We start from the raw sequence: 115,343 nt of genomic DNA, 5'->3' as shown, positions 1-115,343 counted from the left end.
GCTGGCCGTCGGCGAACGGGTCGGCAATGAACCGCTCGGCGCTGAGGCTCGGCTGACGCTGATAACCGCGCGCCAGCCCCGGCCCACCGATGTACAACTCGCCCACCGCGCCTTGCGGCAGCAGGTTCAGATCATCGTCGAGCACGTACAAGCGCCGCGCCGCCAGCCCCTTGCCGATCGGCATGCCGCGCCACGACACGTTCTGCGCGGTCAGCGCGGTGCAGTCATGAATTGTCGAGACCACCGTCGCCTCGGTCGGGCCGTAGGTGTTGAGCAGGCGCACATGACCGAGCCCGGCCTGTTGCCACAAGCGCAAGCCGTCCACGGCCATGGCTTCACCGCCAACGTGAATCTGCCGCAGCGCGCCGAAACTGGCCGGCGGTTTCGCCGCGTATTCCTGCACCAGCCAATACCAGTAGGCCGCCGGCAGGTCGGCCAAAGTGATGCCCTGATCGACGATGACCTGCTGTAGTGTCGCGCTGTCCCACAACGGCGCATCGCGCATGACCACGCTGGCGCCATGGCACAGCGGCGGGAAAAACTGCTCGACGAAACCGTCGAAACTGCTGGTGGCGAATTGCAGAACCCGATCGCCTTCGCGCAGATCGCTGTAATCGATAGCGCGGGCGATGAACTCGCTCAGTGCGCCATGACTGACCGCCACACCTTTCGGCCGCCCGGTGGAACCGGAGGTGTAAATCACATAAGCGAGGTTGTCGGCTTCGACCGTGACCGGCAGATTGTCGCTCTGCGCGCTGTCGGGCAATTGCTCCAGACACAGGCATTCGATGCCGTCGAGCGGCGGCAGGCTGGCGAGGCTTTGCCGGTCGCTGAGCAACAGTTTCAGACCGCTGTCATCGAGCACATGGCGCAAGCGTTCGGCCGGGGTCTGCGGATCGAGCGGCACATAGGCACCGCCGGCCTTGAGTACCGCCAGCAACGCCACCGCCAGCTCCAGCGAACGCCCCAGCGCGACGCCGACCAGCACGTCCGGGCCGACACCCTGTGCGCGCAACTGATGGGCCAAGCGATTGCTGCGGCTGTTGAGTTCGCCGTAGCTCAATGCCGGCGCAGGTGCAGTGGCCAACAGCACCGCCGGGGCTTGCGCAGTCCGCACGACTTGCGCTTCGAACAGGCTTTGCACGCTGGTGAAACGAGGCGCTGGCGCGGTGGCGTGGATCAACGCGTGGCGATCGTTTTCGGCGAGCATCGCCACCTCGCCGATAAACTGCTGCGGGTCGCGGCACACCGACTGCAGAATGTTGCGCCAATGCCCGGCCAGCGCGGCGATGGTCGCGGCGTCGAAAATATCGGTGGCGTAGGTGAACGCGGCGAACAGTTGCTCGCCCTCCTCGCGGGTGTCGAGCATCAAATCACTGGTGGCCGCGTGTTGCCGATCGCTGCCGGCCAGCTGTTCTTCGCTCAGATAGCCCACGCGCAAGCCTGAAGCGAGTTGCGCCTGGTGCAAATCGGTGACCAGCGGCTGGTGGTTGAACATCACCTGAAACAGCGGGTTGTGGCTCTGGCTGCGCGCCGGTTGCAGGGCTTCGATCAGGGCGTCAAAGGGCAGTTCCTGATGGGCCTGGGCGCCGAGGGCGGCCCGGCGCAGGTTCTGCAACAGCTCGGCGAATGGCGTTTGCGCAGTGACCGCGCTGCGCAGGATTTGCGTGTTGACGAAGAAGCCTATCAGGCCTTCGGTTTCACTGCGGGTGCGATTGGCGATCAGTCCGCCGACACGAATATCGGTCTGGCCGCTGTAGCGGTGCAACAGGGTCTTGAACGCCGCCAACAGCACCACGAACAAGGTCACGCCCTGGCGCTGGGCAAGGTTTTTCAGCTCTTCACGCAGGGCTGCATCGATCACCGTTTCCAGGCGTGCTCCCTGATGGCTGGAGTGCGCCGGGTAGGCGCGATCAGTGGGCAATTCCAGCACCGGATGGTCGTCACCCAGTTGCGCGCGCCAGTAGTCCAGTTGCCGCTCGCGCTCACCGGCTTCCAGCCAACTGCGCTGCCACAGCGCGTAGTCGCGATAGTGCACGGTCAGCGGCGCCAATGTCGGTTCGCGCCCGGCGACCAGTGCGTCGTAGGTGCGCATGAACTCGTCGATCAGAATGTTCATCGACCAGCCGTCGGCGATGATGTGATGCAAGGTCAGCAGCAGCACATGTTCCTGCGCGGCCAGGCGCAACAGCCGCAGGCTCAGCAGCGGGCCGTTCTGCAAATCGAAAGCCTGGGTCGCCTCGGCCATCATGTGCTGCTGCGCGAGCGGCCAGCGCTGGGCTTCGGGCAACTCGCTCAAATCAGTTACGGGCAGTTTCAGGGACTGAGGTTCGGCCACGCGCTGGAAGGCACGCTCGCCGTCCTGGCCGAAGGTGGTGCGCAAACATTCGTGGCGCGCCGCCAAACGGCTGAAGGCCTGCTCCAGTGCCGCGACGTGCAGATCGCCCTCCAGACGCACGGCCATCGGCAGGTTGTAGGCTGGGCTGGTCGGCTCCAATTGCCAGAGAAACCACATGCGCTGCTGTGCGTAAGACAGGCCGTCACGCTCGGCGATGCCGGCGCAGGCGGTCATGGGCAACTGCGCAAAATCGATGCCTTCGCGGGCCATGCCGGCGAGGAACAAACGGCGTTTGTCCTGGGGCAATTCGATAAAGCGGCGGGCTAGTTTCTGTGCGTCTGCGGCATTCATGCGTGGAGTCCTTGCTGATCGGCGGCGTGACCTGGAGACCCGGTCGTATCAACAAGAACGAATGGCCCGCGCGACGATTTAGCGCGCCAGCGGCAATCGCGGCCCGACGGTACAAAGGCCAGACAGACAAATGCCGAAGCCGGGTACACGTCCGGCTTCGGCATTTGAGTTGAACAGTTGCGAAGCGCTCAGCGCACGTCCTGCGAATGCCCCTCGGCCATCGCCACGATGACTTTGCGCGGCCCTTCGAACGGCGAGCGCGCGTGGGCCGAGAGCATGTTGTCGAGCATCAGCACATCGCCCTCCTGCCAGGGGAAACTGATCGCACAATCGTCGAGCACCGCGCGAATCTGCGCCAGCACTTCATCTTCGATCGGCGAGCCGTCGCCGTAGTAGACGTTACGCGGCAGGTCTTCTTCATCGACGATGTCAAGCAGGCTTTCGCGGACGTCCGCTGGCAGGTTGGAGATGTGAAACAGGTGCGCCTGATTGAACCAGACGTGATCGCCCGTGACCGGGTGCACTGCCACTGCCTGACAGGTCTGGCGCGTGCGCAGCTCACCGTCGTCCTTCCACTCGCAGACAATGCCGTGAGCGTTGCAGTAGGCCTCGACGACCTCGCGGTCCTCGGTGTTGAACACGTCTTCCCAGGCCACATCCAGACCATTGCCGAAGTTGCGCACATACATCAGGCCTTTACTGACAAAACGCTCGCGAATCGCCACGGGAATGCGTCGGTAGACTTCGCGGCTGTCGGCAATCGGCGTTTCGCCTCCCGACCTGGCGGCTATCATGCTGTAGAACCAGATCTTCATCGGCCAGTCGCGGGAATAGGCCTGCTCGTTGTGCAGTGGAATGCTCTGGTGCGCCGGGTATTCGGTGGAGGTGTACACCCCTTGGGTGACGTTGGTACGCGGCGTCGAGCCGAACTCGTAGTTCAGCAATGGATGGCCGAAACTCGCGGCAAACTGGCGAAACTGCTCGGCGCCATCGAGGCGAAAACCGCGAAACAGCACACCGCCGTCACGCAGCAGATGCTCGTCGACCAACTCCTGCAATTCGTCCAATACCGCCAACAGATCGGTGTCGGCATCGCTCGCCTCGACCAACAGCGGCAAGCGCCCGCGCTCCGGCAGCAGCGGCCGTACGGAAAATCCCAGAGCAACAGCCATGACTGGCCTCCTGAATATGCGTGATAGATAAGTCGCGTTTCAGAACGCCGGTTGCGCGGCCTGCGCATGGCGCCGGTGATGCACTTCCAGATGCGTCTTGATCGTGCGAATGACCCGCGCTTCATGCTCATGAATGAAGAAGTGCCCGCCGGTCATCATGTCCACCGAGAAACTGCCCAGGGTCTCTTTGCTCCAGCCGATCAGTTGTTCGGTGGTGGCGCGGTCTTCCTTGCCACCGAGCACGTGCACCGGGCAATTGAGCAGAGGCCGTTCGGCAGGCGTGAAACGTCCGCACATCATGAAGTCGGCGCGCAGCACCGGCAGCGTCAGGCTCATCAGCTCTTTATTGGCGAGGACTTCTTCGCGGGTGCCCTGAAAGGTGCGCAGCTGTTCGATGAGTTCTTCATCACTGCGCGGTTCGGCAAAGCCGCGGTCGTAGTCGCTGCGCATGGACGGTGCGGCGGTGCCGGAGGCGAACAGCGCCAGCGGCTCGGGCACGCCGAGCTCGCGCAAGGCATGGGCCATTTCGCAGGCGAGCAACGCGCCGAGGCTATGCCCGAACAGCGCATAAGGACCTTGCAGCCCCGGTTTGTGCTCGCGCGCCAGTTGTCGCGCCAGTGCACGCATGTCGGTTTGCAGGGGTTCATCGAACCGCGCGCCACGCCCGGGCAGTTCCACCGGTTGCAATTGCAGCCAGGTCGGCAGTTGGCGCCGCCAGCGGCTGTAAACCATGGCGCTGGCGCCCGAATAGGGCAGGCACAGCAATGTCAGCTTGGTCACCGCGCTTTCCTTGAAAAATGTGTCTGCAAGAAAGACGGATCACTGGCCGGACAAATTAGTCGCCCGGCCGCTAAATTCCCCCGGCCGCGGCTCGTTGCCTGTTCAGGAAAAAAACAACAATCGCGAGGGCATCACCGTGGACCTGCAGAGCATTCTGGGCAAGTTGTTCGTCAACGCCGGCGCGGTCGGCATCGAGGGCGTTTTCCAGTTCATTTTCAGCGCGCAGCAGGCGTACTGGTATGACGTCCAGACCAGCCAGCACACGGAAGCCGGGCGCCACCCAAGCCCGGACGTGACCATCGAAGTCGCAGAAAAAGACTTTCTCGGGATCATGGCCGGCGTGGTCAATGTCGAGGAACTGTTCGCCAGCGGCCGCCTGAAGATCGGCGGCAACATGGGCCTGGCGACGATGCTGCCGCAGATTATCGACCACGCCCGCCAGGGTGGCGGCACGGTGGAAAAGGTCGATATGAACAAACGCTATCCGACGCCGCCGCGCTTCAGCGAAAAGCTCACTGCCGCGCTGCCTCGCCAGACCAGCATCGAACGCCGGGCGCGCGCCGAGTTGAGCCGGCACGAATTCGAAACCCGCTATCTGCCCAACGGCATTCCACTGGTGATCCGCAATGCCCTGCATGACTGGCCGTTGTTCAGCCTGAGCCGCGAGGAGTCGCTGGTGCATTTCGCCGAACTGCAGGGCATCACCCGCCATGGCGATTACGTGAAGAAGACGTTTTCGACCGAACGTGATTTCCGCTCGACCTCAATGGCCGATTTCATCGCTTCGCTGGACAGCCCGGCGATCAAAGCGGCGGACGGCGAGCCGCCGGCGTACATGGGCAACAACATTCTGCCGGCGCAGTTGCTGCAACAGATTCAGTACCCGCCCTACTTCGACACCTCGCTGTTCATCCCGCCGCGCATCTGGATCGGCCCCAAAGGCACGCTGACGCCATTGCACCGCGATGACACCGACAACCTCTTCGCCCAGGTCTGGGGGCAGAAAAAATTCACGCTCGCCGCGCCGCATCATCGCGAAGCACTGGGCACCTGGTCGACTGCGCCCAAGGGCGGCCTGGATGGCTGCGACTTCAACCCGGACGCGCCGGACTATGAACGTTTCCCGGCTGCGCGGGAGGTGACTTTTTTGCAGGTGACGCTGGAGGCTGGGGATCTGCTGTTCTTGCCGGAGGGCTGGTTTCATCAAGTGGAGTCTGTGTCGACCTCGTTATCAGTCAATTTCTGGGTCAACTCTGGCCGAGGCTGGTAACCCAATCCCGCGTAGGAGCTGACGAGTGCAACGAGGCTGCGATCTTTTGATCTCGATCTTGATCTTCAAAATCCAAAGTCAAAGTCAAAGTCAAAAGATCGCAGCCTCGTTGCACTCGTCAGCTCCTACAACAGGATTGTTATTTCAAGTGACGGAAACTTTGAAACGCTGAAACCAGCACCACCGCCCCCGCCGCGATTGCCAGCCAGAACCCGCTACGTGCGCCAAAGGCATCGACCAACGCGCCGGAGCCGGCGGCGCCGATCGCCACACCGATGCTCAGCCCGGTCACCAGCCAGGTCAGGCCTTCGGTCAGTTTGGCTGGTGGCACGATGCGTTCGATCAACGCCATCGCGACGATCAGCGTCGGAGAGAAGAACAGCCCGGCGATGAATACCGCCACCGACAAGCCGAGAATATTGCTAGCCAAAAGCAGCGGCAGCGTGGTCACCGCCGTCGCCACACCGCCGTAGAGAAACAGGCGCGGCAGCGGCAGTTTCGAACGCATCGCACCGAAGGCGATGCCGGCCAGGCATGAGCCGATCGCGTACACCGACAAGACAATACTCGCCGCCGCAGGCTGGCCCTGCTGCTGGGCAAAGGCGACGCTGACCACGTCGATCACCCCTACGATCACGCCCATCGCCAGCATCAGCGCCAGCAGCCATTGCACGTCGGTGGAGCGAATGATCGAGCCCTTATGCTGCGACTCCTGCGCGTGCACGGGCGGCTCGGTGCTGCGCTGGGCGACAAACGCCGTCACACCGATGGCCAGTGCCAACAACGCCGCCAACGGCCCGGCCTCGGGAAACACCGCGACCGACAAGCCCACCGACAGCGGCGGCCCGACGATAAAACACACCTCGTCGAGCACCGACTCCAGTGCATATGCGGTCTGCAATTGCGGCTGGCCACGGTAGATTTCGGTCCAGCGCGCACGCACCATCGCCGACATGCTCGGCATGCACCCGGCCAGCGCGGCGAACACGAACAGCGTCCAGTGCGGCGCCTGCAAGCGCGTGCACAACAAGAGCATCAACAACCCGCCGCCACCAGTCAGCGCTGCGACTGGCAGCACCCGCCCCTGCCCATAACGGTCCACCAACCGCGACACCTGCGGCGCGCAAAACGCCGTGGCCAGAGCGAACGTCGCCGCCACCGCACCCGCCAGGGCATAACCGCCGTTCAACTGCGCGAGCATGGTGATCAGGCCGATGCCGGTCATCGAAATCGGCATGCGCGCCAGCATCCCGGCCAGCACAAAAGCACGGGCGCCGGGGGCGGTGAACAATTCGCGGTAGGGGTTTGCCATCGATTGCAGCCTCATCAGGGGCGGCCAAGTTGCCACAGGCTTGAATGCCGTGGAAGCGCACAATTGTTAGCCGTCTGTGAAGGCCCCTTCGCTCGCACAGGCGAAATGCAGTCCCCTGTGGGAGCGAGCTTGCTCGCGAAGGGGCCGGCATCACCGCCGCTTTCTGCACCGAATGAACTCTCATGGCCCGCAACCAGTCAGCTGTCTATGCCCACCATTCGAGGCCCAGACATTCATGCAGATCTCCCTCGCCCGACAAGTAGCCCTCGTCACCGGCGCCAGCTCCGGCATCGGCCATGCCGCCGCCAAAGCATTGGCCGCCGCCGGCGCTGCGGTCGTGATCAACTACAACAGCAGCGCCAGACCCGCTGAAGCGCTGGCCGCGCAAATCAACGCCGAGGGCGGCAAGGCCCTCGCCATTGGTGCCGATGTTTCGAAAGAAGACGAGGTCGAGCGGCTGTTCGCCAAGACCGTCGACGCCTTCGGTTCGCTGGACATTCTGGTGGCCAATTCGGGGCTGCAAAAAGACGCCGCCGCCGTGGACATGACGCTCGATGACTGGAACAAGGTGATCGGCGTCAACCTCACCGGGCAGTTTCTCTGCGCGCGGGCAGCGTTGCGGATCTTCCAGCGTCAGGGCGTGCGCGCAGGCGTATCGCGCGCGGCAGGCAAGATCATTCACATGAGCTCGGTGCACCAGCGCATCCCATGGGCCGGGCATGTCAATTACGCCGCCTCCAAGGGTGGCGTCGATCAGTTGATGCAGAGCCTCGCCCAGGAAGTCAGCCACCAGCGCATCCGCATCAACAGCATCGCGCCCGGTGCGATCAGCACCGCGATCAACGCTGAAGCCACCGCAGGCGCGGCCGGCGAAAAACTCCTCGAACTGATTCCCTACGGCCGTATTGGCGATGTCGAGGACGTTGCCAATGCGGTGGTGTTCCTCGCTTCCGACCTGTCCGACTACATCGTCGGCACCACCCTGTTCATCGATGGCGGGATGAGCCTCTATCCGGAGTTTCGCGGCAATGGCTGAGCCTGAAATCGAACAACAAAGCGCCATTGATGCACATGGCATCATCGGCGACATGCGCAGCGCCGCGCTGGTCAATGACAAGGGCAGCGTGGATTTTTTCTGCTGGCCGGAGTTCGACAGCCCGACGATTTTCTGCTCGCTGCTGGACACCCCTGACGCAGGCATTTTCCAACTCGCGCCGGACCTGCCGGATGCGCGCCGCGAACAGATTTATCTGCCCGACACCAATGTCTTGCAAACCCGCTGGCTGAGCGAACACGCGGTGGTGGAAATCACCGATCTGTTGCCCATCGGTGACGACGTCGACGCCTTGCCCCTGCTGATGCGCCGGGTGCGGGTCGTCAGCGGTTCGGCGACATTCAATCTGCGCTGCGCGGTGCGCCACGATTATGGCCGCGCGCAAACCCGGGCAGAGATGGACGAGCGAGACGTAACGTTCAGTGCTGCCGGCCAGCCGTCGATTCGCCTTTCCTCTGATCAGGCACTGCAAATCGACGCACAAGCGGCCGTCGCGCAGTTCACCCTCAAGCACAATGAAACCGCCGCGTTCATGCTCGGCGGCAGCGACGACCCGCGTTTTGCCGAAGGCGCCGCCGAGCTGTGCATGCAGCGCACTTTGAAATTCTGGCGCGGCTGGCTCGGCCAATCCAACTATCGCGGGCGCTGGCGGGAAATGGTCAATCGCTCAGCCCTCGCCCTGAAACTGCTGACCTCGCGCCGCCAGGGCGCGATTCTCGCCGCCGCTACTTTCGGCCTGCCGGAGACCCCCGGCGGCGAGCGCAATTGGGATTATCGCTACACATGGATCCGCGACGCGTCGTTCACCGTGTATGCGTTCATGCGTCTGGGCTTCGTCGACGAGGCCAACCACTACATGCAGTGGCTGCGCGGGCGGGTCAGCGATTGCTGTGGCAAACCGATGAAACTCAACATCCTCTATGCCATCGATGGCCAACAGGAGTTGCCGGAAACCGAGCTGACGCATCTGGCCGGCCACGGCGGCGCGCAGCCGGTGCGCATCGGCAACGGCGCTTATGAGCAAGTCCAGCTCGACATCTTCGGCGAGCTGATGGACGCGGTGTATCTGGTCAACAAATACGGTGACGCGATTTCCCATGAAGGCTGGCGGCACGTCGGCGAAGTGGTCGATCAGGTCTGTGAGGCCTGGCAGAGCGAAGATGTCGGCATCTGGGAAATGCGCGGCGAGACTCATCACTTCCTGCACTCACGGCTGATGTGCTGGGTTGCCCTGGACCGCGCAATCCGTCTGGCCTCCAAGCGTTCGCTGCCGGCACCGTTTGCCCGTTGGGATCAGACCCGCCAAGCCATCTACACCGACATCTGGGACAACTTCTGGGACGAAGAACGCGGCCATTTCGTCCAGTACAAAGGCGGCACCGCGCTGGACGGCTCGATGCTGCTGATGCCACTGGTGCGCTTCGTCAGCGCCAAGGATCCGCGCTGGCTGTCGACCCTCGAAGCCATCGAAAAAACCCTTGTGCGCGACGGCATGGTCTATCGCTACCGCAACGACGACGCCAACATCGATGGCCTCACAGGCACGGAAGGCGCGTTTGCCGCCTGCTCGTTCTGGTACGTCGAATGCCTGGCCCGGGCCGGGCAGGTGGAAAAAGCCCATCTGGAGTTTGAACAATTGCTGCGATATGCCAACCCGCTGGGGCTGTACGCCGAAGAGTTCGACAGCCATGGCCGCCACCTGGGCAACACGCCGCAAGCCCTGACGCATCTGGCGTTGATCAGTGCGGCGAGCTTTCTTGATCGCAAGTTGAGTGGCGAGAAGAGTTCCTGGCAGCCATAGCGCTGACTGCTTTTTCGCCAGCGCTTGTCAGACCGATCCCTGATCCAGAGGTATTTTTCAACAACGGGCCTTACGCCAGACAACTGGCTCAGGCCCGTGCCCGCCGTCAAACCTGCGCAGCGGTTACGTCTGACGACAGTCTGTGTAAAAACCGCGCCTGCAAAAACCACTCACGTCACGTTGAAACGCTTCCCGCAACGTGCGCTTACACCCCGAAATACCTTGTTGCCAGCCGTTACATCCACACCTACCATCCAACGCAACGGGCACAGCGGAGCTGTCCAACCACCCCGAATTCAAGGAAACGGAATGCCTCACCACGTCCAGCGCAGCATCGCCTCCCCCCTTCGCACCGGGCTGACCCGCACCCAGCTCTGGGAAGGCGCCGACAAGGGCCTGATCAAATGCTGGGAAATCGGCCGCCAGCGCGCCGAACGCTTTCCCGAACTGGCCCAGCGCTGCCTGGCCGGTGAATTGCCAGTGCTGGGCTGGAAGGGTGGCGTCAGTCGCAGCCTGAAGAAAAACGAGAAGTACGGCTCGCTGAAATACCTGGCGCAGTGGCAAGGCTTGCGCGGTGAGGATCTGGACATTGAGCTGGCGCAGGAGCGTTCTTTGACGTGCTCGCGGACGAAGATGAAGGTGACGTTTACGCCGGACCGGACCAAGTATTTCAATCAGGTGGCGGAAGTTGAGGCTTAAGGAGAGGCAGAAATGGTCGATTTACATCAGGAGTTTCAAAGCAGCGGTTTCTATCACGAAGCGCGGATTGATCGTCGCTCTGCGGATGCCTTGGTTGGTGTCGCAGCGGGACTTGCCCCTGAAGGTGTTGAATCTGCTGCAACGCTGACCGAAAACCGCTCCCGATAAGCCTGCGGCGTCACGCCAATGGCTCGCAGAAAACTGCGCCGCAGCGTCTCTTCACTGCCGAAACCGCAATTGGCGGCGATGCGTTTGACCGGCAGGCCGGTGTCGCTGAGCAGTCGCCGGGCGGTTTCCACGCGGATCAATTCGATCGCCCGCGCCGGGGTCTGGCCGGTGTCGGCGCGGTAGTGGCGGATGAAGCTGCGTTCGCTCATGCCGGCCTGTTCGGCGAGGGTGGGGATGCCGAGGTCGCAGGTCAGGTTTTCGGCGATCCAGGCGTGGAGTTCATCGAAGCGGTTGCCTTGTTGTTGCAGCGACAGCGTCACGCTGAATTGCGACTGCCCGCCCGGGCGTTTCAGGAAGACGACCAAGTGCCGGGCGACGTCGAGGGCGATGTCGCGACCGAGGTCTTCTTCGACCATGGCCAACGCCAGATCGATGCCTGCCGTGACGCCGGCCGAGGTCCACACCGGGCCGTCGTTGATGAAAATCGGATTGGCTTCCACGTGCAGATTGGGATGTTGCGCAGCCAGTTGCTCGCAGCGCGTCCAGTGGGTGACCACGCGGCGGCCATCGAGCCAGCCGCTGGCGGCGAGCAAAAAGGCCCCGGTGCACACCGAAGCCACGCGACGGCAATGAATGCCGTGCTGGCGCACCCAGTCGACCAATTGCTGGTCTTCGGCGGCGGGATAAATGCCCCAGCCGCCAGCGATGATCAACGTGTCGCTGGGCGTTTGTGGCAACGGTTCGGCCAGCACCGCCAACCCCGCCGATGACATCACCGCCCCGCCGCCGCTGGCGATCACGCTCGGCGCATAGGGCGTCGGCATGCCGCGCTGGCGCGCAAGATCGTTGGCCGAGGCGAACACCTGCAACGGCCCGGTGACATCGAGAATCTGCATGTTGGCAAACGCGAGGACGTGAATGGCTTTGGGCATTTGGCGTAATTCGTGGGGTGATTGGCGTATGCGCCAGAACCTACGCGCCTACAGTGCAGTCGTCCACTTCTTTCAACGGAGCCAGAACGATGACGCTGCAGATCGGTTTTCTATTATTCCCGCAGGTTCAGCAACTCGACCTGACCGGCCCTTACGACGTGCTCGCCTCGTTGCCCGGCGTGCAGGTGCATCTGGTCTGGAAGGACCTGATGCCGGTGACGTCCAGCACGGGTTTGCTGCTCAAACCGACCACAACCTTCGACGATTGCCCGAATCTGGACGTGATTTGCGTGCCCGGCGGTGGCGGCGTCGGGCCGCTGATGGAAGACCAGCAGACGCTGGACTTCATCAAACGCCAGGCCGCCCAGGCACGTTACGTGACCTCGGTGTGTACCGGCTCGCTGGTGCTCGGCGCGGCGGGTCTGCTGAAGGGCAAACACGCGACTACGCATTGGGCTTATCACGAGTTGCTGCCGACGCTGGGGGCAATTGCGGTGAAGGATCGGGTGGTGCGTGATGGCAATCTTTTTACCGGTGGCGGGATCACCGCCGGAATCGATTTCGCCTTGGTGCTGGCGGCGGAACTGGTCGATGCCGACACGGCGCAACTGGTGCAGTTGCAACTGGAATATGCGCCGGCCCCGCCGTTCAATGCCGGCAGCCCGGACGTGGCACCGAGTGCAGTGGTCGATGAAGCACGGCTGCGCGCGGCGCCTTCGCTGACGTTGCGCACGGAGATTACCGAGCGCGCGGCGGCCAAGCTGGGCCTGCGCTGATACCGAACGCCCAGCGATTTCTGCGTGAAATGATCCAATGTGGGAGCGGGCTTGCTCGCGAATGCGCTGTGTCAGTCACCTATTCTGTATCGGTGACACCCCGTTCGCGAGCAAGCCCGCTTCCACATTGGGTTCTGTATATGACTATCGAGCGTTGCGTTGTCCCGGTTTTTTCGCCACACCTTCACTTGTCCCACCTCCCTCGCCCGTGTAGAAAGCCCCTTCCAGAAATCTCGCACAAGGACTTTGGATGAAGGCGCTGCCCTGGCTTTATCTCGCGCTGCTCAGCCTCGGCTACGGATTGGCCCTGAGCTACGGCCAACTTGGTTGGCTGGCATTGATCTCCGTGGGGCTGTTGCTGTTCGCCGCGTTCGCCGTGCGCCAGCAACAGGTGCCGGTCGCGCGCTGGCTCGGCCATGGCCTGTTCATTGTTTTGGCCGTGGCGCTGGCGCTGCATTGGCTGCCGGGTTTTGCCAATGGCCGCGTAATCAACCCGCAACGTCTTACTGACGACGCCGTGCCGTTCGCGATGCACCTCAACCTCGACAAGCCGCTGGTGGGCTTCTGGCTGCTGCTGGTCTGCCCGTGGATTGTTGCGCGGCGTTCGTTGCGCCTGACTGTTTATGCCACCGCCCTCGCGCTGACGTTATGCGCGGCACTCGCCCTCGGCGGCGCGCTGTTGCTCGGTGTGATCACCTGGGCGCCGAAGTGGCCGGATCAGGCCTGGCTGTGGGTGCTGAACAATCTGCTGCTGGTGACGCTGGTCGAGGAAGCGCTCTTTCGCGGCTATATACAGGGCGGACTCAGCCATCGCTTCAAGCACCTGCCATATGGCGACAACCTCGCGCTGCTGTTGGCTTCGCTGCTGTTTGGCATGGCGCATGCCGGCGCCGGCTGGACCTGGGTGTTACTGGCGGGACTGGCCGGGGTCGGCTATGGTCTGGCCTACCGTTTCGGCGGCCTGGGCGCAGCGATCGCCACGCATTTGGGCTTGAACCTGCTGCACTTCGGCCTGTTCACCTATCCGATGCTGGCCAATTGACGCAAGCGCCGTTTTGCGACGGCGTACTTAAATCTGAAAAAAAACTTCAATAAAAACCTGTCAGCGCCGACAACCTTTCAAAGCCTTGCGGATTGAAAAACCATGCGTAACAACCAGCCCATCACACAACGCGAGCGGACCTTTCCAGCTCAGCAACGGTTGATTTCCACCACCGATGCCAAGGGCGTGATCACCTACTGCAACGACGATTTCGTCGAAATCAGCGGGTTTTCGCGGGATGAACTGATCCGTGCGCCGCACAATCTGGTTCGCCATCCAGACGTGCCGTCGGCGGTGTTCGCGCACATGTGGGGCACGCTGAAACAAGGCTTGCCATGGATGGGCATCGTCAAGAATCGCTGCAAGTCCGGTGACCATTATTGGGTGAACGCCTATGTCACACCGGTGTTTGATGGCAGCCAGGTGATCGGTTACGAGTCGGTGCGCGTCAAGCCCACCGCCGAACAGATCCGCCGCGCCGAAGCGCTCTACCAACGCATCAATCAGGGCAAGTCGGCGATTCCATCCACCGATAAATGGCTGCCGATCCTGCAGGACTGGCTGCCGTTCATTCTGGTCAGCCAATTGAGCTTCATGATTGGCGCGACGCTGACCTCGCAATGGGGCTTTGCCCTCGCCGCCGCGCTGTCGGTGCCGCTAGGCCTGATGGGCCTGCAATGGCAGCAACGCGGGCTCAAGCGCCTGCTGCGCCTGGCCGAGCAGACCACCTCCGACCCGCTGATCGCGCAGATGTACACCGACAGTCGGGGCGCGCAGGCACGTCTGGAGATGTCGATCCTCAGCCAGGAAGCCCGCTTGAAAACCTGCCTGACCCGCCTGCAGGATACCGCCGAACACTTGACCGATCAGGCCAAGCAGTCCGATGCCCTCGCGCACAACAGCTCGACCGGTCTGGAACGCCAGCGCGTGGAAACCGAACAGGTCGCCACCGCCGTCAACCAGATGGCCGCCACCACCCAGGAAGTCGCCAGCCACGTGCAACGCACCGCTGACGCCACCCAGGAGGCCAACCGCCTCACCGGTCGCGGCCGCGACATCGCAGGTGAAACCCGCGAAGCCATTCAGCGCCTGTCGGTCGTCGTCGGCGAAACCGGCCTGACCGTGACGCAACTGGCCAAGGACAGCGACGAAATCGGCGGCGTGGTCGACGTGATCAAAGGCATCGCCGACCAGACCAACCTGCTCGCCCTCAACGCCGCCATCGAAGCGGCCCGTGCCGGTGAAATGGGCCGTGGTTTTGCCGTAGTGGCCGACGAAGTCCGTCAATTGGCACAACGCACCAGCGAATCGACCGGGCAGATTCACGCCCTGATCGCCAAGCTGCAACAGACCGCCTCCAGCGCCGTGCAAACCATGGAAGCCGGGCATCGCCAGGCTGAAGAAGGCGTGGCTCGGGTACTAGAGGCGGATCAGGCTCTGGTCGGCATCAGCGAAGCAGTGGCCAACATCACCGACATGACCACCCAGATCGCCGCCGCGACCGAAGAGCAAAGTGCGGTGGCTGAAGAGATCAGCCGCAACATCAGCAACATTTCGGAGTTGGCTGATCAGACGTCCGAGCAGGCGCAAAACTCGGCGTTGTTGAGTGAAGAGCTGACGAAGACGGCCAACACGCAGTATTCGTTGGTGGCGCGGTTTAACCGCTAACAGCAAAAGATCGCAGCCTGGGGCAGCTCCTACAGATAATCGTAGGAGCTGCCCCAGGCTGCGATCTTTTGACCTTGGAAGCCCGGACCGCGAAAGCTGTCCGGGCTTTTGTTCTTGATAGGGAATTTTTGGTGTCTGGCAAGCCGCCATCGCGAGCCTGCTCGCGAAGGGGCCATAACAACCAACGCGATTATTGAGGCAACTTCAGCTTATCCAGCAGTCGATTGACCAACAGTTCGTTGAGCATGATCACCTGTTGCAGCGCCAGCAGTGGTTTGCGTTCCGGGCCGCCTATTGAGTTGGCGATATTACCGGCCATGGCATGCGCGTATGAAAGCGACTCGCAAGCCTCGACCAACAGGGTTTCGTCATCCAGCGTGGGATCGACAACATAGACCGGGCGATATTTTGGCGAACTTGGCGGGGCTGCCAGGTCTTCAGGTTTGAGGTAGTAATCGAGGGCGCGGTCGGTGGCTTCCTGGACTTTTTGCGGATCGAACGCGGGGTCGTGGGGGATTGGCGGGTTGGGGGTTACTTTGAACAAAACGAGGGTGGCGGCCATACGCGGGTTGGTAGACCGGCTGTAATAGGAACCCGGCGCCCGCGAACGAGCCCCACGCATGACCACCATATAAACCGAGCCCCCAAAAAAGGACGGTATTAAGGCGTAGACATACGGCCATTACAGACGGGCTACCAAACCCGATCACTACTTTCTGTCAGTGACCGAGAAACGATATAGCCAACCTCATGGCCGCGTAAGCCGGCGGATTCTGGCGTACGCGTAGGCAACGGCGCGAGGAGTTGTAGCCGGGATGGCGTAACGAATCGTGTAGTTTAAACGGGGTTATTTGATGGTGTTTAAGTGCAGGCATTGCCTCTGACGGGCTGGTGGTTTGAGGTCGTCTGGAAGAGAGCTTTCGCGAGCAGGCTCGCTTCCACAGAAAAGCAAAATCAAAAGATCGCAGCCTTCGGCAGCTCCTACAACGATGAGTGTTAGCTCGAGTGCTTTTGATCTTGATCCACCGGCGACGCCGGAAGGCTGAGTGGAGGGATTGATCCGGGCGTGGGAGCGCAGCGACCGTTCGACGCAGTCGTACACAGCGCAAGGAGGTGCAGCGCAGCGCACCGGAGCCGCTGCGCCCGGATCGATCCCGCAGCGAAGGGACCCGAGCCTGCGAGGGCCGAACGTAGGAGCTAGCGTTTCTTGCTTACTTTTTTTCTGGGCCGGCATTCCGGGCGCTTGTAAAAAACTAAGTCGCCGTCAAGCGAAACCGCCAGCCGCAGCTCCCGAAGCAACGGATATGCCCCCACCCCTCACCGCAAAAACAAAGCCACCTCCCGCGCAGCACTATCCAAATGATCCGCATGCGTAAACCCGGAAGCCTTGAGCGGCTTCAAATCATGATCGCCAGCCGCCAGCCACATCACCTCAATACTCGGTGACAAGCTGTAAGCCGCAACCGCCTCGCGATTCCCCAGAGCATCCCGCTCCCCCTGCACAATCAACGCCCGCGTGCGCAGCGAAGCCAAATGTTCAACCCGCGGTTTCTCCGGCTTGCCCACCGCATAAAACGGGTACCCCAGACACACCAACGCATCCACCCCCAGCTCATCCGCCACCAGACTCGCCATCCGCCCGCCCATCGACTTCCCGCCAATCGCCAAAACCCCAGCGACATGACGCCGCACAAGCGCAAACACCTCCCGCCAGCAATCCAGCAGTTTCGGCGCAGGATTCGGCGGACGTTTAACACCGTCCACCCGCCGCTGCGCCATATACGGAAACTCAAAGCGCAACACGTTGACCCCAAGCCCGGCAAGGCGCCCAGCCATGTCATTCATCCAGTCACTGTCCATTGGCGCCCCAGCACCGTGGGCGAGGATCAACGTCGCCGAAGCCTCGCCCGACGCCGCATTCCAAAGCCACCCATGATCGAGCACACACTGCGCCCATTGATCCCCGTCAATACTGGCCTTGTGCTGTTTGTCCATGCTTGCCTCGCTTTTAGTCTGCCTATAACTCCAGGCGAAGGATTCGCGCGGTTTGCGCGCGCTCACTTCGGCTGAACCGTGGATGGGGAACCATGAACACTTCTATCAGTACCGCCTACAACTACAAGGTGGTCCGCCAATTCGCCATTATGACGGTGGTGTGGGGCATCGTCGGCATGGGCCTCGGGGTTTTTCTCGCGGCGCAATTGGTCTGGCCGCAGCTCAACTTCGATTTGCCCTGGACCAGTTTCGGCCGTCTGCGCCCGCTGCACACCAACGCGGTGATCTTCGCCTTTGGTGGCTGTGCGCTGTTCGCCAGTTCGTTCTACTCGGTGCAACGCACCTGCCAGACGCAGTTGTTTGCACCAAAAATCGCCGCGTTCTGCTTCTGGGGCTGGCAACTGGTGATCCTGCTGGCGGCGATCAGCCTGCCGCTGGGTTACACCAGTTCCAAGGAATACGCCGAGCTGGAGTGGCCGATCGACATTCTGATCACCATCGTCTGGGTCGCCTACGCGATCGTGTTCTTCGGCACGATCATGCAGCGCAAGACCAAACACATTTATGTCGGTAACTGGTTTTTCGGCGCGTTCATCATCACCGTGGCGATTCTGCACATCGTCAACAACCTTGAATTGCCGGTGAGTTTCACCAAGTCCTACTCGCTGTACGCCGGCGCGACCGACGCGATGGTGCAGTGGTGGTACGGCCACAACGCCGTGGGCTTTTTCCTCACCGCCGGCTTCCTCGGCATGATGTATTACTTCGTGCCGAAGCAGGCCGAGCGTCCGGTGTATTCGTATCGCTTGTCGATCGTGCACTTCTGGGCGTTGATCACCCTGTACATCTGGGCCGGCCCGCACCACCTGCACTACACCGCCCTGCCGGACTGGGCGCAGTCGCTGGGCATGGTGATGTCGCTGATTCTGCTGGCGCCGAGCTGGGGCGGCATGATCAACGGCATGATGACCCTCTCGGGTGCCTGGCATAAGTTGCGCAGCGACCCGATCCTGCGTTTCCTTGTGGTGTCGCTGGCGTTCTACGGCATGTCGACCTTCGAAGGCCCGATGATGGCCATCAAGACGGTAAACGCCCTCTCCCACTACACCGACTGGACCATCGGCCATGTTCACGCCGGCGCGCTCGGCTGGGTGGCGATGATTTCCATCGGCGCGCTGTACCACATGATCCCGAAAATCTTCGGCAAAGCGCAGATGCACAGCATCGGGTTGATCAACGCGCATTTCTGGCTCGCGACCATCGGCACCGTGCTCTACATCGCGTCGATGTGGGTCAACGGCATCGCCCAGGGCCTGATGTGGCGCGCGGTCAACGAGGACGGCACGCTGACTTACTCCTTCGTTGAAACCCTGGTGGCCAGCCACCCGGGCTTTGTCGTGCGACTGATCGGCGGGGCGATTTTCCTGAGCGGCATGTTGCTGATGGCTTACAACACCTGGCGCACCGTGCGGGCCTCGCAGCCTGCCGAAGTCGTCGCTGCCGCGCAGATGGCCTGAGGAGTTCGCCATGAAACACGAAACGATTGAAAAGAACGTCGGCCTGTTGATGCTGTTGATGGTGTTCGCCGTGAGCATCGGCGGCCTGACCCAGATCGTCCCGCTGTTCTTCCAGGACGTCACCAACAAACCGGTGGAAGGCATGAAGCCCTACACCGCGCTGCAACTGGAAGGCCGCGACATCTATATCCGCGAAGGCTGCGTCGGTTGCCACTCGCAGATGATCCGCCCCTTCCGCGCCGAAACCGAACGCTATGGGCACTACTCGGTAGCCGGCGAAAGCGTCTGGGATCATCCATTCCTGTGGGGCTCGAAACGTACTGGGCCAGACCTCGCCCGGGTCGGCGCGCGCTACTCGGATGATTGGCATCGCGCGCACTTGTACAACCCGCGCAACGTCGTGCCGGAATCGAAGATGCCGGCCTATCCGTGGCTGGTCACGCAAGCGGTCGACAGCAGCCATACCGAAACCAAGCTGAAAACCATGCGCACCCTCGGCGTGCCGTACACCGACGACGACATCAGCGGCGCGGTCGCCAGCCTCAAGGGCAAGACCGAAATGGACGCCCTCGTCGCCTACCTGCAAGTGCTTGGCACTGCGATCAAGAGCAAGAGGTGAGCCATGGTCATTGAAATGAGTGCAGGCCTGATCCGCGGCCTCGGCACGGTCGTGGTGTTCGTCGCGTTCGTCGGCCTGACCTTGTGGGTGTTCAACCGCAAGCGCACCCCGGAGTTCGCCGAAGCACGTCTGCTGCCGTTCGCCGACGAACCACTACCCGACACAAACCCCGCCTCTGAAACAAGGAGTACCCGGCCATGACCACCTTCTGGAGTACGTGGATCTGCGTACTGACCATTGGCAGCCTGATCGGCCTGACCTGGCTGCTGATCGGCACCCGCCGGGGCGAGACCAAGGGCAGCGTCGACCAGACCATGGGCCACAGCTTCGATGGCATCGAGGAATACGACAACCCGCTGCCGCAGTGGTGGTTCATGCTGTTCGCCGGCACGCTGGTGTTCTCGGTGGGCTATCTGATTCTGTATCCGGGCCTGGGCAACTGGAAAGGGATCCTGCCCGGCTACGAAGATGGCTGGACCGGCGTGCACGAGTGGGAAAAGGAAATGAACAAGGCTGACGCCCGTTTCGGCCCGATCTTCGCCAAGTTTGCCGCCATGCCGCTGGAAGAAGTGGCCAAGGATCCACAGGCTTTGAAAATGGGCGGCCGTCTGTTCGCGTCCAATTGCTCGGTGTGCCACGGCTCGGATGCCAAGGGCGCATTCGGCTTCCCTAATCTCACCGACAGCGACTGGCGCTGGGGCGGTGAGGCCGAGACGATCAAGACCACCATCATGGGCGGGCGGATGGCGGCGATGCCGGCGTGGGGCGAAGTACTCGGTGAGGCCGGGGTGAAAAACGTTGCAGCCTACGTGCGTCACGAGCTGGCCGGCCTGCCCCTGCCTGCCGACAGCAAAGCGGATCTGCAAGCCGGGCAGCAAGCGTTCAGCACCACGTGTGTGGCTTGCCACGGTGCCACGGGCCAAGGCACCCCGGCCATGGGCGCGCCAAACCTCACCCACCCGGCCGGCTTCATTTATGGCACCAGTCTGACCCAACTGGAGCAGACAATACGCCATGGACGCCAAGGACATATGCCAGCGCAGAACGAGCTGCTGGGCAATGACAAAGTGCAGCTGCTTGCCGCTTATGTCTACAGCCTCAGCCATGTATTGAATACAGAAAAACTCGTAACTGAAGACATAACGAAGTAGATAATGAACACACAACTGCCGTGACTTTTTTGTCGCGGCAGTTTCCCGCCCCCTTGCGACGCATTGTCGCACCCCTTGCAACCTCTCCTTTCGGAACCCCGGATTCGGGTCTACGCTTCATCGAAGCGGACCGGCTGAAGTCGGTTTTCAGATCAATCCCGAACGATGCGCGCCATGAACCGGTTAATGGATTCGCCGCAAAGGCAGGCAGTTAACGGCTGTTGCGCCGATTGCCCTTAACCCCCCGATCACGACCTGTGTACAGGCACCGGTGACGGCGATCCGGACCCCGCGCTTTTTTCGTTCACTGCGACATTTTTTCACAGGCCATTTTTGACCCTACGCGGCACATGGAAAGGCCGCAGAATCAGCGTTGGAAAGCATTGACCCAGGTCATGGCGCGTTGCAATGACCCCCTGCTTTATACATACTTGCGGCCGATTTTATCCCTATAAAAATACCCAAACCGTGGAACCTTAGAATGAGCACAGCAATCAGTCCGACTGCTTATAACTATAAGGTAGTCCGCCAGTTCGCCATCATGACGGTGGTCTGGGGGATCCTTGGCATGGGGCTCGGTGTCTTCATCGCCTCGCAACTGGTCTGGCCGGAACTGAACTTCGGTCTGCCGTGGACGAGCTTTGGACGCTTGCGCCCGTTGCACACAAACCTGGTGATTTTTGCCTTCGGTGGTTGTGCACTGTTCGCCACTTCCTACTATGTCGTGCAGCGAACCTGCCAGACGCGACTGATTTCCGACAGCCTCGCGGCCTTCACCTTCTGGGGCTGGCAAGCGGTGATCGTCGGCGCCATCATCACCTTGCCGCTGGGTTACACCACCACCAAGGAATACGCCGAGCTGGAATGGCCGATCGCGATTTTGCTGGCGATTGTCTGGGTCACCTACGGTCTGGTGTTCTTCGGCACCATCACCAAGCGCAAAACCAAGCACATCTATGTCGGCAACTGGTTCTACGGCGCGTTCATTGTCGTGACCGCGATGCTGCACATCGTCAACCACATGTCGCTGCCGGTCAGCCTGTTCAAGTCGTATTCGGCGTACTCCGGCGCCACTGACGCGATGATCCAGTGGTGGTACGGCCACAACGCGGTGGGTTTCTTCCTGACCACCGGTTTCCTCGGGATGATGTACTACTTCGTGCCGAAGCAGGCCGAACGCCCGATCTATTCCTATCGTCTGTCGATCGTGCACTTCTGGGCGCTGATCACCCTGTACATCTGGGCCGGCCCGCACCACCTGCACTACACCGCCCTGCCGGACTGGGCGCAGTCGCTGGGCATGGCGATGTCGATCATCCTCCTGGCGCCAAGCTGGGGCGGCATGATCAACGGCATGATGACCCTCTCGGGCGCCTGGCATAAGTTGCGCACCGACCCGATCCTGCGTTTCCTCGTGGTATCGCTGGCGTTCTACGGCATGTCGACCTTCGAAGGTCCGATGATGGCGATCAAGACCGTCAACTCGCTCTCGCACTACACTGACTGGACCATCGGCCACGTACACGCCGGCGCTCTCGGCTGGGTAGCCATGATCTCGATCGGCGCGATCTACCACATGATTCCTAAACTGTTCGGCCGTGCGCAGATGCACAGCACCGGTCTGATCAACGCGCACTTCTGGCTCGCCACCATTGGCACCGTGCTGTACATCGCTTCGATGTGGGTCAACGGCATCACCCAGGGCCTGATGTGGCGTGCAATTAACGATGACGGCACCCTCACCTACTCGTTCGTCGAAGCGCTGCAGGCCAGCCACCCGGGCTTCATTGTCCGTGCGCTGGGCGGGGCGTTCTTTGCCAGCGGCATGCTGCTGATGGCTTACAACGTGTACCGCACCGTACGCGCGTCGGATCCGGTTGAAGCCGAAGCCGCCGCCAAGATTGCCGTCGTTGGAGCTCACTGATGAAGCATGAAGCTGTCGAGAAGAATATTGGCCTGCTGGCCTTCTTCATGGTCATCGCCGTCAGCGTCGGTGGCCTGGCCCAGATCGTTCCGCTGTTCTTCCAGGACGTCACCAACAAGCCGGTCGAGGGCATGAAGCCGCGCTCGGCGCTGGAACTGGAAGGCCGCGACGTCTACATCGCCAACGGTTGTGTCGGCTGCCACTCGCAGATGATCCGTCCGTTCCGCGCTGAAACCGAACGCTATGGCCACTACTCGGTTGCCGGTGAAAGCGTCTGGGACCACCCGTTCCTGTGGGGTTCCAAACGTACCGGGCCGGACCTGGCCCGAGTGGGCGGTCGTTACTCCGATGACTGGCAACGTGCGCACTTGTACAACCCGCGCAACGTGGTGCCCGAGTCGAAAATGCCGGCTTATCCGTTCCTCGTGGAAAACAAGCTCGACGGCAAGGAAACCGCGAAAAAAATGGAAGTGTTGCGCACTCTCGGCGTCCCCTACACCGACGAAGACATCGCCGGTGCACAGGATGCCGTGAAGGGCAAAACCGAAATGGACGCGCTGGTGGCCTATCTGCAAGGCCTGGGCACCATCATCAAAAGCAAACGGTGAATCTGATGGATATCGGGATGATTCGAGGCCTGGGCACCGTTGTCGTGATGGTGGCCTTCATCGGTCTGGCCTTGTGGGTATTCAGCCCCAAGCGCAAGTCGGAGTTTGAAGACGCGACCCTGTTGCCTTTTGCGGATGATCCCGAAGCCATCAAGCACGTCGAGCAAGCTTCTAGGAGTAACAAAGAATGACTACATTCTGGAGTCTGTACGTCACAGTCCTCAGTCTCGGTACGATCTTCGCGCTGACCTGGCTGTTGCTGTCGACCCGCAAGGGCCAGCGCAGCGAACAGACGGACGAGACGGTCGGCCACTCCTTCGACGGGATCGAGGAGTACGACAACCCGCTGCCGAAATGGTGGTTCATGCTGTTCGTTGGCACGATCATTTTCGCCTTGGGTTATCTGGTGCTGTATCCGGGCCTGGGCAACTGGAAAGGTCTGTTGCCGGGTTACAACTATCTGGATAACGAAAAGCAGACCGCATTCGCCAACGGCCAGACCGGCTGGACCGGCGTGCACGAATGGGAAAAGGAAATGGCACGTTCGGACGCCCGCTTCGGACCGATTTTCGCCAAGTTCGCCGCCATGCCGATTGAAGAAGTCGCCAAGGATCCGCAAGCACTGAAAATGGGCGGTCGCCTGTTCGCCTCCAACTGCTCGGTGTGCCACGGCTCCGACGCCAAGGGCGCCTACGGCTTCCCCAACCTGACCGATGCTGACTGGCGCTGGGGCGGCGAGCCGGAAACCATCAAGACCACCATCATGGGCGGCCGCCACGCGGTGATGCCGGCCTGGGCGGAAGTGATCGGCGAGCAAGGCGTGGCCGACGTGGCGGCCTTCGTGGTGACCAACCTCGACGGACGCAAACTGCCGGAAGGCACCAAAGCCGATCCGGCCAACGGGCAGAAACTGTTCGCGGCCAACTGCGTGGCCTGCCACGGCCCTGCCGGCAAAGGCACCCCGGCCATGGGCGCGCCTGACCTGACCCATCCGGGCGCATTCATCTACGGCTCAAGCTTCGCGCAACTGCAGCAGACCATCCGTTACGGCCGCCAGGGCCAGATGCCGGCGCAGGAACAACTGCAGGGCAACGACAAGGTGCATCTGCTGGCGGCGTATGTTTACAGCTTGTCCCATGGCGAAAAAGCACCCGAAGCGAACGCTGAATAAGGCCAACGCTCGATACCAGAAAGGCCTCGCCAATTTCGATTGGCGGGGCCTTTTTCGTTACTCCTTTCTAACATCGACAGTCGCGATCAATTTACGGCTTGGCCAATTGTTGGCGTTAACCTGATGCACGTTCATCGTCTTGCGATCTGCGGCGAATTCGGTGATCAAGTAGGTCTGATTCGACGCGCCGCCGCTGAGATACACCGGGACACTGCCGAAACTGTCCGAATTGCGGTAGTAGCCGCCGGGGCTGTTGTGCAAGTGCCCTGCGAACACTGCGGTCACGGCGTACTTCTCGATCATCGCCCGGAATCGATCCACTTGCTCGCTGGTGCCGGCCCAGCGATCAGGCTTGTGCATGTTCAGAATGATGATCTGACCTTTCTCACGAGCCACTTTCAAATCTTTCTCCAGCCAGTCAAGGGCATCGGAAATTTCGTAATCGACTTTGAACAATGGAAATCCGGAAGAGAACCGCACTGAATAAGTCGGTTCGTTATTCAATTGCACCAGATGCACATCGCCATAATTTTTCGAATAGGCAAGACTGCCATAAAAGGTTTTTCTGCCTTTTTCATCTCTCAGTGCCAGATCAAAGGTGTCGACCTTGCCCCAATAGCGTTCTTTCAAGTCCGTGATGCTGCCGGCGGCACAGTTGTTTTCGGGAAAACTGCAATCATTGATGTTGTTCTGGTAGTCATGATTACCGAGACCGTAGTCGTAGACTCCGCCAAGTTGCCGATCGAGAATTTCCTTTACCGTGGAACGTTCCGAGCCATGCCCAAATGCAGTCATGTCACCGTTGATCGTCACCGGGATCCGCTCGATATACTGATGGAAGTTTCGTCGAAAATTCGCCACGTCAGAATACTGGCTTTCAATCAGCCAGCGCGAGAGTTTGTCCCGTTCCGAAGATGACTCATCCCAGCCATAATCAGAACTTTCGGTCCATGGAAATTGTGGATCGGAAGTGAAGATCATATGGTTGGGTGAGTATTCGTCTCGGCCGTAGGCAGTCGTCGCCAACAGAACAATCAATAGCGAGCACGCGCCTACAAACTTTTTACATAACATAAGAGATCCCTCTCATTAAAAATAAAACCGACCAACATTGACCGGCGATTCAAACTACAACAATCAACCCACCAGACAAACCGAACATTAATAACTTATATTTCACACCAGACGCGCTATTGACTTAAGCGAACTACCGTATTGCATATTTTGATACAGGCTTATATGAACCATCGGTGTTTGCACACAGCAGCTAGCTGTCCTGATGACTGTTTGAAAGGGTTTTCCTGCAGCGAATGCACAGACGATGCGAGCAGCAGCCGTCGTCTATAGTCAATTGACCTGTGTCATGCTTTGCTGCATTCGCTACACCATTCAGGTTTTTTCCCCAACGCGACCAAAGGTCGCACCCTTGAGCCGGAGCGACAGGCGTATCATCGGGCCACTGCAACAGCCTTTTTTGACCTTGGTTGGCACGTATCGACCGAGGCATTTTTCCACTGCCGTGGGATGCAATGATGAGCAATCAGATTCCGGTACATGACGTCACGCCGCCAAGCAAGAACGCGAACAACAGCGTCGATCTTTATGCCTCACGAGAAAAAATCTACACCCGTGCCTTCACCGGTCTGTTCCGCAATCTGCGGATGCTCGGCGGCTCGGCGTTGTTTCTGTTGTATTTCGGCACGGTGTGGCTGAACTGGGGCGGTCATCAGGCCGTTTGGTGGAACCTGCCGGAGCGCAAGTTCTTCATCTTCGGCGCGACCTTCTGGCCACAGGATTTCATCCTGCTCTCGGGACTGTTGATCATTGCCGCGTTCGGCCTGTTCTTCATCACTGTCTACGCCGGGCGTGTCTGGTGCGGCTATACCTGCCCGCAAAGCGTGTGGACGTGGATTTTCATGTGGTGCGAGAAGGTCACCGAAGGCGACCGCAATCAGCGCATCAAGCTCGACAAGGCGCCGATGAGCGCCAACAAATTCCTGCGCAAACTGGCCAAGCATTCGCTGTGGCTGCTGATCGGTTTTGTCACCGGCATGACCTTCGTCGGCTACTTCTCACCTATCCGCGAACTGGTCATCGAATTCTTCACGGGCCAGGCCGATGGCTGGTCGTATTTCTGGGTCGGTTTTTTCACCCTCGCCACGTACGGCAATGCCGGTTGGTTGCGTGAGCAGGTGTGCATCTACATGTGTCCGTATGCGCGCTTTCAGAGCGTGATGTTCGACAAGGACACGCTGATCGTTTCCTACGACCCGCGCCGTGGCGAAAGCCGTGGGCCGCGCAAGAAAGGCATCGACTACAAGGCGCTCGGCCTTGGCGACTGCATCGACTGCACGATGTGCGTTCAGGTCTGCCCGACTGGCATCGACATCCGCGATGGCCTGCAGATCGAGTGCATTGGCTGCGCCGCCTGCATCGACGCCTGCGACAGCATCATGGACAAGATGGATTATCCGCGCGGGCTGATCAGCTACACCACCGAGCACAACCTGTCGGGGCAGAAAACCCATAAACTGCGGCCGCGCCTGATTGGTTACGCCGTGGTGTTATTGGCGATGATCAGCCTGTTGGTCGCCGCGTTCTTCATGCGTTCGCTGGTCGGTTTCGACGTCAGCAAGGATCGCGTGCTGTACCGCGAAAACGCCGAAGGCCGGATCGAAAACGTCTACAGCCTGAAGATCATGAACAAGGATCAGCGCGACCACACCTACGTGCTGCAAGCCGAGGGCCTGCCCGACCTGCGCCTGCAAGGCAAACGCGAGATCAAGGTTGCCGCCGGCGACATCGTCAGCATGCCGGTCGAGTTGTCCAGCGCACCGGAACAACTGCCATCGAGCACCAACGAGGTGAAATTCATCCTCAAGGACGCCGATGACGACAGCGTCCACGTTGAAGCCAAGAGCCGATTCATCGGCCCACAAATCCGTTGAGAGAATTTTGAACATGCCCGCTGCAAACGCCGCAAGTCCCTGGTACAAGCACCTCTGGCCGTGGATCATCATCGCGATTCTGGCCTGCTCGGTGGCCTTGACCCTGTCCATGGTGACCATCGCGGTGAACAACCCGGACAACCTGGTCAACGACAACTATTACGAAGCGGGCAAAGGCATCAACCGTTCACTGGACCGTGAATTGCTCGCACAGAACCTGAAACTGCGCGCGGCGGTGCATCTGGACGATATGACTGGCGAAGTCGACCTGCGTTTGAGCGGTGACAGCCTGCCGCAAACCCTGGAACTGAACCTGATCTCGCCGACCCAGCCGGAGAAGGATCGCAAGATTGTTCTGACCCGCAGTGAAAGCGAGACCGGGCGCTACATTGGCCAATTGAGCGACAAGGTCGAAGGCCGGCGGTTTGTCGAGTTGCTTGGCAGCCAGGACGAGCACGTGTGGCGCATGTTTGAAGAAGAACTGGTCAGCCATGACAAGGATCTGCTGCTGGGTGATGAGCCATTGCAGGGTGCGGAAGACCTGAAAAAATAAGCCTTACTCTGATCGTTCCCACGCTCTGCGTGGGAACGCAGCCAGGGACGCTTTGCGTCCCAGCCGAAGCGGACGCGGAGCGTCCGGGAAGGCATTCCCACGCGGAGCGTGGGAACGATCATCGGAACGCGCACCATGACCACTCCGCTCCCCTGCTACCACTGCGCCCTGCCCGTCCCGTCGGGCAGCCGCTTCACCGCTGTCGTCCTCGGGCAGGCACGCGAGTTCTGCTGCCCGGGCTGTCAGGCGGTGGCCGAAGCCATCGTCGCCGGTGGCCTGGAAAGCTATTACCAGCATCGCAGCGAAGCTTCGGCCAACCCCGAAGCGCTGCCGGTGCAACTGAGCGATGAACTGGCGCTGTACGATCGCGCCGACGTGCAGCAACCTTTCGTCCGCCACGAGGGCGACCTGGCCGAAACCACCTTATTGATGGAAGGCATCAGTTGCGCCGCTTGCGGCTGGCTGATCGAAAAGCATCTGCGCACTCTGCCCGCCGTCTCCGAAGCGCGACTGAACCTGTCCAACCATCGCTTGTATGTGCGATGGGCCGATGCGCAATTACCGCTGAGCCAGGTCCTCGCCGAACTGCGCCACATCGGTTACGCCGCCCACCCCTATCAAGCCGACCGCGCCAGCGAACAACTGGCCAGCGAGAATCGCCTGGCCCTGCGCCAACTCGGCGTCGCCGGTTTGCTGTGGTTTCAGGCGATGATGGCGACGATGGCGACGTGGCCGGAATTCAACATCGACCTCAGCCCCGAGCTGCACACGATCCTGCGCTGGGTCGCGCTGTTTCTGACCACACCCATCGTGTTCTACAGCTGCGCGCCGTTCTTCAAAGGGGCGATGCGCGATTTGCGTACCCGCCACCTGACCATGGACGTTTCTGTTTCACTGGCGATCGGCAGCGCTTACATCGCCGGAATATGGACATCGATCACCGGGGTCGGCGAGCTGTACTTCGATGCGGTCGGCATGTTCGCCCTGTTTCTTTTGGCCGGGCGCTATCTGGAACGCCGCGCCCGCGAACGCACCGCTGCCGCCACTGCGCAACTGGTCAACCTGTTGCCGGCCTCGTGCCTGCGCCTGGATAGCGACGGTCAGAGCGAACGCATCCTGCTCAGCGAGTTGCGTGTGGGCGAGCGGATTCTGGTGCAGCCGGGCTCGATTCTGCCGGCTGACGGCAAGATCATCGACGGCCAGTCGAGCATCGATGAATCGCTGCTGACCGGTGAATACCTGCCGCAACCGCGCACACTGGGCGATGCAGTCACCGCCGGCACCCTCAATGTCGAAGGCGCATTGACCGTGCAAGTGCAGGCGCTGGGGCAGGACACGCGTCTCTCCGCGATCGTGCGCCTGCTTGATCGCGCTCAGGCGGAGAAACCGCGTCTGGCGGAAATCGCTGACCGCGCCGCGCAATGGTTTTTGCTGCTGTCGCTGATCGCGGCCGCAGTGATCGGCCTGCTGTGGTGGCAGCTGGATCCCTCACGGGCGTTCTGGATCGTCCTCGCCATGCTGGTGGCGACCTGCCCGTGCGCGCTGTCATTGGCGACGCCGACCGCCCTCACCGCCGCCACCGGCACGCTGCACAAACTCGGGCTGCTGCTGACACGTGGGCACGTGCTGGAAGGCTTGAACCAGATCGACACGGTGATCTTCGACAAGACTGGCACGCTCACAGAAGGTCGCTTGGTGCTGCGCTCGATCCGCCCGCTCGGCGCGCTCGACAGCGAGCAATGCCTGAGCCTTGCCGCCGCGCTGGAAAACCGTTCGGAGCACCCGATCGCCCGCGCGTTCGGTCGTGCGCCGCTGGCCGCCGAGGACGTGCACAGCACCCCGGGCCTGGGCCTTGAAGGGGTCGTCGGCGAGCGCCGTTTGCGCATCGGTCAGGCGTCGTTTGCCTGCGCGTTGAGCGGCGCGGCGTTGCCGTCAATGCCTGAAGAAGCCGGACAATGGCTGTTGCTCGCCGACACCCACGGGCCGCTGGCGTGGCTGGTGCTTGACGATCGCCTGCGTGACGACGCTCCGGCCCTGCTCGCGGCCTGCAAAGCACGGGGCTGGCGTACCTTGCTGTTGTCCGGCGACAGTTCACCCATGGTCGCCAGTGTCGCCGCCGAACTGGGCATCGACGAGGCCCGGGGCGGTCTGCGCCCCGATGACAAACTGCAAGTGTTGCAACAACTGCACAAGCAAGGGCGCAAGGTGCTGATGCTCGGTGACGGCGTCAACGACGTGCCAGTGCTGGCTGCGGCGGACATCAGCGTGGCCATGGGCTCGGCCACCGATCTGGCGAAAACCAGCGCCGATGCGGTGTTGTTGTCCAACCGTCTCGACGCCCTCGTACAAGCCTTCACGCTGGCGCGACGCACGCGCCGGGTAATCATCGAAAACCTGCTGTGGGCGGCGCTGTACAATGGCCTCATGTTGCCGTTCGCTGCCCTCGGCTGGATTACTCCGGTGTGGGCGGCGGTCGGCATGTCGATCAGTTCGCTGACGGTGGTGCTCAATGCCCTGCGCCTGACTCGCCTGCCGAGCGCGCCGGCTACCGGCAGCCCGACCCAAACCCGCCCGCTGCCGGCCTGAGCCGCGCGGGCCTGGAGTGACAGATGCCAGCTCTCTACGTGATGATTCCCGCTGCCTTGCTGATCGTCGCCATCGCCGTGTACATCTTTTTCTGGGCGGTGGACAGCGGTCAGTACGATGACCTCGACAGCCCGGCGCACAGCATCCTCTTTGACGATCAGGACCCCAATCACACCGCCGCAGTAGACGAAGCCAACGCCTTCAAACCGGACGACAAGGCGCCACCTCATGCTTGAACTGGCGCCACTGATGGTCTCGGCGCTGATCCTCGGCCTGCTCGGCGGCGGCCATTGTCTGGGCATGTGCGGCGGCCTGATGGGCGCGCTGACCCTGGCGATCCCCAAGGAACAGCGCAGCCGGCGCTTTCGCCTGTTGCTGGCGTACAACCTGGGGCGGATTCTCAGTTACGCCACGGCGGGATTACTCATCGGCCTGGCCGGCTGGGCGGTTGCCAACAGCCCGGCAGCGCTGTTCATGCGCGTGCTGGCCGGGTTGCTGTTGATCGCGATGGGTTTGTATCTGGCCGGCTGGTGGAGTGGGCTGACCCGGATCGAAGCGCTCGGTCGTGGTTTGTGGCGCTTCATTCAACCCGTCGCGAATCGCCTGCTGCCGGTTTCCAGTCTGCCGCGTGCCCTGCTGCTCGGTGCGTTGTGGGGATGGCTGCCGTGCGGGCTGGTTTACAGCACGTTGCTGTGGAGCGCGAGTCAGGGCAATGCGCTGGATAGCGCATTGCTGATGCTTGCGTTTGGCCTCGGCACCTGGCCTGTGCTGCTCGCCACGGGGCTGGCGGCTGAACGAGTGACCGCGATCCTGCGCAAACGCAGCGTGCGCATGGCCGGTGGCTTGCTGGTGATTGTGTTTGGCCTGTGGACCCTTCCCGGCCCGCATCAGCATTGGCTTATGGGTCATTAGAAGCAAAAGATCGCAGCCTTCGGCAGCTCCTACAGGAGGTCGAATTCCAAGGTAGGAGCTGCCGAAGGCTGCGATCTTTTGATCTTGTGCCGTTGATGCAAATCAACAGCCCCATCGCCGCACCCCGATAGACTCGCCACACTGCCAGCCTATCCGGGGGAATGCCCGCATGCTCGACGCCATTCGTTGGGACACCGATTTGATCCGCCGTTACGATCTGGCGGGGCCGCGCTACACCTCGTACCCGACTGCCGTGCAATTTCACGGTCAGGTCGGCACCTTTGACCTGTTCCATGCCCTGCGCGACAGCCGCAAGGCGCAGCGGCCGCTGTCGTTGTACGTGCATGTGCCGTTCTGCGCGAACATTTGCTATTACTGCGCCTGCAACAAAGTCATCACCAAGGATCGCGGTCGCGCACAGCCGTATCTGCAGCGGCTCGAGCAGGAAATCCAGATGATTGCCTGCCACCTCGACCCGGCGCAAAAAGTCGAGCAACTGCATTTCGGTGGCGGTACACCGACCTTTCTCAGCCACGACGAACTGCGCCAGCTGATGGCGCACCTGCGCGAGCATTTCAACTTACTCAATGATGACTCGGGCGATTACGGCATCGAAATCGACCCGCGCGAAGCCGACTGGTCGACCATGGGCCTCTTGCGAGAACTGGGTTTCAATCGGGTCAGCATCGGTCTGCAAGACCTTGACCCGGCGGTGCAGCGCGCAGTCAATCGCCTGCAAAGCCTGGAAGAAACCCGCGCGGTGATCGATGCGGCACGCACTCTGCAATTTCGCTCGATCAACATCGATCTGATTTATGGCCTGCCGAAGCAGACACCGGACAATTTCGCCCGCACCGTCGAGGAAGTGATCAGCCTGCAACCGGATCGTCTTTCGGTATTCAACTACGCGCACTTGCCGGAACGCTTCATGCCGCAACGACGGATCAACAGCAGCGATTTGCCGAGCCCGGCGCACAAGCTGGAAATGCTTCAGCGCACCATCGAGCAATTGATCGCGGCCGGTTACCGCTACATCGGCATGGACCACTTCGCTCTGCCCGACGACGAGCTGGCGATCGCTCAGGAAGACCACACCCTGCAACGCAACTTTCAGGGTTACACCACCCACGGCCACTGCGACCTCATTGGGTTAGGCGTGTCGGCGATCAGTCAGATTGGCGATTTGTACTGCCAGAACAGCAGCGACCTCAATGCCTATCAGAACAGCCTTGTCAGCGCGCAACTGGCGACCAGTCGGGGCCTCGTGTGCAACGCCGACGATCGCTTGCGCCGCGCGGTGATTCAGCAGCTGATCTGCAATTTCACTCTGGTATTTGCCGAGATCGAACAGCAGTTCAACGTCGATTTCCAAGGCTATTTCGGCGGGCTATGGCCGCAATTGCAGGGTATGGCCGATGATGGCCTGATCAAACTTGATCGCGAGCGGATCGAGGTATTGCCGGCGGGCCGATTGCTGGTGCGCTCGGTGTGCATGGTCTTCGATGCGTACCTTGAGCAGCAGAACCGCCAGCGTTTCTCGCGAGTGATTTAAGGTTTGGTCAGCAACGAGCCGACCTTGAGGTTCTGATCCGGGGTCAGCGCCGACTGGTTCATGACTTTCGACAAGGCCAGGTTGGCGGTGATCAGGCCGCTGTTGAGGGCGGCAATAGCGCCACGCAGGGCGGCGAGCTTGTTGATCTTTTCTTCAATGGAAAGGGTTTTGTCTGACATGACTGCCGCCATGCGGGCTTTCTTCTCGACGATTTCTTTTTGGATTTTTCGAATCATTTTCAGCAAATGCCGGATGTTCTCTGGCAAGCCGCTGTTGTCGATGTCACTGTTTTTGCCGCCGACAGCAGCGGATTTGGCGATGGCCGCACCGGACAGCGACACTTTGACGCCCTCGACCAAGGTCGGGGTTGCGGTGTTGGACATCTCGTCATCGCGGCCCGTTGCAGTGTCGCTTTTGGTGACCCCTGGCGAAGCAGTAACGCCACTACTACCGGGGCTTAGCGTGCCAATGGCGGTCATCGGGGCCTTCCTTGGATGAATGCTGATAACAGGTTATCGGCCGTAAGTGCTGCGGCTTTATCTCGGTAAGACAACGCCGCCGTGTGCTGGCCTGAATGTCCTTGTGTGGGTTACCCTTACGGCTTATGTGTGTTTTCCCACAAGGATTGAAGAAATGTCCGAGCCAGTCAAACTGCGCGCTCACAACCAGGCCCATTGCAAGGATTGCAGCCTGGCCCCGCTCTGCCTGCCACTTTCTCTGAATCTGGAAGACATGGATGCGCTGGACGAAATCGTTAAACGCGGCCGCCCGTTGAAAAAAGGCGAATTCCTGTTCCGCCAGGGTGACACCTTCGATTCCGTTTATGCAGTGCGCTCCGGCGCCCTCAAGACGTTCAGCCTGAGCGATGCCGGTGAAGAACAACTGACCGGCTTCCACTTGCCGAGCGAACTGGTCGGCCTGTCGGGCATGGACACGGAGAAACACCCGGTGTCGGCCCAGGCGCTGGAAACTACTTCAGTCTGTGAAATCCCTTTCGAGCGCCTCGACGAACTGGCCCTGCAACTGCCGCAACTGCGCCGCCAGTTGATGCGCGTGATGAGCCGCGAAATCCGTGACGATCAGCAGATGATGCTGCTGTTGTCGAAAAAAACCGCCGACGAGCGCATCGCGACCTTTCTGGTCAACCTGTCGGCACGTTTCCGCGCTCGCGGGTTCTCGGCCAACCAGTTCCGCCTGAGCATGTCGCGCAATGAAATCGGCAATTACCTGGGCCTGGCGGTGGAAACCGTGTCGCGGGTGTTCACGCGCTTTCAGCAGAACGAGTTGATTGCCGCCGAGGGCAAAGAGATCCACATTCTCGACCCGATTCAGCTGTGCGCGTTGGCCGGCGGTTCGATCGAAGGCTGATCACGACCCGCGGTTGAGCGAATCGTTTCAGCCGCGGGTATACTGCGCCGTTTGCAGCCCTGCCAGGACACCCCGATGGTCTTCGACTCCTTCGACATCAAATCCCTGATCCGCCCCGTGATCGACTTCCCCAAGCCGGGCGTGATCTTTCGCGACATCACCCCGTTGTTCCAGTCGCCGACAGCCCTGCGCCTGGTCATAGACAGCTTCGCCCACCGCTACGTCGAAGCCGACTTCACCCACATCGGCGCGATGGATGCCCGTGGTTTTCTGATCGGTTCGGTATTGGCCTATCAGTTGAACAAGCCGCTGGTGCTGTTCCGCAAGCAGGGCAAACTGCCGGCGGACGTGCTCGCTGAAGGCTACGCGACCGAGTACGGCGAGGCCTTTCTGGAAGTGCACGCCGACAGCCTGTGCGAAGGCGATTCGGTGGTGATGTTCGATGACCTGATCGCCACTGGCGGCACGCTGATCGCGGCGGCCAACCTGATTCGCCGCATGGGCGCGCGGGTGCATGAAGCGGCGGCGATCATCGACTTGCCAGAGCTGCAAGGTTCGCAGCGTCTTGAGGACATGGGTATTCCGACGTTTTGCCTGACGCAGTTTGCGTTGACCGACAAATAATCAAGATCAAAAGATCGCAGCCTTCGGCAGCTCCTACACAGGGATCCGCATTTCCCTGTAGGAGCTGCCGAAGGCTGCGATCTTTTGCTTTTAGAGCCCCATCTGCTTGCTGATGATTTCGTTCATCACCTCCCGCGTCCCGCCGCCAATCGACAGAATGCGGTTATCCCGATACAGCCGCTCCACCAGACTTTCACGCATGTAACCAAGCCCCCCCAGAATTTGCACGGCCTCTGTGGTGATGCGGTCGGACGTGTCTGTGGCAAAGTTCTTCGCCATGGAAATTTCCTTGATCACGCTCTGTCCTGCCGCGATCTTCGCCGCTTGCCGGTAAGTGAATTCCCGCGACACTTCCAGCGCCGTGGCCATTTCGGCGAGGCGATGCTTGATCACCTGAAACTTGCCGATCGATTTGCCAAAGGCCTCACGCTCGCGCGCCCATTTAAGGCTCTGTTCCAATGCGAGTTGCGAAGTCATGTTGGCCATCAGCGCCAACGCCAGCCTTTCGTTCTGGAAGTTACCCATGATGCAGGCAAAGCCCATGTTCTCGGCGCCAATCAGATTGCCCACCGGCACGCGGCAGTCGTCAAAAAACAACTCGGCGGTGTCCGAGGCCCACCAGCCCATTTTCTTCAACTGGCGGCCGACACTGAAACCTGGCGTGCCCTTCTCGATCAGCAACAGGCTGATACCGCCAAACCCCGGCGCACCGGTACGCACCGCAACGGTGTAGAAATCCGCGCGCACGCCGCTGGTGATAAAGGTTTTGCTGCCGCTGACCCGATAGAAATCGCCGTCACGCACAGCGCGGGTCTGCAGGTTGGCGACGTCAGAGCCGCCGCCAGGCTCGGTCACCGCCAGGGCGCTGATTTTCTCGCCGCTGAGCACCTGTGGCACGATCCGCTCACGCACATCGGGTAACGCCCACTTGACGATCGGCGGCAGGCCGATATCGAGCGAACCCAGCCCCGCTACCAGCCCGCCAGAGCCGCAGCGCATCAGCTCCTCACTGGCAGCGACCTTGGCGAACAGATCACCTTCATGGCTGCCACCGAGCGCCTCGGGATAGCCGATGCCGAGAATCCCCGCCGCACCGGCCTTCAAGTACAGCTCACGGGGGAAGCTTTCGGCTTCTTCCCACTGATCGATGTCCGGCAGTATCTCGCGTTCGACGAAACGTCCGACGCTGTCGCGGACCAATTGGTGGCTGGGGTCGAAGTATTCCTGAAAGGCAGGCATGGGCGAGCTCCACGGAAGGGTTCGCCGAAGTTAACCGAGCGCTTGCTTGGTTAACAAGATAGAGAAGATCAAAAGATCGCAGCCTTCGCCAGCTCCTGCACTGGAAAGCGTTCCCTGCAGGAGCTGGCGAAGGCTGCGATCTTTTGATTTTTAAAGGGAAATCGGTTTACGCCCGGCAAACGAATGCGCCAGCGTGCCGCCGTCGACCAGCTCCAGCTCACCGCCCAGCGGTACACCGTGGGCAATCCGCGAAGCGATCAGGCCTTTGTTCTGCAACAACTGGGCGATGTAGTGCGCGGTCGCCTCGCCCTCCACCGTCGGGTTGGTCGCGAGGATGACTTCAGTAAACGTCCCGGCCTCTTCAATCCGCGCCATCAGTTGTGGAATGCCGATCGCTTCCGGCCCCAAGCCATCCAGCGGCGACAAATGCCCCTTGAGCACGAAATAGCGGCCACGGAAACCGGTCTGTTCGACTGCATAGACGTCCATCGGTCCTTCGACCACGCAGAGCAGCGTGTCGTCGCGGCGCGGGTCGGCACATTGCGGGCACAAATCGTCCTCGGTCAGCGTGCGGCACTGGCGGCAATGACCGACACCTTCCATGGCCTGGCTCAAGGCCTGGGCCAGACGTGTACCACCGCTGCGATCACGTTCGAGCAACTGCAACGCCATGCGCTGAGCGGTTTTCTGACCCACGCCTGGCAAGGTGCGCAGCGCGTCGATCAGTTGGCGAATCAAAGGGCTGAAGCTCATGGGTAAACAGTCCGACTAAACAACGAGACGCGGTTTATACCCGCGCCTCTGGCCAGCGTCAAATCCTCAATCCTGGGCAACCCGGACCACCAGTTTGCCGAAGGTGCGCCCTTCCAGCAGACCGATAAAAGCCTCGGGAGCCTGCTCCAGGCCCTCGACCACGTCCTCGCGGAACTTGACCTTGCCGTCGCGCACCCACGGGACCATGTGGCTGATGAATTCCGGCTGGCGATCACCGTAGTCGTCAAACACGATGAAGCCCTGAATACGCACGCGCTTGGTCAGCAGCGTGCGTTGCAGCATCGGCAGGCGATCCGGGCCAGTCGGCGCCTCGGCAGCGTTGTAGCCGGCGATCAGGCCGCACAACGGGATGCGCGCCTTGGGGTTGAGCAACGGCACGACCGCGTCGAAAACATGGCCGCCGACATTTTCGTAATAGATGTCGATGCCGTTGGGGCAGGCCTTGGCCAGTTGCTCGGCGAAGTCGTCGGCCTTGTGGTCGATGCAGGCATCAAAACCCAACTCCTCGACCACGTATTTGCATTTCTCGGCACCACCGGCCACGCCGACGGCGCGCAACCCTTTGATCTTCGCCACTTGGCCGACCACCGAGCCGACGGCACCAGACGCCGCAGCCACCACCAGGGTTTCGCCTTCTTTCGGCTGACCGATGTCCATCAGGCCCATGTAGGCGGTCATGCCCGGCATGCCCAGAACGCCGAGGGCCATCGATGGGCTCGGCAGCCCGGCGGGAATCGGCATGATGTTACGGCCGTCGCTGAGGCTGTGGCTTTGCCAGCCAGTCGCACCCACCACCAGATCGCCGGCGTGGAATTTCGGATGACGGGACTGCTCGACCCGGCTGACCGCGCCGCCCGTCATGACTTCGCCGATTTGCACTGGCGCGGCGTAGGACGGTGCGTCGCTCATGCGCCCGCGCATGTACGGGTCCAGCGACAGGTAGAGGGTTTTCAGCAGCACCTGCCCTTCCTGCAGATCCGGCAACGCCTCGCGCTCGAGACGGAAGTTCTCCGGGGTCGGCGCGCCGGTCGGGCGCGAGGCAAGAACGAAGCGTTGATTGAGGGTGAGAGGGTCGGACATGTCAGCGTCTCCTGTGAATGGGGAATTCGGTGATATAGGGAGCAGACCTTGGCAGCGGTGGTGTGTTCGATGTTTCTTCATGTGGATCGAGTCGGCCCCTTCGCGAGCAAGCCCGCTCCCACATCCGAGCGCATTTCTTGAGATGGAACGCAATGATCTGTGGGAGCGGGCTTGCTCGCGAAGGCGTCAGTCCTGCAGGCCCATGACCATCAGGCAGAAACAAAAATGCCAGGCGCAATGCCTGGCATTTTGTGTAGCTCATCTGCCGCCCAATGGCGAATCAGAAAGGCAATTTCATACCCGCTGGCAGGTTCATGCCGGCGGTCATGCTGCCCATTTTTTCCTGGCTGTTGGCCTCGATCTTGCGCACGGCGTCGTTGACGGCGGCGGCGACCACGGCTTCGAGCATCTCTTTGTCGTCTTCGCTCAGGCCTTCGACCAGGCTTGGGTCGATGCTCACGCTTTTAACGTCGTGACGACCGGTCATCACCACGGTGACCATGTCGCCACCGGCCTTGCCGGTGACTTCGGCGTTGGCCAGTTCTTCCTGCATCTTGGCCATTTTTTCCTGCATCTGCTGCGCCTGCTTCATCAGGCCGGCCATGCCACCTTTCATCATGGGAATCACCTCAAACGTACTTGGATAAAACAGCGCCCGGCCATCTTGGCCGAGCACCTTCAGTTATTAGCCTTGGGTGACCAAGGCGTCGACAGGTTCAATAGTATCGCTTCGCACCACCGCGCCGAACTGCTGAACCATCTGCTGGATGAACGGATCACCGTGGATCGACTCCTCCGCCTCGCGCTGACGGTTGGCGCGGCGCCGCGAGGCAGCCTGGGCCGGGGTTTCCTGCTCGGGCTTGATCAGCTCGATGGTCAGGGTCAGGGTGCGCCCGTGAAACTGGTTCAACGCGTCGTTGAGACGACGCTGTTGCGTGGCGTTGAACAGGGCGCTGTGAGCCGGATCGAGGTGCATCAGCCAGTGATCGCCGTCTACCGCGATCAACGTGCAGTTGGCGGCGATGCTGCCGGTCATGCCGGAAATCGGCAGTTTCGGGAACAGCTCCAGCCATTGCAGGGCCAGGCCAGTGGCCGGCGCGGCGGCAGGTTCCGGCTCGGGCTCAGGCTCGGGATCGGCGGCGTGTTCGCTGGCCAGTTCGTCGAGGTAGCTGTAGGCCGAATCCATGTCCGGCTCGATGTAATCCTCATCCAGCGGCGGCTCGTCATCCATGTCCATGCCCGGCGTAGCGGCATCGACCTCGGCGACGGACGGCTCGGGAATCGGCGCCGCGGCCCACTCCGGCGCATCCGGGACGACGCTGTCCGGGGTTGGCAGCGGCATTGGCGGCAGCTCGGGCTGCTCGCCAGCGGTTTCCAGCACCGGTTCTACGGCAGGTTGCTGTACAGGCGCCGGCTCGGGCTCAGGCTCGGCTTCTACCGGATCGTTCCATGGCAGATCGACCACAGCTTCGACGGCGACCGGCTCAGGCTCCGGTTGCGCTTCGACAACCGGCGCAACAGGTTCTGGCTCGGGCATTGACGCCGCTACGGCTGCCGGCTCAGCCACCGCTGCTGGCGCAACCGCCGCAGCGACCACCGGCGCAGGCTTGGGCGCGGCAGCCACTGAGTTTGCGGAATCAACTGTGGCCTGGCTGATCCCCACTGGCTTTAGCGGTTGCCTCGGCGCGTCCGCCGTGTCCGCCGGTCGGAACGCCAGCATCCGCAGCAAGACCATTTCGAAGCCGCCGCGCGGATCCGGCGCCAGCGGCAAGTCGCGGCGACCGATCAGGCCCATCTGGTAATAGAACTGCACGTCTTCGGCCGGCAACGCCTGGGCCAGGGCCAATACGCGATCACGGTCGCCATGACCATTGTCGACGCCTTCCGGCAGCGCCTGGGCGATGGCCACGCGGTGCAGCACGTTGAGAATTTCCGAGAGCACGCCGTTCCAGTCCGGGCCTTGCTCGGCCAGATGCCGCACGGCTTCGAGCAGTGCCTTGGCATCGCCTTCGATCAGTGCATGCAGCACGTCATAGACCTGACCGTGATCCAGCGTGCCGAGCATCGCCCGCACGTCGGTAGCGAGCACCTTGCCTTCACCGAAAGCGATGGCCTGATCGGTCAGGCTCATGGCGTCACGCATCGAGCCGTCAGCAGCACGGCCGAGCAGCCACAGTGCATCGTCTTCGAACGGTACGTTTTCCGCCGTAAGCACGTGGGTCAAATGTTCGACCACACGCTCCGGCGTCATGTTTTTCAGGGAGAACTGCAGGCAGCGCGAAAGAATGGTTGCCGGAAGTTTCTGCGGATCAGTGGTCGCCAGGATGAACTTGACGTAGGGCGGCGGCTCTTCGAGGGTTTTCAGCAGCGCATTGAAGGAATGGCTGGACAGCATGTGCACTTCGTCGATCAGGTAGACCTTGAAGCGCCCACGGCTTGGCGCGTACTGCACGTTATCGAGCAACTCGCGAGTGTCTTCGACCTTGGTGCGGCTGGCGGCGTCGATCTCGATCAGGTCGACGAAACGGCCCTCATCGATCTCGCGGCACACCGAACATTCGCCACAGGGGCTGGAGGTGATGCCTGTCTCGCAGTTCAGGCACTTGGCAATGATCCGCGCGATGGTGGTCTTGCCGACCCCGCGCGTCCCGGTGAACAGGTAGGCGTGGTGCAGCCGCTGGCTGTCCAAGGCATTGATCAGAGCCTTGAGCACATGGGTCTGGCCGACCATTTCGCGGAACGAGCGCGGACGCCATTTACGTGCAAGAACCTGATAACTCATCGAAAACCGTCGCAGCGAAGGAAGCAGAAGCGGCTAATGCTAGCGGAGCAAGGGCAAAATTGCATCCGGTGTCCTCGTCTAATATGGCTAAGCTGCATCAGCAGAGGCTTTTATCGGCTCGGGACGGCGAATGACCGGAGCGTTTATGCGGTGGGCCCTGTGGGCATTGCTGGGAATCAGCCTCAACGCGATGGCCGCTCAAGCGCCGTTGCGCTTCGCCGTGCCGGATAGCTGGGCGATGCCGATGGTGCAACTGCAAGACGGCAGACCGACCCAAGGCATCCTGCACGACATTCTGCTCAGCCTGGCGACCCAGGTCGGCGCGCCAGCGCAATTCATCGTGCTGCCGCGCGCGCGCATACAGAGCGCCATGGAGCACGGCGACATCGATGTACGCTGCTATGCCGCCCAGTCTTGGCTGCCGAATCAGTCCGGCGATTACATCTGGAGCGTGCCGCTGTGGTTTCAGCGCGACCTACTGGTCAGCCGCCAAGACCAATCCGCACTGATCGATCCCGCCCACCTGCCGCGCCAGGCCATCGGCACCGTCAACGGTTACAGCTACCCCACCCTGCAACCGCTGTTCAACGCCGATCAGTTACAACGCGAAGACGCGCGCAATCAGGAACAGGTGCTGGAGAAGCTCCTTGCCGGACGCTATCGCTACGCCGTGAGCAACCAGTGGACGCTGGACTGGATCAATCAGCGCCTGCTGCCGGAGCAGCAGTTGCGCGGGGTCGCGGTGCTGCAGGAACAGGATATCGGCTGCTATGTGAGAAACGACCCGAAGGTGCCGGTACAGCGGATTCTGCGGACGTTGCTGCGAATGAAAATGTCCGGCGAGATCGACGACATTATCCGGCTCTACACGGGCAGCTCCGGGAACACTCGATAACCCTGCCGGGGTGAGCCTGCTCGCTCTTGCAAAGGCGTCGATCAATAACCGTGCGATTCGCGGAATTTCGGCTCGCGGCTGTGGTGATAATCGATCCACTCCACCACATCGTAAGGCAGATAAAGCTGCTGCCGGGCGCGGGACACGGCGATGTACACGGCGCAGATGCGCTGGTCGAATTCGTAGGCGTCCCTGAATTTCTCGTTACTGAGCAATGCCCGCGTCAACAGCACCCGCCTGAACTCCATGCCGCCGGCCTGCTCGGCCATCATCAACAGACAGGCCTTGCCCGGTTCGATGATCTTTTGGCTCAGTCGAGTCAGGTCGGCAATCCTGAAGCCTTCTTGCAGTTGTGCTTCGATCCACAGAAACGCCTCGTCGAAACGGTTGGCCTCGCGCACTTGCCGCCAATCGGCCATGTCACTGAAATAGGGGTGTGGCCCTTTCTCACTGGTCCCGGCGTTATAGAAATCGCGGCGGAACAATTCGATGGCGGTGGTCATGAAATGCTTGATGTCGTCCTGCGCTTCCCTGTCAGGGAAACTGAAGGCACAGTTGGAATCGTGCAGGTGAATGGCCCACATCATCGTGTCCCATGGCGACGCGGTCAGCACCACACAACCCTCCGGCGGCACGAAGGCTTCGGGGTAGTACTCAATATCGACGTCAGCGTGACGAGCGCCTTCAAACGGCACTTTGCTCTTGTGCGTGTGGCGCGAGATCAGCGGATTGACCAAGCGCTCGACATTGCGCCCCGAGCGCACCGAATAGCAGATATCGCTCTGGCGGACTTCACGCTTGCGCTTGAGAGCCTCACCCGTGGCCTGTTGATATTCATCGCCGAGGGTGATCAGCACCTGCTTCCCGCGCTCGATGATTTGCAGCAGCGACGCCGGCACATCCTGGCTCTCATCGATGATCACATGGGTGTAGCGCGGCGGGACGCGGCAACCGGAGAGACTGGCGCGCTTGATCATGAGCAACGTCTGAAAACCCGTCTGGCTGGACCAGGCCGGGTTGGCCTCGAGATAAACCCACAGGCGACTGGAATATTCCAGCAGCGCCTGCGAGTCAGCGCCGGTCAAGGGCTGCTGAAAATGCGGCAGGTGCCTGGCGCACAACGTGTGATCTCGTGAGGCGCAGTACAACTCCAGCACGCGCAGGCAGACCTCAAGGGTGCCCTGCCCATCGTGGTGGCGAAAGCCGAACATGTTCAGTTCCTGCGCCAGCGCCTGCTTGCTCGGGATCCGCGCTGGCGTCCTGGCCAAATGCACCCGGGGACCCAGTAGCTGGGCCTGGGCGAAATCGAAAAACGTCTGGCCAATTTCGGTGTCGTGGACCTGCACGATGTGCTTGCGCAACGTCGCCAGTTTGGCCGGGGTGCGCGCCAGCACCAGGGTGCGTTTCGAGCGCAGGCATTCGATCAGCGCACTGAGCATGTAGCTCTTGCCGATGCCTGCATAACCTTGCACGTGCAGGTCTTCGTCGAGATTGGCGCGAAAGGTTCGCAGCAGCTTGTCCTGCGCCGCGCTTAACCAGTGCTCACGCTCGCGTGGCGTGATCATTTGCTGGCGGAACGGGTTGTTCTGTTTCTGATGGCGAATCTTGTAGTCGACATCCCATTGCCCATCGGGCAACAGGTATTCCTGCGCAGTGACTTCATCGGCCATGAGAAACCGCAGGTTCAGACTCTTGAGCGCATTGAGGCCGAAGTACAATTTGCGCGAATCGAACAGCCGCCGCGCCTCTGAAATCAGTCCCGCCGATCCCGACCGCCGAGAGGTGACAGACCAGTCAATGAGTTTGGCGAGAATTTTTTCTGCGGCGCTGGCGCTCAAATCCTTTTCCGTGGCCTGGGCGAGATTCTGGATGACCAGCAATGCCGCCAGCTCCGGGTCGCTCAGGCTGGCCAGTGTCGCGTCACCGTGGGGCTGCAACAACGCCATACACGCATCGTGAGCGATGGGCAGAAATACCGGGGTGGCCAAATCAAAATGTTCCGGGTGCATACAACCTCGCCGTCTGGGCTTTGACACATCACCAGATCAGTCCTGGTCATTCTCGTCGTGCAATGAATGGGTGTGCGCTAGTTGCCCCTCGCTGCCGGTCTCGGGATTGACCCGCAGCTCGAAGGCGTAGTCGCCCAGCGTCCCGGACATGCCGCGTCGATCTCCACCGGCCGACACCGCCCCCGCATCAATCTGCGCCTGCACTTCGTAGAGCGCCATTTCCAGCAGTTTGCGCAGGTGTTCAGGGCTTTGCGCGGTGGCGTGCAGTTGCAGGTCGTATTGGCCGACCACCGACTCAGCGATGGCCGGCTGAGCCTGCACCGCGACCGGCTGAGTCGTTTCTTCAGCCGCATTGAATACAGTCGAAGCCGCCAGGATGGCGGCGTGCTCTTCGTCCATCAGGTCGAGCACTCGTGACAGCTCCAGCGTGCGCTCGGGCTGCTCCTGCATTTGCGCTTTGACTTCCAGACGACGCAACTGCCATTCGCGCAGTTTTTCCCGGGTCAGATCGTCAATTTCACCCACTTGCCTTACCTCTCGATACCAGGCGAGGGAGTATGCCACTGTTCCGCTTCGACAGCCTCAAGGGCGCCGGGAGGCTGCGTTGCTGATCGCAGCATGGCTGACGTCAGATCAACCCAAAAGGCCAAATCGCAGGCATAAAAAAACCGCAGTGGGCGAAACCCATGCAGTTCTGTTTGCAGCCTTTGGTTCGTTAAGGTGGTGCCCCCACCAGCCACACCCCGGCACACAATGTTCCCGCTGTGGCTGCTTCCTTCCGGATCTGACCAGGTTCACGGGTAATCGTTGCGGGGGGACCGATGGGGTCACCATAACGACGCTTGCCTGTCGGCGAGCCGCGCCATTGTACCTGTCTGAGATGAAGTTTCAACCGTTGGTTGCAGATAAAAAATACCAACAGGTTCAAGGACATGCGAAGACGGCAAAAGATCGCAGCCTCCGGCAGCTCCTACAGGGCCAGGACTTCGTCTGCACGACCGCCCGCCTGCTGGATCACCAGATGAATGAAGTGCAGCTTGGCGATTGCCGCTGCCGGCAGCACGAAGGGGTAGAAATCCGGCTGGCCCATGCTGCGCGACAGTTCGTTGAGCATGCCGGCCAGTTCGATCCACGCATTGACGAACGAGAGGAACGCCGTGCCGCCCGGATGCTCGGGGTCATACAGGGTGCTGGCCGGAAACGGCTGATAGTCGAAATCCATTTCCCGCGCGCTCATGCCAAAGCCCAGCGCGGTGTCCACCGCGTCCATCATGTGCAGGTAATGCGCCCAGGTTTCCGCCCAGTCTTCCCATGGATGCATGGTCGCGTAGGCACTGACGTAGTGCTGCGGCCAGTCCAGCGGTGCGCCTTGCTGATAATGCCGGTCCAGCGCCTCGGCGTAGCTGGCGCGCTCGTCGCCGAAGAGATTGCGGAACGCGTCCAGCCAAGGGCCGTTGGCGATGAGGCGATCCCAGTAGTAGTGGCCGACCTCATGGCGAAAATGCCCGAGCAGCGTGCGATAAGGCTCGTGCATCGCCGCTCTGACTTGCTCACGGTGAGCGTCGTCGGCCTCTTTGATGTCGAGGGTGATCAGGCCATTGGCGTGGCCGGTCATCGGCGCGTTGCCTTCCAGGTCGACACCAATGAAGTCGAACGCCAGCCCGGCTTCCTCATCCTTGGTTTTCGGGATGACCGGCAGGCCGAGAGTGATCAGTTGCGCGACGAGGCGGCGTTTGGCGATCTCGACCTTGCGCCAGCGCTCGGGGTTTTGCGCGACGGACAAATCGGGAATGGTGCGATTGAGGCTACAGGCGATGCACAAGGTGTCGTGATCGTTGGCCGGCAGCAGCCAGTTGCAGGCTGCGGGCATGTCGAGGTTGGCGCAGCGGCGAAACAGGCCGGCCCCAGGATCGACGTCAAGCGTCCAGGTGCCCTCTTCCGGCCCCGGTTGCAGCGAGGTCAGGCGACTTTGTTCGGGTTGGTAACCGAGCAAGGCGTTACAGGCCAGGCACTGACTGTTGCGAAAGAACAGCGACTGGCCGCAACGGCACGGCCAGACTTTGCTGTTGCGCGAGGATCCGGCCACGAACGGCGCGATGATGCGGGAACTGAGCTGCTCGAAAAAGCGGTGCATGGCGATCTCTCCCTGGGACTGGCCAAGACTAGATCATCCTGGCGCGAAGATCGTTCCCGCACCTTCTCGACTGATCGTTCTCACACTTCGCGTGGTAACGCATCCCGTGACGCTCCGCGTCACAGCGGACGCTGAGCGTCCGGGGCGGCATTCCCACGCGGAGCGTGGGAATGATCAGGTGTGGGGGCGTAGAAAACGGTCATACGGAAATGCCGTGGGTTTTCAGGAAGGCGATAAACGCCTCTTCGTCCATGACCTTCACACCCAGCTCATTGGCTTTGGTCAGTTTCGAGCCGGCACCCGGCCCCGCGACCACGCAATGGGTTTTCGCCGACACGGAACCGGCAACCTTGGCACCGAGGCTTTCCAGGTGATCCTTGGCCACGTCCCGGCTCATCAACTCGACCTTGCCGGTCAGCACCCAGGTTTCGCCTGACAGTGGCAGACCTTCGACGACTTTCTTCTCGCTCTGCCAATGCATGCCGAAGTCGCGCAGCTGCTGCTCGGCCTGCTCGGCCAGTTGTCGATGTTCAGGCAAGGCGAAGAACTCGCGCACCGAATTGGCCTGTTTCTCCGGCAACGCCTGACGCATGTCCAGCCAGTCAGCGTTCATCACCGCATCCAGCGAACCAAAGCGGTCAGCGAGTTTCTGCGCACCGCCGGGGCCAACGAAAGGAATGTGCAGTTTGTCGATCAAGCCGCCCAGGGTCGTACTGGCGGCGAACTCGGCGCCCAATTCGCCCTGATCCTGAATCTGCAAACCATGGCCAAGCAATTCGCTGATCACCTGCTGATTGTGCGCATCCTCAAAGAAACTGTGAATCTCGTGCGCGACTTCCAGGCCGACGTCCGGCAAGTAGGTCAGCACGTGAGGCAAGGCCTGTTGCACGCGCTCCAGCGAACCCAGCGAACGCGCCAACACCTTGGCCGTCTCTTCGCCAACATCGGGAATGCCGAGGGCGTAAATGAAACGTGCCAGGCTCGGCTGCTTGCTGTCTTCGATGGCTTTGAGCAGCTTGTTGCTCGATACCTCGGCGAAACCTTCCAGATCGACGATGTCGTCGAACTTCAGTGCGTAAAGATCGGCTGGTGAACTGACCAGACCTTCATCAACCAACTGCTCGACACTCTTGTCGCCCAGACCTTCGATGTCCATCGCCCGGCGCGAAACGAAGTGAATGATCGCCTGCTTCAGCTGCGCACCACAGGCCAGTCGCCCGACGCAGCGATAAACGGCGCCTTCGCTGAAGGTTTCCTTGCCCTTGCTGCGTTTGACCAGTTGCGTACGCTCGACATGCGAGCCGCATACCGGGCAGCTTTCAGGAATGGCGACCGGGCGCGCGTCATCGGGGCGACGCTCGGTGACTACCTGCACCACTTGCGGAATCACATCGCCTGCGCGGCGGATGATCACCGTGTCGCCGATCATCAAGCCCAGCCGCGCCACTTCGTCCATGTTGTGCAGCGTGGCGTTGGCCACGGTGACGCCGGCGACTTTCACCGGTTTCAGGCGCGCCACCGGCGTCACCGCACCGGTGCGGCCGACCTGGAACTCAACATCGAGCAATTCGGTGAGTTCTTCCATCGCCGGGAATTTGTGCGCGATTGCCCAGCGCGGCTCGCGGGCGCGGAAACCCAACTCGCGCTGGTCGGCGATGCTGTTGACCTTGAACACCACACCATCGATTTCATAGGCCAGCGAATCACGGCGCGCACCGATGTCGCGGTAGTATTCCAGGCATTCGTCAATACCTTTGGCCAGTTTCAGTTCGTGGCTGATCGGCATGCCCCACTTCTGCAACTGCTTGAGGTTGCCGATGTGAGTGTCGGAAATATCGTGGGACACTTGGCCGATGCCATAGCAGCAGAATTCCAGTGGACGATTGGCGGTGATCTTCGAATCGAGCTGGCGCAGGCTGCCCGCCGCCGCGTTGCGCGGGTTGGCGAAGGTTTTGCCGCCGATTTCCAGTTGCGAAGCATTGAGGCGCTCGAAACCGGCCTTGGACATGAACACTTCACCGCGCACTTCCAGCGTCGCCGGCCAGCCTTCGCCGTGCAGTTTCAGAGGAATGTTGCGCACGGTGCGCACGTTGACGCTGATGTCTTCGCCGGTGGTGCCATCGCCACGGGTAGCGCCGCGCACCAGCAGACCGTCCTGATACAGCAGGCTGACCGCCAGGCCATCGAGCTTCGGCTCGCAGCTGTATTCCACCGCCGCGCCGCCACCAAACAGATCACCCGCTGGCACATCGAGACCTTCGTTGACGCGGCGATCGAACTCGCGCATGTCGGCTTCTTCGAAGGCGTTGCCGAGGCTGAGCATGGGGATTTCGTGACGCACCTGAGTGAACGCGGTCAGCGCCATACTGCCGACGCGCTGGGTCGGCGAGTCGCTGGTGATCAGTTCCGGATTGGCCGCTTCCAGTGCCTTGAGCTCGTGGAACAAGCGGTCGTATTCGGCATCCGGAATGCTCGGTTCGTCGAGAACGTGGTAGCGATAGTTGTGCTGATCCAGCTCAGCGCGCAGCTCTAGAATGCGGTTTTTGGCGGCGGTCATGGGTGTTCTCTCATAAAGCAAAAGAGCAGCCGAGGCTGCTCCAGTGTTATTCCATCATCGGCGGCGGGCCAGAAGATCGCAGCCTCGTTGCACTCGTCAGCTCCTACAAGCCGAAGGTTGCGATCTGTTGATTCAAGCCTTAGCGCTTCTGGGTCAGGGCGCGGCGTTCGAATTCGACGATGCGCTGACGGTAGTGCTCGATCGTCTGCGCGGTCAGCACGCTGCGCTGATCGTCTTTCAATTCGCCGTTCAATTCCTGGGACAGCTTGCGTGCTGCCGCCACCATCACGTCGAAAGCCTGCTTCGGATGACGCGGGCCTGGCAGGCCGAGGAAGAAGCTCACTGCCGGGGTGCTGAAATGGTCGATGTCGTCCAGATCGAAAATACCCGGCTTGACCGCATTGGCCATGGAGAACAGCACTTCACCGTTGCCGGCCATGCTTTCGTGACGGTGGAAAATATCCATCTCACCGAAACGCAGGCCGCTTTCGAGAATGTTCTGCAGCAGCGCCGGGCCCTTGAAGCCGGCCGGGTCACGGCAGATCACGCTGATCACCAGGACTTCTTCGGCTTGCGGCTGATCTTTTTCTGCCACGGCAGATGCAGGCTTGCTGTCTTCGGCAAAATCGTCGTCACGGCTGCTGAAGCTCGGACCGCCGTCCAGATCCAGGTCGAGGTTCAAGTCGCCCTGCGCCGGGCCGTTGCTGCCGCGCTTGCCGCGTTTCGAGCCGGATTCACGCGGCTCGCGGGCTTCGCGATTGGGCATGCTCACCGACGGCAGATCGTGCTCATCCAGTTGCGGCTCTTTGTGCGTATCCAGGACGCGGGCCGGGCCCAACAGCTCGGCGCTGGTATCCTCGTCCGGCAGATTGGACAGGCTCCGGTCGAGACGGAATTTCAGCTTTCCCTTGCCGCCGCGCATACGGCGCCAGCCATCGAAAAGAATACCGGCAATCACAATGATGCCGATGACGATCAGCCACTCGCGCAGACCGATTTCCATGTAATCCCGTGCCTCTATAAAAAATGCTGAAAAATAAGGGGTTTACACTGCGTAAACCGCTTTAAAACGTGGCGCCAACTCTATGTTCTGACAGGCGTTTTGCCCACGTATACGAAAAATTGACATTAAACTAGCACGACCAAAGACAACTTTACACCGTCTGTCTCATTTGGCTTGCGCGAATATGTCGATTGGCCATCCAGCCGATGTCGGTAAAAAGTCCTACAGACCTCCAAAACTATTCCCACACCAAACCGACTCAGGCATCCACCATCGCCATTGCCTCTTCGACATCCACTGCCACCAGTCGCGAACAACCCGGTTCATGCATGGTCACGCCCATCAACTGCTCGGCCATTTCCATGGCGATCTTGTTGTGGGTGATATAGATGAACTGCACGGTTTGCGACATCTCTTTGACCAAGCGTGCGTAGCGTCCAACGTTAGCGTCATCCAGTGGCGCGTCAACCTCATCGAGCATGCAGAACGGCGCCGGGTTCAACTTGAAGATGGCAAACACCAGTGCCAGTGCCGTCAGGGCTTTTTCGCCGCCGGAGAGCAAATGGATGGTGCTGTTCTTCTTTCCGGGCGGCTGCGCCATGATCGTCACCCCTGTATCGAGTAGATCTTCGCCCGTCAGTTCCAAATACGCGCGCCCGCCACCGAAAACTTTCGGGAAAAGTGCCTGTAATCCGCCGTTGATCTGATCAAAGGTATCTTTGAAACGGTTGCGGGTTTCCTTGTCGATCTTGCGAATGACATTTTCCAGAGTCTCCAGCGCCTCGACCAGATCGGCGTCCTGCGCATCCAGATAACGTTTACGCTCCGATTGTTGCGTGTACTCGTCGATGGCTGCGAGGTTGATCGCACCCAGGCGCTGAATGCGCGCGTTGATGCGTTCGAGTTCATCTTCGGCTTCGCGTTCACTGGCCTGCGCCGTCAATGTGGCGAGCACGCCGTTGAGGTCGTAGCCATCTTCGAGCAATTGATCCTGCAAAGCCTTGCGGCGCACGGTCAGGGCTTGCCATTCCATGCGTTGCTGTTCGAGCTGGCCGCGAATCAGCTGCGATTGCTGCTCGGCTTGGGTCCGACGCTTTTCCGCGTCACGCAGTTCGCGGTCGGCGTCCTCCAGAGCGATTTGCGCCGTTTTGAGCTCTTCGTCGACGGTCATGCGCTTGTCGAGCAGTTCTTCGAGTTTCAGACGCAGCTCTTCCAGCGGCGCCTCGCCCTCCTCCAGGTTCAGGCTCAGCTGTTCGCGTTTTTCGGTCAGACGCTCGGCCTGCATTTCCAGGCGCTCCAGCGCCTGTCGCGTGGAATCGTGCTGAGCGCGCAGCGAGCCGAGACGCACGGCCAGTTGATGGGCATGATCCTTGTGCTGCCGGGCTTCCTGGCGCACGCGATCAAGGCGTTCGCGCAGGCTGTCGCGCTGGGCCAACAGCAATTCGCGCTGTTCGGTGTCCAGCGCCATGGCATCCAGCGCTTCCTGCAATTGCATGCGCGCTTCGCCGACCTGCTCGTGCTCGAGCTCACGCTGTTCGGCGAGTTCAACCAATTCTTCATCGAGGCGGGTGCGGCGCAACGTCAATTGTTCGGCCTTGGCTTTACCGGCCGACAGCTGCGCCTTCAGTTCGCCTTGCTGGCGCGCTTCGTCCTGCAGCAAGCGGCGCAGATGTTCGCGGCCGTTTTCCTGCTGGCGCTGTTGCGCGCGCAGTGTTTGCAGGCGGGTTTCCATGGCCTCGACCGTGGCTTCGCGCTCTTCGCGCTCCAGTTGCAGGTCTTCGATTTCCTGGCCACGAGCGAGCATGCCGCTTTCCGCTTCGCTGGCGCGACGTACGCGCAAAAAGTGCCGACCGACCCAATAGCCATCGCGGCTGATCAGGCTTTCGCCAGCGCCGAGCTGCCCGCGCAAGGCCAGCGCCTGCTCAAGGCTGTCGACCGGTTTGACCTGACCCAGCCACGGCGACAGATCGATCTGCGCCTCGACTTTGTCCAGCAGGCTGCCCGCCACCCGCACGCCATCGCTGGCCGGACTGAGCAAGCGCAGATCGCCCTGAGTGAAACCGGACAAATCAAAACCGCTGAAGTCGTCGACCAGCACCGCTTGCAGATCAGCACCGAGCACGGTTTCCACCGCCAGCTCCCAACCCGCCTCGACCTTCAAGCCTTCGGCCAGACGCGGACGCTCGGCGAGGTTGTGTTCCTTCAACCATTCGGCGGTGCCGGTGCCCGGATCCAGCGCTGCCTGCTGCAAGGCTTCAAGGGATGCGAGGCGCCCGTTGAGCCGCTGCAGATCGCCCTGCGCCTGTTGCTGCGCGGTCAACGCATGCTGTAATTCCTGACGCAGTTGTTCGAGCTTTTCGACTTGCGCTTCTTCGCTGGTCTGCAAATCTTCCAGGGTCGCTTCGGATTCGGCGAGCTGCTCGTTGAGCGCCATGATCGCCGCGTCTTCCGGGTCGGCGGAGAGCAACGCGCGCTCTTCAGCGAGGCGTTTCTGCCGGTCGGCGAGGCGCTCCATGCTGCTTTCCAGCTGCTGGATCCGCGATTGCTGGACTTCAGCCTGACGGCGCGGTTCGGCAGCGGTGAGGTTGAAAGCGTCCCACTGCTCCTGCCAGCCGTGCATGGTGGTTTCGGCTTCTTCGAGGGCCGCGGCGGCTTCCTCGGCAGCAGCGCTGGTGACTTCCTGCTTGGGGGTGAGCATGTCGAGCTCTTCGCCCAGGGTCAGCAGCAACGTGCGGTCGTGGCCCAGGTGCGATTCGGTTTCCAGACGCGCACGTTCGGCTTCTTTCAGGTCATCCTGCAATTGGCGCAGGCGTTGCTGGCCATGCTGGATGCTCTGCTCGACCCGGGCGATGTCGCCGCCGACCGAATAGAAACGCCCCTGCACCAGATTGAAGCGCTCGGACAAATCATGGTGGCCGTCGCGCAGGCGTTCGATGGCGGCGTCAGCGTTACGCTGCTCGGCGACCAGTGCTTCAAAGCTGACTTCCTGGTTGCCGATGATCGACTCACGCTGGCCGACCTGCTCGTTGAGATCCTGCCAGCGCAATGCCGACAGTTGCGCTTTGAGCTGACGCTCTTCGGCCTTGAATTCCTGATACTTCTTCGCCGCCTCGGCCTGCCGGTGCAGACGTTCGAGCTGGCGCTCCAGCTCTTCGCGCAGGTCGGTCAGGCGGGCGAGGTTCTCGTGGGTACGGCGGATGCGGTTTTCAGTCTCGCGGCGGCGCTCCTTGTATTTGGAGATGCCCGCTGCTTCTTCGATGAAATTGCGCAGGTCTTCAGGCTTGGATTCGATCAGCTTGGAGATCATCCCCTGTTCGATGATCGAATAGCTGCGCGGGCCGAGGCCGGTGCCGAGGAAGATATCGGTAATGTCGCGGCGCCGGCATTTGGTGCCGTTCAGATAATAAGTGGTCTGGCTGTCGCGGGTGACTTTGCGACGAATGGAGATTTCCGCGTACGCCGCGTATTCGCCGAGCAGCGTGCCGTCGGAGTTGTCGAACACCAATTCGATACTCGCCTGACTTACCGGTTTGCGGCTGGTCGAACCGTTGAAGATGACGTCGGTCATCGACTCGCCACGCAGGTTCTTCGCCGAACTTTCGCCCATCACCCAGCGCACAGCGTCGATGATGTTCGATTTGCCGCAACCGTTCGGCCCGACGACCGCCGCCATGTTACTGGGGAAGTTCACAGTGGTCGGATCGACGAAGGATTTGAACCCCGCCAGTTTGATGCACTTTAGCCGCACGCTCAGGCAACCGTCAGCGCAGACACCACCAGATCGCAGCTGCGCTGGGCATATGCCGTGAGCACGATGCGGATCTGCGGCAAATCACGGGCGAGTACGGCGGCGAGCAAGCGTTCGAACAGTTCGAGGAATTCGCTCATTTCCGCCTTGCGCTGTTCGAGGGCGAGGAAATATGCGCGGCTCATCGCCGGCTGGAGGTTCTCGACGGTTTCCTGCAGGTATGGGTTGTTGGCAAATGGATAGGCGGCGCGCATCACCGCGAAGCTGTCATCGACAAAACTGCGGATATCGCCGCGCTCGTAACTGGCGGTCAGGCGCTGCTGGATCTGCACGAACGGCGCCATGTCCGACTGCACTTGCCAGCCGTTGGCCACGGAATTGCCGAGCAGGATGTACAGCTCGCTCATCAGCGTGCACAGGCTCTGCACCTTGTGCGGCGTCAGCTCGGTAACGTGGGCGCCACGACGCGGCAGGATCGCGATCAAGTGACGGCGTTCGAGGATCAGCAAGGCTTCGCGGACCGAACCGCGGCTGACGTTGAGCGCCAGCGTGACCTTCTGTTCCTGGATGCGCTCTCCTGGCTTCATTTCGCCACGAATGATGCGTTCGGCGAGGTGGTGAGCGATTTGCTCGGCGAGGCTGTCCGGCGCCTTGAACGTCATGGTTGTCCTTCAAACTCTATCGATCTGCACAAGCGGCGCAGTGTAGCGCAAATGCACGGTCATGGCGGAGTGCCCACTCAGCGGTTTTTGGCACGAATCCCGCAAAAAAGCGCAGTGACCGATGAAGGTCAATACTGAATAGACACGCTGTTGATCGACGAAACAGATTTTCCTGACCTTTAAGTCAGAAAACCATTGACCGAAAAGTCAGACCTGCTAAATTCGGTTCACGTCGGTTAACAACAATAATGAGTCTGCGAGGCCTTCCGTGATCCAGTTTTTACTTAACCAGGAGCTCCGTAGCGAGCACGCCCTGGACCCGAATCTGACTGTGCTCAATTACCTGCGTGAACACGTAGGCAAACCCGGCACCAAAGAAGGTTGTGCCAGTGGCGACTGCGGCGCCTGCACCGTGGTGGTTGGCGAGTTGCAGACCGACGACACGGGGCGTGAACATATTCGCTATCGCAGCCTCAACTCGTGCCTGACTTTCGTCTCGTCCTTGCACGGCAAACAACTGATCAGCGTTGAAGACCTCAAGCACAAGGGCGAACTGCACAGCGTGCAGAAAGCCATGGTCGAGTGCCACGGTTCGCAGTGCGGCTTCTGCACCCCCGGTTTCGTCATGTCGTTGTTCGCCCTGCAAAAGAACAGCGACGCGCCGGATCAGGCCAAGGCTCACGAAGCGCTGGCCGGCAACCTCTGCCGCTGCACTGGCTACCGGCCGATTCTCGCCGCTGCCGAACAATCCTGCTGCGGCAAACAGGCGGATCAGTTCGATGCCCGGGAAGCGGAAACCATCGCCCGTCTCAAAGCCATAGCGCCGACCGATATCGGTGAACTCAACAGCGGCGACAAACGCTGCCTGGTACCACTGACCGTGGCCGATCTGGCCGACCTCTACGACGCTTATCCACAAGCCCGACTGCTCGCTGGCGGTACCGATCTGGCGCTGGAAGTCACCCAGTTCCACCGCACACTGCCGGTAATGATCTACGTCGGCAACGTCGCCGAAATGAAACGCATCGAAACCTTTGACGACCGCATCGAAATCGGCGCCGCCACCGCCCTCTCCGACTGCTACGAAGCGTTGAACGCCGAGTACCCGGACTTCGGCGAACTGCTGCACCGCTTCGCCTCGTTGCAAATCCGCAATCAGGGCACCCTCGGCGGCAACATCGGCAACGCCTCGCCGATCGGTGACTCGCCGCCGCTGCTGATCGCCCTCGGCGCGCAGATCGTGCTGTGCAAAGGCGAGACCCGCCGTACATTGAATCTGGAAGATTACTTCATCGACTACCGCGTCACCGCGCGGCAGGAAAGCGAGTTCATCGAAAAAATCATCGTCCCGCGTGCCAGCGCCGAGCAGCTGTTCCGTGCCTATAAAGTGTCCAAGCGTCTGGACGACGACATTTCCGCCGTCTGCGCTGCGTTCAATCTGCGCGTGGAAAACGACGTGATCGCCGACGCCCGCGTGGCCTTCGGCGGCATGGCGGCGATCCCCAAACGCGCCGCGCATTGCGAAGCCGTGCTGCAAGGCGCGCCGTTCAATAACGCTGTGATCGAACGCGCCTGCGCCGCGCTGGCCGAGGACTTCACGCCGCTGAGCGACTTCCGCGCCAGCAAGGAATATCGCCTGCTCAGCGCGCAAAACCTGCTGCGCAAATACTTCATCGAGCTGCAAACACCGCACATCGAGACTCGGGTGACCGCTTATGTCTAACCATCACGCCGTAGAGAAGACTCAAGCTGAACTGGCCGAACTGTTCGCCCGGGACCTGACCACTGGAGTCGGCCGCAGCGTCAAACACGACAGCGCCGCCAAGCATGTGTCCGGTGAAGCGCAGTACATCGATGATCGCCTGGAATTTCCCAACCAACTGCACCTCTATGCACGCCTGTCGGACCGCGCACACGCGAAAATCCTCAGCATCGACACGCAGCCGTGCTACGCCTTCGAAGGCGTGCGCATCGTCATCACCCACGAAGACGTGCCAGGCCTGAAAGACATCGGCCCGCTGATGCCGGGCGACCCGCTGCTGGCCATCGATGACGTGCAGTTTGTCGGCCAGCCGGTACTCGCAGTGGCTGCGAAAGATCTGGAAACCGCACGCAAAGCGGCGATGGCCGCGATCATCGAATACGAAGACCTCGAACCGGTGCTCGACGTCGTCGAAGCCCTGCGCAAACGCCACTTCGTGCTCGACAGCCACACCCATCAGCGCGGCGATTCGGTGTCCGCGCTGGCCAGCGCCGAACATCGCATTCAAGGCACGCTGCACATCGGCGGCCAGGAACACTTTTACCTGGAGACGCAGATCTCCTCGGTGATGCCGACCGAAGACGGCGGCATGATCGTCTACTGCTCGACGCAGAACCCGACCGAAGTGCAGAAACTGGTCGCCGAAGTGCTCGACGTGTCGATGAACAAGATCGTCGTCGACATGCGCCGCATGGGCGGTGGTTTCGGTGGCAAGGAAACCCAGGCTGCGAGCCCGGCGTGCCTGTGCGCGGTGGTCGCGCACCTCACCGGCCAGCCGACCAAGATGCGCCTGCCGCGCGTCGAAGACATGCTCATGACCGGCAAGCGCCACCCGTTCTATGTCGAGTACGACGTCGGTTTCGACAGCAGCGGCCGCCTGCACGGGATCAACATGGAGCTGGCCGGTAACTGCGGCTGCTCGCCGGATCTGTCGGCGTCGATCGTCGACCGCGCGATGTTCCACTCGGATAATTCGTACTATCTCGGCGATGCCACCATCAACGGTCACCGCTGCAAGACCAACACCGCGTCGAACACCGCCTATCGCGGTTTCGGCGGCCCGCAAGGCATGGTCGCCATCGAAGAGGTAATGGACGCGATTGCCCGCCACCTCAACCTCGATCCGCTGGCCGTGCGCAAGGCCAACTACTACGGCAAGACCGAGCGCAACGTCACCCATTATTACCAGACCGTCGAGCACAACATGCTCGAAGAGATGACCGCCGAACTGGAAGCCAGCAGCCAGTACGCCGAGCGCCGCGAAGCGATCCGTCGCTACAATGCCAACAGCCCGATCCTGAAAAAGGGTCTGGCACTGACCCCTGTGAAATTCGGTATTTCCTTCACCGCCAGCTTCCTCAATCAGGCCGGCGCGCTGATCCACATCTACACCGACGGCAGCATTCATCTGAACCACGGCGGTACGGAAATGGGTCAGGGTCTGAACACCAAAGTCGCGCAGGTTGTGGCTGAAGTGTTCCAGGTCGACATCGACCGCGTGCAGATCACCGCGACCAACACCGACAAGGTGCCGAACACCTCGCCGACCGCCGCCTCCAGTGGTGCAGACCTGAACGGCAAAGCCGCGCAAAATGCTGCGCAGACCATCAAGCAACGCTTGGTCGAATTCGCCGCGCGGCACTACAAGGTCAGCGAAGAAGACGTCGAATTCCGCAATGGTCACGTGCGTGTCCGTGAGCAGATTCTGACCTTCGAAGCGCTGATCCAGCAGGCATATTTCAATCAGGTGTCGCTGTCGAGCACCGGCTTCTACAAGACCCCGAAAATCTACTACGACCGCAGTCAGGCCCGTGGTCGTCCGTTCTACTACTTCGCCTTTGGCGCGGCGTGCTGCGAAGTGATCGTCGACACCCTGACCGGCGAGTACAAGATGCTGCGCACCGACATCCTGCATGACGTCGGCGCCTCGCTGAACCCGTCGATCGACATCGGTCAGGTCGAGGGCGGTTTCGTCCAGGGCATGGGCTGGCTGACCATGGAAGAGCTGGTCTGGAACAACAAGGGCAAGTTGATGACCAACGGCCCGGCCAGCTACAAGATCCCGGCCGTGGCGGACATGCCGCTGGATCTGCGGGTGAAACTGGTGGAAAACCGCAAGAACCCGGAAGACACGGTGTTCCATTCCAAAGCCGTCGGTGAACCGCCGTTCATGCTCGGGATCGCCGCATGGTGCGCGATCAAGGATGCGGTGGCGAGCCTCGGTGACTACAAGCATCAGCCGAAAATCGACGCGCCGGCGACCCCGGAGCGGGTGTTGTGGGGGTGTGAGCAGATGCGCCAGCTCAAAGCGGTGAAAACAACCGCGACCGAAGTCGAGGTTGTTTGATGATCGTTCCCACGCTCCGCGTGGGAATGCAGCCCGCGACGCTCTGCGTCGCTCCCTGAACAGCGGACGCGGAGCGTCCAGTGATGCATTCCCACGCAGAGCGTGGGAACGATCTGAGAGGTGTTTATGTACAACTGGATCGACGCCCTCGCCGACCTGCAGAACCAGGGCGAGCCCTGTGTGCTGGTGACGATCATCGAAGAACTCGGCTCGACGCCACGCAACGCCGGCTCGAAAATGGTCGTCAGCGCCAACCGGATGTTCGACACCATCGGTGGTGGACACCTGGAATTCAAAGCCATGCAGATCGCCCGCGACATGCTCGCCAGCGGCAAACAGGACACCCATCTGGAGCGTTTCAGCCTCGGTGCCAGCCTCGGCCAGTGCTGCGGTGGCGCGACGGTGTTGCTGTTCGAACCGATGGGCCAGGTGCAGGCGCAGATCGCTGTATTCGGCGCCGGCCATGTCGGTCGCGCGCTGGTGCCGCTGCTCGCCAGCCTGCCCTGTCGGGTGCGCTGGATCGATTCGCGCGAGGCCGAATTCCCTGAACACATCCCCCACGGCGTGCGTAAAATCGTCAGCGAAGAGCCTGTGGATGAAATCGATGATCTGCCCGCTGGCAGCTATTGCATCGTCATGACCCACAACCATCAGCTCGATCTGGAACTCACCGCCGCCATCCTCAAACGCAACGACTTCGCCTGGTTCGGCCTGATCGGCTCGAAGACCAAACGGGTCAAGTTCGAACATCGCCTGCGTGATCGCGGTTTCGACCCCAGCGTGGTGCAACGCATGCGCTGCCCGATGGGCATCGGCGAAGTCAAAGGCAAACTGCCGGTGGAAATTGCCATCTCGATTGCCGGGGAAATCATCGCCACCTACAACGCCAACTTCGGCCAGCAAAGCGCCAGCGCCGAACCGATTGCCCGATTGCTGCCGGCCTCGCGCCGCAGCCAGTCCGCCAAACTCAAAGCCTCAAACTGATTAGAGAACCCTCATGCCTCTGACTCGCAAAGCCTACCGCGCCGCCATCCTGCACAGCATTGCCGACCCCGCCGAAGTCGGCATCGAAGCCTCCTACGAATATTTCGAGGACGGCCTGCTGGTGGTCGATGGCGGCAAGATCAGCGCCCTCGGCCACGCCAGCGAGCTGTTGCCGACCCTGCCGGCGGACATCGAGATCAATCATTATCAGAATGCGCTGATCACCCCCGGCTTCATCGATACGCACATTCACTTGCCGCAAACCGGCATGGTCGGCTCCTACGGCGAGCAGTTGCTCGACTGGCTGAACACCTACACTTTCCCCTGCGAAAGCCAGTTTGGCGACAAGGCTCACGCCGACGAAGTGGCGGACATTTTCATCAAGGAACTGCTGCGCAACGGCACCACCACGGCGCTGGTGTTCGGCAGCGTACATCCGCAGTCAGTCAATTCGTTTTTTGAAGCAGCCGAGAAGCTCGACCTGCGCATGATTGCCGGCAAGGTGATGATGGACCGCAATGCACCGGACTATCTGGTCGATACCGCCGAATCCAGCTACGTCGACAGCAAGGCGCTGATCGAGCGCTGGCACGGCAAGGGCCGTTTGCACTATGCGGTGACGCCGCGTTTCGCACCCACCAGCACCCCGGAACAACTGACCCTTGCCGGGCAATTGCTGACGGAATATCCGGATCTGTACATGCAGACCCACATCAGCGAAAACCTGAAGGAAATCGAGTGGGTAAAAGAGCTGTTCCCGGAGCGCAAGGGCTACCTCGACGTCTACGATCACTACCAACTGCTCGGCGAACGCTCGGTGTTCGCCCACGGCGTGCACCTGTGTGACGACGAGTGCGCGCGACTGGCGGAGACCGGCTCGGCGATCTCGTTCTGCCCGACGTCCAACCTGTTCCTCGGCAGCGGCCTGTTCAACCTGCCAATGGCCGAGAAACACAAACTCAATGTCGGCCTTGGCACCGATGTCGGCGGCGGCACCAGTTTCTCGCTGCTGCAGACTCTCAACGAAGCCTACAAGGTCATGCAACTGCAAGGCGCGCGGCTGAGCCCGTTCAAGTCGCTGTACCTGGCGACGCTGGGCGGTGCGCGGGCACTGCGTCTGGAGGACAAGATTGGCAACCTGCAACCGGGCTCCGATGCCGACTTCCTGGTGCTCGACTACAACGCCACGCCGCTGCTGAACTACCGCTTGGAGCAGTCGAACAACATTGCCGAGACGTTGTTCGTGCTGATGACGCTGGGCGATGACCGCACGGTGCAGCAGACCTATGCTGCGGGGGCGCTGGTGCATCAGCGCTAAGCCTCTTCGCACTGATCGTTCCCCCGCTCTGCGTGGGAACGATCAGTCAGGCAAAAAAAATCCCCCGCAACTTTCCAGCTGCGGGGGATTTTTTTGCATCAATCAGCTCAGAGCTTGGCGCTCGAGCGCCCCGGCTTTTTGGTCTGCAACAAATGCGAGAACACCGCGTGCAGATCATCCGACGCACCTTCCTCGTCGAGGTTGAGCTTGCTGTCGATGTGATCCATGTGGTGCATCATCAGGTTCACAGCCAGCTCGCCGTCGCGTTTCTCGATAGCGTCGATCAACTGCGTGTGTTCGTCGTACGAACAATGCGAACGGTTGCCGCTTTCGTACTGAGCGATGATCAGCGAGGTCTGCGAGACCAGGCTGCGCTGGAAGCTGATCAACGGTGCGTTCATCGCCGCTTCCGCCAGTTTCAGATGGAACTCGCCCGACAGACGAATACCGGCGCCGCGATCCCCGCGAGAGAAACTGTCGCGCTCATCATTGACCATCTGCCGCAGTTCAGCGATCTGCTCGGCAGTGGCATGTTGCACCGCCAGTTCGGTGATCGCGCGCTCGACCAGACGGCGAGCGAGAAATACCTGACGCGCCTCTTCAACGCTCGGGCTGGCGACGACGGCGCCACGGTTCGGCCGCAACAGCACCACGCCCTCATGGGCCAGACGCGACAGCGCGCGGCGAATGATGGTGCGGCTGACCCCGAAGATTTCCCCCAGCGCTTCTTCGCTCAACTTGGTGCCGGGCGCCAGGCGCTGTTCGAGGATGGCCTCGAAGATATGTGCGTAGACAATATCGTCCTGGGTTCCGCTGCGGCCGGCTTTGCCTGCTCGCGGTTGTTTCTTGAGGGGTTGCAACTGTTCGTTCATGGGCACTCGAGTCGGGAAAACTGCGGCGAATAGACCGTGACTGTAATACGGCACAGTAGGTCGCTGGCAAGTATCGCGTAAAAAACAGCGCGATTGTACACAATGAATGGTGGCAACACGACTGTACGGCTGTTTGCGACTTCGGCTGTATTGCAACGGTGAGTTACGTTTGAGTTTAGGCTTGATCGCAGAATTCGCTGCTTGAAAACAATTCCCACTGTGGGAGCGGGCTTGCTCGCGAAAGCGCTGTGCCAGTCGACATCTGCTTTGCTGACCCACCGCTTTCGCGAGCAAGCCCGCTCCCACAATGGTTCTGTGTTGTGGCGGACATCTCCATTGGTATAAGGAACACCGCCGTCATGACCGACGCCACCCACGCCCGCTTGCGCCCTCTCGCCGATACTTCGCCCTCTGCCATCGTCGCCGGTTTCATCGCGATGATGACCGGCTACACCAGCTCGCTGGTGCTGATGTTCCAGGCTGGGCAAGCGGCCGGGCTGAGCAGCGGGCAGATTTCCTCGTGGATCTGGGCGATCTCGATCGGCATGGCGGTCTGTTCGATCGGCCTGTCGCTGCGCTATCGCACGCCGATCACCATCGCCTGGTCGACCCCCGGCGCAGCGTTGCTGATCACCAGCCTGGGGGGCGTCAGTTACGGCGAGGCGATCGGCGCCTATATCACTTGCGCGGTACTGGTGACGATCTGCGGCATGACCGGCAGCTTCGAACGGCTGGTGAAAAAAATCCCGGCCTCTTTGGCAGCGGCGTTGCTGGCGGGGATTCTGTTCAAGATCGGCAGCGAAATATTCGTCGCCGCGCAACACCGTACCGGGCTGGTGCTGGGGATGTTCTTTACGTATCTGCTGATCAAGCGTCTGTCGCCGCGCTATGCGGTGCTCGCTGCGCTGCTGATCGGCACCGCACTGTCGGGCGCCATGGGCCTGCTCGATTTCAGCAGCTTTCACCTGGAAGTCGCCACTCCGGTCTGGACCACACCGCACTTTTCACTGGCCGCGACAATCAGCATTGGCATTCCGCTATTCGTGGTCGCCATGACCTCGCAGAACATGCCCGGCATCGCCGTGCTCCGTGCCGATGGCTATAACGTTCCGGCCTCGCCACTGATCACCACCACCGGCATCGCCTCGCTGTTGCTGGCACCGTTTGGCTCCCACGGCATCAACCTCGCGGCCATCAGCGCGGCGATCTGCACCGGCCCGCATGCCCACGAAGATCGCAACAAACGCTACACCGCCGCCGTGTGGTGCGGGGTGTTCTATGGCATCGCCGGGGTGTTTGGCGCGACTCTCGCGGCGCTGTTTGCTGCGTTGCCCAAGGAACTGGTGCTGTCGATTGCTGCGCTGGCGTTGTTCGGCTCGATCATCAATGGCTTGAGCATCGCCATGAACGAGGTGAAGGAACGGGAAGCGGCGTTGATCACCTTTATGGTCACGGCGTCTGGGCTGACGCTGTTTTCCATTGGTTCGGCATTCTGGGGAATTGTTGCGGGGGTTTTGACGCTGGTGATTTTGAATTGGCGTAAAGCCTAGAAGCAAAGATCGCAGCCTCCGGCAGCTCCTAAAGGAGATCGCGTTCCCCTGTAGGAGCTGACGAGTAAAACGAGGCTGCGATCTTTTGATCCATCAAAAAAAACGGCGACCCGAAGGTCGCCGTTTTTTCAGTATCACTTAGCCGCGTTGATCGGCTTTTCCGGATACCACACGTCCAGCAGCGGGCTGACTTCATACTTGGTCAGCTCGGAGCGGGTTTTCAGCCAGGCTTCAACGGCAGCGCGCTGCTCTTCGTTGACCGAGCCACGCTTCTGCAGGCACACCAGACCGAAGTCGTCGCCGCCAACATAACCCAGACCGTTGGCTTCCATGGCTTCTTTGATGAATGCTTCGAGGAAAGCGTCAATGGCTTCTTCGGACAAGTCTTCTTTGAAGTCCAGGTTCAGTTCGAAACCCAGCTCTTGAAATTCATCAACGCACAGTTTTTTGCGCAGACGCTGGGAACGGTTAGTCGCCATTGGAACAATCCTCTTAAGTAATAACGGCCGGCACTTTACCAGTTTAAGCCGGCGATTGCCCGACTCTCTGGCCCCTGCGGCCGACCGCCTGTAAAAAATAACGATTTGCAACGCCCCGACAAGGCACAAGCTGTTACAGCTTGGGGCATAATGCCGACACTTTCATGACCACTGAGGGCCTTTTCATCCATGCCCTCGTCTTTTTCCCCCTCTTCTGCAGGGTTTTATTGCATATGATCAAATCGTTGCGTCCACTGTTTCTCGCCGGCCTTCTTCTGCCTCTGGCCCTGCCCGTCTCCGCTGCCACCATCAACACTTCCCTGACCCCGAATGTCGAAAAAGCCCTCAAGGCCAGCAAGTTGCAGCCTACCGCGCTGTCGCTGGTGATGGTGCCGCTCGACGGTCCGGGTACGCCAACCGTGTTCAACGCCGACGTGTCGGTCAATCCGGCGTCGACAATGAAACTGGTCACCACCTACGCGGCGCTGGAGATGCTCGGTCCCAACCACCAGTGGAAAACCGAGTTCTACACCGACGGCGACCTGAGCGGCGGCATCCTCAACGGCAACCTCTACCTCAAGGGTGGCGGTGATCCGAAGCTGAACATGGAAAAACTCTGGCTGCTGATGCGCGACCTGCGCGCCAACGGCGTCACGCAGATCACCGGCGACCTGATCCTCGACCGCAATTTCTTCGTGCAGCCGCAATTGCCGGAATTCAACGATGACGGCAACGATGACAACAAGCCGTTCCTGGTCAAACCCGACTCGCTGCTGGTCAACCTCAAGGCCCTGCGCTTTGTCGCGCGCAATGACGGTGGCCGCGTATTGATTTCGGTAGAGCCGCCGATTGCCAGCATCCGCATCGAAAACACCGTCAAGGCCCTGCCCTCCAAACAATGCACCGGCGGCGTGCGCTACAACCCGGTGCCGCAGGCCGACGGCAGCGTGACCGTGACTGTTGGCGGTCAATTGGGCGAAGGCTGCAGCTCGCAGACTTATCTGTCGCTGCTCGACCACGCGACCTACACCGCCGGCGCCGTGCGTGCGATCTGGAAGGAGCTGGGTGGCAGCATTCAGGGCAAGGATCGTCTGGCGCCAACGCCGAGCAGCGCCAAACTGCTCGCCCGGGCGTACTCGCCGGATCTGGCGGAAATCATCCGCGACATCAACAAATACAGTAACAACACCATGGCCCAGCAGCTGTTCCTCAGCCTTGGCCAGCGTTTTCGCAACGACGCCGACGGTGACGACGCCCGGGCAGCGCAGCGCGTGGTGCGTCAGTGGCTGGCGAAGAAAGGCATCACCGCGCCACACCTGGTGATGGAGAACGGCTCCGGTCTGTCCCGGGCCGAGCGGGTCAGTGCGCGTGAAATGGCCAACATGCTGCAGGCTGCCTGGCACAGCCCGTACGCCGCCGAATACATCAGCTCGCTGCCGATTGCCGGTACCGACGGCACCATGCGCAAACGCCTGAAGACCACAGCGATGCGCGGCGAAGCCCATGTCAAAACCGGCACCCTGAACACCGTGCGCGCGATTGCCGGTTTCAGCCGTGACGTGAACGGCAACACCTGGGCGGTGGTGGCGATCCTCAACGACAAGGCCCCGTTCGGCGCCTCGTCGGTGCTCGATCAAGTGCTGCTGGATCTGTACAAGCAGCCGAAACTGCCGCAGACCGCTTCGGTGTTGTAACCCTCAAAAGCAGAAGATCGCAGCCTTCGGCAACTCCTACAGGTGTTCGCATATCCCTGTAGGAGCTGCCGAAGGCTGCGATCCTTTGATCTAACCCAACTCCCGCTCAATTCGATCCCGGCCATTCTGCTTCGCTGCGTAAACGCCCGAGTCAGCGCGAAGCAACAACGCATCCGCCCCCTCCCCCGGTCGCCAGCTCGCAATGCCGAAACTCGCGGTGACCATGCCAACCACATCCACCGGCGCGCTGCGCAGACCTTCCCACAATTCCATCGCCAGCATGTAAGCGTGCTCGCCGTCGATGTCCGGGCACAGCACCATGAACTCTTCGCCGCCCAGGCGGCAGAACACGTCGGTGCGGCGCAGGCGATGGCCGATCCGCTCGCACACCGCTTGCAGCACGCGGTCGCCGACGGCGTGACCGAACTGATCGTTGATGCGTTTGAAGTGGTCGATGTCGAGCATGATCACCGACAACTCACCGCCGCCACGCTCGACTCTCGCCATTTCGGTGGTCAGGCGCTCCTGGAAATAGCGGCGGTTGTGAATGCCGGTCAGCGAATCGGTGATCGACAACGCGCGCAATTCCTCTTCCACGCGCTTGAGGTCGGAGATATCCGAAATGTAGCCGTGCCACAGCACCCCGCCGCCCGGCAGCTCTTCCGGTGTTGCCTCGCCGCGCACCCAGCGCAAACCACGCTCGGGCAGTTGCACGCGGTATTCCTCGCGCCAGGGGCTGAGGTTTTCCGCTGATTCGCGGATCGATGAGCGCACGCGAATGGCGTCCTGCGGGTGGATGCGGCTGAAGATCGCCTCGGCGTCGAACAGCAGCGCATCCGGCTCAAGTTCGTAGATCTCGCGGATGCCATCGCTGGCGTAGATCACGCTGAAGCGGCCGTCGAATTCCATCTTGAATTGATAGATGCCACCGGGCACATGGGCGCTGAGCTTCTTTAGCAAAATGTCCCGCGCGGCCAACACTTCGTGCACGCGCTTGCGCTCGGTAATGTCGATGCAGATCGCCAGATGCCCGACCCACAGGCCCTGCTCGTCGAGCACCGGGGTGGCGAGCATGTTTACCGGCAAATGACTGCCGTCGCTGCGCACCAGCGTCCACTCGCGCGCTTCATGGCCGCCGACTTCGCCGCCCTCGACCAGCATCGCGTGGCAAGTCGGAATGCTTTTGCCGTAGCGGGCACTCAACTCGGCGGAACGCGCCGCCAGCTCGCGGGGCAAATGCAAATTCTCCAGAGTCATGCGCCCGACCACTTCGGCGCTGCTGTAGCCGAGCATTTGCTCGGCGCCGGGGTTGAAGGTGTTGATCACTCCACGCAAGTCGGTGGCGATGATCGCGACCTGGGTGGCGGCGTTCAATACTCCGCGCAACTGACCGTGGGTGCCGCGCAGTTCCTGCTCGCGCTCGTGCAATTCCTGGGTGCGCACCTCGACCAGCCGCACCGCGCGCTGGCGCTGGCTGACCAGCACGTAAAGCAAGGCGCTGAGCAGCACGCTGAGCAAGCCGCCGAGAACGACCACGCTGCCTACAGAAGAATGATTGGCCTGCATGAACGCGTCGCTCGGCAGGATATCAACCTGATAGTCATGGTCGGCCATGCGCAGCAAACGCGTCGCCGCCAGATCGCCGGGCACCGCCTCATTGCTCGATTCGAACAGAGCCTCGTGCTGATCAGGGGTCGACAGATCCAGAATGCGCACTGACAGGTAATCGTGCAGGGCATCGGGCAAACCGTCGGCGAGCAATTGGCGCATGCTGATCACCGCCATCACATAGCCGAATGGCTTCGACTCACCCGGGCGATTGACCGGCGCCAGCAGCAATACTCCACGCGCATAGGCCGGCTCGATCCCGACCAGATGCATCGGTTTTGACACCGCCATGCTGCCGAGTCGGTCGGCGCGTTGCAGGGTTTCGCGGCGCAAGGGTTGGGCGAGTAAATCGTAGCCCAGCGGTGGCGCCAGTCGGCTTTGGGTCTGGGTGTACAGCACCGGCACGTAGACCTCGCGCGGTGGCGCCAGTAGTAACTCACCTTTGGCGTCCAGCTCGCGAATGGTGAAGGTGCTCAGGCCTTCGTCACGCACACGCTGTTCGAACGCCTCCCGGTCAGCGCCGCTGATTCTCGGGGCGTAGGTATAGGCTTGAGTGCGCAGCAGCAAGGGCCGGGAGTAACCGTCGAACTCGGCGCGGGACACCGATTGGGAGTTGGCGAAGAACCGGCGCAGCCCATCCAGGCGTTGCTCCTGGTCCTGAAAACGTTCGGCGATGCGGCTGTAGCGTTCATTGGCCAGCAGTTGAAAGCGCTGACGCGATTGTTGCTGAAACTGATTGAAGGTACCCCACGCGAGCAGGCCGGTGAGAATCCCGCCGGCAAGCAATACCAGCAAAGCGACCAGCCAGGCTGAGACGTCTTCGCTGATGAAACCGAGGATTTTCGGGCGCACGGGGTGCAACGGCATAAGCACGACTCACTCCGCCAAATTTGCGGGAAAACCCCATTGGCGGTGTGTGAGTTATAGCTATTAGCCACTAATTTAGCTAGCACCGCAGGATCCACCGAGCCGTTAAAAATCAACGCTCTGTGGATCCAGGCGGCCCAAGCGTCAACGAGCCGTGATTTTCCAGGCGCGGTGGATCCTGGTATTGCGGGCAAAATCCGGATCAATGGTCTGTGCGCTTATTTCCTCGACCGCATAACGCTCGGCGAGGTTTTCCTCCAACTGGAACTTGCGGAAGTTGTTGGAGAAATACAGCACGCCACCCGGTGCCAGCCGCGCCATCGCCAGATCGATCAGTTGCACCTGATCGCGCTGCACATCGAAGATGCCTTCCATGCGCTTGGAGTTGGAGAACGTCGGCGGGTCGATGAAAATCAGGTCGTACTCGTCACGGCTGCTTTCCAGCCACGCCATCACATCGCCCTGCTCCAGACGGTTCTTGTCCGAGAAACCGTTCAGCGACAGGTTGCGCCGCGCCCAGTCCAGGTAGGTTTTCGATAGGTCGACGCTGGTAGTGCTGCGCGCGCCGCCCTTGGCCGCGTGCACGCTGGCGGTCGCGGTGTAGCAGAACAGATTGAGGAAGCGTTTGCCGGCCGCCTCTTTCTGAATGCGCATGCGCATCGGCCGGTGATCGAGGAACAGGCCGGTGTCGAGGTAATCGGTGAGGTTGACCAGCAGCTTCACGCCACCTTCATTGACCTCGACGAACTTGCCCTGCGCCGCCTGACGCTCGTACTGCTTGGTGCCGCTCTGCCGCTCCCGACGTTTGACCACGACGCGATTCTTGTCGACGTTCAACGCCTGCGGTATGGCCGCCAGCGCATCGAACATGCGCGCCGAGGCTTTTTCCGGGTCGATGGATTTCGGCGCGGCGTATTCCTGGACGTGCACCCAGTCGTGGTACAGGTCGATGGCCATCGCATATTCCGGCATGTCGGCATCATAGACGCGGTAGCAATCGATGCCTTCGCGCTTGACCCACTTGCCCATGGCTTTGAGATTTTTCTGCAGGCGGTTGGCAAACATTTGCCCGCCTTCGCTCAGGCGCGGCTGCTCGATCACTGGTGCCGGGGCTGGCGTCGGTTTGATCGGATTGCCGTTCTTGTTGAACTTGCGCTCTTGCGGCTCGTCCGGGGTCTGATCGTAAGCCGCTTGCTCGCGCTCGGCCTGACGTTGTTCCGGGGTCCGCCGCTCGCCAGTGACGAACTGATCCGGCAGCACCTTGATCAGCAGCAGCTTGCACGGCAACGCGCCGTTCCAGAATGAATACTGCTTGTGGCTGCGAATGCCCATGCGCTTGCCCAGGTCCGGGGCGCCGGTGAACACCGCCGCTTCCCAGTTCAGGCAGGCCTGACGCAGACGCTCGCCGAGATTCTGGTAGAGATACAACAGGCTGGCTTCGTCTCCGAGACGCTCGCCGTACGGCGGGTTACAGATCACCAGACCTTTCTGGTTCTGATCCGGGCGCGGCTCGAAGGTCGCCACTTCGCCCTGATAAATCTTGATCCACTCGCTGAGACCGGCACGTTCGACGTTGTTGCGGCCTGGCTGAATCAGTCGTGGATCGGCTTCATAACCGCGAATCCACAGCGGCGGTCTGGCCAGACCGGCAGCAGCACGTTCAGCCGCTTCTTCGTGAAGCTTTTTCCACAGCGCCGGCACGTGACCGAGCCACGCGGTAAAGCCCCACTGTTCGCGACGCAGGTTCGGCGCCATGTCGGCAGCAATCATTGCTGCTTCAACCAGGAACGTACCAACACCGCACATCGGGTCAGCCAGCGCGCCGCCTTCGGCCGCAATGCGTGGCCAGCCGGAACGGATCAGGATCGCGGCCGCGAGGTTTTCCTTCAGCGGCGCCGCGCCCTGCTGCAAGCGATAACCACGCTGGTGCAGGCTGTGGCCGGACAGGTCGAGGGAGAGAATCGCTTCGCCGCGATCCAGACGCAGGTGAATGCGCAGGTCCGGATTGAGCTTGTCGATCGACGGACGGTCGCCCTGCGGCGTGCGCAGTTTGTCGACGATAGCGTCTTTGACTTTCAGCGCGCCGAAGTGGGTATTGTCGATGCCCGAGCCGTGGCCGCTGAATTCAACGGCCAGGGTGCCGTCGCTGAGCATGTGATCCTGCCAGTCGATGTCGAGCACGCCGTGGTAGAGGTCTTCGGCATCCTTCATCGGGAAACGCTTGAGCACCAGCAGCACACGGTTGGCCAGACGCGACCAGAGGCACAGGCGATAGGCGGTTTCCATGGTGGCCATGCCGCGCACGGCGGAGGTGTGCTCGCGCGCTTCTTCAAGGCCAAGCCCGACGGCTTCCTCGATGAGCAGGCCTTCAAGGCCTTTGGGGCAAGTGAGGAAGAGTTCGAAACGATCGGACATGGTAATTCCAGAGCCTTTGGCTAGTGGGCCGGCAACGCATTGCCGACCCGGTTTTCAATCAGGCGCTTTTCTGAAAGAGCGCCCGCGTGGCACGAAGGTGTGCCGTTCCATCCCCGCTGCTCGGGTTAAAAGAGCTTAGATGCCGGGACAGATAAAAAAGTTGATGAAACAAAAAGACTGAAAGCGACCCTTCGTCGAATAGTACCCAAGCGCAAACGTGGGTCATTCTCACTAAAGGATTAACCCGCTGAGCCAGCGGGGCGCCGATCATACCGGGGTTTGCGCAGCGAACGTTGAATAAATGCGCGGTTACTTATCGCCATAGCATCCTTTACGTTACGTGCTTATGACAAAACGATCATTCCCTCGGTGTGACTCATTGGTTAGAACTGAGCACAGGTTGACGTCGCAACGGCGTCAACACCTTGGCTCGCCACGCCGGCAGCGAGCCGCACACTGGCAGGCTTTTCTGCCCGACCTCGGTTGAGGTCAACGCGACACTACAGTCAACAAGTGAGGGAAACACCCTATGAGAAGACTTAAGCGTGATCCGTTGGAAAGAGCATTTTTGCGCGGATATCAATATGGCGTTGGTGGCAAATCCCGTGAGCTTTGCCCATTTACTCTACCGTCGGTACGCCAAGCCTGGATTAACGGCTGGCGAGAAGGACGCGGCGACAACTGGGACGGTATGACCGGCACTGCGGGAATCCACAGACTCAACGAACTTCACGCCGTCGGCTGACACAGGGCATTTATTCCGACACGACAATCTGAATATGCAATGAATTAACCACGCACGTCCTTCCCGGACGGCGGGCTTCGGCCCAGGGGCTCCTTCGAGGAGCCCTTTTTATTGCCTGAAGATTCATTTGAGCTTTACACATCCCTGTGGGAGCGGGCTTGCTCGCGAAAGCGGTATTTCAGCCGCCGAAAATGTTGACTGACCCACCGTTTTCGCGAGCAAGCCCGCTCCCACAAGGTGATCAGCGCAACGCGGCGATGGCGTCTACCGATTCACGAATCAGCGCCGGGCCCTTATAGATGAAGCCGGAGTAAATCTGCACCAGGCTCGCGCCGGCAGTAATCTTCTCCGCCGCGTGCTTGCCTTCGGTAATCCCGCCAGCGGCAATGATCGGCAAGCGCCCGGCCAATTCGCCGGCCAGCACTTTCACGGTATTCGTGCTCTTCTCACGCACCGGCGCCCCCGACAGACCGCCCGCCTCGTCACCATGTTCCATGCCTTCAACGCCGACACGGCTGAGGGTGGTGTTGGTGGCGATCACTGCGTCCATGCCGGTTTCGATCAACGCCTGGGCAACCTGCGCGGTTTCTTCGTCGGTCATGTCCGGGGCGATCTTGATCGCCAGCGGCACATGTTTGCCGTGACGCAGGGCCAGTTCGGCGCGGCGCGTGGCCAGATCCGCGAGCAATTGCTTGAGCGAGTCACCGAACTGCAGGCTGCGCAGGCCCGGGGTATTCGGCGAGCTGACGTTGACGGTGACGTAGCTGGCGTGGGCGTAAACCTTGTCCAGGCAGATCAGGTAATCGTCGACCGCGCGCTCGACCGGGGTGTCGAAGTTCTTGCCGATATTGATCCCCAGTACGCCCTTGTATTTTGCCGCAGCGACCCGCGCCAGCAGGTTATCCACGCCGAGGTTGTTGAAGCCCATGCGGTTGATGATCGCCTCGGCTTCCGGCAGGCGGAAGATCCGTGGCTTCGGATTGCCCGGCTGCGGACGCGGGGTCACGGTGCCGATTTCGACAAAACCGAAACCCAGCTGCGCGAAGCCATCGATGGCCGCGCCGTTCTTGTCCAGACCGGCCGCCAACCCCACCGGGTTCGGGAATTGGAGCCCCATGACGGTCACCGGCACTTGCGCCGGAGCCTTGCACAGCATGCCGTTGAGGCCCAAACGCCCACCCGCGCCGATCAGATCCAGCGACAGATCGTGGGAGGTTTCCGGGGAAAGTTTGAACAACAGCTGACGGGCCAGGGTGTACATGGGCGGCGATGACTCGAGCGGCGAAAAGAGGCGGCGATTATAGCCGGGCATCGTCCCCCGGCGCGAGGCGCCTGCGCGAATCAGGCGACTGGCATATGCCTTGCACCACCCCGCTCATCAGTCTGCCGACCAATGACGGCGCGCAGGCCAGGACAATGGCGTCGTCCCCGGGTTTTGCCTGCGCAGAATCCGGGACGGCGTTTTTTTTGAGGTAGCGTATGAACGAAACGTCCTTGGGGCCGCTGGCCTGGGTCAATGGCAGCGATGCGCCGGAAAAGAGCGCGATCAATCTCGGTTTCATGGCGCTGAGCGACTGCGCCTCGGTGGTGGTCGCCGCCACTCAGGGCTTCGCCCAACCCTACGGCCTGACCCTGAACCTCAAGCGTCAGGCGTCATGGGCCAACCTGCGCGACAAACTGGTCAGCGGCGAACTGGATGCCGCGCACAGCCTGTACGGGCTGATTTATGCGGTGCACCTGGGCATCGGCGGCGTCGCCCCGACCGACATGGCGGTGCTGATGGGCCTGAACCAGAATGGCCAGAGCCTGAACCTGTCCCATGGCTTGCAACAGGCTGGCGTGAACAGTCCTGAAGCGCTCGACCGCCACGTGCACCAAAGCCGCGCAAAACTCACCTTCGCCCAGACCTTTCCCACCGGCACCCACGCGATGTGGCTTTATTACTGGCTGGCGAGCCAGGGCATCCACCCGTTGCAGGATGTCGACAGTGTGGTAGTGCCGCCGCCGCAAATGGTCGCGCACCTGCAAGCCGGGCGCATCGACGGTTTTTGCGTCGGCGAACCCTGGGCGGCCAGCGCGGTGCAACAGGGGCTCGGCTTCACCCTGGCGACCAGCCAGAGCATCTGGCCCGACCACCCGGAAAAAGTCCTCGGCTGCACCCGGGCGTTCGTCGAGCAATACCCCAACACCGCGCGGGCGCTGGTCATGGCCATTCTTGAGGCCAGCCGCTTCATCGAACAAAGCCCGGAAAACCGCCGCAGCACCGCCCAATTACTCAGCGCTGCGGAATACCTCGACACCCCGGCCACCTGCATCGAGCCGCGCTTTATGGGCGACTACGCCGACGGCCTCGGCAATCGCTGGCAGGATCCGCACGCGCTGCGTTTTCACGGCGATGGCGAGGTCAATCTGCCCTACCTTTCCGACGGCATGTGGTTCATGACCCAGTTCCGCCGCTGGGGCCTGTTGCGCGAGGATCCGGATTATCTGGCCGTCGCCCGTCAGGTTCAGCATCTGGATCTGTATCGCGAGGCCGCCAGCGCTATCGGTGTCGCGACTTCATATGCAGACCTGCGCAGCAGCCAGTTGCTCGACGGCAAGGTCTGGGATGGCAGCGATCCGGCGGGCTATGCGCGCAGTTTCAAACTGCACGCCCTGAACGACGCCACCCCCCTACTCGCCCAGCGCTGACAGGAGATCGCGAACATGTTGCGCATTCTGCTGATCAACGACACCGCGAAAAAAGTCGGACGCCTGAAAGCGGCGCTGACCGAGGCCGGCTTCGAAGTGATCGATGAGTCCGGCCTGACCATCGACCTGCCGGCGCGCGTCGAAACGGTGCGTCCGGACGTGATCCTGATCGATACCGAGTCACCGAGCCGCGATGTCATGGAGCAAGTAGTACTGGTCAGCCGCGACCAGCCACGGCCGATCGTGATGTTCACCGACGAACATGACCCAGGGGTGATGCGTCAGGCGATCAGGTCCGGGGTCAGTGCCTACATCGTCGAAGGCATTCACGCACAGCGCTTGCAGCCGATTCTCGACGTGGCGATGGCGCGCTTCGAGAGTGACCAGGCCTTGCGCGCGCAATTGCAGGCGCGCGACCAGCAACTGGCCGAACGCAAGCGCATCGAACTGGCCAAGGGTTTGCTGATGAAGATGAAGGACTGCAACGAGGAAGAGGCCTACACGCTGATGCGCCGCCAGGCCATGAGCCGCCAGCAGAAACTGATACAGGTGGCGGAGCAGATCATTGCCATGAGTGAGTTGCTGGGCTGAATGATCGTTCCCACGCGCAGCAAAGGAATGCATCACGTGACGCTCTGCGTCACCTCGCAAGAGCGGACGCAGAGCGTCCATGGCGGCATTCCCACGCGGAGCATGGGAACGATCTGACCCTCCTGTAGGAGCTGACGAGTGCAACGAGGCTGCGATCTTTTCAGGCCTTGGCACAAATCTCGCTATGTAAACCGCACAGGTAACCAACGGCGGTTGCCCCACCCACGACAAAGACGTCGCTCACCCCATTCGCCCTCGCGCGGATCCGGTAGCGGCGTTTTTGCGTTTTGGCCCCACAGAGCGGGGCCGGTGGTGCGGCCGTGCAGGCGCTCCACCTGCTGTGCATGACTCCTTTCGAGACTCTTTTCAGCCGAGGTGCGCGATGAATTCAAGCTTCTGGAAATCCGGCCATACCCCGACCCTGTTCGCGGCCTTCCTGTATTTCGACCTGAGCTTCATGGTCTGGTACCTGCTCGGCCCGCTGGCGGTGCAGATCGCCGCCGACCTGCAACTGACCACCCAACAACGCGGCCTGGTGGTCGCCACGCCGATTCTCGCCGGCGCGGTGCTGCGCTTCATCATGGGCATGCTGGCTGATCGGCTGTCGCCGAAAACCGCCGGGCTGATCGGTCAGGTCATCGTCATCTGCGCACTGTTCGGTGCCTGGAAACTCGGCATTCACAGTTACGAGCAGGCGCTGATCCTCGGCCTGTTCCTCGGCATGGCCGGCGCCTCGTTCGCCGTGGCCCTGCCGCTGGCCTCGCAGTGGTACCCGCCAGAGCATCAGGGCAAAGCCATGGGCATCGCCGGCGCGGGCAACTCCGGCACTGTGTTTGCCGCGCTGCTGGCGCCGGTGATTGCCGCCGCGTTCGGCTGGAGCAATGTCTTCGGCTTCGCCCTGATCCCGCTGGTTTTGACTTTGGTGCTGTTCGCCCTGTTGGCAAAAAACGCCCCACAGCGACCGAAACCGAAAGCCATGGCCGATTACTTCAAAGCCCTTGGTGATCGCGACAGTTGGTGGTTCATGTTTTTCTACAGCGTCACCTTCGGCGGTTTCATCGGCCTGGCGAGCGCCCTGCCCGGTTACTTCAACGATCAATACGGTCTGAGCCCGGTGACCGCTGGTTACTACACCGCTGCCTGTGTATTCGGCGGCAGCCTGATGCGGCCGTTGGGTGGCGCACTGGCCGATCGCTTCGGTGGCATCCGCACCTTGCTGGCGATGTACACCGTTGCCGCCATCTGCATCGCGGCCGTCGGCTTCAATCTGCCAAGTTCCTACGCGGCGCTGGCGCTTTTCGTCTGCACCATGCTCGGCCTGGGCGCGGGCAACGGTGCGGTTTTCCAATTGGTGCCGCAGCGTTTTCGCCTGGAGATCGGCGTGATGACCGGGCTGATCGGCATGGCCGGCGGCATTGGCGGCTTCGCCCTCGCGGCCGGTATGGGCGCGATCAAGCAAAGCACCGGCAGTTATCAACTGGCGCTGTGGTTGTTCGCCAGCCTCGGTGTGTTGGCGTGGTTTGGCCTGCACGGCGTCAAGCGTCGTTGGAGGACCACCTGGGGTTCGGCAGCGGTGACGGCAGCGCGGGTCTGAGGCTCCAATGGCCCTGCAACTGAGCTTCGCCGAAGCCAGCGCCACCGGGCCGCGCGCAGAGAATCAGGACGCCCTGCGAGCGGTTACCCCGGCGCCGGCATTGGCGCTGAGCAAGGGTTATCTGTTTGCCATTGCCGACGGCGTCAGCCAGTGCGCCGATGGCGGCCTCGCTGCGCGTTCGACGTTGCAGGCGCTGGCGCTGGACTACTACGCGACGCCGGAAACCTGGAGCGTGGCCCAGGCGCTGGATCGTCTGCTGCTTGCGCAAAACCGCTGGCTGCAGGCCAACGGCGGCGGGCAACCGCTGCTGACCACGGTCAGCGCGCTGGTGATGCGCGGTCGACGCTTCACCCTCGCCCATGTTGGCGATTGCCGGGTCTATCGCTGGCACGCCGAGCGTTTGCAGCGCATCAGCGAGGATCACGTCTGGGAGCAACCGGGCATGCAACACGTGCTCAAGCGTGCGCTCGGGCTCGATCAGCATCTGGTCCTGGATTTCCTCGACGGCGAACTGCGTGAGGGCGAAAGCTTCGTGCTGCTCAGCGACGGCGTCTGGTCGACCTTGGGCGATACCGCGATCGCGGCGGTTCTGCGTGATCAGCCGGACCTGCACAGCGCAGCGCAAACCTTGATCAACGCCGCGCATCTGGCCGGCAGTCAGGACAACGCCAGTGCCCTGCTGGTGCGCGTCGATGCGCTGGGCGAAGCGAGCATTGGCGATGCGCTGGTGCAGCTGCAGCAGTGGCCGCTGCCGCCCGCGCTGAAACCCGGGCAAGCGTTCGAGGGCTGGCAAGTGCAGAGCGTCGTCGGCCAGAGCCAGCAATCATTGCTGTATCGCGTGCTCGACGGCCAGGCCCAGCCCTGGCTGTTGAAGACCTTGCCGACGCGACTGGCCGACGATGCGCAGGCCGGGCAAGCGTTGCTGTCGGAAGAATGGTTTCTCAGGCGCGTCGCCGGTCGGCATTTTCCGCAAATTCATGCCTGCCCTCAGCGTCAGCATTTGTATTACGTGATGCGCGAATACCCCGGGACGACGCTGGCCGAAGTGTTTCAGCACAGCGGCCCGTTGCCATTGGCGCAGTGGCAGGACATCGCCGAGCGCCTGTTGCGTGCGGTCGGCCTGCTGCATCGACGGCAGATTCTGCATCGCGACATCAAACCGGAAAACCTGTTGCTGGGTGAGGACGGCGAGCTGCGCGTGCTGGATTTCGGTCTGGCTTATTGCCCGGGACTTTCGGAGGACGCGCCGGCGACACTGCCGGGAACGCCAAGTTTTATCGCCCCGGAAGGGTTTCGCGGCGAACCGCCAAGTGCACAGCAGGATTTATATTCGCTCGGCGTAACGCTCTATTACCTGCTCACCGGGCATTTTCCCTACGGTGAGATCGAAGCGTTTCAGCGGCCTCGATTTGGCGTGCCGGTGAGTCCCGGTCGCTATCGCCCGGACTTGCCGGAATGGCTGGCGCAGAGTCTGGAACGCGGCGTCGCGGCCGATCCTCAGCAACGCTTTGAAACCGCCGAAGAGTGGTTGCTGGTGCTGGAACAGGGTGAGCGGCGCAGCCTGAGTGTGCGGCCCCGGCCGTTATTGGAGCGGGAGCCGTTGAAGGTCTGGCGGACGATGGCTTTGGTGGCGTTGCTGGGGAATGTTGTGCTGCTGGTTTTGTTGTTTCACAGTTGAACCGAGGCGCGCCGTTCGCGAGCAAGCCCGCTCCCACGTTAGAACGCGTTCCCCTGTGGGAGCGGGCTTGCTCGCGAAGGCGCCAGACCCGACACCCCAGGTCCTCCATAGATAACGCGCCACGAACGAGCAACACGCCTCCATTCGGTGCAGAAAAATTTCGTCAGCCTTACCAAACCCCAATAAACCCGCGCCTTCCAAAGTTGGCACAACCACTGCATTACCTTTCTCACCATACATAAAGCCCAACCTTCAACGACGAAGGCTGCGCTTCCCGAGAGCACGGGACCAGGACAAAGGCGTCCTCGCTAGGCAACTAGCGGGACGCCTTTTTTTGTTTTCGCAAAATTTGTCGAGCAAGGCCCGACGGCCCACCAGAGGCCAGCCGCAGCTCCCGGAGAACCTGATGAAAAAACTCAAACTGGTGATGATCGGCAATGGCATGGCCGGGGTGCGTACCCTGGAAGAACTGCTCAAGCTGAGCAACGAGCTCTACGACATCACCGTCTTCGGCGCCGAACCGCACACCAACTACAACCGCATCCTGCTGTCGCCGGTGCTGGCCGGCGAGCAGACGTTTGAAGAGATCGTCCTCAACGACCTCGACTGGTACCTGGAAAACAACATCAAGCTGCTGCTCAATCGCAAAGTGGTGGAGATCGACCGGGTCAAGCGCCGGGTGATCGCCGAGGACGGCACCGAAGCCGAATACGATCGCCTGCTGATCGCCACCGGTTCGACCCCTTTCATCCTGCCAATCCCCGGCAATACGTTGCAGGGCGTGATCGGTTACCGCGACATCGCCGACACCCAGGCCATGATCGACACCGCCAAAACCCATAAACACGCCGTGGTCATCGGCGGCGGCCTGCTTGGCCTCGAAGCGGCCAACGGCCTGATGCTGCGCGGCATGCACGTCACCGTGGTGCACCTGGGTGAATGGTTGCTGGAGCGGCAACTGGACAAGACCAGTGGCCAGCTTCTGCAATCGGCGCTGGAATCCCGTGGCCTGCATTTTCGTCTGTGCGAACAGACCCAGGCCCTGCACGACGCCGGCAATGGCCGGGTTGGCTCGGTGCAATTCAAGAACGGCGACATTATCCCTGCCGATCTGGTGGTGATGGCCGCCGGCATCCGCCCCAACACTGAACTGGCGGAAAAGGCCGGCATCCCGTGCAATCGCGGAATCCTGGTCAATGACACCCTGCAAACCTACGACCCGCGCATCTACGCGATCGGCGAGTGCGCCAGCCATCGCGGCATCGCCTACGGTCTGGTCGCACCGTTGTTCGAACAGGCCAAAGTCTGCGCCAACCACCTCGCCCAATTGGGATTCGCTCGTTATCAGGGTTCGGTGACCTCGACCAAACTCAAAGTCACCGGCATCGACCTGTTCTCAGCCGGTGACTTCATGGGCGGCGAAGGCACCGAAACCATCACCCTCTCCGACCCGATCGGCGGTGTGTATAAAAAACTGGTGATCAAGGATGACGTGTTGGTCGGCGCTTGCCTGTACGGCGATACGGCAGATGGCGGTTGGTATTTCCGCCAGATTCGTGAGAATCACGCCATCGGCGAGATCCGCGATCACCTCATGTTCGGCGAAAACGCTCTGGGCGATGTAGGACATCAGGGCCAGGACAAAGCGATGGTCATGGCCGACAGCGCCGAAGTCTGCGGCTGCAACGGCGTGTGCAAAGGCACCATCGTCAAGGCGATTCAGGAACACGGCCTGTTCAGCGTCGATGAAGTGAAGAAACACACCAAAGCCGCCAGCTCCTGCGGTTCCTGCGCCGGTCTGGTCGAGCAGATCCTGATCAACACGGTGGGTGGCGCGGCGGACGTCAAACCGAAAAGCGAAAAAGCCATCTGCGGTTGCAGTGACCTCAACCACGGCCAGATTCGTCAGGCGATTCGCCAGGAACACCTGCTGACCATCGCCGAGACGATGAGTTACCTGAACTGGCGCACGCCCAATGGCTGTGCGACCTGTCGCCCGGCGCTCAACTATTACCTGATTTCCACCTGGCCGGGCGAAGCCAAGGATGACCCACAATCACGCCTGATCAACGAACGCGCCCACGCCAACATCCAGAAGGATGGCACCTATTCGGTGGTGCCGCGCATGTGGGGCGGCGTCACCAACCCATCGGAACTGCGCCGGATCGCCGATGTGGCCGACAAATACAACGTGCCGATGGTCAAGGTCACCGGCGGTCAGCGCATCGACTTGCTGGGAATCAAAAAGCAGGACCTGCCCGGCGTCTGGAAAGACCTCGACATGCCGTCCGGTCACGCCTACGGCAAATCCATCCGCACGGTGAAAACCTGTGTCGGCAGCGAATTCTGCCGCTTCGGCACACAGAACTCGACGCAACTGGGCATCGAACTCGAGCACGACCTGTTCAACATGTGGTCGCCGCACAAGGTGAAGCTGGCCGTGTCCGGTTGCCCACGCAACTGCTCAGAAGCGGGCATCAAGGACGTAGGAATCATCGGCGTCGATTCCGGTTGGGAGATGTACATCGGCGGCAACGGCGGAATCAAGACCGAAGTCGCCGAGTTCTTCGTCAAGCTCAAGACTGCCGAAGAAGTCCGCGAATACAACGGCGCCTTCCTGCAGCTGTATCGCGAAGAGGCCTTCTATCTCGAGCGCACCGTGCACTACCTGCAGCGGGTCGGCATGGAGCACATCAAGAAAAACGTGCTCGAAGACGCCGAGCGGCGCAAGGCCTTGAACGAGCGCCTGCAATTCTCCCTGTCGTTCGAACAGGACCCATGGAAAGAACGCCTGGCACAGCCGCAACTGAAGAAAGAATTCGACGTGATCCCCGTGAAAAACCTGGAGGTGCCGGCATGAACTGGCTCGATATCTGTGCGCTGGAAGAGATCAACGCCCTCGGTTCGCGGATCATTGCCGGGCCGAAAGGTGACATCGCGATTTTTCGTACAAGCGACGACGAAGTTTTCGCCCTCGATGATCGCTGCCCGCACAAGGGCGGCCCGCTGTCGCAGGGCCTGATTTATGGCAAGCGCGTGGCCTGCCCGCTGCACAACTGGCAGATCGACCTCGAAACCGGCGAAGCCCAGGCGCCGGACATCGGCTGTGCGCACCATCATCCGGCGCGGGTCGAGAATGGCCGAGTGCAACTGGCCCTGCGGGACGCCATCTGATGAACCGCCAGACGACCGCATCGACCTGCTGTTACTGCGGGGTCGGCTGTGGCGTGCTGATCGAGCATGACGGCGAGCGCATCCTCGGCGTCAGCGGCGATCCGGCGCACCCGGCCAACATCGGCAAACTGTGCAGCAAAGGCTCGACGCTGCACCTGACCGGCGACCTCGCCGCGCGCGCCTTGTACCCGGAACTGCGTTTGGGCAAGGGCCTGGCGCGCAGTCGCACAAACTGGGACACCGCGCTGGAACACGCCGTCAACGTCTTCGCCGAAACCATCGCCGAACACGGTCCGGACAGCGTGGCGTTCTACATTTCCGGGCAGTTGCTCACCGAGGACTACTACGCCTTCAACAAACTGGCGCGGGCGCTGGTCGGCACCAACAACATCGACAGCAATTCGCGGCTGTGCATGTCGTCGGCGGTGGTCGGCTACAAACGCAGCCTCGGTGCCGATGCTCCGCCGTGCAGCTATGAAGATCTGGAGATCAGCGACTGCGTGATGATCGTCGGCAGTAACATGGCCTACGCCCATCCGGTGCTTTTCCGTCGACTGGAGGAAGCCAAATCCCGTCGTCCGCAGATGAAAGTCATCGTCATCGACCCGCGTCGCACCGATACCTGCGAACTGGCTGACCTGCATCTGGCGATTCTTCCGGGCACAGATGTCGCGTTGTTCCATGGGATTTTGCATCTGCTGCTGTGGGAAGACTGGATCGATCGCGATTTCATCAAGGCGCACACCGAAGGCCTCGCCGAGCTAAAAACCCTGGTACGCGATTACACGCCGCAGATGGTTTCGCAACTGTGCGGGATCAGCGTCGAGCAATTGCAGCAGTGCGCGCAATGGGTCGGCACCTCGCCGAGCTTCCTGTCGCTGTGGTGCATGGGCCTGAACCAGTCCACCGCCGGCAGCGCGAAAAACAGTGCGTTGATCAATCTGCACTTGGCCACCGGGCAAATCGGCCGTCCCGGTGCAGGACCTTTCTCGCTGACCGGTCAGCCGAATGCCATGGGCGGGCGTGAAACCGGCAGTCTGTCCAATCTCCTGCCCGGCCATCGTGATGCCGCCAACCCGCAGCATCGCGCCGAAGTGGCGGCGTACTGGGGCGTGGAGAGCTTGCCCGAGGCGCCGGGCCTTAGCGCCATCGAACTGTTCGAAAACCTGCGCAGCGGCAAAATCAAAGCACTGTGGATTGCCTGTACCAATCCGGCGCAATCAATGCCTGATCAGAGCGCAGTCCGCGCAGCGCTTGAGGCCTGTCCTTTTGTGGTGTTGCAGGAAGCTTTTCGAACCACCGAAACCGCTGCGTTTGCCGACCTGCTGTTACCCGCCGCCAGTTGGGGCGAGAAAGAAGGTTCGGTGACCAACTCCGAGCGGCGCATTTCCCACGTGCGCAAAGCGGTTGTCGCACCGGGCGAAGCGCGGCCGGACTGGGCAATCACGGTGGATTTCGCACAGCGTCTGGAACAACGTCTGCGTCCTCAGCAGCCAAGTCTGTTCGCTTTCGATCAGCCTTCGCAGTTGTTTGACGAATTCAAACTGCTGACCCAGGGGCGCGATCTGGATCTCTCCGGGATCAGTCATGCCTTGATCGACGAGATCGGCCCGCAGCAATGGCCCTTCCCTGCCGGCGCCCGCCAAGGCACGCCACGCTTGTACGGCGACGGCATTTTTCCTACGGCCAATGGCCGCGCGCAGTTCATTGCCGATCCGTACCGCGCCGCCAAGGAACAACGTGACGCGCGCTTCCCCCTGACCTTGCTCACCGGTCGCCTGCGTGACCAATGGCACGGCATGAGCCGCACCGGCACCGCCGCGCAATTGTTCGGCCACGTCAGCGAAGCCGTGCTCAGCCTGCACCCTGACGAGATGCGCCGGCACCGCTTGCAGCCCGGCGATCTGGTCAATCTGAAAAGCCGCCGTGGCGCGGTGATTGTTGCGGTCGGCAGCGACGACAGTGTGCGTCCGGGCCAGGCGTTCCTGCCGATGCACTGGGGCGATCGCTATCTCAAGGGCGGTGTAAACCAGCTGACCTTGTCGGCGTTTGATCCGCTGTCCAGACAACCGGAGCTCAAGCACAGCGGCGTGCGTCTGGAGGCAGTCAACCTGCCGTGGCAACTGTTCGCCTTGATCGAGGGTGATGTTCAGCGGCATTTCGAGACGCTACGCCCGCTCTGCGAGGCGTTTGCCTACGTCAGCCTCAGCCTCGTTGGTCGTGAGCGGCCAGCGTTGCTGATACGCGCTGCGCATGCCGAGGCGCCGGCGCCACAGTTGCTGGCCGAGATCGACCAGTGCTTGTCGCTGCTCGATGGCCCGGTTCTGGCCTACGACGATCCGCGTCGCGCCATTGGCAAGCGAGTGCGCATCGAGACCGGCCGTATCACCGCCATTCGCCTGGCCGGCGAAACCCTTGCGCAACACTGGTTGCAAAGCCTGTGGCTGGAGGGCCGCGCCGACCAGCAACTGCGCCGCTGGCTGCTCGCGCCGATGAGTGCACCACCGGGCGCTGTCGGCGCCATCGCGAGCGACAGAATTCTGTGCAATTGCGAAAACGTCAGCCTCAATACAGTCTGCGCCGGCATTCGCCAAGGCCTGGATCTGCAAGGCCTGAAAAACAATCTCCGATGCGGCACGCAGTGCGGCTCTTGCGTGCCGGAAATCAAGCGTCTGCTGGCTGCCGAAGCGCGGCCGGTGGCGGTCAGTTAACGAGGACAACACCATGAATGCGAAAGTCTGGCTGGTGGGCGCAGGCCCTGGCGATCCGGAATTGCTGACGCTCAAAGCGGTGCGCGCATTGCGCGAGGCCGATGTGGTGATGATTGATGATCTGGTCAACGGCGCGGTGCTGGAACACTGCCCGGGTGCGCGGGTTATCCCCGTCGGCAAGCGCGGCGGCTGCCGTTCGACACCGCAGGCGTTCATTCATCGGCTCATGCTGCGTTACGCCCGTCAGGGTAAATGCGTGGTGCGGCTCAAGGGCGGCGATCCGTGCATTTTCGGACGTGGTGGTGAAGAAGCGCAGTGGCTGCGCGAGCGTGGCGTTGAGGTGGAACTGGTCAACGGCATCACCGCCGGGCTGGCCGGGGCGACTCAATGCGATATCCCCTTGACGTTGCGTGGCGTGGCGCGCGGGGTGACGTTGGTGACCGCGCACACTCAGGACGACAGTCAGTTGAACTGGCAGGCTCTGGCGCAAGGCGGGACGACGCTGGTGATTTACATGGGCGTGGCCAAATTGGGGGAGATTCGTGATCAGCTGTTGGCCGGAGGGATGGCGGCGGATACGCCAGTGGCGATGATCGAAAACGCCTCGTTGGCGCATCAGCGCGAATGTCGCAGTGATCTGAGTGCGATGGCTGAGGATGCGTCGGCGTTTGAATTGAAGAGCCCGGCGATTCTGGTGATTGGCGCGGTGGCTGCTGTCGTGGAAGAGCAAAAGATCGCAGCCTTCGGCAGCTCCTACAGGACACATATGATCTGAATGTAGGAGCTGCCGCAGGCTGCGATCTTTCAAAATTCAAAGCCAAATCGCAGACAAAGAAAAGCCCGGCCTGAGCCGGGCTTTTCCATCAGCGGCAGCTAATTACTTAGCTTGAGCTTCAACCTGCGCTTCTACGCGACGGTTTACAGCGCGGCCAGCGTCAGTTTTGTTGTCAGCAACTGGGCGGGATTCGCCGTAGCCAACAGACTGAACGCGGGACGATTCAACACCGTACTGGTTGGTCAGAACTTGCTTAACGGCGTTTGCACGACGCTCGGACAGTTTCTGGTTGTAAGCGTCAGGACCGACGGAGTCAGTGTGACCTTCAACAGTAGTGGTGGTGGATGGGTACTGCTTCATGAAGTCAGCCAGGTTTTTGATGTCGCCGTAGCTGTTAGGCTTGACTACCGACTTGTCGAAGTCGAACTTCACGTCCAGCTCAACACGAACAACTTCAGCAACTGCTGGGCAGCCATCAGCGTCAACGGTTACGTTGGCTGGGGTGTCCGGGCACTTGTCAACGTTGTCGCAAACGCCATCGTTGTCGCTGTCGGAGCAGACTTCAGCAGGTGCTGGAACTGGAGCAGCAGCAGGCTTGGAGCCGCCACCGAAGTTCACACCGATACCGACGCTAGGAGCCCACTCGGTGTCGCCCTGGTCGATGTTGTATTGAGCTTCAACGCCGGCACGGGCGTAGAAGTTCTCGGTGAAGTACAGCTTGGCACCGCCGCCAACGTTGGCGAAGGTGGAACGGTTACGACCGTTCGAACCGTTCTGGTCGATGCTCTGGTCAGAGAAACCGGCCGAAACGTATGGACGAATCATGTCGCCTGGGTTGTTGAAGTGGTACAGAGCGTCCAGAGCGGTGTTAGCGCCTTTGACGTTCTTGCCATCGTCGGCACGTACGTTGTGCACTTCGTCGTAGCCCAGACGCAGTTCAACGTCGTCGGTCAGGAAGTAACCGATCGAACCGCCGAACAGGTTGCCGTTGTTCTTGAAGTTACGAGCGCTGTCGAATTGTTCTTTCTTAGCGAAGCCTTCGATTTCAACTGCGCCTTGGCCTTGTGCCAGAGCGCCGAACGAAGTGGCGGCAATCAGAGAACCAATGGCCAAGCCCAAGGTGTTTTTCAGTTTCATCCGTTAAATCCCCATCTGGTGATTGTGAAGCAGTCCCGCAAACCGGGGGACAACTCGGCGGCAAGTCTATCAGAACTTGCCTACACGTAAGAGATATTTGCGCTGAACTAAGTTTCAGCAATGCCTGCAAATTTCTCACGCAATTTATCTAGAGCGCGTTTGTAACGCATTTTTGTCGCACTCAAACCCATGTGCATGATGTCTGCGATCTCCTGAAACTCCAGCTCTGCGACAAATCGTAGCACCAGAATTTCGCGGTCAATCGGATTCACATACACCAGCCAGCGATCAAGCCCACCCTTCTCCTCCGGCTTCGGCGCCTTTTCTTCAGACGCTTCTTCAAGAGGGTCCAGACTGAGAGCGTCCATCAAGCGACGCTTACGCCGTTCCTTCCGATACTGCGTGATGCATTCGTTGTAAGTGATGCTGTAAAGCCAGGTTTTGAACTTCGATTTCCCCTCGAAGTTCTTCAGGCCGTACAGCACCTTCAGCATCACTTCCTGACAGACATCGTCTGCGTCGCGATCGTTCCCAAGATATCTCGCGCAGACGTTAAATAATGTTCGCTGGTAACGCCGCATCAACTCTTCGTAGGCGCGCGTTACGTGAAACAGCTCGGTATGCGAGCGCGCGACCAACTCCTCATCAGAGAGCTCGCGGGGGTCGTAGCGCGTGGATAGCGGTTGGGCTTTATTCAAAACAAGTCGTGCCGACAGTCAGGTCAATGTCCGCCACAACCAGCCTCGGCTGGCATTTTGCGGCGGCATACATTAGCAGGGTTTGCCGGTTTAGCGGCTACTCACATGCTGTTCCAGCAGGATCCGATTGGAGAGAGAGACTAGCTCACCCTCATCGGTCAGCAATGTGGTTTTAACCGTGCCGATCTCTTCGATCTGGCCTTCGACCTCGCCAACACGCACTTGTTGCCCAACCTCGTACAGCTCACGCACATAGATTCCCGCAAGAATCTGACCGGCGATTTCCCGGCTTCCCAAACCCATGGCCAGCGCAACTGCCAGACCAACGGTAATCAATACGATGACAATCACATGGTTCAGCAGGTCAGTCTTGACCTCAAGCTGGCTGATCGCAACCGAGATGCTGATGATGATTACCAGCCCCTGCGCGATCCGCCCCACCCCGGAAGCGTAGTCCAGGCCTACGCCTTCTGCCGCCCCGCGCACCAGCCCGTTGGCCAGTTGCGCCAGCAGGACACCGACCAGCAATACCAGCGCCGCGCCGAAAACCTTCGGTAAATACAACGCCAGCATGTCCAGCGTAGCTGAAACTCGCTCAAGGCCAAGGGATTCTGCCGCAGAAACCAGAAAAATCAGCAGAACGAACCAGTAAACGATTTTACCGATCAGCGTCGAGATCGGCACCTGCAGCCCGGCTCGCGACATCAGCTTGGTCAGCCCGGTACCGCCCATCAGGCGATCAAGGCCCAGTTTGGCAAGCAATTTGGAGAGCAAGGTGTCGAGCAGCTTGGCCACGACGAAACCCAACAGCAGCACAACCAGTGCGCCGAACAGGTTCGGAATGAAATTAGCGACTTTGGTCCACAACGCAGTCATTGCAGTGACGAGGCTCTGAGTCCAGAGATCAAGTTCCATATTCAATCAGCCTTATCAGCAGTGCGAGCAGTGGTTTTACGAAGACGGGAAACCGGCGAGACATGCGCCGAGCCATTGTTCAGGGCGATCATCAGCGCGGGCAGCCAGCGGCCCAGCAGGCTGAACAGATCACCGGCGCCGACCTGGCGGTTGGCGGTTTTGAGTACGCGGCCCAGGCACGCATCGTCGTCGCGGCTGGACGGCGAAGCGTTGAGCATGTCGCGCAAAGACTGTTCAAACGGATCGTGCATACGCACCTCTCGTGATGTCTGTGAAAGACGCGGGCAGATTTGCTCGGGTCACATGCGCCATGTTCACACCCAGCGCAAACGGCGGAATAACCACCACTGGCCGAATGCCAGGGCGAGTACCGTCAGGCAGGCAATCAGAAAACCATACGGACTTTCGGCAAACGGAATACCGCCGACATTGATGCCGAGCAAACCGGTGATGAAACTCATCGGTAAAAAGATGCAGGTAATGATGCCGAAGCGGTACATGGTGCGATTCATGTGCACGCTCAAACGCCGGTCTTCAGCCTCGAGCACAAGCCCCACGCGCTCTCGGGTCAATTCGAGCTCTTCGAGATAGCGGGTCAGGCTGTTGTTCAATTCGTTCCAGTAGTCGGCATCGTCTTCGACGAACCACGGCAGTTTTATCCGCGTCAGCTGTCCGAAAATATCGCGCTGCGGCGCAAGAAAACGCTTCAGCCCGGCCGCTCTGCGACGGATATGCAAAATGGCACCATGCTCGGGGGTGTACCGTTCGTCGGCGTCGAGTTTTTCTTCCTCTTCATCGACCACTTCCGAGAGACACGTGACCAGATCCTGCACTTTATTGGTGAGGAACTGCGCCAGATACAGCATCAATTCGGAAGAAGTTTTCGGACCTTTGCCCTCGGCCAGCAACGCCAGCAACTCATCCGTAGCGCGCAACGGCCGCAAGCGCAGGGAAATCACGCGATGAGCGGAGGCGAAAATCCGTACAGAGACCATGTCTTCCGGTTCGGCGCCAGGGTTGAGATTGACCCCGCGCAGAAACAGCAGCAGCTCGGAGTCGGGCAATGGCAACAGACGCGGGCGGGTGTTCTCTTCCAGCAGCAGATCGCAGGTGAATTCGTTGAGCCCGCTGGATTTGCGCAGCCAGGTCTGGGTCTGCGGATGGCTACGATCCCAGTGCAGCCACAGGCTTTCATGGGCCTGCAACTGCAAATCGTCAAGCTCAGTCCGGGCTATCGAACGCGCACCACCCTTGCCGTCCAGCACCAGGGCATGCACCAGCCCCCATTGCGCGTTTTCTTCCTCGAACATCCGCATCCCTTGTCGAAATCTTATTCAGGCATTTTCAGCGGACTCGGCGAAACGATCACGCCGTTGTTGTCCGCATAAATGTACTGGCCCGGCTGGAACGTCACGCCGGCAAAAGTCACCGCAACGTTGAGGTCGCCAATGCCGCGTTTGTCGGTTTTCATCGGATGGCTCGCCAGCGCCTGCACGCCGAGGTCGGTCTGAGCGATGACATCAACGTCACGGATGCAACCGTAGATCACAAGCCCTTCCCACCCGTTCTGCGCGGCCTTGGCGGCGATCATGTCGCCCAGCAGTGCACGGCGCAGCGAGCCGCCACCATCAACCACCAGCACTTTGCCTTTGCCGTTGAGTTCGGCTTGCTCCTTGACCAGCGAGTTGTCTTCGAAGCACTTGATGGTGACGATTTCGCCGCCGAACGAATCACGGCCGCCGAAATTGCTGAACATCGGTTCCAGCACCTGCACCAGCTCCGGGTAGGCGTCGCACAGGTCAGGCGTAAGGTAATGTTCCATCGAAAAACTCCTGTAACAAGGAAGACGATCAAGGATGCCGCATTCTGATGAGACGAGTTCCGGCGGTCGCTGTTTACCTTAGTCCATGCCATGGTCGCTGAGCGAACCTGAACCGCCGCTGAAACGTTATCGCTAAAACGTTATCGCTAAACAGTCACGAAATGTGACCAGAATGGCGCGATGCGTCATATCTTAGCCGCTAGCCAGGCTGAACGGAACGCCCTTTATACCGCTGCAGCCAAATCCGCTGTCTGTGCCAGCAATGGCGTCTGCTGATCGTTCAACCAGCGCGCCACCAGCGGCCACACCTCAGCCTGCGCTGCTTTGCTCACCAACATTTCGACATGACCGAAATTATCCGAGAAGCCCTGCTCGCGGCCCAGATTGATGAATTGCTTGTGCTCAGAGCCGAACTGCTCGAACAGTTTGCGACAGGCCCACGCCGGATCCTGATGATCCCCCGCTGCCGTCACGGCGAGCACCGGCACCTTGACCTCGGCAAGCCCGGCCCACCAGTCCTTGTCCTTATCGCCGAAGCGGCCGAACAAGCCGTACCAGCGCATGCTTTCGATGGCGAGCCCGATCGGCTCATCTTCCGGACCGCGTTTGAGGCGTGAACCGGACAACTGCGCAAAACGCTTGAGAATGAAGCGACTGCCCCACTCCAGCGGCGGGATCTTCAGCGGCCAATAAGTGCGGCTGACCTGGGTGCCGAAAAACGCCGCCGACGCCACCGCAGGCTCACCCAGATACTCGCCTCCCAGGGCGGCAGCGAGGGTGATGCCGCCCAGCGAATGACCGATCCAGTGCGGAATCTGCCCGCTCTGCTCTCGCACGAACGCGGCAATTGCCGGCAGATCGTAGCGCGCGTAGTCGGCCACCCGATTGCGCCTATAGTCCTCGTTGCGTTGCGACAACCCGTGGCCACGCATTTCCGGAATCCACACGTCGAAGCCCTGCCGCGTCAGATACGCGCCAAGTCCGAGGCCTTTGGGGGAAAACCAGAAGCGCCGATTGGAAAAGCTGCCATGCAACAGAATCACCGGCACGCCGCGTGGCGCCGTGTCATCGGCCATGCCCAGGCGCGTGACGGCGATCTCCACGGACCAGTCCGGGCTGTTGCCGGGTTTCAATCGATAGACGTCTTCGCTCAGATCGCCGCGCCGCTCGGCGCTGATCAGCGCGACAGGAAACAGATTGCTACTGCTTTGCATAATGCTCTTGCACAAAAAAGGGCGGCATCTACAAGAGCCCGCCCTACTTCAATCAAAAGGCCCGCCCCCTGTGAGAGCGAGTTTGCTCGCGAAAACGGCACATTCGTCACATCAGTGTCGAATGTCAGTCCGTCTTCGCCAGCAAGCTCGCTCCCACAAGGGGAACGGGCCGTTACATTTCCATCAAGCCTGCGCCTGGCCTTCGGCGAGGAAGAACCAGGTTTCCAGCACGGTGTCCGGGTTCAGCGACACGCTTTCGATGCCCTGCTCCATCAGCCACTTGGCCAGGTCCGGGTGGTCCGAAGGGCCCTGACCGCAGATGCCGATGTACTTGCCGGCCTTGTTGCACGCCTGAATGGCGTTGGCCAACAGCTTCTTGACTGCCGGATTACGCTCATCGAACAAGTGAGCAATGATCCCCGAGTCACGGTCCAGACCCAGCGTCAGTTGGGTCAGGTCATTGGAGCCGATCGAGAAGCCGTCGAAGAATTCAAGGAATTCATCAGCCAGAATCGCGTTGGATGGCAACTCGCACATCATGATCACGCGCAGACCGTTCTCGCCGCGCTTCAAGCCGTTTTCGGCGAGCAGGTCGACCACCTGGCTGGCTTCGCCGAGAGTACGGACGAACGGCACCATGATTTCTACGTTGGTCAGGCCCATCTCGTTGCGCACGCGCTTCAACGCACGGCATTCGAGCTCGAAGCAATCGCGGAACGATTCGCTGATGTAACGCGAAGCGCCACGGAAGCCCAGCATCGGGTTTTCTTCTTCAGGCTCGTAGAGCTTGCCGCCGATCAGGTTGGCGTATTCGTTGGACTTGAAGTCCGACAGACGCACGATGACTTTTTTCGGCGTAAACGCTGCAGCCAGGGTGCTGATGCCTTCTACCAGTTTGTCGACGTAGAAGTCGACCGGGTCGCTGTAACCGGCAATGCGCTTGTCGACGCTATCCTTGATTTCCTGCGGCAGACCGTCGTAGTTCAACAGCGCTTTCGGGTGGACGCCGATCATGCGGTTGATGATGAATTCCAGACGGGCCAGGCCCACACCGGCATTCGGCAGTTGCGCGAAGTCAAAGGCGCGGTCCGGGTTGCCGACGTTCATCATGATTTTGAACGGCAGCTCCGGCATGGCGTCGACGGAGTTCTTCTTGATGTCGAAGCCCAGTTCGCCCTCGAAAATATAACCGGTGTCGCCTTCGGCACAAGACACGGTCACGCCTTGGCCATCCTTCAGCAGCTGGGTGGCGTTGCCGCAACCGACCACCGCCGGGATGCCCAGCTCACGGGCGATGATCGCCGCGTGGCAGGTACGCCCGCCACGGTTGGTGACGATGGCGCTGGCGCGCTTCATTACCGGTTCCCAGTCCGGGTCGGTCATGTCGGAGACCAGCACGTCGCCCGGCTGGACTTTGTCCATCTCGGAGACGTCTTTGATGATCCGCACTTTACCGGCGCCGATGCGTTGGCCGATGGCGCGGCCTTCCACCAGCACAGTGCCGGTTTCCTTCAACAGATAACGTTCCATGACGTTGGCCTGGGTACGGCTTTTCACGGTTTCCGGACGCGCTTGTACGATGTACAGCTTGCCGTCGTCACCGTCCTTGGCCCACTCGATGTCCATCGGGCAGCCGTAGTGCTTCTCGATGATCATCGCTTGCTTGGCCAGCTCGCTGACTTCGGCGTCGGTCAGGCAGAAACGCGCGCGCTCGGCCTTGTCGACATCGACGGTCTTGACCGAACGACCGGCCTTGGCCTCGTCGCCGTAGATCATCTTGATCGCTTTGCTGCCGAGGTTGCGACGCAGGATTGCCGGACGACCGGCCTCCAGCGTGCCTTTGTGTACGTAGAATTCATCCGGGTTGACCGCGCCTTGTACGACGGTTTCGCCCAGACCGTAGGCGCCGGTGATGAACACCACGTCACGGAAGCCGGATTCGGTGTCCAGCGTGAACATCACGCCGGCGGTGCCGGTTTCCGAACGCACCATGCGCTGCACACCGGCCGACAGGGCGACCAGTTTGTGGTCGAAGCCCTGGTGCACGCGATAGGAAATCGCGCGGTCGTTGAACAGCGAAGCGAACACCTCTTTGGCGGCGCGGATAACGTTTTCCACGCCACGGATGTTCAGGAAGGTTTCCTGCTGACCGGCGAAGGACGCGTCCGGCAAGTCTTCGGCGGTGGCGGAGGAACGCACGGCCACGGCGACATCAGGATTGCCGGCCGACAGAGCAGCAAATGCGGTGCGAATCTCGGCATTCAGTTTTTCGGGGAATTCGGCGTCCATGATCCATTGACGGATCTGTGCGCCGGTCTTGGCCAGGGCATTGACGTCGTCGACGTCGAGCGCGTCGAGGGCCTTGTGAATCTGCTCGTTCAGGCCGCTCAGTTCGAGGAAGTCACGATAGGCCTGAGCCGTCGTGGCGAAGCCGCCGGGGACCGAAACACCGGCGCCTGCCAGGTTACTGATCATCTCGCCCAGGGATGCGTTCTTGCCCCCCACATGCTCAACATCGTGTTTGCCGAGCTTATCGAGGGAAACTACGTACTCTACCAAGGTGATCTCTCCACTAACTGTGTTGGAAAAGCTCAGAAGCCGGCGGCCCGGGGGAGCCTTGGCCGGCTGTATGGCCTGGACCTGGAAAATAAGTGAGAATGCGGGCCAATCGCGGCCGACAAATCGCGCCTATCATATCCAAGAGCGTCAATTAACTTAAGGCCCCAGGTGCAAATGAAACGATCCGCTTTCTTCATCTCCGATGGCACCGGCATTACCGCCGAAACCCTGGGTCAAAGCCTGTTGGCGCAGTTCGAAAACATTACCTTCAGCAAGTTCACGCGGCCGTACATCGACAGCGTTGAAAAAGCGCGGGCCATGGTACAACAAATCAACAAAGCCGCTGAAACCGACGGCTTTCGGCCGATCATCTTCGACACCATCGTCAATCAGGACATTCGTGAGATTCTCGCAACGTCCAATGGTTTCATGATCGACATTTTCTCGACCTTCCTCGCCCCGCTCGAACAGGAGCTGACCGAGCATTCGTCGTACACCGTCGGCAAGTCGCATTCGATCGGGCACAACTCCAATTACATGGAGCGCATCGAGGCGGTGAACTTCGCCCTCGACAACGACGACGGCGCCCGCACTCACTATTACGACAAAGCCGATCTGATACTAGTCGGCGTGTCGCGATGCGGCAAAACGCCGACGTGTTTGTACATGGCCATGCAATTCGGCATCCGCGCGGCCAACTATCCGTTGACCGAAGACGACATGGAGCGCCTGACCCTGCCGACCGCCCTGCGCGCCCATCAGCACAAGTTGTTCGGCCTGACCATCGACCCCGACCGCCTCACCGCCATCCGCAACGAGCGCAAGCCCAACAGCCGCTATTCGAGCTATGCCCAGTGCGAGTTCGAAGTGCGCGAAGTGGAAAATCTGTTCCGCCGCGAGAACATCCCGCACATCAACTCCACGCATTTTTCCGTGGAAGAGATTTCGGCGAAGATCTTGGTGGAAAAAGGCGTCGAGCGGCGGTTCAAGTAGTCCGGCGTAGGCTGATCTGACGCCTTCGCGGGCAAGCCCGCTCCCACAGGTTCTGAAGGCGTTCACAATGTCTGTGTTCATCACAAATCCCTGTGGGAGCGGGCTTGCCCGCGAAGAACGATAACGCGGTCTGTCAGATCACCAACATATCAATGAATCGATTCACCGCTGTGGCTTCCAGCCGCGCCTGATCCTCACAGAGCGCGAATATCTCAGCGCAACGCTGCCCGGCAAACCGCGTGGCCAGGTTGGCCTTGAACTTGTCTTCCAGCAACGGAATGCCTTCGGCGCGGCGACGGCGATGGCCGATCGGGTACTCCACCACGACGTTCTCGGTGCTGCTGCCGTCCTTGAAAAACACCTGCACGGCATTGGCAATCGAGCGTTTATCGGGCTCGAGGTATTCGCGGCTGAAACGCGGTTCTTCAACGATGACCATTTTCTCGCGCAACACGTCGATGATCGGATGCGCCTTGTGGAAATCGTCTTCGTACTGCTCGGCCACCAGATTGCCGAACGCCAGCGGCACAGCCGTCATGTATTGCAGGCAATGATCGCGGTCGGCGGCGTTAGCCAGCGGGCCAACCTTGGAAATGATGCGGATCGCCGACTCATGGGTGGTGATGACGATCCGGTCGATTTCATGCAGGCGATTACGCACCTGCGGATGCAAGGTCACCGCCGCCTCGCACGCCGTCTGCGCGTGGAATTCGGCAGGGAAGCTGATCTTGAATAGCACGTTTTCCATCACGTAACTGCCCAATGGCCGGGAAACGCTGAAAGCGCGCTTGTCCTCGGGCTTGAGCGCCAGATCGTTGTTGGTGTGGCTGAACGACACGTCATAAAAGCCCCACTGTTTCGCGCTCAACACGCCGGGAATGCCCATCTCACCGCGCATGGCGATGTCGGCCAGACGCACGCCACGACTCGCCGCATCCCCCGCCGCCCAGGATTTGCGCGAGCCGGCATTAGGTGCGTGGCGATAGGTGCGCAGCGCCTGACCGTCGACGAAGGCATGGGACAGCGCCGACAGCAGCTGCTCGCGGTTGGCGCCCATGAATCTGGCGCTGACGGCAGTTGAAGCGACTTTCACCAGAATGACGTGATCGAGTCCTACGCGATTGAAGGAGTTTTCCAGAGCGATCACGCCTTGAATCTCATGGGCCATGATCATTGCTTCCAGCACATCGCGCAGGGTCAACGGCGTTTCACCGTTGGCGATGCGTTTCTGCGACAAGTGGTCGGCCACGGCGAGGATAGCGCCGAGGTTGTCCGACGGGTGGCCCCACTCGGCGGCGAGCCAGGTGTCGTTGTAATCGAGCCAGCGGACGACGCAGCCGATATCCCACGCGGCCTTGACCGGGTCGAGGCAATAAGGGGTGCCGGGAACCCGAGCGCCGAACGGCACCACCGTGCCCTCGACGATCGGGCCGAGGTGCTTCGTACATTCGGGGAAACGCAGCGCCAGCAAACCGCAGCCCAACGTGTCCATCAGGCAGTTGCGGGCGGTGTTCAGCGCTTCGCTGGATTCGGGCTTGAAGGTCAGGACGTAGTCGGCGATGTCCTGCAGGACTGCGTCGTAATCGGGGCGGTTGTTCAGGTCGACGTTGGCGCTCATGTTCGATTCACTCCTGTAGGAGCTGCCGAAGGCTGCGATCTTTTGATTCTGTTTTTTCGCGATCAAGATCAAAAGATCGCAGCCTTCGGCAGCTCCTACCTGGTTTTGTGTAATGTCAGAAAGAATCTCCGGGCACGCGCACGTAACCTTCCATGAGTACCCGTGCACTGCGGCTCATGATGGCTTTCTTCACCACCCACTCGCCATTCTCCAGCGTCGCCTCGGCGCCCACGCGCAATGTCCCCGACGGATGTCCGAAACGCACCGCATTGCGCTCGACGCCACCCGCAGCAAGATTGACCAGCGTGCCGGAAATCGCCGCTGCCGTACCAATCGCCACCGCCGCCGTGCCCATCATCGCGTGGTGCAGCTTGCCCATCGACAACGCCCGCACCAGCAGATCCACATCACCGGCGGCAATCGCTTTACCGCTCGACGCGACGTAATCCGCAGGCTTGGCCACAAACGCAACTTTTGGCGTGTGCTGACGCTTGGCAGCATCTTCCAGATTGGCGATCAGGCCCATGCGCACCGCGCCGTAGGCACGAATCGTCTCGAACATCAGCAGCGCTTTCGGGTCGCCATTGATCGCACCCTGCAGTTCGGTGCCGGTGTAACCGATGTCTTGGGCGTTGACGAAAATCGTTGGAATCCCGGCATTGATCATGGTCGCCTTGAACGTGCCGACACCCGGTACTTCCAGCTCATCAACCAGATTGCCGGTAGGGAACATCGAGCCACCCCCGCCCTCTTCTTCCGCCGCCGGATCCATGAATTCGACCTGCACTTCGGCCGCCGGAAAGGTCACGCCGTCGAGTTCGAAATCACCGGTTTCCTGCACTTCGCCGTTGGTGATCGGCACATGGGCGATGATGGTCTTGCCGATGTTGGCCTGCCACACGCGCACCACCGCCACGCCGTTGTTCGGAATGCGGCTGGCATCGACCAGACCGTTGCTGATGGCGAACGAACCGACCGCCGCCGAGAGGTTGCCGCAGTTGCCGCTCCAGTCGACGAACGGCTTGTCGATGGACACTTGGCCGAACAGGTAATCGACGTCGTGATCGGCGCGGGTGCTTTTCGACAGGATCACGGTTTTGCTGGTGCTCGACGTCGCGCCCCCCATGCCGTCGATTTGCTTGTCATACGGATCGGGGCTGCCGATGACCCGCAGCAGCAATGCGTCGCGAGCGGGGCCAGGCACCTGCGCTGCTTTGGGCAGGTCGGTGAGGCTGAAAAACACGCCTTTGCTGGTGCCGCCGCGCATATAGGTGGCAGGGATTTTGATCTGTGGTGCGTGAGCCATGATTGCTCCTTCAAAGCGGCCAAAAACTCATCTCTGGCCGCTGAACCGATTTAAACAGCCACCGCCGACCCTTCAAGGAAGTCCTGAGCGAAGCGCTGCAATACGCCGCCGGCTTCGTAGATCGACACTTCTTCAGCGGTATCGAGACGACAGGTCACCGGCACTTCGATACGCTCTCCATTCTTGCGGTTGATCACTAGCGTCAGGTCCGCGCGCGGTTTGCGCTCGCCGATCACGTCATAGGTTTCGCTGCCATCAATGGCCAGTGTGTGGCGGTTGGTGCCGGGTTTGAACTCCAGCGGCAACACGCCCATGCCTACCAGGTTGGTGCGGTGAATACGCTCAAACCCTTCGGCAGCAATCGCCTCGACACCGGCCAGACGCACGCCTTTCGCCGCCCAGTCGCGGGACGAACCCTGACCGTAATCGGCGCCGGCAATGATGATCAGCGGCTGCTTGCGTTCCATATAGGTTTCGATGGCCTCCCACATGCGCATCACTTTGCCTTCCGGCTCGACGCGGGCCAGCGAACCCTGTTTGACCTGGCCGTTTTCCACGACCATTTCATTGAACAGTTTCGGGTTGGCAAACGTTGCGCGCTGCGCGGTCAGGTGGTCGCCACGGTGGGTGGCGTAGGAGTTGAAGTCCTCTTCCGGCAGGCCCATTTTCGCCAGGTATTCGCCGGCGGCGCTGTCGAGCATGATCGCGTTCGACGGCGTCAGGTGATCGGTGGTGATGTTGTCCGGCAGCACCGCCAGCGGGCGCATGCCTTTAAGCGGACGCGCGCCAGCCAGCGCACCTTCCCAGTACGGCGGACGGCGGATGTAGGTGCTCATCTCGCGCCATTCGTACAGCGGCGCGACTTTCGGGCCGGTGTCTTCGTGGACGGCAAACATCGGGATGTAGACTTGACGGAACTGCTCAGGCTTGACCGAAGACTTCACCACCGCATCGATTTCTTCGTCGCTCGGCCAGATATCTTTCAGGCGGATTTCCTTGCCATCGACCACGCCCAGCACGTCTTTCTCGATATCGAAACGGATGGTCCCGGCGATGGCATAAGCGACCACCAGCGGCGGCGACGCGAGGAATGCTTGCTTGGCGTACGGGTGGATGCGGCCGTCGAAGTTGCGGTTGCCGGAAAGCACGGCGGTCGCATACAAATCGCGGTCGATGATCTCTTGCTGGATGACCGGGTCGAGGGCGCCGGACATGCCGTTGCAAGTGGTGCAAGCGAACGCCACAACGCCAAAGCCGAGCTGCTCCAATTCAGTGGTCAGCCCCGCTTCGTCGAGGTACAGCGCCACGGTTTTCGAGCCCGGCGCCAGCGACGATTTCACCCACGGCTTGCGCGTCAGGCCAAGCTTGTTGGCATTGCGCGCCAAGAGGCCTGCGGCGATGACGTTGCGCGGGTTGCTGGTGTTGGTGCAACTGGTGATGGCGGCAATGATCACCGCGCCGTCGGGCATTTGCCCCGGCACGTCATCCCACTGCCCGGAAATGCCTTTGGCGGCCAGATCCGATACCGCAACGCGGGCGTGCGGATTGCTCGGGCCGGCCATGTTGCGCACCACCGAAGACAGGTCGAAAGTCAGGCCGCGCTCGTATTGCGCACCTTTCAGGCTGTCGGCCCACAGGCCGGTGAGCTTGGCGTACTGCTCGACCAATTGAACCTGCTGATCTTCACGACCGGTCAGTTTCAGGTAATCGATGGTCTGCTGATCGATGTAGAACATCGCCGCCGTAGCCCCGTACTCCGGAGCCATGTTGGAGATGGTCGCACGGTCGCCGAGGGTCAGCGCCGCGGCGCCTTCGCCGAAGAACTCCAGCCAGGCGCCAACAACTTTCTGCTTGCGCAGGTATTCGGTCAGCGCCAGGACCATGTCGGTGGCGGTGATGCCCGGTTGCAGCTTGCCGGTCAGTTCGACGCCGACGCTTTCCGGCAGGCGCATCCAGGACGCGCGGCCAAGCATCACGCTCTCGGCTTCGAGGCCGCCGACGCCGATGGCGATCACGCCTAGCGCATCGACGTGCGGGGTGTGGCTGTCGGTGCCAACGCAGGTGTCGGGGAAGGCCACGCCTTCGCGCACCTGAATCACCGGCGACATTTTCTCCAGGTTGATCTGGTGCATGATGCCGTTGCCCGGCGGGATTACGTCGACGTTCTTGAAGGCCTTTTTGGTCCAGTTGATGAAGTGGAAACGGTCTTCGTTGCGGCGGTCTTCGATGGCGCGGTTCTTTTCGAACGCCTGAGCATCGAAACCGCCCGCCTCGACGGCCAGCGAGTGGTCCACGATCAGTTGCGTCGGCACTACCGGGTTGACCTGCGCCGGGTCGCCGCCCTGCAAAGCGATGGCGTCACGCAGGCCGGCGAGGTCGACCAGCGCGGTCTGGCCGAGGATGTCATGGCAAACCACCCGCGCCGGGAACCACGGGAAATCCAGATCGCGCTTGCGTTCGATCAGTTGCTTGAGCGAATCGGTCAGCGTGGCCGGGTCGCAGCGCCGCACGAGGTTTTCCGCCAGCACGCGGGAGGTATACGGCAGGGTGTCGTAGCTGCCGGGCGCAATCGCCTCGACCGCCGCGCGGGTGTCGAAATAGTCCAGCGGCGTGCCGGGCAGGTTCTTGCGCAATTCTGTGTTCATCGGGTCAGGACTCGGGTCACGGTGGTTACAAAGGGCGGGCGGGACACCGGTAGTGAATTCAACTCGGTCAACTGTGGGAGGGGGCTTGCTCCCGAATGCGGAGGTCATTCAACGAATGTGTCGACTGATACACCGCTTTCGCGAGCAAGCCCGCTCCCACATGGGTTTCCGGTTTATCCAGTTACCTGGGTGGCAGCGTCACCATTTCAGCGACGTTCGATTGGCACGAACTTGCGCTGTTCGACGCCGGTGTACTCGGCGCTTGGGCGGATGATGCGGTTGTTGGCGCGTTGTTCGAACACGTGCGCGGCCCAGCCGGTCAGGCGCGAGCAGACGAAGATCGGCGTGAACAGCTTGGTCGGGATGCCCATGAAGTGATACGCCGAGGCATGGTAGAAGTCGGCGTTGGGGAACAGCTTCTTCTGCTCCCACATGGTCTTGTCGATGGCCTCGGAAACCGGGAACAGCACCGTGTCGCCGACCTCGTCAGCGAGTTTTTTCGACCAGCCCTTGATCACCTCGTTGCGCGGGTCGCTGTCCTTATAGATCGCGTGGCCGAAGCCCATGATCTTGTCCTTGCGCTCGAGCATGCCGAGGGTGCCTTTGACCGCCTCTTCCGGCGATGAAAAGCGCTCGATCATTTCCATCGCCGCTTCGTTGGCGCCGCCGTGCAACGGACCGCGCAGCGAACCGATCGCCGCCGTTACGCAGGAGTACAAATCGGACAGAGTCGAGGCACAAACGCGTGCCGTGAACGTCGAGGCATTGAATTCGTGTTCGGCGTAAAGGATCAGCGACACGTTCATGACTTTGACGTGCAGCTCGCTCGGTTTCTTGCCGTGCAGCAAATGCAGGAAGTGGCCGCCAATGGTCGGTTCGTCGCTGACGCAGTCGATGCGTTTGCCGTCGTGGCTGAAGCGATACCAGTAGCACATGATGGCCGGGAACGCGGCGAGCAGACGATCGGTCTTGTCACGCTGCTCGGAGAAGTCTTTTTCCGGCTCGATGTTGCCGAGGAACGAGCAACCGGTGCGCATCACGTCCATCGGATGAGCGTCGGCGGGAATGCGCTCCAGCACCTCCTTGAGCGCTTGCGGCAGATCGCGCAGCTTGCTCAATTTTTGCTGGTAATCGGTGAGCTGCGCCTGGGTCGGCAGTTCGCCGTACAGCAGCAGATAGGCGACTTCTTCAAATTGCGCGTCGGCGGCCAGTTCACGCACGTCGTAGCCGCGATAGGTCAGCCCGGCACCGGCCTGGCCCACGGTGGACAGTGCGGTTTGCCCGGCGACCTGACCCCGGAGCCCGGCGCCACTGAGTACTTTTGCTTCGGCCATTGTTGCCTCCAATCTTGAATTTGTTAGGGAGTGCGGCAAAAAGATCGCAGCCTCGTTGCACTCGTCAGCTCCTACAGGGGAATGCGGTTCATGTAGAAGCTGCCGCAGGCTGCGATCTCTTGATCTTCATTTTTTCGCAGCAAACAACGCGTCGAGCTTCTGCTCGAACGTGTGGTAGTCGATACGATCGTAGAGCTCCATGCGAGTCTGCATGGTGTCGATGACATTCTGTTGCGTGCCGTCGCGGCGGATCGCGGTGTAGACGTTTTCCGCAGCCTTGTTCATCGCGCGGAACGCCGACAACGGGTACAGCACCAGCGACACGTCGGCAGCGGCCAGTTGCTCGGTGGTGTACAGCGGCGTTGCGCCGAATTCGGTGATATTGGCCAGGATCGGCGCTTTCACGCGGTTGGCGAACAGCTTGTACATGTCCAGCTCGGTAATGGCTTCGGGGAAAATCATGTCGGCACCGGCCTCGATGCACGCGGCGGCGCGATCCAGCGCCGATTCCAGCCCTTCGACTGCCAGCGCATCGGTGCGCGCCATGATCACGAAGCTGTCGTCGGTGCGTGCATCGACGGCGGCTTTGATGCGATCGACCATTTCCTGCTGGCTGACGATTTCTTTATTGGGGCGATGGCCGCAGCGCTTGGCGCCGACCTGATCCTCGATGTGAATCGCCGCCGCGCCGAACTTGATCATCGATTTGACAGTGCGCGCGACGTTGAACGCCGAGGAACCGAAACCGGTATCCACATCGACCAGCAGCGGCAGATCGCAGACGTCGGTGATGCGGCGCACATCGGTCAGCACGTCATCCAGACCGGTGATCCCCAGGTCCGGCACGCCGAGCGAGCCTGCGGCCACGCCGCCACCGGACAGGTAGATCGCCTTGAAACCGGCGCGCTTGGCCAGCAGCGCGTGGTTGGCGTTGATCGCGCCGACCACTTGCAAAGGATGCTCGCTGGCGACCGCATCGCGGAAGCGCTGGCCCGGCGTGTTCAGGTTGGAAGTCATGCATCACCTCGTTCAGTGGCTGTCTGGTTGTGGGCGCCGTCCTCGTAGTGACGGGCGATGTTGCGTTTCGAGGCGCCGATGTGGCGGCGCATCAACAGTTCTGCGAGCTCGCCGTCACGGTCGGCGATGGCATCGAGAATGCGGTGGTGTTCGGCAAAGGCCTGGTGCGGGCGATTGGGCGTAGTGGAAAACTGGATGCGATACATGCGCACCAGCTGATAGAGCTCGCCGCAGAGCATCTGCGTCAGTGTGCGATTGCCGCTGCCCTGGATGATTCGGTAGTGGAAGTCGAAATCGCCTTCCTGCTGGTAGTAACCGACGCCGGCCTGAAACGCCGCATCGCGCTCATGGGTTTCCAGGACCCGGCGCAACTCGTCGATCTCCGCGACGCTCATGCGCTCGGCGGCGAGGCGGCAGGCCATGCCTTCAAGGGATTCACGGATTTCGTAGAGTTCGATCAATTCGGCATGGCTGAGCGACACCACCCGCGCTCCGACATGCGGCACACGCACCAGCAGGCGCTGGCCTTCCAGACGATGGATCGCCTCTCGCAGCGGACCGCGGCTGATGCCATAGGTACGCGCCAGTTCCGGCTCGGAGATCTTGCTGCCCGGGGCTATCTCGCCTTTGACGATAGCGGCCTGGATGCGCCGGAAGACATTTTCCGACAGCGTCTCGGAATCGTCGCCGCTGATGACCGGGGAATCGAGCTGATCCAGCATGATTGTCGACACCTTCAAATCCAATGCCGCAAAAACTAGCCAATAAGACCGCATCAGTCAAAGGATAAATAGGTATTGTCGACAATCGTCTAATAACCTAAAAAAGATCGTCCGATCGCGGCCCGAGCCTCCGACAGCTCCTACAGGAGGTATGCAAATCCCTTGCAGGAGCTGCCGAAGGCTGCGATCTCTTGCTTTTTGCTGGCCGCCCCAAGCGCTGGCGCCATAAAACCACCGTGCTAGAATGCCGCCCGCATTTGCGGGTCTTTGTACGGCTTGCCATAAAAAGCTGATAAGCACACGCGGGGGCTTGCGCACGGTTGTGCGGGCACCTGAACCGATAACGGAACGCTGCGCACCAGGATTTATGAGACTCAAGCCTTTCCCCACCTTTTTTGCTCTGTTTTGCCTGCCCGGCCTCGCCGCCGCGGGGGAAAAAACCGTGTACGGCCTCAACGAATACGCTTCGCTTGACGGCATCAATCTCGAAGTCGCGGCCAAACTGGACACCGGGGCGAAGACCGCCTCGCTGAGCGCTCGCGACATCAAACGCTTCAAACGCAACGGTGAGTCCTGGGTACGTTTCTACCTGGCGATCGACGCCGCGCATTCGCACCCCATCGAACGGCCGCTGGCGCGGGTCAGCAAGATCAAGCGCCGCGCCGGCGACTACGACCCGGAAGAAGGCAAGCAGTACACCGCCCGTCCGGTGATCGAGCTGGATATCTGCATGGGTTCGGCATTGCGCAGCATCGAAGTGAACCTCACCGACCGAAGTGCGTTCCAATACCCGCTTTTGATCGGCTCCGAGGCGTTGAAACGCTTCGACGCGCTGGTCGACCCCAGTCTTAAATACGCTGCCGGCAAACCTGCCTGCACCATCGCCGCTCATACCGCCGGGTAATTTCCATGCGTTCTCTAACCTTCCACCTGAAAATCCTGATCGCCGTGCTGGTGCTGCTGGGCGTTTCGGTTACGGCCTATCAGATTTTCGTGCTCGGCATTCCGGTGACCGAAGACGCCACCGACGACCTCTGGAACATCGACGCCAAAGTCGAATTCGTCGCCAGCACCAAGGATCCGGTGAAGATCCAGATGTTCGTGCCGCCATTGAGCCGCGATTACGTCAGCCTCAACGAAAGCTTTATCTCCAATAACTATGGCGTCGCGGTCAATCGCGTCGACGGCAACCGCAAGGTGACCTGGTCGGCCCGCCGCGCCAAGGGCAACCAGACGTTGTATTACCGTCTGGTGCTGACCAAGCGCTACACCGCAGAAAAATCCAAGGTCAAAGGCCCGACCTTCCGCGACAGCATGGTCATCGAAGGCCCGGAGAAGATCGCCGCCGAAGCCCTGCTCGCGCCGATCCGCCAACACTCGGCTGACGTCGAAACCTTTATTGGCGAGGCGATCAAACGGGTCAACAACCTCAACGACGACAACGTGAAATTGCTGCTGGCCGGCGACCCGTCGACTGCGCACAAAGCCAAGATCGTCGAATTGCTGCTGTCCATCGCCCACGTGCCGGTAGAAAAAGTCCACACCATCCGCCTCGTCGCCGATCAGCCACAGACACCCGAGCTGTGGCTGCGCAGTTTCAACGGCAACGACTGGCTGTATTTCAATCCGGAAACCGGTGAACAAGGCCTGCCGACCGACCGCCTGCTGTGGTGGACCGGCGACGAAAACCTGATCACCGTCGACGGCGGCAAGAAAGCCAATGTGACTTTCAGCCTGAACAACAGCGAGATGAACGCAATTCGTCTGGCCAAGCTGACCGACGAAAACACTGATGCCAACTTCCTCGATTACTCGCTGTACGGCCTGCCGCTGCAGACCCAGCAGACCTTCATGATCATGGTGATGATCCCGATCGGCGTGCTGGTGATCCTGATCCTGCGCAACCTGATCGGCCTGCAGACGCTGGGCACGTTCACTCCGGTGCTGATTGCCCTCGCCTTCCGCGAAACGCAGTTGGGCTTCGGCATTCTGCTGTTTACCGTGATTACCGCACTGGGGCTGTCACTGCGCTCGTATCTCGAACATCTGAAATTGCAGATGCTGCCGCGTCTTTCGGTGGTGCTGACGTTTGTCGTGGTGTTGATCGCGGCGATCAGTCTGTTCAGCCACAAGCTTGGCCTTGAGCGTGGTCTTTCGGTGGCGCTGTTCCCGATGGTGATTCTGACCATGACCATCGAACGCCTGTCGATCACCTGGGAAGAGCGCGGCGCCAACCACGCGCTTAAAGTCGCGATCGGTACCCTGTTCGCCGCCTCCCTGGCGCACCTGATCATGACCGTGCCAGAGCTGGTGTACTTCGTCTTCACCTTCCCGGCAATCCTGCTGATTCTGGTCGGCTTCATGCTGGCAATGGGTCGCTATCGCGGCTACCGCCTGACCGAGCTGGTGCGTTTCAAGGCTTTCCTGAAGAAGGCTGACGCCTGATGTTCGGTTTCTGGAAGACCTGGAAGGCCCTGGAGGCGCGCGGCATCATGGGCATCAACCGCCGCAACGCGGACTACGTGCTCAAGTACAACAAGCGCAGCCTGTACCCGATCGTCGATGACAAGATCCTCACCAAGGAACGCGCCATCGCCGCCGGCATCCACGTGCCAGAGCTGTACGGGGTGATCTCGACCGAGAAGGAAATCGACAAGCTCGACGAGATCATCGGAGGGCGCAACGATTTTGTGATCAAACCGGCGCAGGGCGCCGGCGGTGACGGCATCATCGTCATCGCCGACCGCTTCGAGGGTCGCTATCGCACGGTGTCGGGCAAGATCGTCGCCCATGAAGAGCTCGAGCATCACATCTCGAGCATCCTCACCGGCCTGTACTCGCTGGGCGGCCACCGTGACCGCGCACTGATCGAATACCGCGTGACCCCGGACCAGATCTTCAAGAGCATCAGCTACGAGGGCGTGCCGGACATCCGCATCATCGTGCTGATGGGTTACCCGGTGATGGCAATGCTGCGGCTGCCGACACGCCAGTCCGGCGGCAAGGCCAACCTGCACCAGGGCGCCATCGGTGTCGGTGTCGATCTGGCCACAGGCCTGACCCTGCGCGGCACCTGGCTGAACAACATCATCACCAAACACCCCGACACCACCAACGCCGTGGATGGCGTGCAACTGCCCTACTGGGACGGTTTCATGAAACTTGCCGCTGGCTGCTATGAGCTGTGCGGGCTGGGTTATATCGGCGTGGACATGGTGCTCGACCAGGAAAAAGGCCCGCTGATTCTCGAGCTCAATGCGCGGCCGGGGCTGAATATCCAGATCGCCAACGATTGCGGCCTGACCTTGCGTACCCATGCGGTTGAAGCGCGGCTGGAAGAGCTGAAGGCGCGGGGCGTTAAGGAATCGGTTGAAGAGCGGGTGGCGTTTACCCAGGAAATGTTTGGGCATATTCCTGCGGTCGAGGGCTGATCCGAAACCGAGTCGCGGCGTTCGCGAGCAAGCCCGCTCCCACTTTGGAATGCACTTCCCTGTGGGAGCGGGCTTGCTCGCGAAGGCGGACTTCCTGCCAACACAAGCCTCAACCCTGCCGCCAATCTGCCAATCCCCGACATAGCCTCTAGGAGCAAGTCCCGCAGAGGACTACAATCCCCACCCCGCCTCAACGGCCGATCTGCCCCGCCCATGTTGACCTGCTCCGTACACCCTCTGCCCTACCGCGCCAATCCCGCCGTCTATTTCGCGGCCATTCGCAATGCCCCGGGAGCCGTGCTGCTCGACAGTGGCCAGCCGAGCGCCGAACGCGGCCGTTATGACTTGCTCAGCGCCTGGCCGCTGGAACAACTGGCGGTGTTGCCGGACGAAAGCGGTGCGCATTTCCTGCAGCGCCTGCGCGACAACCTCAGCCGCTTGGGCGAAGCGCAGTTGCCGGTCGAATACGAATTACCCTTCGCCGGCGGACTGATCGGCTATTTGAGCTACGACTTCGGCCGGCATCTGGAACATCTGCCGAGTCAGGCGCGGGATGATCTGCAACTGCCCGATGCGCGTTTTGGCCTGTACGACTGGGCGCTGATCAGCGATCACCACGCGCAAACCAGCCAATTGGTCTTTCATCCTTCGCTTGCTGACAGTGAACGGCAGCGACTGGTCGCGCTGTTCACTCAGCCTCAAATTGCCGCGCTGGCGTCCTTCAAACTGAACGCCCCGATGGCCGCTGATCTCTCGGCCGACGATTATCGTCAGGCCTTCGAACGCATTCAGGAATACATCCAGGCCGGCGACTGTTATCAGGTCAATTTCGCGCAACGCTTTCGTGCTGAATGCCAGGGCGATCCGTGGCTGGCTTACTGCGAATTGCGCGAGGCCTGCCCGACGCCGTTCTCCGGTTTCCAGAGCCTGCCCGACGGCGGCGCGGTGTTGAGCCTGTCGCCGGAACGTTTCGTCAAAGTCAGCCAGCGTCAGGTCGAAACCCGTCCGATCAAGGGCACCCGCCCCCGTGGCGTCACCCCAGCCGAGGACGCTGCCAACGCCGCCGAACTGCTGGCCAGCCCCAAGGACCGTGCGGAAAACCTGATGATCGTTGACCTGCTGCGCAACGACCTCGGGCGCACCTGCCGCATCGGCTCGGTGCGGGTGCCGGAATTGTTCAGTCTGGAGAGTTATCCGAATGTTCATCACCTGGTCAGCAGCGTGACCGGAGAACTGGCGCCGGATCGTGATGCGCTGGACCTGATCGCCGGCAGTTTCCCCGGAGGCTCGATTACTGGCGCACCGAAAATCCGGGCGATGCAGATCATTGATGAGCTGGAGCCGACCCGGCGCGGTTTGTATTGCGGATCGTTGCTGTACCTGGACGTGCGCGGTGAGATGGACAGTTCCATCGCCATTCGCAGTCTGTTGGTCAAGGATGGACAGGTGTGCTGCTGGGGCGGCGGCGGGATCGTCGCCGATTCGGACTGGCAGGCGGAGTATCAGGAATCGATGACCAAAGTCAGAATCCTCCTCGAAACCCTGCAAAACCTCTGAGGAATGATCGTTCCCACGCGCAGCAAAGGAATGCAGCCCGGGACGCTCCGCGTCCCATCCAAAGCCGAACGCGGAGCGTCCGTTGAGGCATTCCCACGCAGAGCGTGGGAACGATCATCAGGTAGCCAGGCTTACAGGCTGAGATCGCGGTTTGAGGCTTTGAGAAATTCCTGCTTCAGCTCGGCAAAGGTGTGCACCGCCGGGAACTGCGGAAACTCGCGAATCACATTGTCCGGCGCATGGAACAGAATCCCGGCATCCGCCTCACCCAACATGCTCGTGTCGTTGTACGAATCCCCCGCCGCAATCACCCGGTAATACAGGCTCTTGAACGCCAGCACCGACTGGCGCTTCGGGTCTTTTTGACGCAACTGATAGCTGGTCACGCGCCCGCTCTCGTCAGTAATCAAGCGATGACAAAGCAGCGTCGGAAAGCCCAGCTGGCGCATCAGCGGCTGCGAAAATTCATAAAAGGTGTCCGAGAGAATCACTACCTGAAAGCGCTCGCGCAGCCAGTTGACGAACTCGACCGCGCCATCCAGCGGTTTCAGCGTGGCGATCACTTCCTGAATGTCCGAAAGCTTGAGGCCGTGCTCATCGAGGATGCGCAGACGCTGCTTCATCAAGACGTCGTAATCGGGAATGTCCCGGGTGGTGGCCTTGAGGGAGTCGATTCCGGTTTTTTCGGCGAAGGCGATCCAGATTTCCGGTACCAGCACCCCTTCAAGATCCAGGCAAGCAATTTCCACAAGACACTCCCGTTTGTAGTGATTATTGAGTCGAGCGAGGCCGAACTCTAGCGTCTGCATCTGAGGTGCGCAACGCAGAGGGCGCCCCGAGCGTGGCAGCTTTTTGTTACCATCGGCTCCCTATAGAGCGCCCGAGCGCCACTGACCTGTAGGAAGCCGCCTGATGAGCCCAACGTTCGATGTCGTGGAACTCGCCACGACCTATGCCAACAAATCCGCGCAAGACATTCTCAAACTCGCCTTCGCCGAGTTCGGCGATGAGCTGTGGATATCTTTCAGCGGCGCCGAGGATGTGGTGCTGGTGGACATGGCCTGGAAGCTCAACAAGAACGTCAAAGTATTCAGTCTCGATACCGGCCGCCTGCACCCGGAAACCTATCGCTTCATCGAGCAGGTACGCGAGCATTACAAGATCGACATCGAAATTGTCTCGCCGGACCACGCGAAACTTGAACCGTTCGTCAAGGAAAAAGGCCTGTTCAGCTTCTACCGCGACGGCCACGGCGAATGCTGTGGCATCCGCAAGATCGAACCGCTGCGGCGCAAACTCGCCGGCGTCAAAGCCTGGGCCACCGGCCAGCGCCGCGACCAGAGCCCGGGTACCCGCAGCGCGGTAGCGGTGCTGGAAATCGACACCGCCTTCTCGACCCCGGAACGCACCCTGTACAAGTTCAACCCGTTGGCGCAGATGACCAGCGAAGAGATCTGGGGTTACATCCGCATGCTTGAGTTGCCGTACAACAGCCTGCACGAGCGCGGTTTCATCAGCATCGGCTGCGAACCCTGCACCCGCCCGGTGCTGCCGAACCAGCACGAGCGCGAAGGTCGCTGGTGGTGGGAAGAAGCCACGCAGAAAGAATGCGGGCTGCATGCCGGAAACATCATCAGCAAGAGCAAGGCTTGATTTACGGGTGATGTAAATACCTGTGGGAGCAAACTTGCTCCCACAGGGGGCATCTGCCCGGCCCATCAATGTGTACACAGGAATGTCACCATTGGTGCCATTTATGTGTGCATTTACGTTTTTACGCCCTGAAAAGTTACATTCCCCTCCAGAGTCGCCTACGGCTCGCAACTGCGCAAAATCTCCTCGATAAAAATATTCCTGTCCGACTGATCAATTTATATCGCCAGTTTTTCAGCCACTTATGGCACATCGATAACTATTCGAAATGAGCCAGGCTGCTGATAGACCGGCAACTGGCATAGATCTGGCTTTATCGCATACATGTTTTGTATACAAAAATGCAAAACATGCACACTTTCGATCCGCAAGCCTGAAGCGCCCTATCCCGTACAGGCTGCAGATGCCCCGTAACCAGTGATGTCTTCACCGCCGCGACGAAGATTTGTCGAGCCTGAGTGCTCATGCACAGTCATCGCGGCGTTGAACGTCAGGAGCCTGCCGGAATGCGTACAAGTCTTTCGAATAACATCACGCTGAATCTGCCCTCCTCCACGCTTGATCAACCGTTGCCCGATGCCGGACTGAGCGAGCCGCTGCAACTGAGCCCGCGTCTGCACAACAGCGATCTGGCGCCAACCAAAGCCGAGGGCCGGCGCTGGGGTCAGTACAGCATCTTCGCCCTGTGGACGAATGACGTGCACAACATCGCCAACTACTCGTTCGCCATCGGCCTGTATGCATTGGGCCTGGGCGGCTGGCAGATACTGTTGTCGCTGGGGATTGGCGCAGCACTGGTGTATTTCTTCATGAACCTGTCCGGGTACATGGGGCAGAAAACAGGGGTGCCGTTTCCGGTGATCAGCCGGATCAGTTTCGGCATCCACGGTGCGCAAATTCCTGCATTGATCAGGGCGGTTATCGCCATCGCCTGGTTCGGTATTCAGACGTACCTCGCCTCGGTGGTATTGCGCGTCTTGCTCACCGCTGTGCATCCCGGCTTCGCCGATTACGATCACAACTCGATTCTGGGCCTGTCGAGCCTGGGCTGGGTGTGCTTCGTGGCGATCTGGCTGGTGCAACTGGCGATCCTCGCCTACGGCATGGAAATGGTGCGCCGTTACGAGGCATTTGCCGGGCCGGTGATTCTGCTGACCGTCGCCGCCCTCGCCGGGTGGATGTATTTCCAGGCCAACGCGACCATCGCCTGGTCGATCCGCGAGCCGCTGACCGGCGCCGAGATGTGGCGCAATATTTTTGCCGGCGGCGCGTTATGGCTGGCAATTTACGGCACGCTGATTCTCAACTTCTGCGACTTCGCTCGTTCTTCGCCGTGCCGCAAGACCATCAAGGTGGGAAACTTCTGGGGCTTGCCGGTGAATATTCTGGTATTCGCCGCGATTACCGTGCTGCTCTGCGGCGCGCAGTTTCAGATCAACGGGCGAATCATCGAAAGCCCGACCGAGATCATCGCCTCTATCCCCAACACCTTCTTTCTGGTGCTCGGCTGCCTGGCCTTTCTGATCGTCACCGTCGCGGTGAACATCATGGCCAACTTCGTCGCCCCGGCCTTCGTGCTGAGCAACCTGGCGCCGAAATACCTGACGTTCCGCCGCGCCGGGCTGATCAGCGCGACCATCGCTGTGCTGATCCTGCCGTGGAATCTCTACAACAGTCCGCTGGTGATCGTGTACTTCCTCTCAGGACTCGGCGCCCTGCTCGGCCCACTGTACGGGGTGATCATGGTCGACTACTGGCTGATCCGCAAAGGCCGGATCAACGTGCCGCAGCTCTACAGCGAAGACCCCAACGGCGCCTACTACTACAGCTGCGGTATCAATTTCCGCGCCGTGGCGGCGTTTATTCCTGCAGCGCTGATCGCGATCGTCCTGGCGCTGGTGCCCGGTTTCCACAGCGTTTCGCCGTTCTCCTGGCTGATCGGCGCCGGTATCGCCGGCATGCTTTACCTGATCATCGCCAAACGCCAAGCGCATTACGCTGAAGTCAGCGGCGAATGCATCGCTGTGGACAACGTCAGCCATTAATCCCTTCGCGGCCCGGTTTCGGGCCGCACCACTGCCCGCAATAAGGATTTTCCATGCGTATTCTCGTGGTCAACGTCAACACCACCGAATCCATCACCGACGCCATCGCCCGCTCGGCGCAGACCGTCGCTTCGCCCGGTACGGAAATCGTCGGCCTGACGCCGTACTTCGGCGCCGAATCGATTGAAGGCAATTTCGAAAGCTACCTCGCCGCCATCGCCGTGATGGACCGGGTGATGGCTTACGATCAACCGTTCGACGCGGTAATCCAGGCCGGTTACGGCGAGCATGGTCGTGAAGGGTTACAGGAACTGCTCAACGTGCCGGTGGTGGACATCACTGACGCGGCGGCCAGCACCGCCATGTTTCTCGGCCATGCCTACTCGGTGGTGACCACGCTGGATCGCACCGTGCCGCTGATCGAGGATCGGCTGAAACTATCGGGTCTGTGGGATCGCTGTGCCTCGGTGCGCGCCAGTGGTCTGGCGGTTCTGGAACTGGAACATGAACCGCAGCGCGCGCTGGAGGCGATCGTGCATCAGGCCGAACTGGCTGTGATCCAGGACAAGGCCGAGGTGATTTGCCTGGGCTGCGGCGGCATGGCCGGGCTGGACGAGCAGATTCGCCGACGCACGGGTGTGCCGGTGGTGGATGGCGTGACGGCGGCGGTGACGATTGCCGAATCACTGGTGCGCTTGAAGTTGTCGACGTCCAAGGTGCGCACGTATGCAACGCCACGGCCGAAGAACATCATTGGCTGGGCGCAGCGCTTTGCTCGATAGACCAGGTTATCGCTCATCGCGGGCAAGCCCGCGATGGTCGCAACTCGGTCTCGACTATCAATCAGACGGCACTAAAGCGGCGCCCAAGCCCTTGCTCAGCAAACTGCTCAATCACAAAATCCACAAACGCCCGCGTCTTGCCGGGCAACAATTTGTGCTCGGCGTAATAGATCGAAATGTTGCCGTCATCGACAAACCAGTCCGGCAGCACCCGCTGCAACGTTCCCGCCTCCAAATAACCCACCGCAAACGGCATGCTCACCAGCGCAATGCCCAACCCTTGCGCCGCCGTTGCACAAGCCGCCTCGGAATCGCTCAGGGTCATCCGCGCTCGCAGCATCAGCGGGCTGTGTTGCTGATCGCGGTGAGTCAGTTGCCACGAACGCACACGTCCAGTCTGCGGCGAGCGAATCAAAATGCCGTCGTGCAGCTTGAGGTCATCGGGGTGGCTGATCGGCGCATGCTTGTGCAAGTAATCCTGCGATGCCACCAATACCCGATGCGCCGGCGTCAGTCTGCGCGCAACCACACCTTGTGGCAGTTCAAAGCCGCCGCCAATCGCGGCATCGAAACCCTGCCCGATCAGGTCGACCTGCCGGTTATCGAAATGCCAGTCCGGGTTGATTGCCGGATAACGCCGCAAGAACTCACCCAGCAGCGGCACGATATACAGACTGCCGAACACCGTGCCCATGCTGACCTTCAGCGTGCCGGCCGGCTGCCCTCCGGCACTGGCCAGATTGGCCACGGCATTCTGGATGGTGGTCAGGCTGGCGCTGACCTCACTTAAAAACAACTGGCCCGCTTCGGTCAGCGTCAGCCGGCGTGTACTACGCTGGAACAGCCGCACGCCGAGCCGCGCTTCCAGCTTCGCCACGCTTTTGCCAACCGCCGCCGGGGTCAGACTCAAGCGCCGTGCGGCCTCGGCAAAGCTGCCGACTTCGGCGCTGCGCACAAAGCATTCGATACTGCTGAACGTTTCCATGATCGCCACTATAAACTTCTGGTTTACACAGACTATAGCAATCAGGGTCTACACGGTGGTCGATACGACGCCGATACTCGGCACCAACAGCAAGGCATTTCGCCTTGAACATTTGGAGATCGAACATGACCACTCAACACCTCAGCGGCAAAGTCGCTCTGATTCAAGGCGGTTCGCGCGGCATCGGCGCGGCTATCGTCAAACGTCTGGCCGCTGAAGGCGCCGCCGTCGCTTTCACCTACGTCAGCTCCGCCGCCAAGGCTGAAGAATTGCAGAACAGCATCACTGGCAACGGTGGCAAAGCCTTGGCCATCAAGGCCGACAGCGCCGATGCGGGTGCCATTCGCCAAGCAGTCAGCGCCACCGTCGAAGCATTCGGGCGTCTGGATATTCTGGTGAATAACGCCGGCGTGCTGGCCATCGCGCCGCTGGAGGATTTCAAACTGGAAGACTTCGATCAGACCCTGGCCATCAACGTGCGCAGCGTGTTCATCGCCTCGCAGGAAGCGGCGAAGCACATGGGTGAAGGGTCGCGGATCATCAACATCGGCAGCACCAACGCCGACCGCATGCCCTTCGGCGGTGGCGGCGTCTACGCGATGAGCAAATCAGCGCTGGTCGGCCTGACCAAGGGTCTGGCCCGCGACCTCGGCCCACGGGGCATCACCATCAACAACGTGCAACCTGGCCCGGTCGACACCGATATGAACCCGGCCCACGGCGACTTCGCCGACAGCCTTATCCCGTTGATGGCCGTGGGTCGTTACGGCACCGCCGATGAAATCGCCAGTTTCGTCGCCTACCTGGCCGGGCCGGAAGCCGGTTACATCACCGGTGCCAGCCTGACCATCGATGGTGGTTTCGGCGCCTGACAGACCTGCAAAAAAACGCCGCCCTTCTTTATAGCAAGGGCGGCCTTTGCGATTTAGCGCTCAAGTAAATTCCAGCGTCGGCAGGCCAAAAACGCTCGGCCTGAAGTCTTTCAGCGAGCGGATAATGCCGTCAGCGTGGGCATATTTTTCATCGGCCATCGCCGCGTCAGGAATGGCGATTGCCGTCATGCCTGCGGCTTTCGCCGCAGTGACGCCAAACGGCGAATCCTCAAACACCAGACAATCCTTGGGCGCGACGCCCAGACGTCGGGCCGCTGTAAGGAAGATATCCGGTGCCGGTTTGGCCGCGCCAACTTCCGGATCATCTGCCGTGACGATAAAGTCGAACAGCGCGAACCAGTCACGGTGCAACGTGGTTTTCTGCCCGAACGACTGGCGCGACGAGCTGGTGCCGACCGCAATCGGAATCTCATGCGCCTTGAGATGCCGCACCAGCGCTTCGGCACCCGGCATCGCCTGCGCCTTGGGGAACCGCTCACGCATCAGCGGTTCGCGAATCTCAAGGAACTCTTCCGGGCTGATCGGTAACTTCAGCGCCTGCACCACGTAATTGGCCAGGTCATTGGCACCGCGACCAATGATGTTCTGCTTGACGCTCCAGTCGAAGGTTTTCCCGTAGCGCCCGGCAATCAGCGAGGTGACCTCGGTGTAAATGCCCTCAGTGTCGAGCAGCAAACCGTCCATATCGAAAATCACGGCCTTGATCGGGCCGAACGTCTTCAGCGGTGCATTCATCATCGGATCCGTTAACAAAGACATCCCGGGCGACAGGCAACGTGCCGCAGCGCGGATCTGATTAATGGGTTCAGCAGCATAGCGAGGCCGATGGACATTGAGCAACGGGCAATCCGATCGACGCGCCTGACCCCTCTCGCGCATTTAGCGAAACCTCCTACAGACAGCGCCTATTTCCCCGACTTCTTTCTTCTTTGATCCCCCTCAAAGTCCGCGCTCCGTTTTTTCATATGCGCGAGCGACTGCGAATGTTTCAACCCGATCGGCTATTGGCCCTGAACAACAGCATCGGACTGCTGGTAGTGGCCGCTCTGAATCCCAAGCAGCCAGATTTTGAAGCGCTGATTGATGAGTTCCGCCTTTGCCTGAACAACTACGACGTCTGGGCCGAGCAATTCTGGACCGGGACGGCGCTGGACATCGAGCAGGTGTTCAAGGTTGGCAATGACGTGCAACTAAGCGCGCCGATCAACTCGCGCGCACCTGTCAGTACATCGGTGGTCATGTGTCAGGCCAACGGTCCGCTGACGCTGGTGCATCTGTTCGAAGCTGCGCGCTTCGTGCCAATCGGCAACACCCCCGTGACCCTCGAACCGGTGCTGAGCGACGTCGACGGCGTACTGACCTTGGGCGAACCACTGCGCCATACGATCGGCCCGAGCGGAATTCTGCAAGTGACCGACTGCGAACGGGGCCAGCGCTATCGCATCACCTTCTTTCCCGATGTTTCCAGCGCCCATGTGCGCGCGCTATATGCCTCTTATGAAAGCGTCATCGCCGGCCTGGAAACCTGGCTGCGCGCCGAGTGGACAGGCTTTGAGCCGCAGTGGACGGAGTTTTCCAGCGCCGGTTTTCTTGATCGTTACGGGCAGTTGCAACGGGCCGACTGGCGCGGTCTGGAAAAAGCCCTGAACGGGTTTGGGACGACATCCAGCAACTGTTTGCTCTCCTCGCCGATCTGCAGGAGCACAGCGAAAAACTTCTCGAATATCTGAGCGAGGTCGAACTTGAGGCGCTGCTTGCGGCTTCAAACGAGGCGATTGCCAACGCCTTGTTGATGCTCAGCGACGAGCCGTTGTTGTTCATTCATCTGGCCGCGTTCACCAGTTGGCTGAAAATGCTGCCGCCGCAATACCTCGCCGAGGTGGTGGCCGAAGTTCGCACCGAGTTGCTCATCAGTTTTCTGTTGATGCGCGTGGCAGGCGGTGCCGGCGTATCGCTGCGCCTGAGCAGCAAGGTGCTGGCGAAGATCAAGTCGCCACGGGCGCGGGAGTGGCTGGCCGCGTCAGCCTTGCGACTGGCTGAACTCACTTCAACGCCGGAACTCAAGCAGCACGCGAGTACGTTGAAGCCGCTTATGTTGCATGCCCGCGAAGTTGCGCTGAAGCCGACACCTTCGATTCCGCTGAACATTCGCCAGGCAGACGCGGTGGTGTTGAGCGTGCCGAATCCGGCGTCACTCGCGCGGGAAAAATCCCAAAGCAAGGCGCGCCTTGAGCGTCACGAGCCCCACGACGACGTCCCCGACCAGTCGAAAAACCCCAACGGCGACCCCGCCGACTGCGTACCCAAAACTTGCAAAAACGGCTGTCCGGTGTCGATGGTCACCGGCGAAGAACTGCTGACGCTCACCGATGCGGTGCTCGACGGCGT

At 60.8% G+C, this 115,343-nt stretch carries 90 protein-coding genes, 1 other RNA gene and 3 pseudogenes (1 of these 94 running past the window's edge); 50 read left to right on the top strand and 44 right to left on the bottom strand.

What is annotated here, in order from left to right; translation table 11 throughout:
- The 3 genes from ACP7D9_RS25560 to ACP7D9_RS25550 all read right to left on the bottom strand — a co-directional run.
- Positions 1-2,689, bottom strand: the 5' portion of a protein-coding gene (locus tag ACP7D9_RS25560) for an amino acid adenylation domain-containing protein (RefSeq protein ID WP_426159971.1). The gene continues 713 nt to the left of window position 1, outside the view; only the first 2,689 of its 3,402 coding nucleotides appear in the window; it begins with the start codon at positions 2,687-2,689; the stop codon falls past the left edge of the window.
- Positions 2,690-2,877: 188 nt separating this feature from the next.
- The gene (locus ACP7D9_RS25555; RefSeq protein WP_397479055.1) at positions 2,878-3,861 is read right to left on the bottom strand and encodes a TauD/TfdA family dioxygenase; all 984 of its coding nucleotides are present in this window, start codon (positions 3,859-3,861) and stop codon (positions 2,878-2,880) included.
- A gap of 39 nt (positions 3,862-3,900) precedes the next feature.
- Entirely contained in the window at positions 3,901-4,641 is a 741-nt protein-coding gene (locus ACP7D9_RS25550) for a thioesterase II family protein (RefSeq protein ID WP_101160121.1), read from the bottom strand.
- Positions 4,642-4,777: 136 nt separating this feature from the next.
- Here ACP7D9_RS25550 and ACP7D9_RS25545 point away from each other — a divergent pair, with 136 nt between their 5' ends.
- Positions 4,778-5,911: a cupin-like domain-containing protein gene (locus ACP7D9_RS25545; protein ID WP_426160037.1), complete on the top strand. Its 1,134-nt coding sequence runs from the start codon at positions 4,778-4,780 to the stop codon at positions 5,909-5,911.
- Between the two features lie 139 nt (positions 5,912-6,050).
- Here the strand turns inward: ACP7D9_RS25545 and ACP7D9_RS25540 are convergent, their stop codons facing one another.
- Positions 6,051-7,223 carry an MFS transporter gene (locus ACP7D9_RS25540; RefSeq protein ID WP_426159970.1) on the bottom strand — a complete coding sequence of 391 codons (1,173 nt, stop codon included), beginning with the start codon at positions 7,221-7,223 and terminating at the stop codon, positions 6,051-6,053.
- A gap of 235 nt (positions 7,224-7,458) precedes the next feature.
- Here ACP7D9_RS25540 and ACP7D9_RS25535 point away from each other — a divergent pair, with 235 nt between their 5' ends.
- The 4 genes and pseudogenes from ACP7D9_RS25535 to ACP7D9_RS25520 form a co-directional block, all read left to right on the top strand.
- Positions 7,459-8,259, top strand: a complete 801-nt coding sequence (locus ACP7D9_RS25535) for a glucose 1-dehydrogenase (RefSeq protein WP_101160127.1) — start codon at positions 7,459-7,461, stop codon at positions 8,257-8,259.
- Complete coding sequence (locus ACP7D9_RS25530; protein ID WP_426159969.1) at positions 8,252-10,078, top strand: glycoside hydrolase family 15 protein; 1,827 nt, start codon at positions 8,252-8,254, stop codon at positions 10,076-10,078. The genes ACP7D9_RS25535 and ACP7D9_RS25530 overlap by 8 nt, the downstream gene beginning before the upstream one ends.
- A gap of 309 nt (positions 10,079-10,387) precedes the next feature.
- Entirely contained in the window at positions 10,388-10,777 is a 390-nt protein-coding gene (locus ACP7D9_RS25525; protein WP_101160133.1) for a hypothetical protein, read from the top strand.
- Positions 10,778-10,789: 12 nt separating this feature from the next.
- Positions 10,790-10,903: pseudogene (locus ACP7D9_RS25520) on the top strand (BRCT domain-containing protein); the annotation flags it as partial.
- Positions 10,904-10,908: 5 nt separating this feature from the next.
- Here ACP7D9_RS25520 and ACP7D9_RS25515 read toward each other — a convergent pair.
- Positions 10,909-11,877 (bottom strand): annotated as a pseudogene (locus tag ACP7D9_RS25515) (GlxA family transcriptional regulator); the annotation flags it as partial.
- A gap of 89 nt (positions 11,878-11,966) precedes the next feature.
- Between ACP7D9_RS25515 and inhA the strand changes: the two are divergent.
- From inhA to ACP7D9_RS25500, 3 genes are all read left to right on the top strand, one after another.
- Entirely contained in the window at positions 11,967-12,653 is a 687-nt protein-coding gene (gene inhA, locus ACP7D9_RS25510) for an isonitrile hydratase (protein WP_101160136.1), read from the top strand.
- Between the two features lie 250 nt (positions 12,654-12,903).
- Positions 12,904-13,695, top strand: a complete 792-nt coding sequence (locus ACP7D9_RS25505) for a CPBP family intramembrane glutamic endopeptidase (protein WP_101157395.1) — start codon at positions 12,904-12,906, stop codon at positions 13,693-13,695.
- 102 nt (positions 13,696-13,797) lie between these two features.
- Positions 13,798-15,363, top strand: a complete 1,566-nt coding sequence (locus ACP7D9_RS25500) for a methyl-accepting chemotaxis protein (RefSeq protein ID WP_101157393.1) — start codon at positions 13,798-13,800, stop codon at positions 15,361-15,363.
- A gap of 190 nt (positions 15,364-15,553) precedes the next feature.
- Here the strand turns inward: ACP7D9_RS25500 and ACP7D9_RS25495 are convergent, their stop codons facing one another.
- Both ACP7D9_RS25495 and ACP7D9_RS25490 read right to left on the bottom strand, forming a co-directional pair.
- The gene (locus ACP7D9_RS25495; protein ID WP_101157391.1) at positions 15,554-15,907 is read right to left on the bottom strand and encodes a DUF6124 family protein; all 354 of its coding nucleotides are present in this window, start codon (positions 15,905-15,907) and stop codon (positions 15,554-15,556) included.
- Between the two features lie 773 nt (positions 15,908-16,680).
- The gene (locus ACP7D9_RS25490; protein WP_426159968.1) at positions 16,681-17,358 is read right to left on the bottom strand and encodes an alpha/beta family hydrolase; all 678 of its coding nucleotides are present in this window, start codon (positions 17,356-17,358) and stop codon (positions 16,681-16,683) included.
- A 92-nt stretch (positions 17,359-17,450) separates the two neighbouring features.
- On the opposite strand from ACP7D9_RS25490, the gene ccoN (ACP7D9_RS25485) reads away from it, so the two are divergent.
- From ccoN (ACP7D9_RS25485) to ccoP (ACP7D9_RS25450), 8 genes are all read left to right on the top strand, one after another.
- Positions 17,451-18,875: a cytochrome-c oxidase, cbb3-type subunit I gene (gene ccoN, locus ACP7D9_RS25485; protein WP_426159967.1), complete on the top strand. Its 1,425-nt coding sequence runs from the start codon at positions 17,451-17,453 to the stop codon at positions 18,873-18,875.
- Between the two features lie 10 nt (positions 18,876-18,885).
- On the top strand, positions 18,886-19,494 hold the full coding sequence (ccoO, locus tag ACP7D9_RS25480) for a cytochrome-c oxidase, cbb3-type subunit II (RefSeq protein ID WP_090282591.1): 609 nt from the start codon (positions 18,886-18,888) through the stop codon (positions 19,492-19,494).
- A 3-nt stretch (positions 19,495-19,497) separates the two neighbouring features.
- Positions 19,498-19,695, top strand: a complete 198-nt coding sequence (locus ACP7D9_RS25475; RefSeq protein ID WP_101157385.1) for a cbb3-type cytochrome oxidase subunit 3 — start codon at positions 19,498-19,500, stop codon at positions 19,693-19,695.
- A complete protein-coding gene (gene ccoP, locus ACP7D9_RS25470; protein ID WP_426159966.1) occupies positions 19,692-20,645 on the top strand; it encodes a cytochrome-c oxidase, cbb3-type subunit III in 954 nt (317 codons plus the stop codon). The genes ACP7D9_RS25475 and ccoP (ACP7D9_RS25470) overlap by 4 nt, the downstream gene beginning before the upstream one ends.
- Before the next feature lie 481 nt (positions 20,646-21,126).
- Entirely contained in the window at positions 21,127-22,569 is a 1,443-nt protein-coding gene (gene ccoN, locus ACP7D9_RS25465; protein WP_024012334.1) for a cytochrome-c oxidase, cbb3-type subunit I, read from the top strand.
- Positions 22,569-23,177, top strand: coding sequence for a cytochrome-c oxidase, cbb3-type subunit II (ccoO, locus tag ACP7D9_RS25460; RefSeq protein ID WP_426159965.1), 609 nt, complete (start codon positions 22,569-22,571; stop codon positions 23,175-23,177). Before ccoN (ACP7D9_RS25465) ends, ccoO (ACP7D9_RS25460) begins: the two co-directional genes overlap by 1 nt.
- 5 nt (positions 23,178-23,182) lie before the next feature.
- Complete coding sequence (locus tag ACP7D9_RS25455) at positions 23,183-23,368, top strand: CcoQ/FixQ family Cbb3-type cytochrome c oxidase assembly chaperone (RefSeq protein ID WP_003175465.1); 186 nt, start codon at positions 23,183-23,185, stop codon at positions 23,366-23,368.
- On the top strand, positions 23,365-24,348 hold the full coding sequence (ccoP, locus tag ACP7D9_RS25450; protein ID WP_101157381.1) for a cytochrome-c oxidase, cbb3-type subunit III: 984 nt from the start codon (positions 23,365-23,367) through the stop codon (positions 24,346-24,348). The genes ACP7D9_RS25455 and ccoP (ACP7D9_RS25450) overlap by 4 nt, the downstream gene beginning before the upstream one ends.
- Before the next feature lie 57 nt (positions 24,349-24,405).
- On the opposite strand, the gene ACP7D9_RS25445 is transcribed toward ccoP (ACP7D9_RS25450), so the two are convergent.
- Positions 24,406-25,374 carry a metallophosphoesterase family protein gene (locus ACP7D9_RS25445; protein WP_426159964.1) on the bottom strand — a complete coding sequence of 323 codons (969 nt, stop codon included), beginning with the start codon at positions 25,372-25,374 and terminating at the stop codon, positions 24,406-24,408.
- Between the two features lie 506 nt (positions 25,375-25,880).
- Between ACP7D9_RS25445 and ccoG the strand changes: the two genes are divergently transcribed.
- The 6 genes from ccoG to hemN all read left to right on the top strand — a co-directional run bounded on the left by ccoG (position 25,881) and on the right by hemN (position 32,899).
- Complete coding sequence (gene ccoG / locus ACP7D9_RS25440) at positions 25,881-27,296, top strand: cytochrome c oxidase accessory protein CcoG (RefSeq protein WP_426159963.1); 1,416 nt, start codon at positions 25,881-25,883, stop codon at positions 27,294-27,296.
- A 13-nt stretch (positions 27,297-27,309) separates the two neighbouring features.
- On the top strand, positions 27,310-27,849 hold the full coding sequence (locus tag ACP7D9_RS25435) for a FixH family protein (protein WP_101157375.1): 540 nt from the start codon (positions 27,310-27,312) through the stop codon (positions 27,847-27,849).
- A 135-nt stretch (positions 27,850-27,984) separates the two neighbouring features.
- Positions 27,985-30,435, top strand: a complete 2,451-nt coding sequence (locus ACP7D9_RS25430; protein WP_426159962.1) for a heavy metal translocating P-type ATPase — start codon at positions 27,985-27,987, stop codon at positions 30,433-30,435.
- Positions 30,436-30,458: 23 nt separating this feature from the next.
- Positions 30,459-30,671 (top strand): cbb3-type cytochrome oxidase assembly protein CcoS, encoded by a 213-nt coding sequence (ccoS, locus tag ACP7D9_RS25425; RefSeq protein WP_101157371.1) that lies wholly within the window; start codon positions 30,459-30,461, stop codon positions 30,669-30,671.
- Positions 30,664-31,347: a sulfite exporter TauE/SafE family protein gene (locus ACP7D9_RS25420; RefSeq protein ID WP_426159961.1), complete on the top strand. Its 684-nt coding sequence runs from the start codon at positions 30,664-30,666 to the stop codon at positions 31,345-31,347. Before ccoS ends, ACP7D9_RS25420 begins: the two co-directional genes overlap by 8 nt.
- A 169-nt stretch (positions 31,348-31,516) precedes the next feature.
- The gene (gene hemN / locus ACP7D9_RS25415) at positions 31,517-32,899 is read left to right on the top strand and encodes an oxygen-independent coproporphyrinogen III oxidase (RefSeq protein WP_426159960.1); all 1,383 of its coding nucleotides are present in this window, start codon (positions 31,517-31,519) and stop codon (positions 32,897-32,899) included.
- Here the strand turns inward: hemN and ACP7D9_RS25410 are convergent.
- Entirely contained in the window at positions 32,896-33,378 is a 483-nt protein-coding gene (locus ACP7D9_RS25410) for a hypothetical protein (protein WP_426159959.1), read from the bottom strand. The genes hemN and ACP7D9_RS25410 overlap by 4 nt on opposite strands.
- 154 nt (positions 33,379-33,532) lie before the next feature.
- Between ACP7D9_RS25410 and fnr the strand changes: the two genes are divergently transcribed.
- Entirely contained in the window at positions 33,533-34,267 is a 735-nt protein-coding gene (gene fnr, locus ACP7D9_RS25405) for a fumarate/nitrate reduction transcriptional regulator Fnr (RefSeq protein WP_016773865.1), read from the top strand.
- A 75-nt stretch (positions 34,268-34,342) separates the two neighbouring features.
- Positions 34,343-34,891 (top strand): adenine phosphoribosyltransferase, encoded by a 549-nt coding sequence (locus ACP7D9_RS25400; protein WP_426159958.1) that lies wholly within the window; start codon positions 34,343-34,345, stop codon positions 34,889-34,891.
- Positions 34,892-34,981: 90 nt separating this feature from the next.
- Here ACP7D9_RS25400 and ACP7D9_RS25395 read toward each other — a convergent pair whose 3' ends face one another.
- From ACP7D9_RS25395 to dnaX, 5 genes are all read right to left on the bottom strand, one after another.
- Positions 34,982-36,130, bottom strand: coding sequence for an acyl-CoA dehydrogenase family protein (locus tag ACP7D9_RS25395; protein WP_426159957.1), 1,149 nt, complete (start codon positions 36,128-36,130; stop codon positions 34,982-34,984).
- Between the two features lie 150 nt (positions 36,131-36,280).
- Complete coding sequence (gene recR / locus ACP7D9_RS25390) at positions 36,281-36,883, bottom strand: recombination mediator RecR (protein ID WP_064363871.1); 603 nt, start codon at positions 36,881-36,883, stop codon at positions 36,281-36,283.
- Between the two features lie 66 nt (positions 36,884-36,949).
- The gene (locus ACP7D9_RS25385) at positions 36,950-37,984 is read right to left on the bottom strand and encodes an NADP-dependent oxidoreductase (RefSeq protein WP_426159956.1); all 1,035 of its coding nucleotides are present in this window, start codon (positions 37,982-37,984) and stop codon (positions 36,950-36,952) included.
- Between the two features lie 280 nt (positions 37,985-38,264).
- Positions 38,265-38,603, bottom strand: coding sequence for a YbaB/EbfC family nucleoid-associated protein (locus ACP7D9_RS25380; protein WP_003223337.1), 339 nt, complete (start codon positions 38,601-38,603; stop codon positions 38,265-38,267).
- 66 nt (positions 38,604-38,669) lie between these two features.
- A complete protein-coding gene (dnaX, locus tag ACP7D9_RS25375) occupies positions 38,670-40,766 on the bottom strand; it encodes a DNA polymerase III subunit gamma/tau (protein WP_426159955.1) in 2,097 nt (698 codons plus the stop codon).
- Between the two features lie 145 nt (positions 40,767-40,911).
- On the opposite strand from dnaX, the gene ACP7D9_RS25370 reads away from it, so the two are divergent.
- Positions 40,912-41,661 (top strand): substrate-binding periplasmic protein, encoded by a 750-nt coding sequence (locus ACP7D9_RS25370; protein WP_426159954.1) that lies wholly within the window; start codon positions 40,912-40,914, stop codon positions 41,659-41,661.
- A 41-nt stretch (positions 41,662-41,702) separates the two neighbouring features.
- Here the strand turns inward: ACP7D9_RS25370 and ACP7D9_RS25365 are convergent, their stop codons facing one another.
- The 8 genes from ACP7D9_RS25365 to ACP7D9_RS25330 all read right to left on the bottom strand — a co-directional run bounded on the left by ACP7D9_RS25365 (position 41,703) and on the right by ACP7D9_RS25330 (position 53,774).
- The gene (locus tag ACP7D9_RS25365; RefSeq protein WP_426159953.1) at positions 41,703-43,670 is read right to left on the bottom strand and encodes a hypothetical protein; all 1,968 of its coding nucleotides are present in this window, start codon (positions 43,668-43,670) and stop codon (positions 41,703-41,705) included.
- Positions 43,671-43,706: 36 nt separating this feature from the next.
- Complete coding sequence (locus ACP7D9_RS25360) at positions 43,707-44,195, bottom strand: hypothetical protein (protein ID WP_426159952.1); 489 nt, start codon at positions 44,193-44,195, stop codon at positions 43,707-43,709.
- A 202-nt stretch (positions 44,196-44,397) separates the two neighbouring features.
- Positions 44,398-44,494: signal recognition particle sRNA small type (ffs, locus tag ACP7D9_RS25355), an RNA gene on the bottom strand.
- Between the two features lie 146 nt (positions 44,495-44,640).
- Positions 44,641-45,804: a zinc-binding metallopeptidase family protein gene (locus ACP7D9_RS25350; RefSeq protein ID WP_426159951.1), complete on the bottom strand. Its 1,164-nt coding sequence runs from the start codon at positions 45,802-45,804 to the stop codon at positions 44,641-44,643.
- 199 nt (positions 45,805-46,003) lie between these two features.
- Positions 46,004-48,361: an NAD-dependent DNA ligase LigA gene (gene ligA / locus ACP7D9_RS25345; RefSeq protein WP_426159950.1), complete on the bottom strand. Its 2,358-nt coding sequence runs from the start codon at positions 48,359-48,361 to the stop codon at positions 46,004-46,006.
- A 139-nt stretch (positions 48,362-48,500) separates the two neighbouring features.
- The gene (gene zipA, locus ACP7D9_RS25340) at positions 48,501-49,364 is read right to left on the bottom strand and encodes a cell division protein ZipA (RefSeq protein ID WP_101157350.1); all 864 of its coding nucleotides are present in this window, start codon (positions 49,362-49,364) and stop codon (positions 48,501-48,503) included.
- 259 nt (positions 49,365-49,623) lie between these two features.
- The gene (gene smc / locus ACP7D9_RS25335) at positions 49,624-53,112 is read right to left on the bottom strand and encodes a chromosome segregation protein SMC (protein WP_426159949.1); all 3,489 of its coding nucleotides are present in this window, start codon (positions 53,110-53,112) and stop codon (positions 49,624-49,626) included.
- 2 nt (positions 53,113-53,114) lie between these two features.
- Positions 53,115-53,774, bottom strand: coding sequence for a GntR family transcriptional regulator (locus tag ACP7D9_RS25330; RefSeq protein ID WP_016773849.1), 660 nt, complete (start codon positions 53,772-53,774; stop codon positions 53,115-53,117).
- Positions 53,775-54,042: 268 nt separating this feature from the next.
- Between ACP7D9_RS25330 and xdhA the strand changes: the two genes are divergently transcribed.
- The 4 genes from xdhA to guaD all read left to right on the top strand — a co-directional run bounded on the left by xdhA (position 54,043) and on the right by guaD (position 60,185).
- Positions 54,043-55,497: a xanthine dehydrogenase small subunit gene (gene xdhA, locus ACP7D9_RS25325; RefSeq protein ID WP_101157347.1), complete on the top strand. Its 1,455-nt coding sequence runs from the start codon at positions 54,043-54,045 to the stop codon at positions 55,495-55,497.
- The gene (gene xdhB, locus ACP7D9_RS25320; protein ID WP_426159948.1) at positions 55,490-57,883 is read left to right on the top strand and encodes a xanthine dehydrogenase molybdopterin binding subunit; all 2,394 of its coding nucleotides are present in this window, start codon (positions 55,490-55,492) and stop codon (positions 57,881-57,883) included. The genes xdhA and xdhB overlap by 8 nt, the downstream gene beginning before the upstream one ends.
- 126 nt (positions 57,884-58,009) lie before the next feature.
- Positions 58,010-58,867: a xanthine dehydrogenase accessory protein XdhC gene (gene xdhC / locus ACP7D9_RS25315; protein ID WP_426159947.1), complete on the top strand. Its 858-nt coding sequence runs from the start codon at positions 58,010-58,012 to the stop codon at positions 58,865-58,867.
- A 13-nt stretch (positions 58,868-58,880) separates the two neighbouring features.
- The gene (gene guaD, locus ACP7D9_RS25310) at positions 58,881-60,185 is read left to right on the top strand and encodes a guanine deaminase (protein ID WP_426159946.1); all 1,305 of its coding nucleotides are present in this window, start codon (positions 58,881-58,883) and stop codon (positions 60,183-60,185) included.
- A gap of 107 nt (positions 60,186-60,292) precedes the next feature.
- Here the strand turns inward: guaD and ACP7D9_RS25305 are convergent, their stop codons facing one another.
- Positions 60,293-61,057 (bottom strand): GntR family transcriptional regulator, encoded by a 765-nt coding sequence (locus tag ACP7D9_RS25305; RefSeq protein WP_039763010.1) that lies wholly within the window; start codon positions 61,055-61,057, stop codon positions 60,293-60,295.
- 359 nt (positions 61,058-61,416) lie between these two features.
- Between ACP7D9_RS25305 and ACP7D9_RS25300 the strand changes: the two genes are divergently transcribed.
- The gene (locus ACP7D9_RS25300; protein WP_426159945.1) at positions 61,417-62,607 is read left to right on the top strand and encodes a benzoate/H(+) symporter BenE family transporter; all 1,191 of its coding nucleotides are present in this window, start codon (positions 61,417-61,419) and stop codon (positions 62,605-62,607) included.
- A 134-nt stretch (positions 62,608-62,741) separates the two neighbouring features.
- Here the strand turns inward: ACP7D9_RS25300 and ACP7D9_RS25295 are convergent, their stop codons facing one another.
- Positions 62,742-63,086 carry a YggL family protein gene (locus ACP7D9_RS25295; protein WP_007916365.1) on the bottom strand — a complete coding sequence of 115 codons (345 nt, stop codon included), beginning with the start codon at positions 63,084-63,086 and terminating at the stop codon, positions 62,742-62,744.
- A 233-nt stretch (positions 63,087-63,319) separates the two neighbouring features.
- Between ACP7D9_RS25295 and dacB the strand changes: the two genes are divergently transcribed.
- Positions 63,320-64,780: a D-alanyl-D-alanine carboxypeptidase/D-alanyl-D-alanine endopeptidase gene (gene dacB, locus ACP7D9_RS25290; RefSeq protein WP_039763007.1), complete on the top strand. Its 1,461-nt coding sequence runs from the start codon at positions 63,320-63,322 to the stop codon at positions 64,778-64,780.
- A gap of 90 nt (positions 64,781-64,870) precedes the next feature.
- On the opposite strand, the gene ACP7D9_RS25285 is transcribed toward dacB, so the two are convergent.
- Both ACP7D9_RS25285 and rlmKL read right to left on the bottom strand, forming a co-directional pair.
- Positions 64,871-67,255, bottom strand: a complete 2,385-nt coding sequence (locus ACP7D9_RS25285) for a sensor domain-containing diguanylate cyclase (protein ID WP_426159944.1) — start codon at positions 67,253-67,255, stop codon at positions 64,871-64,873.
- 144 nt (positions 67,256-67,399) lie between these two features.
- The gene (gene rlmKL, locus ACP7D9_RS25280) at positions 67,400-69,670 is read right to left on the bottom strand and encodes a bifunctional 23S rRNA (guanine(2069)-N(7))-methyltransferase RlmK/23S rRNA (guanine(2445)-N(2))-methyltransferase RlmL (RefSeq protein WP_426159943.1); all 2,271 of its coding nucleotides are present in this window, start codon (positions 69,668-69,670) and stop codon (positions 67,400-67,402) included.
- 529 nt (positions 69,671-70,199) lie between these two features.
- Here rlmKL and rmf point away from each other — a divergent pair.
- The gene (gene rmf / locus ACP7D9_RS25275; RefSeq protein WP_003223300.1) at positions 70,200-70,415 is read left to right on the top strand and encodes a ribosome modulation factor; all 216 of its coding nucleotides are present in this window, start codon (positions 70,200-70,202) and stop codon (positions 70,413-70,415) included.
- 241 nt (positions 70,416-70,656) lie between these two features.
- Here the strand turns inward: rmf and ACP7D9_RS25270 are convergent, their stop codons facing one another.
- Complete coding sequence (locus ACP7D9_RS25270) at positions 70,657-71,676, bottom strand: quinone-dependent dihydroorotate dehydrogenase (RefSeq protein ID WP_426159942.1); 1,020 nt, start codon at positions 71,674-71,676, stop codon at positions 70,657-70,659.
- Between the two features lie 218 nt (positions 71,677-71,894).
- Here ACP7D9_RS25270 and ACP7D9_RS25265 point away from each other — a divergent pair, with 218 nt between their 5' ends.
- From ACP7D9_RS25265 to cobA, 8 genes are all read left to right on the top strand, one after another.
- Complete coding sequence (locus ACP7D9_RS25265; RefSeq protein ID WP_426159941.1) at positions 71,895-73,106, top strand: CmpA/NrtA family ABC transporter substrate-binding protein; 1,212 nt, start codon at positions 71,895-71,897, stop codon at positions 73,104-73,106.
- A gap of 15 nt (positions 73,107-73,121) precedes the next feature.
- Positions 73,122-73,697 carry an ANTAR domain-containing response regulator gene (locus tag ACP7D9_RS25260; RefSeq protein ID WP_217863904.1) on the top strand — a complete coding sequence of 192 codons (576 nt, stop codon included), beginning with the start codon at positions 73,122-73,124 and terminating at the stop codon, positions 73,695-73,697.
- Positions 73,698-74,079: 382 nt separating this feature from the next.
- Positions 74,080-75,291, top strand: a complete 1,212-nt coding sequence (locus ACP7D9_RS25255; RefSeq protein WP_426159940.1) for a nitrate/nitrite transporter — start codon at positions 74,080-74,082, stop codon at positions 75,289-75,291.
- A gap of 7 nt (positions 75,292-75,298) precedes the next feature.
- A complete protein-coding gene (locus tag ACP7D9_RS25250) occupies positions 75,299-76,969 on the top strand; it encodes a protein kinase domain-containing protein (RefSeq protein WP_426159939.1) in 1,671 nt (556 codons plus the stop codon).
- A gap of 406 nt (positions 76,970-77,375) precedes the next feature.
- Positions 77,376-79,829: a nitrite reductase large subunit NirB gene (gene nirB, locus ACP7D9_RS25245; RefSeq protein WP_426159938.1), complete on the top strand. Its 2,454-nt coding sequence runs from the start codon at positions 77,376-77,378 to the stop codon at positions 79,827-79,829.
- Entirely contained in the window at positions 79,826-80,143 is a 318-nt protein-coding gene (gene nirD, locus ACP7D9_RS25240) for a nitrite reductase small subunit NirD (protein ID WP_016773836.1), read from the top strand. The genes nirB and nirD overlap by 4 nt, the downstream gene beginning before the upstream one ends.
- Positions 80,143-82,854, top strand: coding sequence for a molybdopterin-dependent oxidoreductase (locus ACP7D9_RS25235; RefSeq protein ID WP_426159937.1), 2,712 nt, complete (start codon positions 80,143-80,145; stop codon positions 82,852-82,854). Before nirD ends, ACP7D9_RS25235 begins: the two co-directional genes overlap by 1 nt.
- Before the next feature lie 13 nt (positions 82,855-82,867).
- A complete protein-coding gene (gene cobA, locus ACP7D9_RS25230) occupies positions 82,868-83,629 on the top strand; it encodes a uroporphyrinogen-III C-methyltransferase (protein WP_426159936.1) in 762 nt (253 codons plus the stop codon).
- Between the two features lie 102 nt (positions 83,630-83,731).
- Here cobA and ACP7D9_RS25225 read toward each other — a convergent pair whose 3' ends face one another.
- The 8 genes from ACP7D9_RS25225 to ppsA form a co-directional block, all read right to left on the bottom strand.
- Positions 83,732-84,766 carry an OmpA family protein gene (locus ACP7D9_RS25225; protein ID WP_016773833.1) on the bottom strand — a complete coding sequence of 345 codons (1,035 nt, stop codon included), beginning with the start codon at positions 84,764-84,766 and terminating at the stop codon, positions 83,732-83,734.
- 107 nt (positions 84,767-84,873) lie between these two features.
- Complete coding sequence (sigX, locus tag ACP7D9_RS25220) at positions 84,874-85,464, bottom strand: RNA polymerase sigma factor SigX (RefSeq protein ID WP_016773832.1); 591 nt, start codon at positions 85,462-85,464, stop codon at positions 84,874-84,876.
- A gap of 90 nt (positions 85,465-85,554) precedes the next feature.
- The gene (locus ACP7D9_RS25215; protein ID WP_101157314.1) at positions 85,555-86,379 is read right to left on the bottom strand and encodes a mechanosensitive ion channel family protein; all 825 of its coding nucleotides are present in this window, start codon (positions 86,377-86,379) and stop codon (positions 85,555-85,557) included.
- A gap of 2 nt (positions 86,380-86,381) precedes the next feature.
- On the bottom strand, positions 86,382-86,630 hold the full coding sequence (locus ACP7D9_RS25210; RefSeq protein ID WP_003223293.1) for a hypothetical protein: 249 nt from the start codon (positions 86,628-86,630) through the stop codon (positions 86,382-86,384).
- A 63-nt stretch (positions 86,631-86,693) separates the two neighbouring features.
- Positions 86,694-87,689 carry a zinc transporter ZntB gene (locus tag ACP7D9_RS25205; protein WP_101157312.1) on the bottom strand — a complete coding sequence of 332 codons (996 nt, stop codon included), beginning with the start codon at positions 87,687-87,689 and terminating at the stop codon, positions 86,694-86,696.
- Between the two features lie 20 nt (positions 87,690-87,709).
- The gene (rraA, locus tag ACP7D9_RS25200; protein WP_101157310.1) at positions 87,710-88,201 is read right to left on the bottom strand and encodes a ribonuclease E activity regulator RraA; all 492 of its coding nucleotides are present in this window, start codon (positions 88,199-88,201) and stop codon (positions 87,710-87,712) included.
- Positions 88,202-88,425: 224 nt separating this feature from the next.
- Positions 88,426-89,415 (bottom strand): alpha/beta fold hydrolase, encoded by a 990-nt coding sequence (locus tag ACP7D9_RS25195; RefSeq protein WP_426159935.1) that lies wholly within the window; start codon positions 89,413-89,415, stop codon positions 88,426-88,428.
- A 183-nt stretch (positions 89,416-89,598) separates the two neighbouring features.
- Positions 89,599-91,974, bottom strand: a complete 2,376-nt coding sequence (gene ppsA / locus ACP7D9_RS25190; RefSeq protein ID WP_426159934.1) for a phosphoenolpyruvate synthase — start codon at positions 91,972-91,974, stop codon at positions 89,599-89,601.
- A 174-nt stretch (positions 91,975-92,148) separates the two neighbouring features.
- Here ppsA and ppsR point away from each other — a divergent pair, with 174 nt between their 5' ends.
- Positions 92,149-92,967, top strand: a complete 819-nt coding sequence (ppsR, locus tag ACP7D9_RS25185) for a posphoenolpyruvate synthetase regulatory kinase/phosphorylase PpsR (protein WP_016773826.1) — start codon at positions 92,149-92,151, stop codon at positions 92,965-92,967.
- Positions 92,968-93,100: 133 nt separating this feature from the next.
- Here the strand turns inward: ppsR and prpD are convergent, their stop codons facing one another.
- From prpD to ACP7D9_RS25155, 6 genes are all read right to left on the bottom strand, one after another.
- Positions 93,101-94,585 carry a 2-methylcitrate dehydratase gene (gene prpD / locus ACP7D9_RS25180; protein ID WP_426159933.1) on the bottom strand — a complete coding sequence of 495 codons (1,485 nt, stop codon included), beginning with the start codon at positions 94,583-94,585 and terminating at the stop codon, positions 93,101-93,103.
- Between the two features lie 115 nt (positions 94,586-94,700).
- A complete protein-coding gene (prpF, locus tag ACP7D9_RS25175) occupies positions 94,701-95,891 on the bottom strand; it encodes a 2-methylaconitate cis-trans isomerase PrpF (protein WP_426159932.1) in 1,191 nt (396 codons plus the stop codon).
- Between the two features lie 50 nt (positions 95,892-95,941).
- On the bottom strand, positions 95,942-98,536 hold the full coding sequence (gene acnD / locus ACP7D9_RS25170; RefSeq protein ID WP_426159931.1) for a Fe/S-dependent 2-methylisocitrate dehydratase AcnD: 2,595 nt from the start codon (positions 98,534-98,536) through the stop codon (positions 95,942-95,944).
- Positions 98,537-98,742: 206 nt separating this feature from the next.
- Entirely contained in the window at positions 98,743-99,870 is a 1,128-nt protein-coding gene (prpC, locus tag ACP7D9_RS25165; protein ID WP_426159930.1) for a bifunctional 2-methylcitrate synthase/citrate synthase, read from the bottom strand.
- 126 nt (positions 99,871-99,996) lie between these two features.
- Positions 99,997-100,887, bottom strand: a complete 891-nt coding sequence (gene prpB / locus ACP7D9_RS25160; protein WP_101157299.1) for a methylisocitrate lyase — start codon at positions 100,885-100,887, stop codon at positions 99,997-99,999.
- On the bottom strand, positions 100,884-101,609 hold the full coding sequence (locus tag ACP7D9_RS25155) for a GntR family transcriptional regulator (protein WP_101157297.1): 726 nt from the start codon (positions 101,607-101,609) through the stop codon (positions 100,884-100,886). Before ACP7D9_RS25155 ends, prpB begins: the two co-directional genes overlap by 4 nt.
- A 367-nt stretch (positions 101,610-101,976) precedes the next feature.
- Here ACP7D9_RS25155 and ACP7D9_RS25150 point away from each other — a divergent pair, with 367 nt between their 5' ends.
- The 4 genes from ACP7D9_RS25150 (at position 101,977) to pabB (ending at position 106,597) form a co-directional block, all read left to right on the top strand.
- On the top strand, positions 101,977-102,513 hold the full coding sequence (locus ACP7D9_RS25150) for an ATP-dependent zinc protease family protein (protein WP_101157295.1): 537 nt from the start codon (positions 101,977-101,979) through the stop codon (positions 102,511-102,513).
- Between the two features lie 5 nt (positions 102,514-102,518).
- A complete protein-coding gene (locus ACP7D9_RS25145; protein WP_101157293.1) occupies positions 102,519-104,054 on the top strand; it encodes an inactive transglutaminase family protein in 1,536 nt (511 codons plus the stop codon).
- Entirely contained in the window at positions 104,054-105,040 is a 987-nt protein-coding gene (locus ACP7D9_RS25140) for an alpha-L-glutamate ligase-like protein (protein ID WP_101157291.1), read from the top strand. The genes ACP7D9_RS25145 and ACP7D9_RS25140 overlap by 1 nt, the downstream gene beginning before the upstream one ends.
- Positions 105,041-105,253: 213 nt before the next feature.
- Positions 105,254-106,597 carry an aminodeoxychorismate synthase component I gene (gene pabB, locus ACP7D9_RS25135; RefSeq protein ID WP_426159929.1) on the top strand — a complete coding sequence of 448 codons (1,344 nt, stop codon included), beginning with the start codon at positions 105,254-105,256 and terminating at the stop codon, positions 106,595-106,597.
- Between the two features lie 131 nt (positions 106,598-106,728).
- On the opposite strand, the gene thrH is transcribed toward pabB, so the two are convergent.
- A complete protein-coding gene (gene thrH / locus ACP7D9_RS25130; RefSeq protein WP_101157288.1) occupies positions 106,729-107,346 on the bottom strand; it encodes a bifunctional phosphoserine phosphatase/homoserine phosphotransferase ThrH in 618 nt (205 codons plus the stop codon).
- 163 nt (positions 107,347-107,509) lie between these two features.
- Between thrH and ACP7D9_RS25125 the strand changes: the two genes are divergently transcribed.
- From ACP7D9_RS25125 to ACP7D9_RS25115, 3 genes are all read left to right on the top strand, one after another.
- Entirely contained in the window at positions 107,510-108,250 is a 741-nt protein-coding gene (locus tag ACP7D9_RS25125; RefSeq protein WP_093103105.1) for a phosphoadenylyl-sulfate reductase, read from the top strand.
- A gap of 506 nt (positions 108,251-108,756) precedes the next feature.
- Positions 108,757-110,295 (top strand): NCS1 family nucleobase:cation symporter-1, encoded by a 1,539-nt coding sequence (locus tag ACP7D9_RS25120; RefSeq protein WP_101157286.1) that lies wholly within the window; start codon positions 108,757-108,759, stop codon positions 110,293-110,295.
- Between the two features lie 53 nt (positions 110,296-110,348).
- Positions 110,349-111,077: an aspartate/glutamate racemase family protein gene (locus tag ACP7D9_RS25115; protein WP_426159928.1), complete on the top strand. Its 729-nt coding sequence runs from the start codon at positions 110,349-110,351 to the stop codon at positions 111,075-111,077.
- Positions 111,078-111,138: 61 nt separating this feature from the next.
- On the opposite strand, the gene ACP7D9_RS25110 is transcribed toward ACP7D9_RS25115, so the two are convergent.
- On the bottom strand, positions 111,139-112,062 hold the full coding sequence (locus ACP7D9_RS25110; RefSeq protein WP_426159927.1) for a LysR family transcriptional regulator: 924 nt from the start codon (positions 112,060-112,062) through the stop codon (positions 111,139-111,141).
- 125 nt (positions 112,063-112,187) lie between these two features.
- Between ACP7D9_RS25110 and ACP7D9_RS25105 the strand changes: the two genes are divergently transcribed.
- On the top strand, positions 112,188-112,934 hold the full coding sequence (locus ACP7D9_RS25105; RefSeq protein WP_333711781.1) for a 3-oxoacyl-ACP reductase family protein: 747 nt from the start codon (positions 112,188-112,190) through the stop codon (positions 112,932-112,934).
- A 60-nt stretch (positions 112,935-112,994) separates the two neighbouring features.
- Here the strand turns inward: ACP7D9_RS25105 and ACP7D9_RS25100 are convergent, their stop codons facing one another.
- Positions 112,995-113,690 (bottom strand): HAD-IA family hydrolase, encoded by a 696-nt coding sequence (locus ACP7D9_RS25100; RefSeq protein WP_426159926.1) that lies wholly within the window; start codon positions 113,688-113,690, stop codon positions 112,995-112,997.
- A gap of 248 nt (positions 113,691-113,938) precedes the next feature.
- On the opposite strand from ACP7D9_RS25100, the pseudogene ACP7D9_RS25095 reads away from it, so the two are divergent.
- Positions 113,939-115,343, top strand: a pseudogene (locus ACP7D9_RS25095) (type IV secretion protein Rhs); the annotation flags it as partial.

The sequence above is a fragment of the Pseudomonas sp. TSRC2-2 genome (assembly GCF_049897785.1).
GTDB lineage: Bacteria > Pseudomonadota > Gammaproteobacteria > Pseudomonadales > Pseudomonadaceae > Aquipseudomonas.
The sequence above is the reverse complement of the archived record's forward strand: the minus strand, read 5'-3'. Positions and strand labels throughout refer to the sequence as shown.

Bases quoted from the DNA above. Each gene is read 5' to 3' on its own strand.
- pabB (WP_426159929.1), top strand. From the start codon at position 105,254: ATGTTGACCTGCTCCGTACACCCTCTGCCCTACCGCGCCAATCCCGCC.
- ACP7D9_RS25500 (WP_101157393.1), top strand. From the start codon at position 13,798: ATGCGTAACAACCAGCCCATCACACAACGCGAGCGGACCTTTCCAGCT.
- ACP7D9_RS25385 (WP_426159956.1), bottom strand. From the start codon at position 37,984: ATGTCCGACCCTCTCACCCTCAATCAACGCTTCGTTCTTGCCTCGCGC.
- ccoG (WP_426159963.1), top strand. From the start codon at position 25,881: ATGAGCAATCAGATTCCGGTACATGACGTCACGCCGCCAAGCAAGAAC.
- ACP7D9_RS25265 (WP_426159941.1), top strand. From the start codon at position 71,895: ATGAACGAAACGTCCTTGGGGCCGCTGGCCTGGGTCAATGGCAGCGAT.
- ACP7D9_RS25205 (WP_101157312.1), bottom strand. From the start codon at position 87,689: ATGTTCGAGGAAGAAAACGCGCAATGGGGGCTGGTGCATGCCCTGGTG.
- inhA (WP_101160136.1), top strand. From the start codon at position 11,967: ATGACGCTGCAGATCGGTTTTCTATTATTCCCGCAGGTTCAGCAACTC.
- xdhC (WP_426159947.1), top strand. From the start codon at position 58,010: ATGTACAACTGGATCGACGCCCTCGCCGACCTGCAGAACCAGGGCGAG.
- ACP7D9_RS25110 (WP_426159927.1), bottom strand. From the start codon at position 112,062: ATGGAAACGTTCAGCAGTATCGAATGCTTTGTGCGCAGCGCCGAAGTC.
- ACP7D9_RS25395 (WP_426159957.1), bottom strand. From the start codon at position 36,130: ATGCCTGCCTTTCAGGAATACTTCGACCCCAGCCACCAATTGGTCCGC.
- ccoO (WP_426159965.1), top strand. From the start codon at position 22,569: ATGAAGCATGAAGCTGTCGAGAAGAATATTGGCCTGCTGGCCTTCTTC.
- ACP7D9_RS25370 (WP_426159954.1), top strand. From the start codon at position 40,912: ATGCGGTGGGCCCTGTGGGCATTGCTGGGAATCAGCCTCAACGCGATG.
- ACP7D9_RS25410 (WP_426159959.1), bottom strand. From the start codon at position 33,378: ATGACCGCCATTGGCACGCTAAGCCCCGGTAGTAGTGGCGTTACTGCT.
- ppsR (WP_016773826.1), top strand. From the start codon at position 92,149: ATGAAACGATCCGCTTTCTTCATCTCCGATGGCACCGGCATTACCGCC.
- ACP7D9_RS25115 (WP_426159928.1), top strand. From the start codon at position 110,349: ATGCGTATTCTCGTGGTCAACGTCAACACCACCGAATCCATCACCGAC.
- ACP7D9_RS25150 (WP_101157295.1), top strand. From the start codon at position 101,977: ATGAGACTCAAGCCTTTCCCCACCTTTTTTGCTCTGTTTTGCCTGCCC.
- ACP7D9_RS25455 (WP_003175465.1), top strand. From the start codon at position 23,183: ATGGATATCGGGATGATTCGAGGCCTGGGCACCGTTGTCGTGATGGTG.
- zipA (WP_101157350.1), bottom strand. From the start codon at position 49,364: ATGGAAATCGGTCTGCGCGAGTGGCTGATCGTCATCGGCATCATTGTG.
- ACP7D9_RS25350 (WP_426159951.1), bottom strand. From the start codon at position 45,804: ATGCACCGCTTTTTCGAGCAGCTCAGTTCCCGCATCATCGCGCCGTTC.
- xdhB (WP_426159948.1), top strand. From the start codon at position 55,490: ATGTCTAACCATCACGCCGTAGAGAAGACTCAAGCTGAACTGGCCGAA.
- prpB (WP_101157299.1), bottom strand. From the start codon at position 100,887: ATGACTTCCAACCTGAACACGCCGGGCCAGCGCTTCCGCGATGCGGTC.
- acnD (WP_426159931.1), bottom strand. From the start codon at position 98,536: ATGAACACAGAATTGCGCAAGAACCTGCCCGGCACGCCGCTGGACTAT.
- ACP7D9_RS25270 (WP_426159942.1), bottom strand. From the start codon at position 71,676: ATGTACACCCTGGCCCGTCAGCTGTTGTTCAAACTTTCCCCGGAAACC.
- nirB (WP_426159938.1), top strand. From the start codon at position 77,376: ATGAAAAAACTCAAACTGGTGATGATCGGCAATGGCATGGCCGGGGTG.
- ACP7D9_RS25250 (WP_426159939.1), top strand. From the start codon at position 75,299: ATGGCCCTGCAACTGAGCTTCGCCGAAGCCAGCGCCACCGGGCCGCGC.
- prpC (WP_426159930.1), bottom strand. From the start codon at position 99,870: ATGGCCGAAGCAAAAGTACTCAGTGGCGCCGGGCTCCGGGGTCAGGTC.
- cobA (WP_426159936.1), top strand. From the start codon at position 82,868: ATGAATGCGAAAGTCTGGCTGGTGGGCGCAGGCCCTGGCGATCCGGAA.
- ligA (WP_426159950.1), bottom strand. From the start codon at position 48,361: ATGACCGCCGCCAAAAACCGCATTCTAGAGCTGCGCGCTGAGCTGGAT.
- ACP7D9_RS25285 (WP_426159944.1), bottom strand. From the start codon at position 67,255: ATGCCGTTGCACCCCGTGCGCCCGAAAATCCTCGGTTTCATCAGCGAA.
- ccoN (WP_024012334.1), top strand. From the start codon at position 21,127: ATGAGCACAGCAATCAGTCCGACTGCTTATAACTATAAGGTAGTCCGC.
- ACP7D9_RS25540 (WP_426159970.1), bottom strand. From the start codon at position 7,223: ATGGCAAACCCCTACCGCGAATTGTTCACCGCCCCCGGCGCCCGTGCT.
- ccoP (WP_426159966.1), top strand. From the start codon at position 19,692: ATGACCACCTTCTGGAGTACGTGGATCTGCGTACTGACCATTGGCAGC.
- recR (WP_064363871.1), bottom strand. From the start codon at position 36,883: ATGAGCTTCAGCCCTTTGATTCGCCAACTGATCGACGCGCTGCGCACC.
- ccoN (WP_426159967.1), top strand. From the start codon at position 17,451: ATGAACACTTCTATCAGTACCGCCTACAACTACAAGGTGGTCCGCCAA.
- ACP7D9_RS25535 (WP_101160127.1), top strand. From the start codon at position 7,459: ATGCAGATCTCCCTCGCCCGACAAGTAGCCCTCGTCACCGGCGCCAGC.
- rraA (WP_101157310.1), bottom strand. From the start codon at position 88,201: ATGGAACATTACCTTACGCCTGACCTGTGCGACGCCTACCCGGAGCTG.
- ACP7D9_RS25430 (WP_426159962.1), top strand. From the start codon at position 27,985: ATGACCACTCCGCTCCCCTGCTACCACTGCGCCCTGCCCGTCCCGTCG.
- guaD (WP_426159946.1), top strand. From the start codon at position 58,881: ATGCCTCTGACTCGCAAAGCCTACCGCGCCGCCATCCTGCACAGCATT.
- ACP7D9_RS25300 (WP_426159945.1), top strand. From the start codon at position 61,417: ATGACCGACGCCACCCACGCCCGCTTGCGCCCTCTCGCCGATACTTCG.
- prpF (WP_426159932.1), bottom strand. From the start codon at position 95,891: ATGGCTCACGCACCACAGATCAAAATCCCTGCCACCTATATGCGCGGC.
- ACP7D9_RS25260 (WP_217863904.1), top strand. From the start codon at position 73,122: ATGTTGCGCATTCTGCTGATCAACGACACCGCGAAAAAAGTCGGACGC.
- ACP7D9_RS25140 (WP_101157291.1), top strand. From the start codon at position 104,054: ATGTTCGGTTTCTGGAAGACCTGGAAGGCCCTGGAGGCGCGCGGCATC.
- ACP7D9_RS25505 (WP_101157395.1), top strand. From the start codon at position 12,904: ATGAAGGCGCTGCCCTGGCTTTATCTCGCGCTGCTCAGCCTCGGCTAC.
- ACP7D9_RS25125 (WP_093103105.1), top strand. From the start codon at position 107,510: ATGAGCCCAACGTTCGATGTCGTGGAACTCGCCACGACCTATGCCAAC.
- ACP7D9_RS25380 (WP_003223337.1), bottom strand. From the start codon at position 38,603: ATGATGAAAGGTGGCATGGCCGGCCTGATGAAGCAGGCGCAGCAGATG.
- ACP7D9_RS25530 (WP_426159969.1), top strand. From the start codon at position 8,252: ATGGCTGAGCCTGAAATCGAACAACAAAGCGCCATTGATGCACATGGC.
- ACP7D9_RS25100 (WP_426159926.1), bottom strand. From the start codon at position 113,690: ATGAATGCACCGCTGAAGACGTTCGGCCCGATCAAGGCCGTGATTTTC.
- rlmKL (WP_426159943.1), bottom strand. From the start codon at position 69,670: ATGTCCGATCGTTTCGAACTCTTCCTCACTTGCCCCAAAGGCCTTGAA.
- ACP7D9_RS25155 (WP_101157297.1), bottom strand. From the start codon at position 101,609: ATGCTGGATCAGCTCGATTCCCCGGTCATCAGCGGCGACGATTCCGAG.
- nirD (WP_016773836.1), top strand. From the start codon at position 79,826: ATGAACTGGCTCGATATCTGTGCGCTGGAAGAGATCAACGCCCTCGGT.
- ccoP (WP_101157381.1), top strand. From the start codon at position 23,365: ATGACTACATTCTGGAGTCTGTACGTCACAGTCCTCAGTCTCGGTACG.
- ACP7D9_RS25365 (WP_426159953.1), bottom strand. From the start codon at position 43,670: ATGCACCCGGAACATTTTGATTTGGCCACCCCGGTATTTCTGCCCATC.
- prpD (WP_426159933.1), bottom strand. From the start codon at position 94,585: ATGAGCGCCAACGTCGACCTGAACAACCGCCCCGATTACGACGCAGTC.
- dnaX (WP_426159955.1), bottom strand. From the start codon at position 40,766: ATGAGTTATCAGGTTCTTGCACGTAAATGGCGTCCGCGCTCGTTCCGC.
- fnr (WP_016773865.1), top strand. From the start codon at position 33,533: ATGTCCGAGCCAGTCAAACTGCGCGCTCACAACCAGGCCCATTGCAAG.
- ACP7D9_RS25525 (WP_101160133.1), top strand. From the start codon at position 10,388: ATGCCTCACCACGTCCAGCGCAGCATCGCCTCCCCCCTTCGCACCGGG.
- ACP7D9_RS25435 (WP_101157375.1), top strand. From the start codon at position 27,310: ATGCCCGCTGCAAACGCCGCAAGTCCCTGGTACAAGCACCTCTGGCCG.
- ACP7D9_RS25210 (WP_003223293.1), bottom strand. From the start codon at position 86,630: ATGCACGATCCGTTTGAACAGTCTTTGCGCGACATGCTCAACGCTTCG.
- ACP7D9_RS25490 (WP_426159968.1), bottom strand. From the start codon at position 17,358: ATGGACAAACAGCACAAGGCCAGTATTGACGGGGATCAATGGGCGCAG.
- ACP7D9_RS25400 (WP_426159958.1), top strand. From the start codon at position 34,343: ATGGTCTTCGACTCCTTCGACATCAAATCCCTGATCCGCCCCGTGATC.
- dacB (WP_039763007.1), top strand. From the start codon at position 63,320: ATGATCAAATCGTTGCGTCCACTGTTTCTCGCCGGCCTTCTTCTGCCT.
- hemN (WP_426159960.1), top strand. From the start codon at position 31,517: ATGCTCGACGCCATTCGTTGGGACACCGATTTGATCCGCCGTTACGAT.
- ACP7D9_RS25555 (WP_397479055.1), bottom strand. From the start codon at position 3,861: ATGGCTGTTGCTCTGGGATTTTCCGTACGGCCGCTGCTGCCGGAGCGC.
- ACP7D9_RS25295 (WP_007916365.1), bottom strand. From the start codon at position 63,086: ATGGCGACTAACCGTTCCCAGCGTCTGCGCAAAAAACTGTGCGTTGAT.
- ACP7D9_RS25105 (WP_333711781.1), top strand. From the start codon at position 112,188: ATGACCACTCAACACCTCAGCGGCAAAGTCGCTCTGATTCAAGGCGGT.
- rmf (WP_003223300.1), top strand. From the start codon at position 70,200: ATGAGAAGACTTAAGCGTGATCCGTTGGAAAGAGCATTTTTGCGCGGA.
- ACP7D9_RS25420 (WP_426159961.1), top strand. From the start codon at position 30,664: ATGCTTGAACTGGCGCCACTGATGGTCTCGGCGCTGATCCTCGGCCTG.
- ACP7D9_RS25215 (WP_101157314.1), bottom strand. From the start codon at position 86,379: ATGGAACTTGATCTCTGGACTCAGAGCCTCGTCACTGCAATGACTGCG.
- ACP7D9_RS25225 (WP_016773833.1), bottom strand. From the start codon at position 84,766: ATGAAACTGAAAAACACCTTGGGCTTGGCCATTGGTTCTCTGATTGCC.
- ACP7D9_RS25255 (WP_426159940.1), top strand. From the start codon at position 74,080: ATGAATTCAAGCTTCTGGAAATCCGGCCATACCCCGACCCTGTTCGCG.
- ccoO (WP_090282591.1), top strand. From the start codon at position 18,886: ATGAAACACGAAACGATTGAAAAGAACGTCGGCCTGTTGATGCTGTTG.
- ACP7D9_RS25475 (WP_101157385.1), top strand. From the start codon at position 19,498: ATGGTCATTGAAATGAGTGCAGGCCTGATCCGCGGCCTCGGCACGGTC.
- ACP7D9_RS25145 (WP_101157293.1), top strand. From the start codon at position 102,519: ATGCGTTCTCTAACCTTCCACCTGAAAATCCTGATCGCCGTGCTGGTG.
- ACP7D9_RS25120 (WP_101157286.1), top strand. From the start codon at position 108,757: ATGCGTACAAGTCTTTCGAATAACATCACGCTGAATCTGCCCTCCTCC.
- ACP7D9_RS25305 (WP_039763010.1), bottom strand. From the start codon at position 61,057: ATGAACGAACAGTTGCAACCCCTCAAGAAACAACCGCGAGCAGGCAAA.
- ccoS (WP_101157371.1), top strand. From the start codon at position 30,459: ATGCCAGCTCTCTACGTGATGATTCCCGCTGCCTTGCTGATCGTCGCC.
- ACP7D9_RS25235 (WP_426159937.1), top strand. From the start codon at position 80,143: ATGAACCGCCAGACGACCGCATCGACCTGCTGTTACTGCGGGGTCGGC.
- ACP7D9_RS25330 (WP_016773849.1), bottom strand. From the start codon at position 53,774: ATGACGTTCAAGGCGCCGGACAGCCTCGCCGAGCAAATCGCTCACCAC.
- ACP7D9_RS25195 (WP_426159935.1), bottom strand. From the start codon at position 89,415: ATGCAAAGCAGTAGCAATCTGTTTCCTGTCGCGCTGATCAGCGCCGAG.